Consider the following 115343-nt stretch of genomic DNA (forward strand, 5'->3'; position numbering starts at 1 on the left):
GGGGATAGGGTTGGGAGAAAGAAAACGTTAGTCTTAACACTCAGTTTAATGGGGATTTCTACATTTGGAATGGGAGTACTGTAACCGCCAAGTAGAAATGAACACTTTCTTACCTAAAAATGCTGAATAAGATTGAACACTTTTTTCCAGTAGAGACGTGCACTTTATTTGGAGAGGCGGGCATGATAGCCTTTGTCGGCTGAGCCAGATTCATTGATATATCAGGCTTCCTGGCTAATAATCTTGCCCGCAGAGGCTCCAAGTAAAGTGACAAAATGCCAGCACTAACTTCCAGTAAAGTGTTCACTACTAATTAGCAAAATGTGTTCAAAGTTATCAGGCGGTTACAAGTACTTCCTACATATCAAGCGATTGGTGTTTGGGCACCTATTTTACTAACCCTTTGATGTTTCATACAAGGATTAGCTCTCGGAGGCGAATGGGGCGGTTCGCTTTTATTAGCAGTAGAATATGCTCCAAAAGAAAAAAGGGGATTATTCGGTAGTGTGCCTCAGATGGGGATATCGATCGGATTGGTATTAGGTACGCTTGCTCTTTCTATCATGTCGTTATTGCCGCATGAAGCTTTTATGACATGGGGTTGGCGAGTGCCATTTCTATTAAGTGCATTATTGGTTATTTTTGGGCTATGGATTCGAAAAGGGATTGATGAAACACCATCCTTTAAGAAAACTCAGGTTGAGGGGGAAATTGCCAAACTCCCAATTGCTGATACTCTTCGTTATCACTGGAGAGAGGTGTTAATTGCTATGGGAGCAAAAGTAGTTGAAACTACACCATTTTACATATTTGGCACTTTTGTAGTTTCTTATGCTACGTCTACCTTACATTTCAGCACAACAGCAACCTTAAATGCGGTCATGATTGCTTCAGTAGTAGCAACTTTTTTAATTCCTATTATTGGAAGTTTATCAGATCGTATCGGGAGAAAACCAATCTATGTCGGTGGAATTTTTCTTGTAATATTGTATGCGTTTCCATATTTTTGGCTGCTTCAACAAGATTCAGTCGTTTTATTAGTTTTAGCAACTATCATCGGTCTTGGTTTTATCTGGGGATCGGTTAATGCTGTCCTTGGAACAATGTTTTCAGAGATATTTACAACAAAAGTAAGATATACAGGAATTTCATTAGGTTATCAACTTGGTGCAGCAGTGGCAGGTGGTACAGCTCCTTTAGTTGCAACAGCTTTATTAGCTAAATTCGATAACTCATATATACCGTTAGCCATTTATATGACACTTGCAGCACTTATTAGTTTGACAGCGATTTGGACTGTTAAAGATCGAACGAATAAGGATATAGATGAAGAACTTCAGTTGAAAAGTTCATAATAAAGGAAAGAGAGATATTAAGTTTGTCCGGATTATTCATAAAATCGAATGAATAATCCGGATATTATTTAATTGAATTTTTAGAAGATAAATTTGTTTTTACCTTCATTTGCATGTATAATTTTATATAAAAATTCTTCTAAGAAATTATGAAAATATACAATGAGTATGAAGCGGAGTAAAACAATGGATAAACTACAGTACAAACAAATAAAACCGAAAAAAATATATGATGAAGTTGCGGAAACCTTATATGAAATGATTCGAACGAATCAGTTGAAGCCAGGTGATAAACTGGATTCTGTCCAAAAGTTGGCAGAAAATTTCCAAGTAAGCAGATCTGCTATAAGAGAAGCATTAACGGCTTTGAGAGCTATGGGGCTAATCGAGATGAGACAAGGGGAAGGCACGTATATTAAACAATTTGATCATGGGCAAATTACTTTCCCGTTATCCACAGCGATATTAATGAATAAAGACGATGTCGTTCATTTGCTGGAAGTTAGGAAAATTTTAGAATCCGGGGCAGCGATTGCAGCAGCCTTAAAGAGAAATGAAAATGACTTGAAAAAAATTTGGAATGCACTTCAGGAAATGCAACATGCCCATGGTAATGAAGAACTTGGGGAAAAAGCCGACTTGCAATTTCATCTTTCCATTGCAGAGGCTTCTCAAAATCCTCTTTTACTCAGTTTAATGAATCAAGTTTCTGAATTAATGGTTGAAACGATGAAAGAGACCCGGCGGCTCTGGTTATTTTCGAAACAAACTACCATGGCAAATTTATATGAAGAGCATTTGGAAATTTATAAAGCGATCGCTTCGCAAAATGCTGATAAAGCCAGAACAGCGATGCTTCAGCATCTTGAAAATGTAGAGAGAATATTAGAGAAATATTTTTTAGAAAATGAACGGATCACCTATGTACTGACTGACGAATGAATTTGTCTGATTTTTTTAGTAAAATTTTTAGAAAAATTGGAAATAATTCATTTATACATAAGGAGAAATATGGTAATATTAGAAGACTCATTTTCTTCTAGTTGAGTCATCAGATGACCAGTTGACCTGTAATATTTTAAGAGGGAATTGTGAATTTGGGAGGGATGAAGTCATGAAAGCAACCCTTTTTGCCACTTGTTTGGTGGATATGTTTCAAAGCAACGTTGGAAAAGCAACTGTCGAACTATTGGAACGATTAGGCTGCGAAATCGATTTTCCTGAATCTCAGATTTGTTGTGGCCAACCTTCCTACAATAGTGGTTATGTCAAAGAATCGATGGATGCCATGAAACGAATGATCGATACTTTTTCTGAGGCGGAATATATCGTTTGTCCATCTGGTTCTTGTGCTTATATGTTCAAAGAATATCCGCATATTTTTAAAGGAGATCCTGTATGGGAACCGAAAGCAAAAAAAATTGCTGACAATACATATGAATTAACGCAATTCATTGTTGACGTATTAAAGATCGAAGATGTTGGTGCCCGGCTTGAGGGGAAAGCAACTTTTCATACTTCCTGCCATATGACTAGACTTCTTGGAGTGAAAGACTCACCAATGAAATTATTAAAAAATGTAAAAGGATTGGAATTTGTCGAATTACCGGGAAAGGAAAACTGCTGTGGATTTGGGGGAACTTTTTCAGTTAAGGTGATGCAAATTTCCGAACAAATGGTGGATGAAAAAGTCCAACATGTGGAAGAAACGGAAGCAGATTATCTTATCGGTGCAGATGCAGGATGTTTAATGAATATCGGTGGACGTATTGAAAGAAAACGAAAACCAATCAAAGTCATGCATATAGCAGAGGTTTTAAACAGCCGTTAGAATTTACTGTTTAGCTAAAATCACTTGTTAAGGAGAGGTGAAATTAATATGGCGATGAAAATAAGTTCTGAACACTTTCAAGAGCGTGTCGATAAAGGGATAAATGATTCCTTTATGCGAAGAGCAGTGTCCGGTGCACAAGAACGTCTGCAAGCCCGGCGTCTGGAGGCTGCCAGAGAACTTGGAAACTGGGAGGAGTGGCGGTCTCTCGGGGAAGAGATTCGTCAGCACGTGCTTGAAAATTTGGATTATTACTTATATATGTTCAGTGAAAACGTTGCAAAAAGGGGAGGACATGTATTTTTCGCTGAAACTGCAGAAGAAGCAACCGAATATATCCGGGGTGTAGTTCAGAGAAAGAATGCAAAAAAAATTGTCAAATCGAAATCAATGGTAACGGAGGAAATCAATTTAAATTCCACTCTTGAAGAAGAGGGATGCGAAGTCATCGAGACGGATTTAGGAGAATATATTTTGCAGGTGGATGACCATGATCCCCCTTCGCATATTGTTGCTCCGGCTTTACATAAAAATAAAGAACAAATCAAAGATGTATTTACAAAAAAGCTCGGCTATCAAAAAACGGAAAAACCTGAAGAGCTTGCTTGGCACGCAAGGGAGATGTTACGCAAAGAATATTTAAGTGCGGACATTGGGATTACCGGGTGTAACTTCGCTGTTGCTGAAACAGGGTCAATCAGCTTGGTCACAAACGAAGGAAACGCTGATCTTGTTGCAGCATTACCAAAAACACAAATTACGGTAATGGGAATGGAACGGATTGTTCCTACTTTTGAGGAAATGGAAGTCCTCGTCAGCTTGCTTACAAGAAGTGCAGTCGGTCAAAAGCTTACCAGTTATATCACTGTTCTGACCGGACCAAGAGAGGAAGGAGATGTGGATGGACCTGAAGAGTTTCATCTTGTCATCGTTGATAATGGAAGATCGAAAATATTGGGAACAGAATTTCAACCTATTTTACAATGTATTCGTTGTGCGGCATGTGTAAACGTTTGCCCTGTATATCGCCATATTGGCGGTCATTCTTACGGATCCATTTACTCCGGTCCGATTGGAGCAGTGCTCTCTCCATTATTGGGCGGATATGACGAATACAAGGAACTTCCTTATGCCTCTACTCTTTGTGGTGCATGTACTGAAGCTTGTCCGGTAAAAATTCCTTTGCATGAACTCCTTCATAAACATAGACAAGTCATTGTTGAGAAGGAAGGAAAAGCTCCAATTTCTGAAAAATTATTGATGAAAGCGTTTGGTTTCGGCAGTTCATCTCTTTCCTTATACAAAATCGGATCAAAAATAGCTCCAACGGTCATGAACCTCTTCACAACTGAGGATAAAATTTCAAAGGGGCCAGGTCCGTTAAAAGCATGGACAGAGATTCGCGATTTTCCGGCACCAAATAAAGAGAGGTTTCGTGATTGGTTTAAAAATCGTTCAAAGGGAGATGACCAATAAATGCAGGGTTCGATTCAAAACAGAGAAACTTTCTTAGCGAATATTGCAAACAGGCTGGGCCGTGAACCAAAAATTTCCGGGGTTAAAAAGCCGCATTGGTTATATACACCGCAACATTCTATTTTAAAGAATGCTTCCCAGGATGAATTATTAGAAGTATTAAAAGCACAATGCATGAACATTCATACGAATTTTGTTGTTACTGATTTAACTCAATTATCCATTAAATTAAGAGAAGCTGTTTATGAATATGGAGGCGGTCCAATCGTTGCTTCGAAAGATTCCAGATTTGATCAATATGGATTATCATTACTGTTGAGGGAAGGGTTTCCTAATGAAGAAATAGATGTCCATTTTTGGGACTATTCTATTGGTGATGAAAATATTAAAATTGCTGATCAAGCTAATGTTGGCATTATTATAAGTGACATCACTTTGGCTGAATCAGGAACCGTGGTTCTATTTAGCAGTAAAGATAAAGGAAGAACGTTAAATTTTTTACCAACAAACTTCATTGCGATCGTTCCTAAAAGCACGATTGTTCCCCGGATGACTCAAGCAGCAAGAATCATGAGGGAAAAAGTCTTAAATGGTGAGCAAATTGCTTCCTGTGTAAACTTCATCACCGGACCAAGCAATTCTGCTGATATTGAAATGAATCTTGTTGTAGGTGTCCATGGACCGGTTAAAGCCACCTATATTGTTGTTGAGGATGTGTAGTTTACGTCATTTCATCTGTTAAAGACATTGCGAGTATGTTGGGAGTCTTTAAGAAAACTGTTATGGTGGAGAAAGTAAGACTGTTTTCAGAAGTTTAAGGTTTAACGATCTTATTAGCGCCTAGATATAATATGAATAGGGGCTAATAAGATCGCAATGAAATGAAATAAGCCCAGCCAAAAAGTTATTTCATTTGGCCAGACTCTTCACGTGAAGTATTTTGGAAAAACGAATTTTATAAAGATTTCTTCATTGTTTTGTGCGGAATTCCCGCATCTAAAAATTCATCGGAAATCACTTCATAGTTTAAGCGGCTGTAAAAAGGGATGGCGTGAGTTTGCGCGTTTAATTTTAAGGTTGAAAAGCCTTTTTCTTTTGCAAACGATTCCATTGTTTCCATTATCGCCTTTCCGGCTCCGCTTTTCCGGTATTCTTTTAATACGCAGATCCTTTCTACTTTACCATACCCGTCGACTTCCCGAAAACGTCCGGCACCAATCGGCTGTCCATTCTCATAAGCAACAAAGTGGGTTGATGATGATTCGAATTGATCGATTTCTTCTTCTTCCGGAACATTTTGTTCGTCAATAAAAACCGTTCTACGAACAGAAAACGCATCCTCAAGCTCTTTATCTGTTTTTACTACTTTTACGTTCACGTCTTAATTTTCCTTTCCCAGGCGAAATGTTTCATATACGGTCCACGAACCATTTTCAAGCTGATACAATAGGTGAAAACGGTTAATCATTTCCTCATGATCGACTGATTGCATTCTCAATGAGCCATAAACATCAGAATACTCGTCATTTGATAAATTTTGGCCGATTGTAATGTGCGGAACAAAAGAATACTCCGGTTTTTCATTTACGAACTCAGCGTGAATATCGTTGTATAAACTTTCGAGCTCTTTTGTTTTCTCTACTTTTAAATAGATGACATTGTTAACCGGATAAAAGGAGCTGATCTTTAAAACCCGCAAACGAAAAGGATTGTTTTTCTCAGCAATATTACTTAGCTTTTGAGACATTTCATTCGCTTGTTCTTCCGTTGCTTCAAAGGCGTTTTTTAAAGTCAAATGTGGAGGAATAAGAGCATAGTGCGGGTCATACCGTTTCCGATAAGAGTTAGCGAAATCTTGAAGTTTTTTTGACGGGAAAATAGCAATACCGAATTTCATATTCAAATACCTCCAATTTTAGGATCTATGCAAACAAGATCATTATCCAAAAATAGCAACCAGCTACCTAACGTGAGAAAATAAAAATATGAATAATATTATAACAAATTTTTGAAATATATATTAATATTATTATACTCTTCCTTGTGAGAAAATACATACTATAACGTTAAATAAGAAATGAAGATTTACGCTGAACGAAGAGAACCCGCCTAATAATGAGCCGGGTTCTTTTAAATACTTTTCGCTTCCAGTCTCCGAGCAATGATTGAGAGCGTGTAGTTAACAGCAAAATACATAAGTGCCACCAAAAGAAATATCGGAATGATGTAGGAAGTTTTTTGGCCGTTTATGATTTGTGCATTATGGGTGAGTTCCGGAAGTGCAATAACAACGGCAAGTGATGTGTCTTTTAACAGCGAAATAAACTGGCTGACAATCGGCGGTACCATTCTGCGAAGCGCTTGAGGCATAATAATGTACCTAAGTGTCTGGGTATAGTTGAGCCCTGATGAACGGGCTGCTTCAATTTGCCCTTTATCAATCGAATTCAAACCGCTCCGAATAATTTCCGATAGCATGGCCGATTCGAAAATCGTTAAAGCTGTTATTGCGGATACAGTGATGCTAAGTGTAATACCAATGTCCTGTAAGGCAAAATATGTAAAAAAAATAATCAATAGGAGCGGTAAATTTCTGATTGCTTCAACGATCAGGGTGAGCAATTTGGAAATAATAGGTATTTTTGCGTATCGTAACGTTCCTATCAAGCCTCCGATAAGAAAACTTAAGATAATTGAAAAGAAGGCTACTTTAAGTGTAACATAAAAGCCTTCAAGCAGAAATTTTAGATGATCGGGTGAGTATGCACCAATAAAGTCCATTTCGTCGCCCCCTTTAAAAGCTTTTTGCCAGGAGTTTTTCGAGATATCCAACCCCAAGGCTTAATGGTACAGTAAGGATTAGATAGAACAATGCGACAAATATATAAACGTCAAATACAACCAATGTTTTAGAAGAAACAAGGTCTGCATGGTACATAAGATCCAAGCCTGCCACCACTGCTAATATGGATGAGTTTTTAACAAGATTAATAAATTGGTTTCCTATTGGCGGTATAACAATTTTGATGGCTTGTGGCAAAATGATCAATCTCATTGCCTGATTGTATGTTAAACCTGAGGATCTTGCCGCTTCCATTTGGCCTTTCGGTACGGCCTGGATGCCTGCGCGAATAGCTTCGGCAATAAACGCTGCCGTATAGATCGAAAGGGCGATCGTTCCGGCTGCAAACCCGCTGAATGTCAAACCAAGCACAGGAGTCCCGACAAAGAAGAAAAAGGTGATAATTAAAAGTGGAATATTTCGAATAAATTCAACATATGCAGTTCCAATCCAGTTCAAAGGCTTAATCGGGGAAATTCTCATGATTGCAATTACCGTTCCGAGCAGGAAGCTCGCTGCGAGTGCAATGACACTTGCAAGAACCGTGTTTTTAAATCCCTCCAAAAACATATCAATATTTTTTGTTAATATTGAAAAATCCATCATTAAAAAACACCTCTTTCGGCTAATCAGGGGGAGCGACTTAAAAGCAAAGGGTCAGACCCCTCCAATACAACATATAGACAATCACTAATAAAACCATTCTATATATTGTCATTGTTGGAGGGAGTCAGACCCTTATGTGGCAGCCCCCTGAATGAACAAATTTTTCTTTATTTCGAAAAATCTTCCTTAATCCACTTTTTGTAGATTTTGTCATATTCACCATTAGACTTTATTGTTTTAAGCGCTTTGTTCAGCTCATCCAGCAGTTCTTTTTCACCTTTTTTCACCGCGATTCCGTATGGTTCATCGGTAAAGGTTCCGCCGACAAGATGGAAGGAAGGATTCTCATCAGCCATCCCGTAGAGAATGGCGTTATCAGTAGTTAGTGCGTCACCTTGGCCTGATTTAAGAGCTGTAAATGCTTCTGCATAGTTTTCAAACTCCAATACTGTTGCTTCCGGCGCTTTTTCACGGATGTTTTGGGAGGAAGTAGAACCTTTAACTGCCAATACTTTCGTTCCTTTTTTAATGTCTTCCAATCCCTTAATCGGACTGTCCTTTTTAACAAGGAGAGATTGGCCAGCTTCAAAGTATACATCCGTAAAATCAACTTCTTTTTTGCGTTCTTCTGTAATTGTCATTGTTGCAACAATTGCATCAATATCACCTTTTTGAAGCAATGGAATCCTTGTTTTTGAAGTAACCTCTTTAAATTCCACTTTTGATTCATCCCCGAGGATTTCCTTCGCAAGCGCCTTGGCAATATCAATATCAAATCCTTCCACTTCTCCGGTGCTAGGGTTCTTTAGCCCGAACAATCTTGTATCATGCTTAACACCGAAAATAATTTTGTCACGTTCTTTGATGGTTTCGAGTGTATTTTTCGCACTCTCGCTGCTGCCTCCGTTTGCCTCTTCAGTTTTCTTGCTGCCGCAGGCTGCCAGCATGACAACCGCCAACAATGAAATAAATGCAAGTTTAAGAAACTTCTTTGTTTTAGCCATGATTTTTCCTCCTAAAATTAATGATTTAATATACGGCTGAGAAAAATTTTCGCCCTTTCTTCTTTCGGGTTGGCGAAAAACTCAGCCGGTGCTGCCTCTTCAAGAATCTGTCCATGGTCCATAAAGACAATTCTGTCAGCCACTTCTTTTGCAAATCCCATTTCGTGAGTAACAACCACCATTGTCATTCCCTCTTTCGCCAGCGTCTTCATAACATCGAGCACTTCTCCAATCATTTCAGGATCGAGAGCAGAGGTTGGTTCATCAAAAAGCATGATCTCCGGCTTCATCGCAAGACCTCTTGCGATGGCAACCCTTTGCTGCTGCCCTCCGGAAAGCTGGGAGGGATAGGAATTAGCTTTATCAGGTATTCCTACCTTTTTTAAATAAAACTCTGCTGTTTCTTTTGCTTCTTTATCAGATTTTCCAAGCACCTTCATTGGCGCAAGAGTAATGTTTTCAAGCACTGTCTTGTGAGGGTATAAATGAAAATGCTGAAAAACCATTCCAATATTGCGCCTTAATTTATTAATGTCTGTTTTTTTATCATTAACGGGAATACCATTTACCGTTAAAGATCCGCTTGAAATCGTTTCAAGACCGTTAATGCATCGAAGCAACGTACTTTTTCCCGAACCGGAAGGGCCGATTACGACGACAACTTCGCCTTTGCTAATTTTAAGATTAATATTTTTTAAGACATGAAAATCACCGTAATATTTATTTACGTTATCAAAGACTATCATCTTTTTGCCCCTTTTATAAATTATTTATAAAAATTAGAATAATTACTAAAATCAATTTATTCAGAAAAATTTTAATATATTAAAATTATAAACGAGTGTGAAGGAAATCGTCAAACCATTCCATTAATACAGTTTTTTGGTTTTTTTGCAAGTGAAAAGGCTTTCATCCATAAGGGGTAAGAGAAAAATGACCGGTTTTCATTATCTTTTTTCGTTTTCCTCTCATTGGATTATGGCGATGTTCGGTATTTTAGTGGGAAGTTTTTTCTCTGTTTCCCGGTTTTCATCAAGCCGTTATGCATGGCTGTCTGCAGTTTTAGTGATTGTTATTTCTTTGGCTCATGAATCTTTAGTGGAATTTCAACCCATGCTGGAATGGGTCCTGCTAGTGCTTCCGCCGGTTGCAGTGGTACTAAAGTATATGGGGGACGGGGATATACTGATAGGAATCGATACTTTAATAGACATCATTCATGTTGTATTATACGTAATTGCGGGATCAGCTTTTGTGATGTGGAGGTTTGGAGGGAGGATCAGTAAAAATACATAAATTATTGAGGGGAATGATCGATTTTTCCCCTCTAATAAACAAAATACTAATTTTTTTAAAAGAATCTTGACTTTTTTCATATAATGGATATAATTAAATTCGTGGCTGAAAGAGAATTAGATATGAAAGGGTTTTAGCCAGCTATAGACAATTTTAATATGATCTGTTAGCTCAGCTGGGAGAGCACAACCTTGACAGGGTTGGGGTCGGCGGTTCGAGCCCGTCACAGATCATCACAAGAATTCCTGACATTCAAATTGATGTCAGGATTTTTTTGTGTATAAATGCGAACTTATGTGCTGCAATGAAATTATTGATAAGGAAGCCGAAAAGGCTACTTTAAAAACTAAAGGGGTCTGGAGCGATTTCAGAGGATCCGGATCAACTGCAAATTCTAATTGAATACGGTATGAAATATAGAGCGATAGCGCGGTAGCTGCTAAAATTTATAAATTTTTGTGTCTACTTTAATGACGTAATATCACAGGTACTAATAATAAAATGAAGCGTTTGTTAAACAAGTCAATTAAGAATGATCAAACTTTTTTATAAAACAGTTCTTTCACTGAATATAAAAAGAATTTATTTTAATTCAACTCTTTAATTTGTCATAATCTAACTTAAAGTTGTTTTGGAAAGCGGGGATAATGCCTCGCTTTTTCTATTTATACGGTGAAAATGTGCGTACAAATTAATATGTAGTATAAACGAGGAAATTTTATAAAAATTATTACCAAGTCATAGGAATAGGTGATAAAATAGGTAAAGATATAAAGCGAGGTGATTTTTCTATGTATAAATCAAAAGCACGTATTACTGCGATAGGTTCGTATGTTCCGGAACGGCGGTTAACAAATTACGATTTAGAAGAAATAGTCGAAACAAATGATGAATGGATTGTTAAACGTACTGGAATAAAAGAACGAAGAATAGCACATGAAGAGGAGTTTACAAGTGATATAAGTTATAAAGCTGTAAAGAATTTAATGGAACGATACGATAAATCAGTCGATGATGTGGATATGATTATCGTCTGTACATTTACTCCTGACTTCAAAACTCCGAGCGTAGCTTCTTTAATCCAAGCAAAGTTAGGTATTAAGAACACAGGGGCTATTGATTTAAACGCTGCTTGTGCAGGATTTACTTATGGATTGTATGTAGCCAATGGGTTGATAACATCTGGTTTAAACAAGAAAATTCTTGTTATCGGTGCTGATACATTATCTAAAATTACTGACTATACAGACAGAACAACCTGTGTACTATTTGGAGATGGTGGAGGAGCAGTTCTCGTTGAATATGATGAACAACAACCAAGTTTTATTTCTTCACATTTAGGTTCGGAAGGAGAAGGTGGAAATAAGTTATATTCTACACATTTGTCTAAATGTATAAACGGTGAAGAATTAATAGTTAGTGGTTATATTGTTCAAAACGGTCGAGAGGTCTACAAGTGGGCTGTTACAACCGTACCAATAGGAATGCAATCTTTTATGAAAAAAACTTCAATAGATTTAAAAGATGTTGATTGGTTTGTTCCTCATAGTGCAAATTTAAGAATGATTGAGTCTATATGTGAAAGAAGCGGGTTTCCTATTGAGCGGACATTATATAGCATGGTCGATTATGGAAATACTTCATCAGCAACCATACCATTGTCATTAGATAAAGGTGTACGTGAAGGGAAAATAAGAAATGGTAATAATCTTTTATTATATGGCTTCGGAGGTGGTTTAGCGCATGCAGGATTGCTTATCAATTGGACTCTTTAAGGTGAAAATGAGTCGCTATAAAACAAGTGGCAATTACAATTGCACAGCTTTCAAAAGTCCCAATTATACCGGCAGCATATATAGGACCGAACAATTTAATGGAACTCTTCTTTAGAAAAATAGCCTGTCTTATATTTGGTGGACGAATACATATTACCACGACAGATAAGGAAGAAATGACAGTAGAATTCGGGAGTAGTTCCACGTACGGAGCTATTCTTTTTTTGTGCTCCAAAACGAATAACAAAAATTTCCATTGGCAGGATGTACATCTATACCCAATAATAGTAATTAAGTGGTTTAGTCTTTTTTGAAAGACCCCCTCATGGAGAAAACATGAGTGGATTAGAAGCATACATAATGAATATGTACACCAAGCCAGATTTTAGAGGGCAGGGAATAGCCCGTTCTTTATTAGAAGAGTGTATTTCATACTGTAAATCATTAGGAGTGGAACGAATATGGCTACATGCTTCTTCAGACGGTTATTCTCTTTATAAGAAAATGGGATTTATTGAAAAAAATTCAGAAATAGAATTGATTTTGTAATTTGGTTTTTCAATTTACGGATACTTTAACTAGCTCAAAACCATCATTTGGGGCTCTTTTTTTAATTGAACCTAAAGGGAGGCAGCATTAGTTGACAAGAAGTGAAAATTATTGTTCTCTGAAGTTAGATAATTCTAAAAAAGGGGAATATTTAATGACAATTTGGAGAGAAAATGAATTTATTATTTCTACAAATAAAGAACTATTAGACATAGAAACAATTTTTTGTTTTCTACACAATGATTCATATTGGGCAAAAGGTATTGCACGAGAGACTGTGGAAAAATCAATAGAGAATTCCTAGCTTTGTTTCGGGATATATAAAGAAGGTTTAAATGAAAATTATGAACAAGTGGGTTTTGCTAGAGTAATCTCTGATTTAGCAACTTTTGCTTACCTTTGTGATGTGTTTGTACTCCCTAAATATAGAGGTTTAGGACTTTCAAAATGGCTAGTAAAAGTTATAACAAGCCATCCTGAACTTAAAGGAGTTCGCAGATTTATGCTCGCGACTCTTGATGCACATTCCTTATATGCAATATTTGGTTTCGAACAATTGGATACGCCTGAACGCTTTATGCAAATAAATCGAAGTAACATTGCAATACCAACCGAAACAACAAATTAATATGTTATTTTAATCCTATTATCATTGAACTAAAAATAAATATGTTTATCTTAACAATTGGAAATTATTTTTATTTTAAGTTTAAAGAGGAATTTCCTCTCTTTGTGTCGAAATTAGATAAAGAAGGGACGGTGCTAATATGGAAATCAAAAAATTAATTCAAGAAGGCGAAGAATTAAAAAATAATCTTGATAAAAGTAATTATGAAAAAATAATAGAGTGGATAAAAAATTCACAATCGTATCTTGAGACAAAATATAAAGCCGTAGAATTTACTATGGTTTTCTCTTCAACTGCTGAAACTTTTATTAATTTGATTAAATCACAAGAAATTTTTAATGAGGAATACTTTACTCAATTAATAATTAGTTTAAAAGAATGTAAGGAATATGAAGCTTTTCTTTATGGTCGAACAGACGAAATTGAAAATTTAGGTGACTACTTTGTTTAGCACTCTTATTTTAAGGGTGCTTTTTTATCTTCCGCCGCCAGAAGACCCCCACTTCAAACTCTTATTAAGTGGAGGATGAATGGCGTTTTTTTTGTTATTTTCACAAAAAATCTAATAACAAATAATGCTAAATATAGTAAAATAGAAATAAGAATATATGTTCTTTAAGAGGCATGAGATATGAAAAAAAGCATATTTTTCTCATCGTGTATACAAAGAGTCTCTACCAGCTGAATATGATCAAAATAACTAAAACCTGTCCTACACCCGCTTTCCTTTACTGTATCAAGATCAATCACTGAAGAGTAGCTGGAATACATCATAAACAGGGCCACTGCAGACAATTTAGGGACAAAAAAATCAGTCTCAAAATTGAATCTCTTTCTTACTGTTAGGCCATTTTTTGTTTAATGCATTTATAAATGTCTTCACGTTCTTTTTATCTTGCATAATGGGGGAATAAATGTAGGAAAGTGTTCGGTAAAAGGACTGATCTTTTAACTGTATAATAGAAAGATTCCTATGCTGTACGTCTCTTTCAATGACACTGCGGGATAGGAGAGATAGCCCCATACCATTGATCAGTGTTTCTTTAATTCCCTGATTACTGCTTATGGTAAGAAGCGATTTCACTTTCAAACCATTTGAACGAATGACGTGGTTAAGATATTCACGTGTACCTGATCCGACTTCTCTGGTTACCCATGCTTGATTCTGAAGATCAGCCATTGTAACTTCATCTTTACAGGCAAGTTCATGTTTGTTCGAAGAAACAATAAATAACTCATCTTGCATAAAAGCGTGTACGGAAAGCTCCTTTTCATTTGTTTGACCTTCAATTAAACCTATATCGACTTGATACAACCGGACAGACTGAACGATTTCTTCCGTGTTTCCAATTGTAACTTGCAGTTCAAGTTCTGGATAGTCGTTTTGAAGGTCAAGAAGTAAAGAAGGCAAGATATACTCGCCGATTGTAAAACTAGCCCCTATTTTTAATAGTCCTTTTATGGAGTTATCATGTTCGAGAATGTCTTGTCTAGTCTGTTCGTAGATCGTGATCATTTGCTTTGCGCGATCATATAAAATCTCTCCGGATGGGGTGATCTGTAAGAATTTTGGAGAACGCAGAAATAATTTTGTTTGGAATTCTTTTTCCAAATTTTTTATGTGCAAACTTACACTTGGTTGTGACATGAGAAGGATTTCGGCTGTTTTTGTGAAATTTTTAACTTCTGCGAGGGTTACAAATGTTTTTAACTCTTCATAGTACAAAGATATCCCGCCTTATTATTAGTAATCTTAATAGTAATAATCATTTATATTTATTTTACTAATGGAGTATTTTAAGGTAAAGTTAATTTAAAACTTTTTCTAAAAATCACACTATTACGACAAATACCCTTGAAAAGAGCCTATCCCTAGGCGTTTTCGGATGGTTTATAACATTATAACCTACTTAATTTATAGGGATAATCGAGATTGAACAAAAATGAATCATTTTTCACTGAAAAGTAAATCGGAAGAATTTTTGAAATCTGTCATTCTAAAAAAGATGACTTAAATAAGTTTTTATTCCTTTGTGAGGTGGATATCGTTGCAACTTCAGGTAATGAACAGTCCGTTTAATAAGGAGCAGACAGAGCTCCTAAACCGCCTTCTGTCGACTTTGACAGAAACACAAAAAGTCTGGCTGAGTGGTTATCTTGCCGCGTCCCATTCTGTTTTCGTTTCGAGAACTCCAGAAGTGCCGGCAGCAGAACTTCCTGCGGGGAGCACCGGGCAGACAATCTCAAAAGAAGTGACCATCCTTTACGGATCACAGACGGGCAACGCCCAGGGGCTTGCGGAGAATGCAGGCAAGACGCTTGAGGGCCGCGGATTTCAAGTAACCGTCTTGTCCATGAGCGATTTCAAGCCGAACAATTTGAAGAAGGTCCAAAACCTGCTTATTATCGTGAGCACACATGGAGAAGGCGACCCTCCGGATAGCGCTCTGTCGTTCCATGAGTTTCTTCATGGAAGGAGGGCGCCAAAGCTTGACGATTTGCGCTTTTCTGTGTTGGCGCTTGGGGACAGCTCGTATGAGTTTTTTTGCCAAACGGGAAAAGAATTTGATTCTCGGCTGGAAGAGCTTGGCGGAACACGGCTTTATCCGCGCTTTGACTGCGACCTTGACTATGATGAGCCGGCGGCCGAATGGCTTGAAGGAGTTCTTGACGGCTTAAGGGAAGCGAATGAAGGAAATGTTGCTTCTTCTCCGACAGCTGCTCCTCAAGTAGGTGGATCGGTGTATTCCAGAACAAATCCGTTTAAAGCAGAAGTGCTTGAAAATATCAATTTGAACGGCCGTGGCTCAAATAAAGAAACGCGCCATATCGAGTTATCGCTTGAAGGGTCTTGTCTCACATTCGAACCGGGTGACAGCCTCGGAATTTATCCGGAAAACGATCCGGCTCTTGTGGGCATGCTTCTTGAGGAAATGAAATGGGATCCGGAAGAAATCGTGGCAGTCAATAAACAAGGAGATGTCCGACCGCTCAAAGAAGCGCTCATCTCCCACTTTGAAATTACTGTTTTAACAAAACCGCTTCTTGAAAAGGCGGCGAAGCTTTCAGCGAATGAAGAATTACGCAAGTTATTATCACCGGGTAATGAAGAAAAATTAAAAGCATATCTTGAAGGGCGCGATTTGCTTGATTTGGTCCGTGATTTTGGTCCGTGGAGTGTATCGGCGCAAGAGTTTATCTCCATTCTCAGAAAAATGCCGCCCCGCCTTTATTCGATTGCGAGCAGTTTATCCGCAAATCCGGATGAAGTGCATTTAACAATCGGCGCCGTCCGGTATCATACACACGGCCGCGAACGAAAAGGTGTCTGCTCGATTTTATGTGCGGAGCGTCTGCGGCCAGGGGACACGCTACCGATTTACATTCAGCATAACCAAAACTTTAAGCTGCCAAATAATCCGGATACGCCGATCATCATGATTGGACCGGGAACAGGCATTGCCCCGTTCCGCTCCTTTATGCAGGAACGTGAAGAAATCGGGGCGAAAGGAAAATCATGGCTGTTTTTCGGGGACCAGCATTTCGTGACGGATTTCCTTTATCAGACAGAATGGCAAAAGTGGTTGAAAGACGGCGTGTTGACGAAAATGGATGTCGCGTTTTCGCGCGACACGGATGAAAAGGTGTATGTGCAGCACCGCATGCTTGAACACAGCAAAGAATTGTTCGAGTGGCTTCAAGAAGGAGCAGTTGTTTATATTTGCGGCGATGAGAAAAAAATGGCACATGACGTCCATAACACTTTACTTGAGATTATCGAAAAAGAAGGCGGCATGAGCCGTGAAAAAGCGGAAGACTATCTTGCTGGCATGCAACAGCAAAAACGTTACCAACGTGATGTATACTAATTTTCTATTGAAAGGAGTTTTTCAACATGGTGACCAAAATTTTAAAAGCCCCGGAAGGACCGCCAAGCGATGTAGAACGCATAAAAGAAGAAAGCGACTATTTGCGCGGCACGCTGAGGGAATCAATGCTGGACCGGCTCAGCGCCGGAATTCCCGAAGATGACAATCGCCTGATGAAATTTCACGGCAGTTACTTGCAGGATGACCGGGATCTGCGCAACGAGCGCCAAAAGCAAAAACTTGAACCTGCCTATCAGTTCATGCTCCGCGTCCGTTTGCCTGGCGGTGTAGCAACACCTGCCCAATGGCTTGTCATGGACGAACTTGCCCAAAAAAACGCAAACGGCACCTTAAAACTGACAACACGGATGACGTTCCAAATGCATGGGATTTTAAAATGGAATATGAAAAAAACGATCCAGGAAATCCATGCGTCCCTTTTGGATACGATTGCCGCGTGCGGGGACGTGAACCGGAATGTCATGTGCAACCCGAATCCATACCAATCCGAGATCCATTCTGAAGTTTATGAATGGTCGAAACGATTAAGCGATTATTTATTGCCGCGCACAAGAGCATATCATGAGCTTTGGCTTGATGAAGAAAAAGTGGCCGGCACGCCTGAAATGGAAGAAGTCGAACCGATGTACGGACCGCTTTATTTGCCGCGGAAGTTTAAGATCGGTATCGCCGTTCCGCCTTCAAATGACATTGATGTCTTTTCGCAGGACCTTGGATTCATTGCGATTGTTGAAGATGGCAAGCTTGTCGGATTTAACGTGGCGATCGGCGGCGGTATGGGAATGACACACGGCGACAAAACGACATATCCGCAGCTTGCCAAAGTAATCGGTTTTTGTACACCAGGCCAAATTCTTGAGGTGGCGGAAAAAGTCATCACGATTCAGCGTGACTACGGGAACCGTTCCGAACGCAAAAATGCCCGGTTCAAGTACACTGTTGACCGGCTCGGACTGGAAACAGTCAAGAATGAACTTGAAAACCGCCTCGGCTGGAGGCTGGTCGAAGCGAAACCGTATCATTTCGACCATAACGGCGACCGCTACGGCTGGGTGGAAGGCGTTCAAGGAAAATGGCACTTTACGCTGTTTGTCCAAGGCGGACGCGTTGCGGATTTTGATGACTATAAACTGAAGACCGGCCTGCGTGAAATCGCCAAAATCCATACCGGTGATTTCCGGCTGACGCCCAATCAAAACCTGATCATTGCCAATGTATCCAGCCAGAATAAGAAAAAGATCAATGAACTGATCGAACAATACGGTTTGACAGATGGCAAGCATTATACAGCACTCCGCCGCAGTTCGCTTGCTTGCGTCGCTCTTCCGACGTGCGGACTTGCGATGGCAGAAGCAGAACGCTATTTGCCGGTCCTTCTTGACAAGATTGAGGCCATTATTGATGAAAACGGCCTGCGCGACGAAGAAATTACCATCCGCATGACAGGCTGCCCCAACGGCTGTGCCCGCCATGCGCTCGGCGAAATTGGTTTTATCGGCAAGGCGCCCGGCAAATACAATATGTATCTCGGCGCAGCCTTTGACGGCAGCCGCCTAAGCAAAATGTACCGCGAAAACATCGGGGAAGAAGAAATTTTGAGCGAACTGCGTGTGCTTCTTTCCCGCTACGCAAAGGAACGGCAGGAAGGCGAGCACTTCGGTGACTTTGTCATCCGGGCACGTATAGTCAAAGCTACGACAGACGGCACGAATTTTCATGATTGATCTAGAAAAAAGAGACAGGAACGCATTCCTGTCTCTTTTTTATCCTGAGCCAAATTGCATAAATAGCAGGAAAAACTAAAAATCTCATATTATTATAGATATTAAAATTTTCCTAGTGAAGCTTGGAATATTTCCATAAATCCTCCTCAAAAATTTAAAATGATCATGTCATGAAACGAAAGCAGTTATCAGTATATTAACATTTCTCATTAATAAAACTCCCCCTTCTTCCAATAATGTTTGGCGCCATTTAAAATGGCACTTTACAAAAAAGGAAAATAAATAGTAAAACGCGAAGTATATTTAGGAAGAGAATTATTAAGGAGCTGCATGCGAATGATTAGCACGTTCACAATGTCGGGCATGGTGATTCAACTTCTTATTTCACTGTTATTTCCGATTGGTTTATTGATTTATTTTCGCAAAAAACAATTGTTTTCGTGGAAGCCGCTGGGTGTAGGAATTCTTATTTTTATTTTATTTTCTCAAATTCTTGAAAAAGCATTGCATTTTATCATGATAGATTCTAGCGGCACTTCGCTTAAATGGTCGGATAGTGTATTTCTTTTCGTATTGTACGCTACATTGGCGGCGGGAATTTTTGAAGAATTTGGCCGTTATGTCGGATTTAAATGGATGTTGAAAAAGCATCGAGAATATAAGGATGGGTTGTCATTTGGATTAGGCCACGGTGGCATCGAAGCGATTTTAATAGGGATGTTTGGTGCCATCAACGCATTAGTATTGGCCACTCTCATCAATTCCGGAGCGTTTGACCAAATGATCGCCAACGCTTTGCCCGCTGACCAAGCCGCGTTATTAAAAGAAAAGTTGATCAATACACGATTTTGGGAATATGTATTAGCGGGCCTCGAACGCGTTTTCGCAATCGCTATTCATATTGCGATGTCACTCTTAGTTTTACTTGGTATTCGTGAAAATCGTTTTATCTTTGTCATTTACGCTGTTCTTTTACACGCGCTATTAGATGTAATTCCGGCACTTTATCAGATAGGAGTTGTGGCAAATATTTGGCTTGCCGAATTAGTTATCGCCATTTTTGGTATTACCGCACTCATTTTTACGATGAGAATAAGAAAGAGATTTCAAGTGTAAAGACCTCCCCCCACTTTTGAAATGGGGGGGCTTGTTCTAAATGCACGAATTAGAACGATTTTCGGAAAGCGCTTACATTATATTTTTTCCTAGCATATATTAAAAATAGGTGCATTTTTCAACATAGGGGGATGAGGATGGAACATTCAGATAAACAATTTGAAACGTTAGTCATTCATCATGGCTATGATTCAAAGGAACACCTTGGAAGTTTGTCCCTGCCAATTTATCAAACATCAACATTTACATTTGATACAGCGGAACAGGGAGAAGCTCGTTTTGCAGGAAGAGAAGAAGGCTATGTTTATTCAAGGCTAGCCAATCCAACTGTAAGGGCGTTTGAAGAGAAAATGGCGTGTTTAGAAGGCGGCGAAGCAGCACTGGCTTTTGGTTCAGGGATGGCGGCCGTGTCGGCTGTACTGTTTGCCTTAACGAAAGCGAATAACCATATTATTTGTTCACAAGGAGTATATGGCTGCACGTTCGGATTATTGCAAATTCTAAAAAAGAAATATAACATTTCACACGATTTTTGTTCGATGGAAACAGAAGAAGAGATTCGTCGTCTTATTCGTTCCGAAACTGTTTGTATTTATGTAGAAACACCGATTAATCCAACGATGAAACTCGTTGATTTAGAAATGGTCGCAAAGATCGCGAAAGAGCATGGGATTAAAGTTGTGGTTGATAATACGTTTTGTTCTCCATATTTGCAAAAACCGCTTCTATACGGATGTGATGCCGTCGTTCATAGCGCGACGAAATATATTGGCGGCCACGGTGATGTCGTTGCCGGCATTGCGGTTGGAAGTAAAGAATTTATGGAAGAAGTGGCAATGACAACACAAAAAGATATCGGTGGAATCATTTCCCCGTTTGATGCTTGGTTATTGTTAAGAGGTCTTAAAACATTGACTGTAAGAATGGATCGTCATTGTGAAAACGCCGAAACAATTGCACAACTTCTAAAAGAACATCCTCTCGTATCCAAAGTCTATTACCCGTACGATCCGGAAAATCCGGATTATGCAATCAGCCAAAAGCAAATGAAATTAGGCGGCGGTCTCGTTTCTTTTGAAATTAAAGGTACGAAACGGGATGCTCAACGATTTTTAAACCGTCTTCAACTCATCAAAATCGCGGTGAGTCTAGGTGATACGGAAACACTTATTCAACATCCTGCCACGATGACTCATGCAGTTGTACCGGAAGAGGTAAGAAAGAACATGGGTATTAGCGATCAACTTATTCGCTTATCCGTTGGCCTTGAGGCATGGGACGATATTTGGAAAGATTTGCAGCAAGCGCTCGGTTCATTGACTGATTAAATGTATGTACTGAACTGAATGACTCCGTTAGCAAATTGAGAATACAAAAGGTAAGCAAACATATGAAACAAGACTAATATGTGCGTGCTTACCTTCAATTTTTTTACCCTCTTGATGAAACCTAACTTGACCTAATTTTTAATCACTAAAAATAGAAAACAGTAGAGAATTTCCTTATCATTTGGTTATAGTAAAGTTATATCACAAAGGATGAGGGAAACATGATGTCTAAAAAGTCAAAACAACCAAAGAAATCAAAGCGCTTAGCTAGTTATTCGCTTGCTGTTATGGGGACAGGTTTTGTTGCAACCATTCCTTTCCAAGGATCGTTTCTAGGCGGCTTAATGCAAGGAGGCTTTGAAGCCGGTCTTGTGGGTGGATTAGCTGACTGGTTTGCCGTTACCGCTTTATTCCGGCATCCGATGGGTTTGCCCATCCCCCATACGGCTCTTTTGCCAAAAAATCGGCAACGAATGACAAATGCGCTTGTCTCCACACTTGAAAAAGACTGGCTTTCAAAAGAAAGCATTAGAAATAAAATCAAACAAATTAATTTTGCAGAGAAAATTTTGTCAGTCCTTGAGAGAGAGATACATTCAGATTCAATTAAAAAGAGCACTGTGTCACTCGCGAAACAATTGATCAGCCATATTAATCTTGAAAAAATTACTCCATTTATTGAAAAAGAAATAAAGTCTTCTTTTCATTCAATTGAAATGAGTACGGTCTTACAGTCTGTCATCAATCAAGTGCTCATTCGCAGATATGATGAGAAGGTGCTAGATTTTCTTCTTGGTAAGGCAGAGGAATGGATAAAAAAAGGTGAAACGAAGATTCAACTCGGCAACATGGCAATTCGGGCACTTGACAATTTAGAGTTAGACGGTTTTCTGCAGTTTGCACTTAAATCATTTCAGAATTTATTGAATGAAGAAAAACTCGGCAGCATTTTACAAAACTTACTCCTTAGTGTGGTAAGCAGGTTGAGTAAGGTAGATGATACGAACAGAAAGGTTTTGCTTCTACATATTCGTACGGAACTGAAAAACATACAAGACGATAAGAAGCTATGGGAAGAGATAGAAAAATGGAAGGGTCATTTTATTGCTGACTGGAATCCTGCGGAAAAAATAAAAGAAATCTTGCAGCAAACTCAACAGAAAGCATTGGCCTTTGTTCAAGACAGCGAGTTTATGGATTCTTATCTTCTTCCATTTTTCACACGCTTTTTGAACGATCTAAAGGAAGACAAGGCAAAGATCACGAACATTGAAAACTGGATACAAAAGCAATTCTCAAATCTTCTTGAAGAAAATCATTCAAAAATAGGCAAGCTTGTACAGGAGAATCTTGATAAACTTGATGATGAAACGCTTATTCATATGATGGAAAATAACATCGGGAAAGACTTGCAGTGGATTAGGGTGAATGGAGCCGTTTGCGGTTTTATTATCGGGATTTTCTTAAGTATAATCAAAGCGCTTATTTATTGATTCATTTTTATATGCTTCTTTGACATAGTATTTGGTTTCATCTTGGTCAAGATTCGCATATTCAAATAGATGCGAATATTTTACGTTTTACTGATCTATTTAATAAAAATAAAAACAATCGGCTGAAATATATTTATCAAAAGTGATAGTAGGGGAGGGATTTAATGGAAAAGTATATTTTATCTTTAGATCAGGGTACAACAAGTTCTCGAGCAATTCTTTTTAATAGAAATGGAGAGATTGTTCACATTGCTCAAAAAGAATTCACACAACTTTTCCCGAAACCGGGATGGGTTGAGCATAATGCAAATGAAATTTGGGGATCCATTTTAGCTGTCATTGCAAGTGTTTTATCAGAATCAGGTGTAAAACCTGACCAAATTGCAGCAATAGGAATCACCAACCAGAGAGAAACAACAGTTGTTTGGGATAAAGAAACAGGCAACCCTGTATATAATGCAATTGTTTGGCAATCGAGGCAAACAAACGGAATTTGTGAAGAGTTGAAAGAAAAAGGGTACAATGATCTTTTTCGGAAAAAAACCGGGTTGCTAATTGATGCATACTTCTCTGGAACAAAAGTTAAATGGATCCTTGATCATGTAGAGGGTGCCAGAGAGAAAGCAGAACAGGGAAAATTATTATTCGGCACGATTGATACATGGCTGATTTGGAAGCTTTCCGGCGGCCGTGCTCATGTAACCGACTACAGTAATGCATCCCGCACATTAATGTACAATATTCATGAATTGAAGTGGGACGAAGAATTGTTGGATATTCTCAGTATTCCAAAATCGATGCTCCCTGATGTAAGACCTTCTTCAGAAATTTACTCGCGCACAATCGATTACCACTTCTTCGGTAAAGAAGTTCCCATTGCCGGAGCGGCCGGCGACCAGCAGGCGGCCCTTTTCGGCCAAACTTGCTTTGAGGAAGGAATGGCGAAAAATACGTATGGAACCGGTTGCTTTATGCTTATGAATACGGGAGAGAAAGCTGTACGTTCAGAACATGGTCTGCTAACGACCATTGCCTGGGGTTTAAATGGGAAGGTGGAATACGCACTTGAAGGAAGCATTTTTGTGGCAGGTTCGGCTATTCAATGGCTCCGTGATGGTTTGAGAATGTTAAAAAATGCGAGAGATAGTGAAGATTATGCGGTAAAAGTTGAATCAACCGAAGGAGTTTATGTCGTACCGGCTTTTGTCGGTTTAGGCACACCTTACTGGGATAGCGACGTAAGAGGTGCGGTATTTGGTCTCACACGCGGGACTAGTAAAGAACATTTTATCCGAGCAACATTGGAGTCTCTTGCTTACCAAACAAAAGATGTATTGTCGGCAATGGAAGCTGATTCAGGAATTAAGTTGAAAACGCTCCGTGTTGATGGCGGCGCCGTTATGAACAATTTTTTAATGGAATTTCAGAGTGATATATTAAATGTTCCTGTCGAAAGACCTGTAGTAAATGAAACAACTGCTCTAGGAGCTGCATATTTAGCAGGTTTAGCGGTGGGGTATTGGGAAAGCCAAGAAGAAATTGCGGCTCAGTGGGCGATCGACCGCTTATTTGAACCGCAAATGTCCGATGAAGTCCGCGACCAACTCTACAGTGGATGGAAGAAAGCCATAAAAGCAGCGATGTCCTATAAGTAAAAATTTAAACGTTGATATCGTTTTTGGTTCAAGATGACACTAATTTTTAAACGGGTCTGACTCCCTCCAACAATGATAATATATAGAATGTCTATATGTTGTATTGGAGAGGTCTGACCTGCTTTTTTATGTAAAGAAAAAACGAAAAATTTCTAAATTTGTTATAATATTATATTATTATGATAAATTTGAATCTATCAAATGAGAATACCTTCACATTTAAGGTTTTGAATTTGGCACAAGATTTATTTTCATGAAAAAGTGCAAGGAGGAAACAAGATGAAAAAATTGATAAATCAACCGGAAAATGTTGTGCAAGAAATGATAGAGGGTTTTGTGGCTGCATATCCAAAGCGTCTTAAGCGAGTTCCTAACACAAATGTAATTGTTCGTGCTGATGCTCCTGTTCAAGGAAAGGTTGGAATTGTAAGTGGTGGAGGGAGCGGCCATGAACCTGCACACGGGGGATACGTCGGAAAAGGTATGCTCGATGGAGCGGTTGCCGGCGAAGTCTTTACTTCTCCGACCCCTGACCAAGTTTTTGAAGCGATCAAAGCTGTTGATGGCGGCAAGGGTGTTCTGCTTATTATCAAGAATTACACCGGTGATGTAATGAATTTTGAGATGGCTGCAGAATTAGCGGAAGCAGAAGGAATTCAAGTATCAAAAGTAATCGTAAATGATGACGTAGCAGTAGAAAACTCTACATATACAGTAGGCAGAAGGGGAATTGCCGGAACGGTTTTTGTCCATAAAATATCTGGTGCTTTAGCTGAAATGGGTGCTTCTCTTGAAGAAGTGACAGCTGTGGCAAACAAGGTAGTTGAGAATTTGAGCTCCATGGGAATGGCGTTAACGCCTTGTACAGTGCCAGCCGCTGGAAAACCGGGCTTTACAATCGGCGAATCCGAAATGGAAATTGGAATGGGCATCCATGGGGAACCGGGAATTGAAAGAAGTGAGATCAAAACAGCTGATGAAGTGGCAGAAATTCTTCTTAACAAAGTGCTCGAACAGCTGCAATTAAATGAAAACGACAAAGTAGCCGTTATGATTAACGGGCTTGGAGCAACTCCATTAATGGAGCTTTATATTGTAAATAACAAAGTATCAAAAATGTTGAAGGAGAAAAATATTACTGTCCATGAGACTTTTATTGGCGAATATATGACATCTCTGGAAATGGCAGGATGTTCGATCACCCTTCTTCGCCTTGATGACCAACTGACAGAGCTGTTAGATGCAAGTGCTGATACAATAGCTTTTAAGAAATAAACAGAAAGGAGTATTTGAAATGAGTTTTGGTGTGGATGAAGCTAAGTTGTGGCTAAAACAATTGAATGAAGTTTACCAGCAGCAAAAAATGTATTTGACAGAATTAGACCAGGCTGTAGGGGATGGAGACCACGGAATCAACATGGCCAGGGGCTTCAACGAGGTAATTCAGAAAATCGAAAATACTGATTATATTGATTTAGGCTCTCTATTTAAGGATACAGGGATGATTTTACTTTCAAAAGTAGGCGGTGCATCAGGCCCTTTGTATGGAACTGCTTTTTTAAAAGCAGCAGCATCATTAAAAGATAAAAAAGAAATCACTATAACAGAATTAACGGAGGCATTAACGGAGGCATTGGAAGGAATAAAAATAAGAGGTAAAGCCAGCTATCATGAAAAGACAATGATCGATGTCTGGATACCTGTCGTGGATTTCTTAAAATCTCATGGCGAGGATCTGAATTGGGACGACTTAATACAATTATCATGTGAAAAAATGGAAGAGACAAAGGATTTAGAGGCTAAAAAAGGAAGGGCTTCTTATCTGGGGCCGCGATCGGTCGGACACATTGATCCCGGGGCGGCATCTTCTCATTTCTTTTTTACAGAATTAGCAAAAGTTTGCAAAGGAGCAGAATTATGAATTATGTAGGCATTGTTTTAATTTCTCACAGCCCGGAAATAGTAAATGGATTGGAGTCGCTGTTAAAACAAATTCAAGAAAATGTTCCTCTGGCGGTTGCGGGCGGTACGGATGAAAATGAGATTGGTACAGACGTGTTTAAAATTAAGCAAGCAATAGAATCCGTTTATTCAGAAAAGGGAGTTGTCATCCTGTTTGATCTGGGGAGTGCACTTATCAATGCGGAAATGGCGATTGAAATGCTCGAGGATTACCCAAATATAAAAATAGCTGATGCTCCGCTTGTGGAAGGAGCATATGCAGCAGTGATCGAGGCCGGGATCGGCGGTACTCTGGAGGAAGTTGCCGCTGCAGCGGAGGGAGCAAAGAATTTGCAAAAGGTCCATTGATATGGCTACTCATGAGGTGAACAAAATGATAGAAAGACATATTACGATTTCAATAGAAAATGGTCTTCATGCAAGGCCGGCAGCAGAACTTGTTAAAAAACTGAACCAGTTCAAAAGTACTGTCTTTTTTTATGATGGAGAAAAGAAAATTAATCCGAAAAGTGTTTTAAGCATGATGACAGCTTCGATTAAACAAGGGCAAACAATTCGTGTAGTCGTAGATGGAATTGATGAGGAAGAAACGATGGATTGGCTTACTAATTATCTATAAAAGGCGACGGGGAACGGACCCCGTCGTTTTCACTTAATAACGTGAAGAGGGCAGAGCCTCATTATGATATCTTCTTTTGGAATAACCTTTGAGATCGGAAGACTGCGTGTTCCATATCCGGCTGCAGGTATGATCGTTTTTCTTATCATGAATATCTCCCCTTAAAAGCATTGTTTCTACTATTTTATTCGGACAGTTTCATTAGGTAACTTTGTCCATATAAAATAGGTGCACACCTTATGAACAGCAAGCTTTTGGGCTTTCAATCTGTCACAACACCAACTTGTCTGCTAATACAATATATAAGCGGAAACGTAAAGGAAGGAGATACTTCATGAACATATGCGTACTTGGAGCAGGGTATGTGGGGCTGACGACAACAGCTGTACTTGCGGAATTAGGACATGATGTCATTTGTGTAGACAAAGATCAAGATAAGATAAAACAGCTCCGGCAAAATCAAGTCCCTATTTACGAGCCGGGGCTAGCAGAGCTTATAAAAAATAATTCCAACCGCATTACATTCTGCACAGACAGCCAAAAAGGAATCGTAAAATCTGATGCAATTTTTATTGCTGTAGGAACACCTTCCGACCAGGATGGGAAACCTGATTTAACTTATGTGCTTTCCGTAATAGAAGATTTTTCAACAGCAATTTTATCTTATAAAACAATCATCACAAAAAGTACCGTTCCTCCGGGGACGAACGAATTGATCGAACAGTTATTAATGAAGAAAGGTGTGAAAAGGGAGGATTTTGATATCGTTTCAAACCCGGAATTTCTCAGGGAAGGCTCGGCCGTTTTTGATATGTTTCATGCAGACAAGACGGTTATCGGCTTGAAAAAGAATGATGTACGCTCGCTGCCAATTATGAGAGAAATTTATAACGGACTCGAAGCACCTTTTATCGTTACGAGCCTTACAGGTGCAGAGCTGATAAAGTATGCAAATAATGCCTTTCTCGCAACAAAAATATCTTTTATCAATGAAATTTCAAGAATATGTGATGCATATGGCGTTGATATCACGGAAATATCAAAGGGAATCGGTGCGGACCCTCGAATCGGTTCACAATTTCTCCAAGCCGGTCTCGGATACGGTGGTTCTTGTTTTCCTAAAGATTTGCAAGCATTGTATTATGCCGCGGTTTCAAAAAATGTTACTGCACAAATTTTACAAGCCGTTCAAAAGGTTAATGAAACACAGATTGATTTGTACATGAAAAAACTGCATGCTGTGCTGCCCGATCTGCGGGATAAGAAAGTAAGCGTCCTTGGAATATCCTTCAAGCCGAATACAGATGATACTAGATATTCAAGAGCGGTCGCATTAATCGAAAAATTGGTGAATCAAGATTGCAGGCTTTTTGCTTATGACCCGAAAGCGCGGATTCCGGAACATATACTGGAAAAAGCAACTCAGGCAGAAAGCTTGGAAGAGTCTATTGAACAGGCAGATTGTCTTATTCTTGCTACGGAATGGGATGATTTCATTCAATTAGATTGGCAATATGTAAAAGAAAAAATGAAAGGAAATATCATCGTTGACGGCAGAAATTGTCTTGAGCCTGAAAAGATGAAGGCGCTTGGATTTCAATACATTGGAGTTGGTCGAGGATGAAAATTCTTGTAACAGGAGCAGCTGGATTCATCGGTTCACATTTGTGTGAAGAATTGCTCCGCAGCAAAGATGTGGAAAAAGTAATTGGAGTTGATTTTTTTATCGGTCCAACTCCCGACGTAATGAAAAAAGACAATTTAATTCAGCTTTTGGAACATCCAAAGTTTGAATTTATTAGAAATAATTTATTGACAATGCCTCTTGATGATTTGATTGCACGGACAGATGTTGTTTATCACTTGGCTGCTATTCCCGGAGTTCGTTCAAGCTGGGGAAATGACTTTAAACATTATATTGATCATAACATTTTAGCGACCCAGCGGTTGTTGGAGGCTTGTAAAAACAAAAGTCTCAAAAAATTCATCTATGCTTCTACCTCATCTATTTATGGAGAAAAAAATGGCAGTGTTTCAGAAGAGCAATTACCGGAACCATTGTCGCCATACGGAATTACAAAACTGAGTGGTGAACATTTATGCCGGGTATATGAAAAATATTTTGGCCTTCCATTAGTTATTCTCCGATATTTTACAGTCTATGGTCCCCGCCAACGGCCGGATATGGCTTTTCACCGATTTATTCGCCAATTCCTAAGTAATGAGCCTGTATCCATTTTTGGTGATGGAAAACAAACGAGAGACTTTACGTTTATAAATGATTGCAGAAGAGCAACTGCTTCGGTCCTTATGAATGACAGGGCAGTCGGACAAACGATCAATATCGGAGGAAAAGAGCGGGCTTCTGTATTGGAAGTTCTTGATGTTCTTGAGGAGGTTTCGGGTATAAAAGCTAAGCGCATTTTTTTGGATCAGCCGGCTGGAGAACCGAAACATACATGGGCATCCATATCCAAAGCGAAGGACCTTCTTGATTATGACCCCGTTACGGGATTAAAGGAAGGCTTGAAACAGGAATACCTTTATTTATTAAATTTTTACAGAGATGATAAAAAATGAAAATAGCCTTTATTTGTACGGAAAAGCTTCCATCACCCGCAATAAAAGGAGGAGCCATTCAAATGATGATTGACGGAGTGGTTCCTTATTTTGCAAAAAATCATTCTTTAACAGTGTTTTCCATATCAGATCCGGAGCTTCTTGATCGCGAGAAAGTGGATAATGTTCAGTACATTCGCTTCCCGAGAAAAAATTACCGATTGATGGTTGCTGAAGAATTAAAAAAACATCATTTCGATATCATACATGTCTTTAATCGCCCTAAAAATGTAAACTTGTATAAAATGTCATCTCCAAACAGCAAGATCGTTTTAAGTCTTCATAATGATATGTTCTCAGAAAAGAAAATATCAAGGATAGATGGGGAAGAAGCGATTGAGCAAGCAGCACAAATTACAGCAGTCAGCGACTATATAAAAAAAACGGTTGTTAATCGCTTTCCCAGGGCAGAAAGAAAAATAAATGTTCTTTATTCCGGTGTTGATTTGGAAAGTTTTAAACCGGTTTGGACAGAAGACGGTGAAAGAAAAAGGAAAGAATTAAGGGAAAAATACGGAATCCTCGATAAAAAAGTCATTCTTTTTGTAGGAAGATTAAGCAAAACAAAAGGACCTCATCTCTTAATACAGGCAATGGAAGAACTTGTTAGAAAACATAATGATGCAGTTCTTGTCATTGTGGGAGGGAAGTGGTTCAGCGATAATCGGATAAATGATTATGTAAACATGCTATATGACCTTGCACAGCCATTCAAGGACCAAATTATTTTTACAAAGTATATTCCATCATCTGACATACCGGATATGTTTTTAATGGCTGATGTTTTTATTTGCAGTTCGCAATGGAACGAACCGCTTGCCCGAGTTCATTATGAAGCAATGGCAGCAGGCATCCCTGTCATTACAACAGACCGGGGAGGAAATGCGGAAGTAGTCATACATGGCTTTAATGGCTTTTTGATAAATAATTACAACAACCCAAAACATTTTGCACAAGCGGTTGAATATATTTTTTCGAATCAGGATCATGCAAAATTAATGGCACAAACCGGCAGAAAGTTGATTGAACTGAATTTTTGCTTTCAGCACGTGTATGAACGCCTTCAAAAAGTGTATGATCGAGCGCTGAATGAAGAATAGAAAAGGATTAGGGCAGCCCGATATATGTTCGGGCTGCCCTTTTTTCGATTAAGTTATTCATTGTCTTTTATTCGCACTCTTTTCTTGATCTCTCGGTATCATCTTCGCTTGATATTTCCGTGTCGCTTTCATCATTTGATTAATCTTCAGATTCCTCATCGTCATCATAATCATCGTCTGACTCGTCTTCTTCAGATTCCTCATCGTCATCGTAATCATCGTCTGACTCGTCTTCTTCAGATTCCTCATCGTCATCATAATCATCGTCTGACTCGTTTTCTTCAGATTCCTCATCGTCATTATAATCATCGTCTGACTCGTTTTCTTCAGATTCCTCATCGTCATCATAATTATCGTCTGACTCGTTTTCTTCGGATTCCTCGTCGGAATAATAACCATCGTCAGATTCGACTTCTTCTGCGGTCACAGATTCTTCATCCTGACTTCTTGATTCAGATGACTCTTCCTCATTGTACGAATCAGATGATTCTCCCTCTTCATAGTCATATTCAAGATCAGCATTTTCCTTTATTTCATAGTTGACAAATTCCATCAGAATTTTCCTCCTGAAAATATTTTGTATTATCCTAAATTATGCTTTTTTATAATGAATGTTTACATTCTTGCTTTTGATTTGTTTTTTATTGGATGAGTAAGAAATGGTGTTGTTTTTGACCCATCCTCTATAATGATTTTTACTCTTGGCAGAGAAATTTCCTCAATGACAGGATCTTCCTCTTCAAGTTTTTCATCTATAAAATCTTCAGAGACTTCTTGAAGATCAGCAGCTTTTGGGAATTCTATTTCTTCATCCTTGATAAAGTTAGAAGATTCCTCATCTTGTTTCACTGTGATAGCTTTATTTTCTTTATAGGAATGAGAAAAATTAGGGGTTGAAGGATATTCAATGATTTGAGCATTGAATATTTCTTGAAGATTATCTAATCCGGCATTTTGTTTATCTTGAATAGCTTTAGGATCGTCAAGGATTTTTTCGTACTCCGAAAAACTCCATCCCATCGGACCGGGAGGTGAAAACGCGAACTTTTCGAGTTCAAGCTTTGGAATAAGGTTTTTGTCCATTTTTTCAGACATTTTTCTTCCCTCCGCTCTGTTGCTTTATTTCAAGATAAATATCTGAAAAACTGTTCAAGAATTCATCTTTTGAATTTTCAACGGCTACAATGTTTTGCAGTGCCCACATGTATTTTTCGTCTGACCAGGAACGCTTCTGTCCGAGATAATATTTATGAATAATGGAACAAAATAGATGCGGGAAAGCCAAATCTGTCCAAAGGATTCGATAATGGTTTTCTGATAAAGGATGGACAGAATCATAAGAACGCAGCATATGAATTGCAAGATCATGGTCCCAGACAGACATTTTTTTCATCACTTTGTTTAGGAGAATTCGCAAGTCTCTCGAAGGCAAGTCTTGCGTGATGGAATGAAGTTCTTTCATATAAGCCGATCCATCCACTTCAATTAATCTGGCAAGAGTAAAATCTTGCTGGCAGAAACCTCCTTCATTTAATACTTCCATCGTACATTGCTTATAATATGGTTCGTCTAAGTTTTGCAATGCGTCTCTTCCTCTTTGAAGCATTTTTTCGGCATGTTCCAAAAACAGGATCGAGAATGGATCGTTTGGCAATGATTCAGCAATTTTCTTATGGCCTTCAAGTTCTTGAAGCTTCCACCTATATAATTTTAGCCATTTGTTCAGACGAGCCCGTTTTTTGCTTTCTTTCATCGGTTGGTACCCTTTTGAAGCCTGATAAAATTGGGCGGCAAATTCGAGTGTTTTACTAAGATGTTCTTTACTATAGTATGACATTTCATTTCCGGTGACTTTATCATACATAACAAAAGCAAAGTCTCCTAAACCAAGACATAAGGAACCATTCTTTGTCAAATGAATTGGAGCGATTGGCAGTCCTTTTTTAAGCAGATGCAGATGGGCATTTGCAATGTAAAGCATTCTTCTTGGATTCATCACAGCCTGCTTTAATATTTTTACGCCGTCGCTCGATTGAATCTCCCATGTTTTTCGCCCGCTTTTATTAGAAAGAAGGGTGACATCCTTAACATCAAAAGGATAATGGTCAATAATTCCTTTAAGATATTCATGGTTTATTTTGTTTGGTTCTTCCACATCACTCATCCTTTCTGCCTAAGGAATATTTCATTGCTTCTTTATAAACACTTAAGAGATTTTTTGATACAGTTTCCCATCCGAAATCTCTTTCAACCTTAGCCCGTCCGTATTTTCCAAGTCGGCTGCAAAGGCTTGAATTACTTAAAAGTTGATTAATGCGTACTGCATAAGCATCCGGGTTCTCAAAATCATAAATAATGAAGCCGTTTTTTTCTTCTTCAATCACTTCAGGATTGCCGCCACGGTTGCTTGTAATAATCGGAAGTCCGGCTGCCATTGCTTCATAATGTACACGGGCAAGGGGTTCCTGCCATTGCGAAGAACAGACAAAAACATCAGACATCGTGTAGAGTCCGGGAATATCGCGCGGTTTAACGAATTTAATGAAAGTGATATTTTCTGGATAAAGAGAACCAAATGTATAAAGATGCTTCACATAATTATTGATATTGTCATCTCCAAACCATTTTGACCCTACAAAGACCATCATGACATCGGGATGCTCTTCAATGATTTTTGGCATTGCTTGAAGCAGCACATGGGGCCCTTTGACTTTGCTTAAGCGTCCTACAAAAAGGACAACTTTTTTTCCTTCAAGTCCTAATTCAGCCCTAATTCTTTTTCGGATACGTGATCCTTCTGCTGTCCAATGCGGTTGATAATCCTCCAAGTCGACACCGGAATAGACAGTCTTTGTTTTCGATTTCGCACTCGGAAAGCGGGAAGTAATGGTTTTGCCGATATAGTCGCTGACGGTGATGATTTTTGAAATCCGGGAAATACAATCTATTCCTTCTTGATCCGACATTTTATCAGGAGCGAGCATATCGTTATGAACGCTAAGTACGAATTTTGTATCCGGTGAAGCCTCAGCCAGTGATTTTATCCAGGCAGGCCGATTGCAAACATGGACGACATCATATTTAGCACCACTTAGATGCGTTGCCAGTTGTTCCAAATAACTGTGTTCGTCAAACCGCAAATATTTGACATTGTTTCTTTCTTCAGAATCTTTCAATTCTGGATCTTTGATCGAAATAACTGTAACATCGGCGGTTCTCCCGATAATTGAAGCAACAGAATCGAGATATATTTGAATGGCTCCGCCGCGTATTGCTGGCACTGGAAGCTTTTCTGTAGCTACAAGTGCAATTTTCATATACGTTTCCTCCATTCACGTTACAGGTAATGAAAGGAAAAAATATTCCTGTTTCTTTATGATACGAGTCAAGTAGGAACATGGTGAGTTATCACCATATTTGTTTATTAAAAAGGGCATATATCACAAGTAATACACCCAATTTGGTTAAATGAACAGGAAAATAAGGGCAAGGGTGGGTATGTTTCCATACATTGATTACAAGAAGGTATGAGGATGGTGAATATTTTGGCGGAAGAACACGATAAAAATGTAATCGAAAATGAAGAAAACGGAGAGTTTACACTGACTCCCGAAGAGGAAGCAAAACTGACTAGGCTGGCTGAATCAATTATCCAATTTTGGGATGTCTCCATAACATCTATAGAAGTGATCCAAGGAGGACAGATGGCGTTAGTCTGGAAAATCTACACTTCAGAAGGACCAATCTGTCTCAAACGGATTCACAGGCCTGAAAAGAAAGCATTGTTTTCCATAAATGCACAAAATTTTCTTGCGACAAAAGGATTCCGTGTTCCGGGAATTATTCCAAATAAAAATGGGGAGCTTTACACGAAATATGGACCCTTTTTATTCGTTGTATATGATTGGATTGAAGGAAGGCCGTTTGAGTTGACGGTTAAAGAAGACTTAGAATTTATCATGCAGGGATTGGCTGAATTCCACACTGCATCGATCGGTTATAAACCTCCGGAGGGCATACCTATCTTTACTAAATTGGGGCGCTGGCCATATCACTATATTAAAAGATGCCAGCATATGAAAACATGGAAGATTGTTGCAAGCAAACAGGTTGACGACCCTTTTTCAGAATTGTATTTAGCGGAAATTGATGAATTTATCCAGAACGGGAATGATACATTAAAAACATTGCAGCAATCAGCATACCCTTCATGGGTAAGCAAAGTGAAAGAGTCTCCAAATTTATGCCATCAGGATTATGGTACCGGCAACTCGCTGCTTGGCGATGACGGAAAAATTTGGATTATTGATCTTGATACAGTGTCCTTTGATTTACCTATAAGGGATCTCAGAAAAATGATTATCCCTTTATTGGATGCAACAGGGGTTTGGGATCAGGAAACATTTGACATTATGATAAATGCTTATGAATCCGTATCTCCTTTAACGAATGAGCAAAAGCAAATCATGTTTATTGATATGCTCTTCCCTTATGAGTTGTATGATATTGCTCGTGAAAAGTATGTAAGAAAGAGCCCGCTTTTAGTTGAAGAATTGGCCGGGGCAATGGAATATGAAAGAATTAAACTTCGTGCTCTTCAGGCTCTAATACAAGATTAAATAGCCTTTCTAATAATCCCGGCGGCAGTCGGGATTATTTTATTATCAGAAAGTAAAATCTTACTGGACTTTGAAAACTGCCCAGCGCAAGCAGCTGTCGGGGCTAACTAAGGCACTAGCCCTTTTCTAATTAGGAAACAAGTCTTAATGATCGGTAAGAGAAGGGAAAAAAGGCCGTTTACATTTAAAGATTTTGTTAAGAAAAATATGGACATTATGAAGATTAGATTAAATATTGTAAAAATTTACAAAATTATATTCTTTTTTTTCGGATTTTTTGTATGATGGTTCTGTAGTACAAAGCAACATTCAAGGAGGCAATGGAAAATGAAAAATTTTAAACAATGGTTATTAGCTTTAATGGCAGTTTTCATGGTAGTAGGTTTTGCCACAGGTTGCACCAATGACAAAGAAGATCAGGAAACAGATGACACAACTACTGAACAAAATCAGGATGCTGAAAACAAAGAATCAACAGAAGAATCTGGACAATAATGATCATGAAAATGGGGCTGTTCCTAAGGTAAAAAGTTTTTACCTTTAGGGGCAGCCCTATTTTTTTATTTTTTGTGTATCACTTTTGCAAGATTGGAAAAAATACTTAAAGTCATTGCTATATTACAAAAAAATTCCCATCTTATGGGGGATTTTTTAATTTTATTCTAAGGTGGTCAATAATGAATGGAGAATTGTTGATTATCGGGGGACATGAAGAAAAGTATAACGGAGAAGAGATTTTGCAAAAATTTATGGAATTGGCAAAAAAAAATAAGGGTTCGATTGGCATTTTGCCAACAGCCTCAGAAATCCCTGATGAGGTGAGTGCTGATTATATAAACGTATTTCGTAATCTTCATGCGGAAGATATCAAAGTATTAAATATAAAGTCCAGAAATGAAGCAAACGCAGAGGATTTTTCTGATACGATGTCAGAAATATCAGCCTTATTTATTACAGGCGGAGACCAGAGCCGTTTAGCGGAGATTGTTGGTAAAACAAAATTGTACAATTCAATCATTGAACGGTGGAAAAATGGGATGGTGATAGCCGGTACAAGTGCCGGGGCATCCATAATGGGAAAATTAATGATTGCTTCTGCGAAAACAAAAGAAAATGATGAAGGTTTAAAGATTGACATAGAGGATGGATTTGGTTTTCTGAACGCTTTAATTGACCAGCATTTTTCTCAGAGGGCGCGGTTTGGAAGGCTGCTGGGAGCAATAGCGGAAAACCCTAATTTGATTGGAATTGGCATTGATGAAAATACTGCCATTCTTGTAGAAAACAATAAATTTAAGGTTTATGGAGAGCACCAAGTATTTGTTATCGACGGTAAAGAAGGAAGTTTAGTTGATTTGGCCATCTCAGAAAGCGGAGGCGAAGAGCTGACAATATCCAATTTTAAATTGCACACACTTACAAATGGCTTTAGCTTTGATCTGAATACCCGACAACTAATAAACAGAAAAGAGGATTAAATGAATGAAGATCAACCGTGTAAGGTATTTGAAAGGCCCTAATTATTTCAGTCTCAGGCCTGCCATTTGGATTGAACTGGATATAGAAGAACTTGAATTACTGCCTTCAAATGCTATTCCCGGATTTACTGAAAGACTTTTAGAACTTATCCCAAGTTTGAAAACGCATACATGTTCGCTCGGGTATCAAGGCGGCTTTGTAGATCGGTTGAAAGAAGGCACTTGGATGGGACATATACTCGAGCATATGGCAATTGAACTTCAAGTTCTTGCCGGCATTGATGCTAGACGGGGTAAAACGATTACAAGCAACAAAAAAGGAATTTATTTTATCGCATTTGATTATCAAGAACCAAAATCCGGACTTCAGGCCTTTAAATCAGCAATGGAAATTATTGAAAAAATATTGAAAGGTCATCGTTTCATTCCAATTCAAAAATACATCTCGGAAATTTCGGACCTTTATCTTAATAACAAACTTGGACCGAGTACACAGGCAATTTTTGATGCGGCAATGAAGGCGAAAATTCCTGTAGAAAGAATAGGAGATGACAGTTTGCTCAGACTAGGAACCGGGTCAAAGCAAAAATTTGTCCAAGCCACGATTACAAGTCAGACTTCTTCTCTTGCCGTTGAGAGAGCCTGTGATAAACAATTGACAAAGATGATTCTTTCAAGCTGTGGTGTACCTGTCCCTAAAGGGGAAGTTGTTACGTCATTGACTGAAATTTTTAAGGCTTCTGAAAGAATCGGTTTTCCACTTGTCATAAAACCGCTTAGAGGCAGACAAGGACAAGGAGTAATTACAAATATTAGAAATAAAGATGAGTTATTTAATGTTGTTAATTGTTTAGATAAACATGTGAAAGAATTTATTATTGAGCGTTGTTATGATGGAAACGATTACAGGCTTTTAGTTGTTAATCAAAAATTAGTAGCAGCAAGTCTTCGGAATCCGCCATTTGTGATCGGAAACGGACAGGATACGATTCGGAAATTAATTGAACTTGAAAATGAAAATCCGAAACGCGGAGAAGGGCATGAAAAACCAATGTCGAAAATTCCGCTTAATTTTACAGTAACATGTTATCTTGAAAAATTTGATTTAACTCTAGATTCAGTACCGGAAAAAGGCCAGATTGTGCAGGTCGTTGGAAATGCAAATTTATCGACCGGGGGACAAGCAATTGATGTAACGGATGAGGTCCACCCTTCGATAAAAGAAATGGCCATTACAGCTGCGAAAGCGATTGGACTGGACGTTGCTGGAATTGATTTTATATGTAAAGACATAACGAAACCGCTAAATCGTGAAGATTCAGTGGTCGTTGAAGTAAATGCTGCACCGGGAATCCGTATGCACCATTTTCCGAGTAAAGGGAAAAAAAGAGATGTCGGCAAAGAAATTGTCGAATATCTTTTTAAGAGCAGGGAAGAAGCATGTATTCCCATTATTTCTGTAACCGGCACGAATGGGAAAACGACGACTGCCCGATTGATCAAACATTTAATCGAAGAAGATGATTTTACGGTAGGAATGGCCAATTCGGATGGTGTTTACATTGGGAATCAGTGTATTGATGAAGGAGATTGCAGCGGCCCAATAAGCGCAAGAATGGTTCTAAGCAATCCGATCGTTGAATTGGCCGTGTTGGAGACAGCCAGGGGCGGAATTCTTCGCGAAGGTCTCGCATTTCGTTATTGTGATGTCGGAATTGTAACAAATGTGAGTGAAGACCATCTTGGACAAGATGGCATTGAAACGTTTGATCAGCTTGTGAAGCTGAAAAGATTAATCCCTGAAGTTGTTATTGAAGGGGGATACTGTGTATTAAATGCCGATGATCCTGAAGTGGTGAAAATGGCTGATTATACAAAAGGAAATATCATTTATACGTCTATAAATGCTGACAATCCTTATATAAATGAAGCAGCTAAAAAGGGAGGTATAGCCTGGTATCTTGATCATAAAGGGTGGATTGTTCATGTATCGAAAAACGTTAAAACAAAATTCCTGCCTTCCCGGGAAATTCCAATTACGATAAACGGTACAGCGAAGCATAATATTGCAAATTTATTGCAAGCTTTAGCTGCGGCACATTCTCAAGGCGTTTCGATCAGTCAGTTAAAAGAGAGAGTCTTAACGTTTGAACCTGATTTTAAACAGTCTAAAGGAAGATTCAATAAAATAAGCAAAGATGGACGGGAAATTGTTGTCGACTATGCGCATAATGTTGCCGGGTTAATGGCTATTTACGATACAATTAAAGAACTTAAAAAAAATCGGGTGATCACCGTGCTTTCCGCACCTGGAGACAGAAATAACAATGAAGTCGCTAATTTGGCAAAAATAGCTGCAAAGAATTCAGATTTACTAGTTATTAAGGAAGATGGCAATCTGAGAGGAAGGGCTCCGTTTGAAACCGCCGGTATCATGAGGGATGCCGCGCTGCAGGAGGGAATGGGGACCGAAAATATTTATATTATTAGAGATGAATTAACAGCGTTTGCTGAGGCGTGGGAATTGTCAAGGGAAGGAGATCTGCTCCTCTTTTCATATGAGGTGTTTTCTAATGTAGCTAAATTTCTTACCATGGTTGATGAAAAGCAAACCATCTTAAACAAAAAAAGAAGCGGTTAAACAAAAGGACTTGGAGTGAAGGGCTCCAAGTTTTATTTTTGCTTGGGAGTTTTGCAATCTTAAGAAGAATGGGCTCTTTTTTGAGTAACTCAACATATATTGATATGAGAAGAGGAGGGAACGAGAGTGATTAGGATTAGGATGCTTGGTCTTAACAGCCAATCAACGATAAGCAACCTCCGGGGGAAACAAAAAGAAATTTACAATGCAATTGAGAACAGTCCATTTATGTTTGAATACGATACAGCCAATCAACTATTATTTGAATTAAAAGTGAGAGAAAACATTATTAACGCATCAATAGATCTCAGCAAGAGCAAGGCTGTCTTTTCATCTTTCAGGACATCAGGCTTTAACCCCGCTTACTGGATCCGCGGAAATCGCGGTTACTTGTTAAGATATGACGTTCAGCCTGCTGATGCGATAGAAGATATTTTTATCAATAGTCAATATTATGGTTTTGAATGTTCGACAGCAATTGTTATCATTTTTTATAAAGCAGTGCTTGAATCGATAGACCGCCGTATATTTAACTACTTATTTCAAAATTTGCTTGTATGGGACTGGAACTATGACCGCGACCTTCAAATCATTACCCTTCCCGGAGATGACTTTATTCCGGGGGATGTCGTTTATTTTTATAACCCTGATTTCAAACAACCCATTTGGATGGGGGAAAACGCGGTATTCCTCGGAGATGGCAAATATTTTGGACATGGAATCGGCATCCGTACTGCTGAACAAATGGTTGAAGCACTGAACACCCGCAGAAGAGAGAATGCCAAAAGAACGGCATATTTATTAGAACAATACAGCAGGCTCAACTTTTCAACTTTAGAACGGTTTGCAAAAAATCAACCAACACTTTAACACTTTAAAGGGGAGCGGGCCTGGCCCGCTCCCCTTTAAAGTGTTAAAGCAATGTAGAGTGTCTCTTATTAAAAAAGGGTGCTTCTCATTTGGAAAGCACCCTTTTTTCTAATTTAATATTTGAAACATGCTGCTCCTACAATGATGAGCAGGATGAATAGTACTACGATCAGAGCAAATGTGCCGCCGTGACCATAGCCGCCATGTCCATATCCAGGCCCATATCCGCATCCATAACCGTATCCGCCGTAACCGTACATATAGTAACCTCCTTATATTACGTTAATAATGTCCAAATCCACCACAAAAACAGGACGCACCTATAATAATCAATAAAATAAACAGAACAACCAGGAGAGCAAATCCTCCGCCGTATCCGTATTCACCTGACATATTTTTAACCTCCTTTTTCTAAGTCAATATATCCTATTCAATTTGCTTCATTTGTGTTATAGACACCTATCTAAATTAGATATTTTTCTTAGATGAAAGGCTCTGCTAATCATTATTGTTGATCCAACCGATAATGAGGGGTGCCGTTTGTTTATTTCCATGGAAAAGATTTAGATGTGGTGACAAGTTTAATTCTATGTTAGGGTAATTCGTGTCGCCTAAATCGTATGATGAAGGAGGAAATTTCATTGAAAAAAGTGATTCTATTGCTAACAATCTTTTTGATGACAATACAATTTTTTCAAATAGATCAATCGAAATCAAATGCCCAAATTCTTGAGAATGTAAAGGTGTACGAGGTCGAAAAAGGAGACACACTTTTCAAAATTGCTGTAAGGTCTGGAATTTCTGAATTGGAACTTAAACAGGCAAATTTTAAAAAAACAGACCATATTGCGCCAGGTGAAAAGCTGATTATACCTGAAAAAAAGATTACCGATCATGAACAAGATCTGCTTGCGCGATTAGTCCATGCGGAAGCAAAAGGAGAGCCGTATGCAGGAAAAATTGCCGTTGCCTTAGTTGTTTTGAATCGAGTTAAAAGCGAAAAATTCCCTGATACCATTCAGGAAGTAATATATGAAGATCGGCAATTTGAGCCGGTCGAAAACGGTTCAATTAATCAACCGGCTGATGAAGAATCTAATAAGGCAGTAAAAGAAGCGATTGCACTTGAAGGCCAGGATAACGGTTCACTTTTCTTTTTTAATCCTGAAAAAACGAACAGCAAATGGCTTCGTACAAGAACAGTAACAACTGTCATTGGAAATCACCGATTTGCTAAGTAGCTAAAGTAATAAACAACCTCGGCCGGGGTTGTTTTTGTTTACATACATCATCGATAAAAACATGGTACTCTATAATAAAAAGTATAAAATACAACAGAAAGGAGCGGTGACATTTGCTTGCACAATTTCTAAAGGATTCCCGTTATACAGTTATTTTGACAGGGGCCGGAATGTCGACAGAGAGCGGTCTGCCTGATTTCCGATCATCACGAAACGGAATGTGGAACAAGAAAGATCCGAGTAAAGTTGCCAGCGTTGAAGCATTAAACAAAAATGTCGAAGAGTTTATTGAATTTTATTATAAAAGAATTAGCAGCCTTAAGGAATGCCAGCCAAATGAAGGCCATTTAATTTTAGCCGAATGGGAAAAAGCCGGTATTATACAAAGTATCATTACTCAAAATGTCGACGGCTTTCATGAACAAGCGGGAAGCAGGAATGTGGCAGAACTGCACGGGACATTACGATTTGTCCATTGTCAAATTTGCAAGAAAAGATATCCATGTGAAACGTACATTCGCAAAAATTATGCGTGTGAATGCGGAGGTGTGCTTCGTCCTTCGGTTGTACTTTTTGGAGAAATGCTCCCAGAGGACGCTTTTATGAGGGCAGCGGAGGAGTCCGAAAAGGCGGAATTATTTATTGTACTTGGTTCATCCCTCACCGTGACTCCGGCAAACCAATTTCCTTTGATTGCAAAACAGAATGGCGCAAAGCTTGTGATCGTAAATATGGAGCCTACTGAATTTGATGTCTATGCAGACTTAGTCATTCATAACCGAAAAATTGGAGAAGTGCTGCGTGAAGTGAGTTTAGCGCTTTAAAGCATTGAGGGCCAGACCCTCATCCGTTTAAAGCGTTAAAGTATTGAGGGCCAGACCCCTGAGGAGAGGTGATATAAATGAAGATTCGAAAAACAATTGTAAATCAAAATGAGACAAAAGTGTTTGTGTATGAAAACCGTAAAGAAGAATACACTGTTGCAGCGATTCCTGATCTGGAATGGTCATGTCTGATTTCTTACAGTGAAACTAGAGAAGAGATTGTTGAAAGGCTGAAAGAATCATTATCAAAAACTTTACACGAGAATGCGGATGAACTTGCGGAACGCATTTACGCTTGGACAAGAGAAATGTAATAAAACTTTGATGACAGTTGTCTTTTATGGGTTTGAAAGACAGCATTGCAATATGCTGATGTCAGCGATATGATGGAGTTTATGGAGAATTTTTTATAGGGCTTTGTCAAGCTCCGCATGACATCGAAGGCGTAAACGCTTTTTAGAGAGGAAGACATTATGGCGAAAAATTTTACAGACGAAGTGCTGTCAAGAAGAACATTTGCAATTATATCTCATCCTGACGCGGGGAAAACAACATTAACAGAAAAACTGCTCCTGTTCGGCGGTGCCATTCGGGATGCAGGTACCGTAAAAGCAAAAAAGACAGGGAAATTTGCAACAAGTGACTGGATGGAAATCGAAAAACAACGGGGGATTTCTGTTACTTCCAGTGTGATGCAATTTGATTACAAAGGTTTTCGCGTAAACATTCTCGATACACCCGGGCACCAGGACTTTAGCGAAGACACGTACCGTACGTTAACAGCTGTTGACAGCGCAATGATGATTATTGATTCGGCAAAAGGAATAGAAGAGCAAACAATTAAACTTTTTAAAGTTTGCCGAATGAGAGGCATCCCGATTTTTACATTTATGAACAAGCTCGACCGGCAAGGAAAAGCTCCGCTAGAGCTGTTGGCTGAGCTCGAAGAAGTCCTTGGCATAGAGTCTTATCCGATGAACTGGCCGATTGGAATGGGAAAAGAATTTCTAGGGATTTATGACCGTTTTTACAATCGGATCGAACAATTCCGTGTTGAAGACGGCGAACGGTTTGTTGAATTGAACGAGGACGGCGAGATTGCAGGCGTTCACCCATTAAAAGAGTCACCTTTGTATGAGCAAACGCTTGAAGAGGTGCTGCTGTTAAATGAGGCAGGAAACAGCTTCTCCGCTGAACGTGTGGCAGAAGGGACGCTTATTCCTGTGTTTTTTGGAAGTGCGTTAACGAATTTTGGGGTGCAAACCTTTTTGGAAACGTATTTAAAATTTGCCCCTGCTCCACAAGCGCGAAACTCAACCGCCGGAAAAATCGACCCTCTTTCCGAACTATTTTCAGGGTTTATTTTTAAAATCCAGGCGAACATGAATCCCGCGCACCGTGACCGGATTGCATTTCTTAGAGTTTGCTCCGGAAAATTTGAGCGGGGAATGACGGTAAACCTGGCCAGAACAGGGAAGCAAATTAAGCTTGCTCAATCGACCCGGTTTATGGCTGATGACCGCAGTACAGTGGATGAAGCGGTGAGCGGTGATATTATTGGGTTATATGATCCCGGCACATATCAAATTGGCGATACATTGACGGGAGGAAAAGAAGTTTTTCAATATGACAGTCTCCCTCAATTTACTCCTGAACTGTTTGTTAGGGTAACGGCGAAAAACGTCATGAAGCAGAAACATTTCCATAAAGGGATTCAGCAGCTCGTTCAAGAAGGAGCCATCCAGCTGTTTAAAACGGTGAAGACGGATGAATATTTGCTTGGGGCGGTTGGACAGCTTCAGTTTGAAGTTTTTGAGCATCGAATGAAAGCTGAGTATAACGTCGATGTTGTCATGGAACGACTAGGTTCAAAAATTGCCCGCTGGATCGAAAATGAAGAAGTGGATGAGAACCTTTCCAGCTCGCGCAGTCTGCTCGTCCGTGACCGTTTTGATAGTTATGTTTTCTTATTTGAAAACGACTTTGCCCTTCGGTGGTTCCAGGACAAGAACCCTGATATTAAACTGTATAATCCGATGGACGGTTCAAATCCATAAGATAGTCATTTTAAGAAAACAGCCTCTTTTGTGGGGGCTGTTTTTTTTACAATTACAAAATAAAACAAGAAAATAAAGACTAGGTATATTCTGTAAAGTAATCGAAAGTGTTATTAAGTGTTTCCCTTCACAATGCTCTCGAAAAACGTTTCATTTGTCAATTTCGTTCAGCTGATTATATGATTGAAGCAGCTTAACATTCCTTTTGAAAAATAGATGCAATTTTATCAATATAAAAGTGAGGTGAATGAACATGCATTCAGTACAACGGAAATTGACAGCAATTTCTCCTGCAACAGGGAAAGTGATTGCAGAAATCGAAGAAACACCATTAGGTAAGGTTTCAGCGATTTATGAACAGGCAAGAGCGGCATTTCCAGTATGGCGTGACCTTTCCATTGCGGAACGGATCACTTATTTAAAAAAATTGAAAGAGGTCATACTAACGGAGCTGGAAAATATCTCGGCGATTATATCCGATGATACGGGTAAAGTGAAAACTGAAGCCTTAACAGCTGATTTAATGCCGACGCTGGACGCAATTGGCCACATTTCAACAAGTGCGCAATCAGTTTTAAAGCGAAAGCGGGTTAAGACGCCATTATTGTTGTTTGGGAAGAAATCCTACATTGAATATTTTCCAAGAGGGGTCGTTCTTGTTATTTCGCCATGGAATTACCCGTTCCAACTGGCAATGGTGCCGGTACTTAGTGCACTTGCAGCGGGAAATACAGTGATTTTAAAGCCTTCCGAAGTTACACCGCTTGTTGGAAAATGCATGGAACAACTTTTCAAAAAAGCAGGATTTCCGGAAGGGGTTGTCCAAGTCGTACATGGAGGAAAGGAATTAGGGGCCGCACTCACGAAAGAAAAGCCGGATTATATATTTTTTACTGGATCCGTTAAAACAGGGAAAATCATTCAAGAACAAGCAGCTAAAGATCTAATTCCTACGACACTGGAACTCGGCGGTAAAGACCCAATGATCGTATTTGCCGATGCCAATATTGAAAGAGCTGCAAAAGGCGCCGTATGGGCGGCTTTTACAAATAGCGGGCAAGTTTGTATGAGTGCAGAAAGGATTTATGTAGAGAGACCTGTTTTTCGGAAATTCGTTGAATTGGTGAAGAAGGAAGTTGAAGCTTTGCGCCACGGGATCGAGGAAAATGACGATGTCGGTTCAATGACATTTCCGGCTCAAAGAGAAATTGTTAGACAGCAACTGGAAGAAGCATTGGCTGAGGGAGCTGTTATTGAAACAGGCAAACCGCCGCATGAATGGGATGACGGAATGTTTCTTCCTCTTACGGTAGTAAGCAATGTACAGCAGCGTATGAAAATAATTCAAGAAGAAACTTTTGGTCCGCTTCTCCCAGTTATCCCGTTTGACAGCGAGGAAGAAGCTATCAAATATGCCAATGATACGGAATACGGCCTTAATGCCAGTGTTTGGAGCAGTGACATTGGTAAAGCAAGGAGAGTCGCATCCAAATTAATAACAGGTTCAGTCGTCATAAATGATGCCATCATTTCATTTGTTAACCAATCCCTTCCTTTCGGTGGAGTAAAAAAAAGCGGAATCGGCCGTTATCACGGGAATGCGGGGCTGCTAATATTTTGCCATGAAAAAGCAGTCGTCGAAGATTTGGGTAAGCGTATATCAGAAGTATATTGGTATCCTTATAAAGGGAAGTATCCTATCTATTTAAATTTTTTTAAAAGTTATTTTTCTGAAAAGAAAGATTGGGTCGGAATCGTCAAAAGTTATCTTAAGTTAATGAAAAAATCTTAAATTTTGGGCCGTTCTTGCAAATGGAACGGCCTTATTTACTTTTTATTCCATTTCTAGGATTTACAACATAAAAAATGAAAAGTAGCGCAAAATATCATTACTGATGTAATGCTGGAGGATTTAGGATGAAACCGAAAATGAAAATGACCGCTGTTTTTTCTTTATTTTTCAATATTTTTATTAAAGAAATAAAACATTAATTGTCAAATGAACAAAATAACAAAACTTGAAGCGGTCTTATGGAGTATTGCATTACCCGGTTTCAGCCAACTATTATACGGAAGTTTTCTTAAAGGAATTTTGTTTGTCGTGTTCGAGGTTTTCATCAATTTGAACAGCAACTTTAATTTAGCCATTATGTACAGTTTTCAAGGGGAAATCGAAAAAGCATTTGAAGTGACTGACTTTCAGTGGCTTATGTTTTACCCGTGTTTATATATGATGGCCATGTGGGATGCCTACAAAGCAGCAAGCCAAGAGGAAGAAAAGTTTTCTTTTCTCCCATTTGTTTTTGGAGCTTACTTTGTTACGGTCGGATTAATGTATTCTCCTACATTTAAGCTTTTTGGAGTATTTCCCGGCCCTGTTTTTACACCGATGATATTTTTGATACCGGGAATTTCTATAGGTTTCCTCATAAAATTTTTACTTTTAAAATGCGACAATCAAAAACAATAGCTGCAAAATCTGCAGATCACGATCTAATTTCGAAGAAAAGCTGTTTAGGGATGTTATTGCAGGGAAAATATTCCTTATTTTGTTTCTTTATCTTTACCCCCACAAAAACATTATCTTAATACGTAACCATTTAATGAAAAAGTGGCCACTTAATAAATTCGAGAGGTGTATGAACGAAAATCTTTTATAAAGATAAAGAACAAAATTTAAAAAAGCTTATAAAACAGATAGCCAATAGTATTGGCTATCAGACTGTCGACAAACCGCAACTCAAATGCTTCATTTGAGTTGCGGTTTGTCTTTTTTTTGCTCATCATTTTCTAAGATTCTTATCTTATTTAGGCTGGACATGGTCTTTTCCATGTCCAGTTTGCCATTTTCTTTAAGTTCATGGCAGCGAAAGTAAGCATCGCCTGCATGGACAATTTTTCCAGTCCCCGAAGGGTTGTCCATCGCATGCCATGCTTCTCTTTTCCATCGGCAAAGACTCGTTCAATCGTTTCTTTGCGCTTCTCATATATGTTTTTATTGATCTCTGTATGCCTTAAATGATCGGCTTCTTCCACATAATGTTCCCAAATGTGGCGATGAATGAATTTGGTATGATCTTTATTTTGGGTACACTTTTCTAAGAACGGGCACGTTTTACATATTTCCGGATTAGAAGCGTACTGTCGATATCCTTCTCTTGTCGTGGTTCGGTATTCAAGAATTTGGTTGTTTGGGCAGATATAACAATCATAATGTTCATCGTATACATACTCATACTTTTTAAAGAAACCGTCTTTTGTTCTTGGTCTTGTATATGGCATAACGGGACGAATCTCTTTGTCCAATAGACTTTTCGCATTCGCTGGGGTTTTGTATCCGGCATCTACGGCTACTGCAGTTGGTTTGCCTACTTTTTCGATGACTTGTTCGAGTAATTGACCAAACACCTGACTATCATGAATATTCGCTCCCGTTACCTTGGTAGCTAAGACAAAGCCTTTTGCGTCACATGCGGTATGAAATGAATAGGCAAACATCTTTTCCCGTTCATCTTTTACGTAATAGCCACTATCAGGATCTGTTTTACTGACCTTTATTTCCTTGGTTTCTTCCTTCTCTTTCGGGGGAAAGGGCTTTTTTCCATGGTTTTCGCGGTCTTGGTTAATCTCTAACTCTAATTGCGCTTGATAGCTTTTTGTTTCTGCCCGGACAATTTTCTTATCGTACTTCTTTTTATTGGCGCTTGCTTTGACATGTGTAGAATCAATAAAGGCAACAGAAGGGTCTACTAACCCTTTATTCATCGCTTCTTCTAAGATACGATAAAAAATCTGTTCAAATAAATCAGTACCTTGAAAGCGACGAACATAATTCTTGCCGAACGTTGAAAAATGAGGAATTTTCTCTGTGAAACCATATCCTAAGAACCATCGATACGCCACGTTGGTTTCAATTTCTTTGATCGTTTGACGCATGGACCGAATACCAAATAAATACTGCACAAAGACCATTTTAATGAGCACAACAGGATCAATACTAGGCCTTCCGTTATCTAGGCAATAGGTATCTTTGACAAGATCGTAAATAAAATCAAAGTCTATGGCTTGTTCAATCTTCCTTACCAAATGATCTTCTGGAACCAATTGATCAAGAGCCACCATTTCCAATTGATTTCGATTATTGACTGTACGCTTCGATAACATCCTAAATTTCCCCCGTTAACCAAGAATTCTATCCCTATTGTACAAAAAAAGCCTGTAGATTTAGCCCCTAGTTAGGGACTTTGTCTACAAGCTGCTAGCCAATAGTATTGGCTATTTTTTCTAATTGTTAAGGAAATTATAAATTTCATATGTTGTGTATAACTTTGAAATGAGTTTGTTGTAATCTGGCTCCAGCGCCCAGCCCCTCGAGGTCACAAGCCAAATCACTCCAGAGTCTATCGACTCTTGCGTGATTCGTCTTGTGCTTGTCGGGGCTAAACGGGGCGCTTGCGCCTTTTGTTCTGCCTTGCCTTAAAATTCAATCATGCCTTCATATGGTATAATGTGTTGAGTAGAGAGGTGAGGCGATGCTGAGCTTTTTATTTATTGCGAAAAAAAGAAAGAGAACATTGGAAGAAACGGTTGCGTTAATTCAAAAAGGCGATACAAAACTCCTAAATGAGTTAATTCATTCATATAAGCCGTTTATAGCCAAAACGGTTTCAGCTGTTTGCAAAAGATATATCCATGAATCTGATGATGAATTTAGCATTGGTCTTATTGCATTTAATGAAGCGATCCAAAAATACTCCCCGGAAAAAGGGAATTCTATGTTAAGCTTCGCCGAAATTCTTGTAAAAAGAAGAGTAATTGATTATATTCGAAATCAAACGAAAAACAAAAGTTTCAGCCTTTATATTGGTTCTGAACAGGAAGAGGAAGACACCCCGAGAACATCCATCGAGGATGACGCATCAATCGAAAACTATAAGAAAAAAAACGAAGAAGAAGTTCTCAAAGAAGAAATTATTCAATTTCAACAAGTATTAAAAAAATTCGGCTTAACATTTCAGGATTTAGTAGAAAATTCTCCAAAGCATGCAGATGCCAGAAAAAATGCAATGTTCGTAGCAAAAACTCTTGTGGAAGATGAAGAATTAAAGGTATTGCTGTTAGAAAAAAAAAGGCTGCCGATTAAGCATTTAGAAAAAAAAGTTCAGGTCAGCAGAAAAACAATTGAACGCAACCGAAAGTATATTATCGCTATTTCAATTATTTTATTAGGGGATTATTTATATTTAAAGGATTATATTAAAGGGGTGTTAGAAACGTGAAAAAGGGGATTATCATGGAAATAGACGACGTTTTTTTAACGTTGTTAACCCCTGATGGCGAATTTTTGCGGGCAAGAAAGCAGCATAATCATTATCAAATCGGGCAGGAAGTTGATTTTTTTCCAGTTGCGGCAATAGATAGAAAAAAGCCGCTTTTAATGAACCTGTTTTCTTCTTTTAAAGGAAAAGCGGTTGCGGCGGCCGCACTGGCAATGCTTTTATTAGTGATTTTGTTTTTTCCCTATTATCAAAATGGCCAGGTTTATGCGTATATGTCGATTGACATAAATCCGAGCTTGGAACTTGGGGTCAATGAAAATCTTCAAGTAATTGAACTGACATCATATAATAAAGAAGGACAAACAATTATTAAGGAAATTGATGATTGGAAAAAAGAAGATTTTGTCATTGTTACAGAAAAAATTCTAGCTAAAATTAAAGAAAAGGGCTACATTAACGAGAATAAAGATTTGGTTATTTCTACTGTTTATGCAGGTAAAAGAGAGACATCTTCTGACCGGGAAATTATGAAAGAATTGAAAAAAATCGAATCAGACATGCAGAAACAAGATCTTAAAGTGACAATCATTGAAGGGACTGCCGAAGAGAGAGAAAAAGCAATTAAGCAAGGTGTCACTACCGGTACATATAAAAAACAGCAAGAAATAATATTCGAAACTTCTTCAAGTAAGAAAATCGATACGCCCGTATCTCAAGAGAACAGAGCAAATGATAAAAATCGCAGTAAGCCCCAGTTTGGAGCAAAACAGCAACATAACATGGTCGAAACGAATAAAGAAACTTCTCATATGCCCGTACCCGGGTTTCAGAAAAAAGAAGTTCTTCAGAAACAAAGGGAATTAGAAGAGAAAAATCAGAAAAGGCAGCATGAAGAGAATCCATTTCCTATACAGCATAAGAAGCAAGAAAACAAACCGAAAGAACATGATGAAAATCGGGATCAACATAATAAAGATGACAAGTCTGTAAATCAGTCGAGAGAAAAGAATGAGAGCTATCAGAAAAATAATTTTGGCGAAGTGAAAAATAGACTGCGCGAAGAAAAAAACAACATTGATGTACAAAAAAATAAACTGCGTCAAGAAAAAAATAATTTTGGTGAATTAAAAAATCAACAACGTCAAGAGAGAAACAATAATGGTGAACAGAAAAATAAACCACGCCATGAGAAAAACAATAGAGGCGAACAGAAAAATAAAGCTGGTAAAGAGAAAAATAATACTGGCGAAAAGAATCAAAGAAAAAAAGGGGATAAACATGATAAAGAAAAGTCCGGTGATTAAAACCGGACTTTTTTGCCATTTTATTTGATTTTTATTGGTTGTTTTGTCCTGATAATTGGGCTTGAGCTTGTTGTACAAGCCGTTTTGTGATTTCTCCACCTACGGAACCGTTTGCACGGGATGCCGTATCAGACCCTAAATTGACTCCAAATTCTTGAGCAATTTCATATTTTACTTGGTCTAAGTATTGTTCAAGCCCCGGAACAAGCAATTTATTACTGCTTCTAGCCATCTATTTCAACTCCTTGCTCATTTTACAGAGAAAATTCTCTGTAACAGTAGTTTAGATCACAAGAAAAAATTCATGTGTGGAAATGTTTATCGGTAATGGTACGAATAAGGGACGGACCCATCAGGAGTCAGCCCTTTTCTTAGTCTTTCCCGTGACCAACGTCTTTTGTCGGATGCATAAAAGGAGATCCTTGCGGCTTCTTTTTGCTTTCAAGTAGTTCTCTGTTTTCGGAAGTATTCCAGCCGATATCATTCGTCGGGTGCACCCATTCGTCCCCCGACATAATCGCAGGGTCAGTATTGTCGCTCCATTTTTCAAGCGGGGAATCAGGAGATGCGTACTTGCTGTCTCCAATGATAACTCCGAACGAATTCTCGAATGGAGGTTCCATCTCTATTCCGGTTCCTTTAAAGCTTGGTGCATGAATTTGATGTGGCAACGTTCCGTCTATATCGAGCTTTTTCTCTTTCATAGTCTCATCCTTTTTTATTTATTTTTTGCCCTTTTTGTGTTCTTATTAGAAAAAAAGGATTGAAAAATAAGGAAAATGATGAATGAATGTTTTCTGCTGATATGATAAAAAATAAAACCATGCTATTGATAAAGCAGGAGGCAAAAACATGGCAAAGAGAAAAGCGGAAGTGAATGCAGTAGAAAAATATAGTAAAACACCGAAAAAAAATCTGCAGGAAAGCGAATTTTCCGCAGAATTCAGTCAAGGTGAAGATCCGATGAAAATGGCGAACCGAAATTCCAAACACGGAAGAGAAGGAAGAACGTAAAATGAAAAAGAAAAAAGATAAGCAAAACGCAAACAGTGCGAATGTTGAATTTGGCAGCGAATTTGGAGATATAAATGCAAATAAATTTTTCGAGATATCATTTATGAATCAAAAAAATAAGGAAAAATCTGATCAGAAGTCAGATTGCTAAAAAGAAAAGCCGGACCTGCTTTTAAGAGGCCGGCTTTAACGTTTTCTTTTTACATGTGTAAATAACTGCTTTTTCTTCATCGGGCGGGAAATAAGCAAGAATCGATGTCGGTTCCATTTCGATTTGTCCGGTCTTCAAGTATTTTTCTAAATCAAATGGAACTTCCTCTAGCATCGTATGCTTGTAAAGCTCTTTTTCAGAAATATTTAATTGTTTAAACCCTGAACCGAGCATTTCTGGATCTTTAAGGAACATTTGATATAAAGCGGATCTTTCTTGTTTATCGTAAGTTGGTTCCCACCACGGTTTTCTTGGTTTATATTTTTGATTGGCAAGGTAGTCATATTTCATTAGCCCTTCAATAACAGGCAATTCTTTCAGTTTCATTGCATGTAAAAAATTCAATAATCGCTTGAACAAATCTTCAAGCTGATGGCCGATTTTTTCCCAGCCATTTTCTTCCCAATACGTTCCGAATTCTTGGAAGAAATCAAAAGGAGTAGGGAAGGCTTTTGATACAAGGTATTCAATCGTATGATCCATCCGGTGATCATTCCAATATTTTTCAAGCACATCTTCAACTTGCTTTATTTTTATAATATCTTCAAAGGACAGAACATTATTTCCGAGAATTTCATATGGCGCATGTTCCATATAAATATATTGATGTTCATTTGCGCGAATCCTTAAACCGGTGCCTCTTAGCATCTTTAAAAATCCAAGCTGGAGCTCTTCAGGACGCAATGCAAAAACATCGTTAAACGTTTTCTTAAATGATGCATAGTCTTCTTCAGGAAGCCCGGCAATTAAGTCTAGATGTTGAGCAATTTTTCCGCCATCCTTCACCATTGTGACCGTACGGGATAACTTTTCGAAATTTTGCTTTCTCATGACAAGTTCATTCGTATAATCGTTTGTGGACTGAACCCCGATCTCGAAGCGGAACAGCCCCGGAGGAGCATTTCTGTTCAAGAATTCAATAACTTCAGGGCGCATAATATCGGCGGTAATTTCAAATTGAAAAACGGTGCCCGGTACGTGTTCGTCGATTAAGAATTGGAACATGTCCATCGCATAGCTTCTGCTGATATTAAATGTCCGGTCTACAAACTTGATTGTTTTGGCACCATGTTTCATTAAATAACGAATATCTTCTTTTATTTTTTCACGATCAAAATAACGTACGCCAATTTCGATGGAAGAAAGGCAAAATTGACAGCTGAACGGACAGCCCCTGCTTGTTTCAATATAAGTTATTCGTTTAGAAAGATGAGGAATGTCCTCTTCAAACCGAAACGGGGAAGGGAGTTTCTTCAGGTCGAGTTTATTGCGCTGAGGATTTATCTTTACTTTACCTTCGTTTCGATAGGCAATCCCGTGCACGTTTGCGAATTGTTGATTCCCGTTAAGTTCTGAAAGGAGCTGTTTGAAAGTTTCTTCACCTTCCCCGATCACAATAAAATCGAATTCGGGAACCTTCTCCATCCACTCCATTACATCATAGGAAACTTCAGGACCGCCAACAATGATCTTGATGGCAGGATTGATTTTCTTGATCATTTTGATCACTTTTATCGTTTCTTCAATGTTCCATATATAGCAGCTAAAACCAATGATATCAGGCTTTTTTCGGAAAAGATCTGTCACAATGTTCATCGCAGGGTCTTTAATTGTATATTCTGCAAGTTCAACAAGATATTCCGGTTCTGCATATGCTTTTAAATAGCGTATTGCCAAGTTTGTATGAATGTATTTTGCATTCAAGGTCGCACAAATTACTTTCATTTATTTCAAACTCCTTCAAGAGGAACTGCATAATTAAAAACAAGTACTTATTATATCTCATTGTGAAGTTTTTTTCTATAAAATTTTACAATACTAACTATCCATGTCTGCAGCAGCTTTAGTCTTGATAATTTAAATTCAATAAGAGGCTGTGCTAAGGAAATAGTAATTTGGCTCGATAACACAATCGTAAGAAGCAACGAAATTCCTGCAAGCAATAAGAAGTTTTCAGGTTCATGGAAAAATTTTTGGATTTCACTTTCACGGAATGTCCGGACAAAAAATCCATGAAGCAAATATACATACAATGAATTTTTTCCCAAGCTGGTAAAGAAATATTGTTTTCTTGGAACGAAAGCAAAAAAACTGAAAACCATGATCACACTTAAAATATACAACCCCAGCCTTGTAAACATTGCTGTGAATGAAGCTTCTCCGAGTTCCCCATATGGTTTTGAACCGAGCAGCCATTCATAATTCATTTCCGGATAGATATAAAATCCGATAAATACGACGATAAAGGCAGCAAGAGAAAATAATCGAAATTTTACACTAAATAAGGCGGATATGTGTTCTTTTCTTAAGTAATATCCAAGCAAAAAGAACGGAAAAAAGACGAAAGTTCTTGATAAGCTTAAATAATTTGAAACCGAATCGACGTATCCGATCAAAAGCCCAATAATAAGTGCTGCGGCGATCGATGCGGCAGCTTTGTATTTAGCAAACAGCAAGAGCATCATATTCCAGCAAAATAAACTAATAAGGAACCAAAGAGACCAATGAGGATCGAACGGATCCATTTTTAGCTCGGACTGCTCATATAAGAAATAATAGAAAATAGAGTATATGATTTGGAAGATAATATAAGGTAAAATTAATTTTTTAGCAATTTTTTTTACATATCCTTTTTGATAAAAACCTTTTGCAAAAAAACCTGAGACGACGATAAAAGCAGGCATGTGAAAGGTATAAATTACTTTATAGATTGTATAGATGATTTCGTGATTTTCGATAAAGGGCCGGAGCAAATGCCCGAAAACGACAAAGAAGATTAAGATAAATTTTGCATTATCGAAGTAATAATTACGTTGTTTCATTGTTGTCCTCCCTAATTTCTGACCCCGTAATTATCTATATTTTTATATCCTTCCCTACTTTACCATGCTGTAAACTAGTAGTTCAGTGTAAAATTATCGGTGTATATGGAAAAAATAAAATAAATTTCTAACTATAAACAGGTAAATTTGTGTTTGAATGGCAAGTATTTCTTTCAAACCTCTCATACTTTTATTATAATAAAAAAAACATAATCTTCTTTTATCTATATGTTAAGATTTCGTTTACGTTCAGGTTTTATGAAATAAGGGGGCAAATCATGAAAGGGGTCCAAAAGGTTTTATACAATAAAGAAAAAAAGGGCAACAAGCGAGAAAACCTGCCCCATTTTTTAACCGGTCTTAATTTTTGGCAAAATTTAAGGCTGGGGCAAAAATATGGAGTTGCATTATTTATTACTATTGGATTGTTCACGCTTTCTACTATTATTACATTCGGTCTATTGTCCCAGGTAAACTCAAAAATGGATTCTGTGAAAGAAACGGGCGAAAAGGCCATAAATTTGACGGAAGCTGCAGCAATTTTTCATCAAAAAGGAAGTACGATTGGGAATTATATTATTGATTCAAATCCTAAACATATAACATATTTTGACGAGTTAACCGAAAACTTTGATCAATTAAAGAAAAATATTTATTCTTCTCTTACGACATTGGAAACTAAGAAATTATTTCAACAAATAGATGAGAATGACAAGAAAATTACATTACTGTTTACCGATGTGATCAAACCTGAGGTAAAGAATCAGCACGAACGCGAGTACAGGCTTGGAAAGCTCCAAGCAGATCAGTTAATTGCAGAAACGGTAATAAAGCTTGACAAACTGCATGAAATTTTGAAAAAAGAACAACAAAATGCCGTCACTACTGCAAAAGCCGGTTTAATTACTACTTTAGTTGTTCTTGTTGTTTCAATTTTTGTATCTGCTCTATTAGGAATATCAAGCATCTTAATTATCGAAAAACTTGTTTCCACTAAACTAGGCCAAATCGTGAACGTTTCAAACGAAATTGCAGCAGGGAATTTAAAAGTAAAAGCGGTCGAATATGACGGAAAAGATGAAATTGCAGAATTAAGCAAAGCGACCAATTCAATGAAGGAAAAACTCCAGTCAATGATCCAGGAAATTTCCGTTGTTTCAAATTATGTAAAAAATAAAAGCAGCGAATTAAATACAGCAGCAAATGAAGTTAGGGCAGCGAGCCAGCAAATTACTTCGACCATGCAGGAATTGGCCGGAGGTGCGGAAGAACAAGCAAATTCTGCAACCGGTTTGGCTAAAATGATGGAAGACTATTTGCTAAAAGTGAAAAAAGCAAGTGATAGTGGAATGATGATTCGAACTGCATCGAATGATGTGCTATCAATGACAAAAGACGGGGATAAGTTGATGAGTGAATCCCAGCAGCAAATGGAAAGAATCAATGAGATTATGAAATTGTCCGTAGAAAAAGTCCAGGGACTCGACGAACAGACGAAACAAATTTCAAAACTCGTTCAAGTTATTCAAGAAATAGCAAACCAAACAAATCTCCTTGCCTTAAATGCTGCGATTGAAGCAGCCCGTGCCGGTGAACATGGAAGAGGATTCGCCGTAGTAGCAGATGAAGTACGCAAACTGGCTGAACAAGTTTCGTTCTCAGTTTCGGACATTACGAAAATTGTAAAGGGTATTCAATCAGAATCAGACAATGTTGTTTCCTCCCTTCAAGCCGGGTATAAGCAAGTGGAAGAAGGCACCGAGCAAATCGAAATTACCGGACAAACCTTCCATAAGATTTATGAGGCTGTATCGCTTATGGCAGAAAAAGTAAATGAAATTGGGAGCAGTATGGAGCAATTGGCTAATAGTTCAGTTGAAATGAACAGATCGATCGAAAATGTCGCATCTGTTTCTGAACAATCTGCTGCAGGCATAGAACAAGCCAGTGCTTCCATTACGCAAACAAATTACACTGTGGAAGAAATATCAAACAATTCTCAATCGCTTTCAGAATTGGCCGATCAATTAAATGCCATGATAGGAAAATTTAAATTGTAAAAAACAGGCCGTTTCATTTTAGAAACGGCTATTTCCTCAGGCTCTGAATGGAGGATTTATTGGATATTTTGTCGAATTAATATTAATTATTGGAAATTGCTGTGAGGAGGAAAAACAGTGGAAGGAGCTTTAACGAACGAAGAATGTCAGCAGCTGCTGGAGAAAATTTCTGTATTAGAAAAAGAAAATAAAAGATTGAAAGAAGAACTTGCAAATAAAAATGAAGATTTATACATAGATTTATTTGAAGAAGCCATCGATGGAATCGTATTTTGGCGGGAAAACGGGGAAGTGGTAAAGGCTAATAAATCTGCGGCAAAAATATTTGAATGCAGCCAAAATGAATTATGCGGAAAGATACTTTTCGATTTTGTTTATGAGAAAAACGAAAAATTCCATAGAATTGTCAGAAAATTAAATAGCACCGGAGCGATACGTGACGAACTGCTCTTTCTTATGCCAAACGGTCAGAAGAAATTGCTTGAATTTACTGCCAAAATAAATCGAAACGGACTTAATATTATGATTTTGCGGAACGTTACTGAACGTTTTAAAATGGAAAAGAAGCTTAGAGAGAGTGAGCAAAAATTCCGGAAGATTTTTGACGGATCTTTTGAAGGCATCATTCTTTGGGATGAAAATTTCAAAATCGTTGATATAAATCAAACTGGAGTTAAAATGCTTGGTCTTACTAAAGAAGAAATAATCGGCCAATCTTTAACCACCTTGTTGAGCAAATACAATGTAAAAAAAGAGAATCTTGATGAGCATATGAAAAAACTAGAAAAAGACGGGCAGATAACTGGTACGCTTTCTGCAAAGATGAATGATTCAAAACAAAAGTATTTCGAATTTTCGGCAAAATCTAATTTGATCTCCGGCTTAAATCTTTCCGTTTTTCGTGATATTACAGAAAAATTGGAAATGGAGGAACAGCTCAGGAAATCTGATACTCTTCATGTTATTGGCGAACTAGCAGCCGGCATTGCCCATGAAATCCGAAATCCGATGACAGCACTTAAAGGATTTATTCAATTGCTTCAGGGGAGCATAAAAGAAGATCATTCAATGTATTTCCACGTCATTTCGACAGAATTGCAGCGCATGGATTCGATTATTAATGAATTCTTAATTTTGGCAAAGCCGCAAGCAGTGAAATTTGTCGAGTTCAACGTCGTAAAAATTATGAGAGAAACAGTCGAACTTTTAAATGCCCAGGCAGTATTGCATGATGTACAGTTCAAAACCTATTATGAAAAAGATTTGCCATTGTTATACTGTGAGCCAAATCAATTAAAAAAGGTGTTTATCAATATTATTAAAAATGCCATTGAAGTGATGCCAAATGGCGGTATCATAACGGTTTCAGTGAAGAAAACAAATGACAATAAAATACATATTTCAGTAGAGGATGAAGGACCCGGCATGTCTGAAGAAAAAATTATGAAACTTGGTGAACCTTTTTTTACAACAAAAGAACGAGGAACAGGGCTTGGTTTAATGGTCAGTTATAAAATCGTTGAAGAACATAATGGCATTATCGATGTACAAAGCAAAGAAGGAATCGGAACAACCTTTCATATTTATTTACCGATTCATAAAGGCAGTGAAGGAAAAAGTTTATGAGAAAATATACGATCTGCCCATCGGAAATTGGGAACTTATATATTGTTGCAGAGGATGAACAATTGGCTGCAATTCATATTGGCGAAGACGATTTTAATGTCAATGAAACTTCTGAAGAAATAGTATATGACCCAGATCATCCGATTCTTTTAAAGTGTGTATGCCAACTCAATGAATATTTTGAAGGAAAACGGAAAAATTTTGATTTGCCTCTGAAGCAAGTTGGAACTGACTTTCAATTAGCTGTCTGGAACCAGCTTATCCGAATACCTTTTGGAGAAACGAGAAGTTATCGAGACATTGCTGAAAAAGTCGGGAGACCTAAAGCGGTAAGAGCTGTTGGTCAGGCAAACAAAGCAAATATGTTTCCGATTATCGTTCCGTGCCACCGAGTGATCGGGAAAAATAAATCGTTAACCGGGTATGCTGGAAACCGAGTAGATATCAAGGAAAAACTTTTATTACTCGAAAAGGCGGAATTCAAATCGAATGAAATACGCAAAAAGAAAAAGCAGACAGTATAGAGTCTGCTTTTTGTTACCGTTTCTTACAAACTATCTTTAATATTGGAAATGAGCTCGTTTATGTTTCCAAACTGTTCTCTTGAAACAATTAGTTTTTTTCCAAGATTTAATGTTCTAATTTTCGCATTTATCCGTTTGCTCTGATCGCTTATCCCATCTAAATCGGCAACATGGGCTAAGCCTATCGTACGGCGAATTAGTTCGCAGCCGGCAAATCCGATCGAATCTTTGAAATATTTTTTGAGCACTTTCTCCAGGTAGCCCTCCGTTTTGGAATAAGGTTCCGTATTCGATTCAGCCCATAATCTGCTAAATTCTTCAGTAAATGTTTCCCAAAAAGTTTGAATATGCGAAAAGATGCTTTCTTGTTTGCTTTCGCAAGAGATCGCCTGGAAAAGAAGATTGGCGATCACTTGGCCGAGGTCAAAGCCGGCTGGCCCGTAAAAAGCAAATTCAGGATCGATTACTTTTGTTTCAGTCTTACTCGCAAAAACGCTGCCAGTATGTAAATCTCCGTGAAGCAGGCATTCAGCCTCCGTTAAGAAACTTTGTTTTAAAATGGCTGCTTCAAGTTTAACCTTTTCATCAGCCCATAATTTTTTCACTTCGTCTCTTAATTCTTCCTCAAATGAGTTTGTCTCTGAATCAAAGAATGGATCAGTAAAGACAAGGTCTTCTGTTATTTTGCAAAGTTCCGGGTTAATGAATTTTTGGACTAATTCTTTCTTATCACTAGGTTTTAATCCAAAATCGGAGGTAAAAAATAAAGTATTCGCAAGATATTCACCAAGGTGCTTTGAGATCAGAGGATATTCTTCTCCCTGAATTAGTCCTGTTCGTGCAATCGAAAGATGAGAAAGATCTTCCATCACTGTGATTGCAAATGTTTCATCACTGAAATAAACTTCAGGAACAAACTCGGGAGCAAGTTCTTTAAAAAGCTTTAACGCATCTGCTTCAATTTTTGCTCGTTTTAATGTAAGAGGCCAAGACTCGCCAACGACTTTTGCGTATGGCAGAGCTTGTTTGATAATGACACTACTCCCGCGTAGCGGATCTTTCACCCGAAAAACAAGATTTAAGTTTCCATCGCCGATTTCTGATGTGGTTAACTCGGCATCTTCATAAAATAAATTTAAATTTTTTGCTAATTCTGCTGCTGAAGCTTCATTAAGGGTTTCATAGTTTTGTTGCTGCAATAAAGCCATGTCAATTATTCCTCCTTAATCAAAGAGGCTTATCAATTATAAAAGCCTCTTTCTCATATTGAAAGAGGCTTGAAGATTAATGTACTTCTCGCCTCTTATCTGTCAGAAAGTTTCCTTTCTGTTGGAATTAGCACCGTGCCTTGCAGGGTAAAACCCCGGCGCATGTTGCGCCCCATTTTGCAATGGTATTACAGTCGGTTGCTGGGCTTCATTGGGCCAAGTCCCTCAGCCTGCTCTTGATAAGAGAACATTTATTGTTTTTTTGTAAAATTCGTTTGATTGAAATAATAACAGTGAAAAAATAGATATGTCAATATTTTTTCAAATTTCCTAATAAAAGTCCGGCATTCGGTCTTCGAAAATAGGGATCATTTTCCGAACCTTTTCTGTCTCGCTCAAATTAATTTCGGCAACAAGAATTTCTTCCTGCTCTCCGGCTTCTGCAATGATTTCCCCCCACGGATCAATAATCATGGAATGACCCGCGAATGTATTGTTCGGGTCTTGCCCGGAACGGTTGCAGGCAATGACAAAACATTGATTTTCGATTGCGCGTGCGATTAAGAGGCTTCGCCAATGGGAAAGTCGGGAATGAGGCCATTCTGCCACAACAAACAATGCTTCTGCACCTTCCGCAGTATGAGTGCGGATCCATTCCGGGAAACGAATATCGTAGCAAATTACCCCTGCAAATTTTCTGTTTTCAAGCTGAAATAAACCTTTTGATTTTCCGCGGGTCAAAAAAAGATGTTCATTCATCAGCTTGAATAAGTGGAGTTTACTGTATTCGTGAATTTTATTGCCGTGTTTGTCGACAATCAAAAGCGTGTTAAAGACTCCTTCAGAGGTTTTGTTTGCAACGGAGCCACCAACAAAATGGATCCCGTGTTTTCTTGCTGCATTTTGCAGAAAAACAGTTGTTTCACTAGCATTTTCATCGGCTATTTCATTGATTCGAGTCAAATCATATCCTGTAGTCCATAATTCCGGAAGAAGAATTATATCCGGTTTTTTTGCAGCAGCTTCTTGTATAAGATTTTCCGCAGATTGAAAATTTTTTTTCGGATCGCCGAAGGCAAGATCCATCTGAATACATGCTATAGTTAATTTCATGACCTTCACCCTGTTTGAAAAATTTTATTCTTTACAAGCTTACATTTACGTTATATTATTTTTGACTAGAATTTCAACAATTTTATAAAATGAAAATAATTTCTGATTGTAGGTGTAACGATGAAACATTTCTCCCAATCTGATTTATTAAACAGCCTTCCGAAACAATTTTTTGCTTCGCTTGTAAAAAAAACAAACCAATATATTGAGAAAGGCTATGATGTCATTAATCTAGGCCAGGGAAACCCTGACCAGCCGACTCCTGAACATATTGTGAAAAAACTTCAGCAAGCTGCAGCAAACCCTGTGAACCATAAATATTCACCATTTCAGGGATTTCGATATTTAAAACAAGCAGCTGCGTTATTTTATAAACGGGAATACGGGGTGGAACTGGATCCGGACAAAGAGGTGGCAATATTGTTCGGCGGGAAAGCCGGGCTTGTTGAAATTCCGCAATGTCTGTTAAACCCGGGGGATGCCGCTCTCGTTCCTGATCCGGGATACCCGGATTATTGGTCAGGGATTGTATTGGCTCGTGCTGAGATGATCACCATGCCGCTCCGTGAAGAAAACGACTTTCTTCCTGATTTTGCCGATCTGCCGGAAGAAGATGCAAAAAAAGCAAAATTAATGTTTTTGAATTACCCGAATAACCCGACCGGGGCAACGGCGACAAAAGAATTTTTTGAACAGACTGTCAAGTTTGCCGAGGAAAATGATATTTGTGTTGTTCATGACTTTGCATATGGAGCCATCGGCTTTGACGGACAAAAGCCGCTAAGCTTTTTGCAGTTTGAAGGTGCAAAAGATGTCGGTATTGAAATTTACACACTCTCTAAAACTTATAACATGGCAGGATGGCGGGTCGGGTTTGCGGTTGGAAACGAAAGTGTGATTTCTGCCATTAACCTTTTACAGGATCACTTGTATGTCAGCTTGTTTGGAGCAGTTCAGGAGGCCGCAGCTTCTGCGTTGACAGAGTCTCAGGAATGTGTAGAAAAACTGAACAAAATGTACGAGTCAAGACGAAATGTTTTGATTAACGGGTTAAGGTCAATAGGCTGGAACGTAACAGCTCCAAAAGGATCATTTTTTGCCTGGCTGAAAGTGCCGGATAACTTTACATCAGAACAATTTTCTGATTATCTTCTTGAAAAAGCGCATATCGTCGTTGCGCCGGGCATTGGCTTTGGCAAGCATGGAGAAGGCTATGTCAGAGCAGGATTACTGACTTCTGAAGAAAGACTTTTAGAAGCAGTTGAGCGAATTAAAGCTTTAAAAATTTTTTAAAATGATGGATTGACAAATCAAAATATTCCTGCGATAATCCAAATAAATCTAGCGCGTAAAAAATTGAATATGAACCAAATATTGTTTTCTTATCAAGAGCAGGCGGAGGGACGAGCCCAATGAAGCCCGGCAACCGACTTATTTTATAAGCACGGTGCTAATTCTTGCAGCAATAGCTGAAAGATGAGAAGATCTTAGTTTGCAGCACTAACCTCTTCTTGTCGAAGAGGTTTTTTTGTTGCGTAAGAAAGAGGTTATCAACCGGTTTTTGAATTTATCGACCAGTCTTAAGGATATCGATGCCTGCCGAATGGGAGCAAATGCACCTTGAACGGGAGTAAACTCCTGATAAACAAAAATAAACATTTTTCGTAAGTATTAACCAGTTTCCATGAAAGGAAGATTCCAATTGAGTGAAATCATTGCGACGTACTTAGTGTTTGACTCCAAACATGACCCTGAAAAAAAAGCGGAAGAAATTGCCCTTGGGCTAACAGTCGGTTCCTGGACCAATTTGCCTGAACTCGAAAAAAATCAGCTCAAAAAACATAAGGGGAGAGTCGTTTCTGTAGAAGGTCTGGCACCCGGGGGAGCTCAAAAAGAAACGGAAGCTTTGATTAAAATTGCCTATCCGACAGTGAATTTTTCATTTGACATTCCAGCCATATTAACAACTGTTTTCGGAAAATTATCAATGGATGGAAAAATAAAACTGCTGGATTTACAGTTTAGCAGCGAGCTAAAAAAAGCTTTTCCCGGACCGCGATTCGGCATTCCCGGCATCCGTGAAAAATTAAATGTGTACGATAGGCCGCTCGTCATGAGTATTTTCAAAGGCTTAATTGGCCGGGATCTTAATTATTTGCTATTCCAGCTAAAGGAACAGGCAAAAGGCGGAGTCGATATTGTGAAAGATGACGAAATACTGTTTGAAAATGAGCTGACGCCATTTGAACAACGAATAACTGAAGGGAAAAAAGCTCTCCTTGATGTTTTTGAAACAACCGGGCACCGGACATTGTATGCAGTCAATTTAACAGGGCGTTCGTCAAAGCTTCGTGATCAGGCAAGAAAGGCTGCGGAATTGGGTGCAGACATATTGCTGTTTAATGTGTTTTCCTATGGCTTGGACATTCTTCAAGAGCTTCGGGAAGATGATAACATTGCCCTCCCGATTATGGCTCACCCGGCATTCAGCGGCGCGATCACCTCATCACCTTACTACGGTTTGTCTCATTCGCTTTTACTCGGTAAGCTAACCCGCTATGCGGGAGCCGATTTCTCTTTGTTTCCTTCACCGTATGGGACGGTTGCACTTGAAAGAGACAAGGCACTTGCGATGGCTGTAGCTTTAAGAGAAAGAGAAGACTATAAGCCGAGCTTTCCGGTTCCTTCAGCAGGCATTCATCCAGGCTTGGTGCCTCTTCTTGTACAGGATTTTGGAATTGACAGCATTATCAATGCAGGCGGCGGTGTTCACGGACATCCGGATGGCACAAAGGGAGGAGGACTTGCATTCAGGCAGGCAATTGATGCAGTTCTTTCCGGCAAATCACTATCCGAAAGCGCGGAGACCTTTCCAGAACTTAGAAAGGCAATTGATTTATGGGGTTCCTTCGAGGTGAACGTATGAAAAAATTTGCCGTATTTTGTGATTTTGATGGAACGATTACGGAAAAAGATAATATAATTTCGATTATGCAAAATTTCGCTCCTTCTGAGTGGATTCAAGTGAAGGACCAAATTTTAGCTCAGGAAATTACAAACCAAGAGGGAGTAGGGAAGATGTTTTCCCTTCTCCCAAGCAGATTAAGAAATAAAATTGCCCATTTTACTGTTCAGAATGCCTCTATTCGCCCCGGATTTCAAGAGTTCATTGATTTTCTTAATGAACATGATATTCCATTATTTATTGTTAGCGGCGGAATTGATTTTTTTGTAGAACCAATTCTTAAAAGATTTGGACCTTTTGCAGGATTATATTGCAACGGAGCTGATTTCAGCGGGGAAAATATTGAGATTCTATGGCCGTACAGCTGTGATGATTATTGTTCAAATGGTTGCGGCTGCTGCAAGCCTTCCGTTATCAGAAAACTGGAAGGAAACAGATTTTATAAAATTGTGGTTGGCGACTCGATCACGGATTTAGAAGCAGCTAAACAGGCTGATTACGTTCTTGCCCGGGATTTTTTAGAGGATAAATGCCGGGAACTAGGTATTCGATTTGATTCATTTGAAACATTTTTTGATTGTATAGAATCTATTAAAAAGATGATTGGGGTGAGAGCATGAGTTTGTTGGCTGAGAGATGGAATGAGCTTGCTGATGTAAAAGATGAATTGGCGGAAAGAGACTGGTTTATGGGGACGAGCGGGAATCTCGCAATTAAGGTTAGTGACAAACCTTTGCAATTTCTTGTAACAGCAAGCGGCAAAGACAAGCGAAAACGTACGGAAGAGGATTTTCTTCTTGTTGACGAAAACGGTCGGCCGGTAGAAAACACTCACTTAAAGCCATCAGCTGAAACTTTGCTTCATGTAGAAATTTACAAAAAGACGAATGCTGGATGCAGTTTGCATGTGCATACAGTTGATAACAATGTCATTTCCGAAATTTACGGTGATAAAGGTGAAGTGAAATTTCAAGGTCAGGAATTAATCAAAGCGTTTGATATATGGGAGGATGACGCTGTACTTTGTTTTCCGATTATTCATAATCATGCCCATATTCCAACATTGGCAAGAACATTTTCTGAGCACGTCAAAGAGGATACAGGGGCTGTATTAATTCGAAACCACGGCATTACTGTCTGGGGAAGAAATGCATTTGAAGCGAAAAAAATTCTGGAAGCGTCGGAATTTTTATTCCGTTATCAATTAAAGCTTCTTGAATATAAGTCATATCAACAGTTAAGAGTTGTCTAAAAAATGAAAGGAGAATGAAAAATGGCGTACATAGTCTTGCAAAACAGTGGAGAAAAAATTGAAATTCAAGAGGATGTAGCTGTATTTTTAGAAAATCAAGGAGTAATTTATGAGCAATGGGATATATCAAAGCTTCCATCCAATCTTCGAGAAAAATATTTATTAACAGATGAAGAAAAAGAACAAATTCTTGAAGTTTTTAAAACCGAAATTGAAGACATTTCTGCCCGCCGAGGATATAAAGCTCAGGATGTTATTTCTCTGGCAGAACATACACCTAATCTGGAACAGCTGCTCGAAAATTTCCAAAGAGAACACCATCATACAGATGATGAAGTCCGATTTATTGTCAGCGGTCATGGAGTTTTTATTATTCAAGGAAAAGACCACAACTTCTTTGAAGTGCATTTAAATCCCGGAGATTTAATTTCCGTTCCAGAAAATACCCGCCACTATTTCACTCTTTCAGATGACCGTAAAGTGGTTGCAGTAAGAATTTTTGTTACAACAGAAGGCTGGGTTCCCATTTACGAAAAGGAAGAAGTCGAACAGTAAGAAGTTCCGAATAGGGTCTGACTCCCTCCAACAATATATTTTGAATTGGAGGGGTCTGACCCTTTGTTTTTCAGTCAGCCCCTTTTTAATTTAATCCTTATTTCTCCAAAAAATGCTTTAAAATCTTCCATCATCCTTTAAAAAAATTGTCGAATAGAACAGCATTTTTCAGACTTTTAGTCGAAAAAAATTTTTTAGGAAAAATAATGTCTAATTTTGCGATTCTATTTACATTCATAGAAATTCTTGTAATATTGAAGTAATGTATTTACGAATATTCTTAAGAAGATTGAAAAGATTAGGAGGAAAAGAGGTTGTGTACTAATAAACAAAGGATGATGAAAGAAATTCAGCACAAGAGGGAAAAAATGATTGACTCCGCTCAAAAACATGGGCTAACAAGTGAGAGAACGATTCGCTGCAGCCAGGAATTGGACATGCTTCTTAATGAATATCAAAGGACATTTCAAAGCAGATCAAACGGTAATAAAGTAAACACTACTCGAAAACAAATTTTTGTAGCAATGCCAAAGGCAGTTGCCAATGCATGAAAAAAATTTGTTTATTAATAGAAATTTAGAAAAATTGATTACATAGTCATTTCCATTTTGTAATACATTAGCCTTGCCGCGAATATGGCAAGGTTAAATACTTTTTGATAAGTTCATTAGTAGATTAGAATAACTCAAATAGCAGAATCATAAACAATAAACCGCCAATAAAAGAGTATGTTGATGTTTGTTCATTGCCATCGCCATGGCTTTCAGGGATCAGTTCTTTATAAATGATAAACAACATCGCGCCAGCAGCAAAAGCAAGGCCGTAAGGTATAAGCCCCTTCACAAAAGAAGTCGAATAATACCCGATCATTGAAGTTACAATTTCAATTGCACCTGTTAAAGTGGCGATGATAAATGCAGTAAATTTATTGATTTTCTGGTTGATTAAGAACAAAGCGACTAAAAACCCTTCCGGAGCATTTTGCAAACCGATTGCGAATGCAATTAAATTTCCGGTTTCTCCTGCACTTGAAGCATAACTGACACCGACCGACAACCCTTCCGGTATATTATGAAGAGTTATTGCTGTGATAATTAGCATAGCTTTTTCATCAAACTGAATATTTTTTTGGGAATGCTGCAATTCCATATGTGGAATATTCATTTCTAACAATGTTAATATTAGAACTCCAAGGAAAATTCCCGCGGCTAAAGGGACAAATCCCCCGTATTTAAGAGCCTCAGGGATGAGACCTATTGTTGAAGCAGCCATCATAATTCCTGCAGTAAATGCAAGCAGAACATCCCGCCAACCGTGTGTAATCGAACTTTGTAAAAACAGAATAATTAATGCTCCGAGTCCGGTGGAAAGAGCTGATAAAACACTCCCTAATATCACTTCATTCATAACAACTTCATACCTTTCTGTTGATAACCTTATTATATGGAATTTATAACCTTTCTTACAATAAAAATCATTCGAATACTTTGTACAATGTTTATATTTCGGTTTAACTGTCGAAATATTAAATTTTCTTACAAAATAAAAAAGGCATCTGCCCAATCATTCAAGCACCTGTTGACCTTCATAAATTCTTTCTCTTTTTTTGGAAGTGAATTTCAATAAAAAACCAGGGTGCTTTTGCATCCTGGTTTAAACATTATTATTTCTGTAATGTAAGCTTTTTATCAGAAGGAAGGAATATGGTAAGTATGCCGAGCAAAGGTAAAAAGCCAGTAAGGATTATGGTTTTCGTAAGTCCAATGATGTCTGCCAAGTACCCAATGCCGATTGATCCGAGAGCTCCCATCCCAAATGCCAGCCCAACTGTTAATCCCGCCATTGTGCCGATTTTCCCTGGTACTAGTTCTTGAGCATATACAACCGTTACTGAAAAGCTGGCCATCAAGATAAAACCGCTTATTGTCAGCAAAATAAAGGCTGCCACCGGCGGAACATGCGGAATTAAAATCGTAATCGGGGCGGCTGCAAGCATGGATAACAGAATAATCGTTTTTTTTCCGTATCTGTCTGAAAGCGGGCCGCCAAAAAATGTTCCGGCAGCACCGGCAACAAGAAAGGCAAACAAAAACAGCTGGGCCGTTTTAATGGAAAATGAATACTCGTTTATCGCATAAAATGCATAAAAGTTTGTCATGCCCGAAATGTACCATGACCGGGCAAAAATCAAAAATAAGATCAAAATAAGAGCGAACGCGACGGACTCTTTGCTTTTTATGCCATCACTTGAAGATGTTTTTTTCTTTTTAGCCGAATTGGTTTTCCCAATCTTTAAATTCATTGAGTACCAGTTGGCGATATAAATTAACAATCCTACCGCTACAGCGGCAACAAGGGTAAACCATAGAGCACCAATTTGTCCTAGTGGAACGAGAACCACTGCTGTAATAAGCGGTGCGAGCGCTTGGCCTGAATTGCCGCCAACCTGGTAAATGGACTGGGCCAAGCCGCGGCGCGGACCTGCTGCCATATAGGCAACCCTTGATCCTTCAGGGTGAAATACAGCAGACCCGAGCCCTATCAATAAAACAGAAATAACAATAATCTCAAATCTTGGAGCAAGAGCAAGCCCGAGAATGCCCAACAGGCTAAAGGTTAATCCGATGGGCAAAGCAAAAGGCTTTGGTTTTTTATCTGTATATATACCTACTACAGGCTGCATAATGGAGGAAACCATATTTAATGAAAATGCAATTAAACCCAATTGTGTAAAAGTCAGCCCCATCGATTTCTCAAGTACGGGGAACATAGCAGGTACAACAGCCTGAATCGTATCGTTCAGCAAATGACACAGGCCGATAATTAATAATATCTTAAAAGAGGTAGCTCCTTCTCCTGATCCTTGTTTCTTTGAAATCGGAGTTGCTGCCGCAGCATATTGGCTCATTTCATTTGTCTCCTTTCGGCCAAGCATTATACCCGTTTTTTTTTAAATGTACATTTTTTTATATCTCAGGCCGTGCTCTTTTAATCTTGTATTCTATTCAAATATCAAGCGGCAAAGTAATGACCGCTTTCGTGCCTTGTTGTTTATTGCTTAAAATCTGAATTGTTCCCCCAAAAGATTCAACAATTCGTTTGCATATGACAAGCCCCAATCCTGTTCCGGTATCTTTTGAAGTATAAAATGGGTCAAAAATCTTCGAAAGCTCTTCCTCTGCAATGCCTATCCCTGTATCCGTTACTTCGATCATGCATGATCGATTTTCTATTTTTAATTCGATTTTTAAGATTCCGCCGTCCGGCATCGATTCAAATGCATTTTTAGTTAAATTTAAAACGACCTGTTTTATTTGATCCTTTGTACATTTTACTAGTACAGGCTCTGGAGGGAGCAAACAATAATATCGAACGTTATAGAGATTTGCTTCTGATAAAATAATTGGATTAAGCTCAATAAAGATATTTCGCAAATCTAATACTTCTAATATTTGTGCAGTAGGTTTTCCAAGAATAAGAAATTCACTGACAATTTCATTGATCCTTTTAATTTCTTTATTAATAACTGAAAAATAGTACTGGTCTTTTTCGTCTTTGTATTTTTCGCTCAAAAGCTGAATAAGCCCTTTTATTCCGGTAAGCGGATTCCTGATTTCATGGGCAGTGCCGGCTGCCAGAGTTCCGACAAGCTCCAGCTTTTGAGCTTCATTTTGCGCCTTTTCCTTTGCTGCCTGCCTTTTTAATAAAATATACTTAACCAGTAAAAATAAAACATGGAACAAAATAAGAATTCCTATCAAAAATTCGATCATCTTAGGCAATATAGAAGATAATTGAAATTCCCGAATCTCTGCTTTAATACTCCATGGCAAAAGCTCGAGAGGCACGACTACCCATTGTTGAGTTTTCATTGATGAAGCAGCGGCCGTATTAATATTTATAATAGTTTTATCATCATCATTCACTATGTAAAGCTTTGTATCCGGTGTAAGTACCTTCATGATATTTTGGATATAATCGATGCGGAGATAGGCTACCAATATTGAATGAATTTCTTTTTTATCAGTAAAGACGGGCATGGCTAATCCGATTACTTTTTGTCCATTGCCGAGAATTTCGGGATGATCAGAAATGATCGTATCTTGCGTTAATATTGCAGTATTGATATAGTCACGCTCAGATAAATCTACATTGGATAAAAAATCGTTTGACCCGGTGATGACCTTGCCGGTTCGGTCAAGTAAATAAAGACCTCCATAACGAGGATCTCTTTGTTGTGTTTGCCGAAGAAGGGCTGTAAGATTTTCTGGATATTGCTGAGAATTTTCTACTAAGATTGAAATAATATCAAGACTTGTGACTGTCTGGGTTATTAATTGGTCCCAGCTCTTTTGATGAATGGAGGCGACCCATTTCGAGTGATTTTTTCTCTTCTGGAAATCCTCATCCAGCAGTTGATGAATGTGATAAAATGATCCCGCAAGCGCAGGAATAATAACAATAATAAGGTAAATGATAAAACTTTTCTTGAGTTTGCACATAATTAAACCTCAACTACAATTTCCAAACATCCTTTATTATAACATAATTTTGCAGATTCATGGTTTACACATACAAATTGGACAAAAAATTAGACCGGAACACAAACTTTGATAGTCAACGAGAGTTGCTTTCAATCATAATAGGATAATGATTGCAAAGCAATTCGATCAGTTGACATAATTGACAAAAATTTTCAATTTCTTTATAATTAGATGATACGAATATGAAAAAAGGAAGATTTTAAATGAGTTCTGAGAGTGTTAGCCAATCTTTAAAATTATTCATTGTTCTTTCTAGGGCTTATAAAGCGATCGATGAACAAGTTACTAAATTTATCCAATCAAACGGATTGAATCCGACTGAGTTTGCTGTTCTTGAATTACTTTATCATAAAGGGAGACAGCCGCTGCAGCAAATCGGCAATAAGATCTTGCTGGCAAGCGGGAGTATTACATATGTTGTTGACAAATTAGAGCAGAAAGGGTTATTGGTCCGCGCCGCCTGCCCGAATGACCGTAGAGTGACGTATGCTCAAATCACTGACAAAGGAAAATCGTTTATTGAGAGTATTTTTCCGGAGCATGAACAAAATATCCATCAGTTGATGAGCCATCTTACAGAAGAAGAAAAAGAAACAGCCATTTATTTGTTAAAAAAGCTTGGATTATCTGTTCGCAAATATTAGTGCGGTCCAATGGTGGACCGTTTTTTATTTGAACAAATAAAAGGAAAACTGCATGTGCCTGAAGAACTGTTTATATTGGTTTTCAATATTTATGTCAGGAAGGAAAAAATGAGATTTGAAGAATATACATATGCAAGGCCCGATGTCGAAAAAACCGAAAAGTTATTTCAATCTGCACTAGAAAAGTTTCAATCCGCTTCATCAGCTGAACAGCAAATTGAGGCTATAACAGAGATCAATAAAATTCGTAATAACATTAGCACGATGTTTAATCTTTGCTATATCAGGCACTCCATTAATACGAACGATGAATTTTATAAAAATGAACAGGATTACATGGATGAGATTCAGCCTGTAGTTGAAGGGCTTGTCACCAAATATTATGAGGCCCTTGTTCAATCGCCATTTCGAAAAGAGCTGGAAAAGAAGTGGGGAAAACAATTATTTGCATTGGCAGAGGCCCAGCTTAAAACCTTCTCGCCGGAAATTGTTCCCCTTCTTCAAAAAGAGAATAAACTTTCAACAGAATATACGAAATTGCTTGCTTCTGCCAAGATCTTTTTCGAAGGTGAGGAACGGACTCTTGCACAAATCGATCCGTTTACTGAATCAACAGATCGGGAGATGAGAAAAAGAGCGAGTGAAGCGAAGTTTGGTTTTCTAGCTGATCATGAGGAAACGCTCGATCGGATTTATGATGATCTTGTAAAAGTACGGACAGAAATTGCCCAAAAACTCGGGTATAAAAACTTTGTAGAACTCGGCTACTACCGTATGTACCGTACGGACTACAATGCTGAAATGGTTGCCAATTTCCGCAAGCAGGTGGAAGAATTTATCGTTCCGATTGCCACAAAACTAAAAGAACGCCAGCGTGATCGGATTGGTGTAGAAAAGTTAAAGTATTATGATGAAGGGTTTAACTTTAAGACCGGAAACCCTACGCCTAAAGGAAGCCCTGAATGGATTATCGAAAATGGGCAAAAGATGTATGATGAACTTTCAAAAGAAACAGGAGCATTTTTCCGCTATATGCGGGAAAACGGCTTAATGGATCTTGTTGCAAAAAAAGGAAAAGCGGGCGGAGGCTATTGTACATTCATTGAAGATTATAAATCTCCGTTTATTTTCTCAAACTTTAATGGAACATCAGGGGATATCGATGTATTAACACATGAAGCCGGACATGCCTTCCAAGTTTATTCAAGCAGACATTTTGATATCCCTGAATATTTTTGGCCAACTTACGAAGCTGCGGAAATTCATTCGATGAGCATGGAATTTTTCACTTGGCCATGGATGGAGTTGTTTTTTAAAGAAGATACAGAAAAATATAAGTTTGCTCATTTAAGTTCATCATTATTATTCCTTCCTTACGGGGTATCAGTTGACGAATTCCAACACTGGGTATATGAAAATCCGGGAGCAACTCCAAAAGAAAGAAAGCAGGCATGGAGGGAAATCGAAAAGAAATATTTGCCTCATAAAGATTATGATGGAAATGAGTATCTTGAAAACGGCGGATTTTGGCAGCGTCAAGGCCATATTTACAATTCTCCATTTTATTATATTGATTACACACTTGCACAAATTTGTGCTTTCCAATTCTGGAAACGTTCCAGGGAAAATCGGGAAGAAGCATGGCAAGATTATGTAAATCTTTGCAAACTCGGCGGCAGCCTTCCTTTTACGGAGCTTGTAAAAAAAGCCAACTTAATTTCTCCTTTCGAAGATGGGTGTGTCCAATCTGTCGTAGGTGAAATTGAAAATTGGCTAAATTCCGTTGATGATAAATCTTTATAAAAAAATCCCGGTTGCCCGGGATTTTTTTAAAACTGTCCAGCGCAGGCGCCTCGATTAGGCGCTTGCGCTTTTTTATTTTGCTGTTACGACAATCTTGTCATCTTGCAGTACTGCTTTCAATTCTTTTACATCAGGCTGATCCAGTACAAAATCAGCAATTTTATCTTCTAATTGTTCTTGAATGACGCGGCGAAGCGGTCGTGCACCGAATTCAGGAACAATCCCTAGTTCGACAAGCTTTTCTTTTACTTCAAGAGTTACTTCAATGTTTAGGCCTTGTTCCTGCAATGTTTCATTTAATTCTTTAAGCATTAAGTCTACAATTTTTAGAAGATCCTCTTTTTCAAGTGATTTAAACTCAATGATGCTGTCAAAGCGGTTTAAAAATTCAGGTTTGAAGAAGCTGCCAAGTGAATCGAGGATGCTTGTTTCATTTACTGCATCACTCTTATCAAATCCAACTTTAATCGGTCTATGACCGACACCGGCATTACTTGTCATAATAATGACAGTATCTTTAAAGCTGACTGTTCGGCCTTGGCTGTCTGTCAATCGGCCGTCCTCAAGAATTTGAAGGAACATGTGTTGAACATCCGGGTGCGCTTTTTCAATTTCATCAAGCAATATAATGCTGTATGGGTTGCGGCGCACTTTTTCAGTCAGTTGTCCTGCTTCTTCATGACCTACATATCCAGGAGGAGAGCCGATGATTTTCGATACGCTGTGTTTTTCCATATATTCGCTCATATCAAGGCGAATCATGGCATCTTTGGAACCAAATAATTCTTCAGCCAAAGTTTTTGTCAATTCTGTTTTACCGACTCCTGTCGGACCAACGAACAAGAATGATCCGATCGGACGGTTCTTTGCTTTAAGACCGGCGCGGCTTCTGCGTATTGCTTTCGCAACTTTCTTTACAGCTTCCTCTTGGCCGATTACTTTATTTGCAAGGTTTGCTTCAAGATTTTTTAATTTTGTTTGTTCATCTTCTTGAAGTTTTCCAACAGGAATACCTGTTTTCTTTTCGATAATTTCTTGAATGTGCTGAACGGTAATTTCCGGTCGGTCTGTACCGGTTTGGTCATTTAATAATTTTTCCAGTCTTGCTTCTTCATCACGAAGTCGAGCAGCTTTTTCATAGTTTTCTTCTTTTAAAGCAGCGTCTTTTTCTTTTGCAATTTCACTTAGACGTTTTTCGATTTGATCTCTATCCGGATTTCCTGACATTAGGTTCATTTTTGAACCGGCTTCGTCCATTAAGTCAATCGCTTTATCGGGAAGGAAGCGGTCTTGAATATAACGATGTGACAGATTCACACACGCTCTGATTGCTTCATCTGTGTACTTTACTTCATGATAATCCTCGTATTTTGACTGAATACCCTTCAAGATTTCATATGCTTTTTCAAGTGAAGGTTCGAGTACTTGCACCGGCTGGAAACGGCGTTCTAATGCAGGATCTTTTTCGATTTGGCGGTACTCTTTCAATGTAGTTGCCCCAACTACCTGAAGTTCGCCGCGGGCAAGAGCGGGTTTTAAAATATTTCCTGCATCCATAGACCCTTCTGCAGAACCGGCACCAACTATGAGATGAATTTCATCTATAAATAGAATAATGTTTTTTCTTGCTTGCAATTCAGAGATCAGTTGTTTCATTCTCTCTTCAAATTGACCGCGAATTCCAGTATTGGCAACAAGGGAAGCAACATCAAGCAAGTATACTTCTTTGTTAAGAAGTTTGGAAGGGACTTTTCCCTCCGCGATTTTTAAGGCAAGCCCTTCGACTACGGCTGTTTTTCCGACACCTGGTTCACCGATTAAGACCGGATTGTTTTTATTGCGGCGATTCAAAATTTCAATGACGCGGTTTACTTCTTCCTCGCGACCGATCACTGGATCGATGAGGCCGGCTTTTGCCAGTTGGGTTAAGTTGCGTCCAAATTGGTCGATAAAACCGTTGCCCCTATGGTTGGCTTGTTGGGCTTGTGCTCCGCTTATACCACTCATTCCAGTTATTCCGTTCATATCATTTTTCGGAAAGCTTGAAAATTGTTTAAACAAGTCCTCAAATGAAGATGGATTAAAGCCCGAAAATCCAATCATCGAAGGACCAAAAGCAGCGCCTAATTTTGATCTTTCTTTTTGGTAGCAATCATTGCAAAGATGATAATGCTGTTTGTTACCATTGATATTGACGTTCAATTCAATAACAGCTTCGTTGTTCTGGCAATTTTGGCAGATCATTTGAATTCCTCCTTTGACTTTGACTATCTTTGACCTTTCGACTTTAGTATACTTTGACCTTCTTTGACTTTCAAGTATTTTGTTTATAGTAATTTCTTCCATTTTTTAAAAAAGCTCGTCTTTCTTTGTCCTCTATTTCATATATATGGATTAGGGAGGGAACATAAGTGAAGACAAACTGGTCTCAAGCTCTACAAATTGCTGCCGTTTATGTCGGAACAGTTGTGGGAGCAGGATTTGCAACAGGAAAAGAAATAGTCGAATTTTTTTCGCGTTTTGGTTTTATTGGGCTGATTGGGATCTTAATGGGCGGCTATATTTTTATTTTTATTGGTTCAAAATTAATGAGAATGGCAGCTGCGATAGAGGCTGATTCATATCAAGATTTTAACCTTTATTTATTTGGCCGCCATTTCGGAACTCTTATCAATATCGTAATGCTTGGCATGCTGCTTGGCGTTTCCGCCGTTATGCTGTCAGGGGCCGGGGCAGTATTCGACGAGCAGCTGGGGCTATCAAGGATGGCAGGAATTATATTGACCATTGTTCTTTCCATATTCATAATGATTGTAGGAATTAAAGGGATATTTGCTGTTAATACGTTCGTTGTTCCGATGATGGTCACTTTTAGTTTTCTCTTAATGTTCATTTCAGTACAATTACCTCATTTTCAAGACAAAATTTTATCGATTCCTTTTGCAAAAGATGGCTGGAAATCAGTGGTTGCCCCGTTTTCATATACAGCTTTTAATCTTTCACTTGCTCAGGCAGTATTAGTGCCGGTTGCAAAGGAAATAAAAGACGATCAAACAATCAAATGGGGAGGAATTTTAGGAGGACTGGCACTAACTTTCATCTTATTGTCGAGCCATTCAACATTAATCATGCTCCCTGATTTTCAAAGTTATGAAATACCAATGGCAGTCACAATGAAAAATTTGGCTTCCGGATTTTATTGGATCTATGTGTTGATTATTTATGGGGAAATCTTTACATCGATCATAGGAAATATTTTCGGATTGGAAAGACAAATAAAGAAGTATGTAGCAACTCCATCTATTATAACTGTTTCAGGCATATTTGTTATTGTTTTTCTCATCAGTCTTGTTGATTACGGTACATTGCTCTCTTATTTATATCCTGTTTTTGGATATATTAGTTTAATCTTTATGATCTTATTATGGAATAAACCTTTCGAGAAAAAATGAAAAAAGTAAGGCCCGAATATAAGGGCCTTTTGTTTTATTTCTTTTCTTTCATGATTGTTTTTGCCATTTGTAGAAAGGCATCGCGATGGTCTGCATCATCTTTTGTATATATCGTAAGTTTTAATGGAAAATCTGAGTTGTTGATTAAATAAGCTGTTACAGTTTCACCGTTACTGGACGCTTCCATTACAGTACTGTTTTCAAATACTGTATCTTCAAGAGTTTTAATGTCATCACTTACAGCTTGCAATTGTGCTTTTGTTGTATCAGTAACCGTTTTCCAATCCTGATCATTCGGGATAAGCTCTATTCGCATAAAAATTTCTGCATTATCAGTCAAATAAAGCACATCTTTATAAGGCTCTTCTGCAGTCAGTTCATACTCAGGAAGTACGTACATGGAGTAATCTTCAGTATTGTTATATTTTAGAAAAGCCGTTTCTTCTTTTGTCTCTCCGTTAACTTTGTACTGAATGTTTTGTTCAGGTATGCGGATAACCCCGTTTTCTGTGTTTTCTTTATTCGTTTCATTTTTCGTATTTGAAGAATTACTATTTTGTTCTTGCTCTGCTGAGGCCGGTTGTTGCGGGTTGCTGTCATCATTTGCACTGTTTTTTGAGCTAGTGGCAATACCGCAGCCCGAAAGAGCGAGAGTTAGGATGACCAGAGAAAAAAAGAATTTTTTGTACTGTTTCATTTACAATTTATCCTCCCTGCGTTCATTAGAAACTTTTTTTCTTTAATTGACGATCTTTACGGCAATTTGTTAAGGGTTCAGCTTAATAAAACGATAACATGGAAAAATCGGACAAACAACCGAATTATGAACCGGGTATTTGGTCTTATTACTAAAAATACAGCCATTACGAGCTTGCACCTCATCGGAAAGGCATAAAAACAAATAAGAATAGATCAAATACTAAATGAGACACAATGACAAGAGGAATGCTTTTTTTCCATGCGTAAAGACATCCCCAAAAAATTCCGCTTATGAATGCTGCAAACGGCAAAATCATAAATTCCGAATAAATATTGACGCTTGCATATAATAAAGCAGCAATCACAATACTTAACGTACGATTTACATGTTTAGAAATCCTTTTTTGAACAAAACCCCGCCAAAATATTTCTTCACCTGGAATAATAACTAAAATTAATACGATATAATGCCATATCTCAGAAGGTGAATAGCGATGATAAAGTTTGCTGATGTCATTTTTGAATGGCAAATGAAGCCCATCAATCAAGCCATTTCCTGCTAAAAAAACAGCAAAAAGAACTAGTCCGGAACCAATTCCGTAGGACAAGTAGTTAATAAAAGATGCTTGGTCATCGACTTTTTCTTTCACAATTGCGTAGCTTATGAGTAGAAGCATGGACGCAGTAAGCATATACCAAAATACGGACTTATCTTCAAAAGTAAAAAAAAGCAGAAGATGTGCTAGAATAATTCCGATTATTAAAGTTAAATCGGAGGCGCACTTTTTCATCTATTCTTCTCCTTTCATTCTTGGACAACAAACCATATTGTAACAAAAAAGCATGATCAATTGTAAGGAAAAGATTTCTTTTCCTATTCGTGAAAATAACTTAACGTCCCGTGGAAAAACTAAAAAATGACGAAAGAAAGGAGGGTGCTATTTGACTAAGTCTAAAAAAGAAAAAGAGCGGGCATGGACAATACGAAAACAGGACCAAAATCCACACGGAAAAGTAAAATCATTTCAACAATTAGAACAAAACAAGAAATAATGATAAATTAAGGCTCCCTAAGATTTCGTTTTAGGGAGCAACCTTTTTTATATTTAAAATAACTAACTCACTTGTTAATATATTACTAGTAAAAAAAGTAGCCAATGCTGCCTTTAGATTACTCCCGCTCTACTTATTGTACTGTTTCTCTTATTATTTTATAATTTTTATGATTAACCACTGTCCGTTGCTCTAATTCAAGATCCCGGTAATTTTCCATATATGTTAAGTCAACGATTACAGAATTTTCATTGACCTTTTCTACGATGCCTTGTAAACCGTTTTTAAATTCTATTACATTTCCCACTTCAGCTTTTTTCAACCAGCCTCTCTCCTTTTTCTTACAATTTACATCTTAATACAAACAGTTTGTACAAAATAAACCTGTTCGTAAAGAAATGTATTTACAATGATTATGAAACTGTAAATACAGATAGCTTACCACAAAATCGGCTATTTTGAAATTACAATCCTATGAATTCCATAAATGATAGGAAGAGGGTTTTCGTTTATCATTAAGGTTAGAAATTTTCAACAAGAAATCAGGGGGATTACGGTAATGAATGAAGAAATGATTAATGAAGTACTGGATAAGCTAAAAACCGGTGAAATTTCTGAGTACTATGTTTCTAAAGATAATTTTCTTTCATTCCGCAGCGTTCTTGTCAAACGGCCGGATTTTAAACATTTTAGAGGGATCGCGCAGCGGGGGGGAGATGTAATTTATCGCTACCTTGAAACTCCAAGAAGTTAATTGTAGAAGAATATGTTTCTATATCTATTTTAAGTCGCGAAAATGAGGCTAGTCATAAGGGTCATGGGTCTGACCCTATGTTTTTGTATGTAAACAAAAAATTGGAAAAGAAAGCGCTTAACTAAAAAAGTTTAAAAAAAAACATTGAATTATTAGATGTTTCCGTTGTCTGTATAGTAAAGAAATGCTATTCTTTTTTTGGGATGTCAGTTGTCTGATGACTTAAAGAACATAATCAAAAAACCTGCAAAATACATGATAAAAATTTCGATGGAGAAAATAAAACTGTGTGGAATGAAATGATCGATCGCAGAATGAAAACTTATTCGTATGTTTTGCCGGCAGGTTGACTTAAATAAATGTATTTTTAAGTCAATAAGGCAACCATCTTTCAGTTTCCAAATACACCCATGATATTATCTATTAAGTAAAGGAGTATGATTTTATAATGGTCGAAAAACAATTTAAAGTAATCGCTGAAACAGGCATTCATGCCCGTCCTGCAACTTTACTTGTACAAGCTGCAAGCAAATTTGATTCTGAAATTACTCTTGAATACAAAGAGAAAAAAGTTAACTTAAAATCAATCATGGGAGTTATGTCGCTTGGTGTTGGAAAGGGTGCCGATATCAAAATTATTGCCGAAGGAAGCGATGAAGAAGAAGCGATGAGAAGCTTAGAAGAGACATTGAATAAAGAAGGTTTGGCGGAATAATGGATTTTTTGAAGGGAATCGCCGCTTCCAGTGGAATTGCGATTGCAAAAGCATACATGTTAGCAGAGCCCGATCTTTCTTTTGAAAAGAAGACTGTAGATGATTCAGCGAAGGAAATTGACCGTTTTCAGTCTGCTTTAACAAAAGCAAAGACAGAGCTTGAAAGTATTCGCGATCGTGCAAAGACAGAGCTGGGAGCTGATAAAGCGGCAATTTTTGAGGCACATCTGTTAGTGTTAAGCGATCCTGAACTGATCACCCAAATCGAAGATAAAATTAAAACTGAAAAAGTAAACGCAGAGTATGCACTTAAGGAAACAACTGACATGTTCATTGCTATGTTTGAGCAAATGGATAATGAATATATGAAGGAACGTGCTGCAGACATTCGCGATGTAACAAAACGGGTACTTTCTCATCTGCTCGGTTTGCAAATTTCAAATCCAAGCATGATTAATGAGGAAGTTATCATTGTTGCGGAAGATTTAACACCTTCAGATACAGCTCAATTGAACCGTCAATATGTGAAAGGCTTTACAACAGATATTGGCGGAAGAACTTCTCACTCAGCGATTATGGCTCGTTCTATGGAAATTCCGGCCGTTGTCGGAACAAAAACGGTCACGAAAGAAATTAAGAACGGTGACTTAATCATTGTTGATGGATTAAAAGGAGAAGTCCATATTAACCCATCACAAGAAACGATCGAAAAATATAAAAAAGAGCAAGCTGATTATGAAGCACAAAAAGCTGAATGGGCTAAGCTTGTGAATGAAAAGTCGTTTTCAAAAGACGGCCATCAAGTTGAGCTTGCCGCCAATATTGGAACGCCAAATGATTTAGAAGGTGTTATTAATAACGGCGGGGAAGGAATTGGATTGTACCGGACGGAATTTCTTTACATGGGACGCGACCAGCTTCCGACTGAAGAAGAGCAATTTGAGGCGTATAAAGCGGTCCTTGAAGGAATGAAAGGAAAACCGGTTGTCGTTCGAACTCTTGATATCGGAGGAGACAAAGAACTTCCATATTTGAACCTTCCAAAAGAAATGAACCCATTTCTCGGATTCAGGGCGATTCGCCTATGTCTTGAAGAGCAAGACATGTTCCGAACACAGCTCAGGGCTTTATTAAGAGCCAGCAGCTATGGAAACTTGAAAATTATGTTTCCGATGATTGCAACACTTGATGAGTTCCGTGAAGCAAAAGCTATTTTTGAAGAAGAGAAAGAAAAGCTTGCTTCAAATGGAACAGTTGTTTCGGACAATATTGAAATCGGTATCATGGTTGAAATTCCGTCCACTGCGATCTTAGCCGATCAGTTTGCCAAAGAAGTTGACTTCTTCAGTATTGGAACAAATGATTTAATTCAATATACAATGGCAGCTGACCGCATGAATGAGCGTGTTTCCTATTTGTATCAGCCATACCACCCGGCTATTTTGCGTCTGGTTAAAATGGTGATTGATGCAGCTCATAAAGAGGGCAAGTGGGTTGGAATGTGCGGTGAAATGGCAGGGGATGAAATTGCTATTCCAATCCTTCTCGGTCTCGGCTTAGATGAATTCTCAATGAGTGCAACTTCCATTTTAAAAGCACGTTCACAGATTCGCCAACTATCAAAGGGCGAAATGGAAAAACTGGCTGAACAAGTCTTGCAAATGAAAACAACAGAAGAAGTAGTACAAACAGTTAAATCTGCAACGAAAATCTATTAATATAGATTTTCACTCGATGTTTTACCATCGACAATTGGATAAATAGGAAATAAGCTAATCATTCTTGTTTTCCCCTTTTTTTACCGGATGTGCCGGTCTATTTTTTTGTTCAAGAAAGCTTTTTTTCTTTTTTTTCAGTATAATGAAAATAAAGAGTAGAGGAGGATTTTTATGGATCTTAAACTTTCCGGAAAGACTGCTTTAATTGCTGCATCTAGCCAAGGATTGGGACGGGCTATTGCAGAAGGACTGTTAAAAGAAGGAGCGAATGTTGTTATATCAGGGCGAGATGAATCAAAGTTAAAACAGGTGGTAACAGAAATCGATCCTGAAGGGTCAGGAAAAGCTACGTTTGTTCGAGCAGATGTTACAAATCAAGATGATATAAAACAAATGGTTCAAACAGCAATTGATTCTTTCGGAAGACTCGACATTCTTGTCAATAATGCCGGCGGCCCGCCTGCAGGTTCTTTTGAAACACTTACAGATGAAGATTGGCAGGCATCATTTGAATTAAATTTGCTTTCTTACATCAGGCTGATCAGGGAAGCGTTGCCTGCTCTAAAGACGAATGGCGGTAAAATTATTAATATTGCATCATCATCCATAAAAGAACCAATTCCTGGGTTGATTCTTTCTAATACATTCAGAACAGCAATTGTCGGGCTGTCGAAAACACTTGCACAAGAACTTGCCCCTTATAACATTTTAATTAATACAGTTGCTCCCGGAAGAATAGCGACTGACCGCGTAAGGCACCTCGACCAAGTGAATGCTGAAAAACTTGGAATTACGAGAGAAGAAGTCGAAGCAAAGATGAAGGAGTCGATCCCATTGAAACGGTATGGAACTCCTCAAGAGTTTGCAAATTTTGTTGTTTTCCTGGCATCTGAGGCAAATACTTATGTAACGGGCAGTTCGTTTCTAGTCGACGGCGGAATGGTCAAATCGATTTAAAAGCCTTTTCGTTTTTGCAGGTAAAATTTCAATTATTTCTCTTTCCATACGTTTATTGCCATTAAGAATGGGCAAAGGTATGCATATGGAAGGAGGAATGCAATATAAAAAATAAATTTCTCTTGTTACCTGCATTATTTGTGAATATTCTTCTGCTTTCTGGCTGTATGTTTGGATCTGAACAGCTGATTGCAAACCGGCATGCAGAAGTGCTATTAACAAATAGCAATGAATTGCAATTCCGTTTTAAAATTAATGAAAATCTATTTGCCGACCATTCAACCTATAAAGTAAGAATTTCGATTCACGACAAACAATTGGCAGCGGCTCTTGGTGCAACACAAATTGTCTACGGGGAAAACGAAGTTATTAATGGCGAATACATAGAGGCAAATGATTCGAATGAGCGAGTCATTTTTATGGAACCTATTCCTTTAAAAAATGATATTCATGTTTTCGAGATAGAAAACATGATTATTAAAGACAAGGCAGTTTCAATCGAAGTGTTTAATGATGAAGGTGTATTAGGCCAGACTTACTTGACAAATTTTTCAAGCCAGCTTTAATTTGGTTTATCGATTCAGAAAACGGGTAATATAAATTACGCGCATAAAATTGGAGAATAAATTGGCCGGGCAATTGTCCGGCTAAATTTTTTTTAAAAAGAGAATAAAGAAATGATAGAATAAAAATAACACGAATTTAGAGAGGAGTATGAACATTTGTTAACTTCCGAAAATACTGTAGTCGGTTTTATTGGTCTTGGTGTCATGGGGAAAAGTATGGCAGGACATATTCTTAAGAGCGGTTATCCGCTTGTGGTATATACACGAACAAAGAATAAGGCAGAAGAACTTTTGGAAAAAGGTGCAGAATGGGCTGATTCACCTAAAGAAATTGCAAAGAAAGCTGATGTCATGATTACGATTGTAGGATATCCTTCTGATGTGGAAGAAGTTTATCTTGGAGAAAAGGGGATTATTCATCATGCTAAACAAGGAAGCTATCTCATTGATATGACGACTTCAACTCCCACACTTGCAGTGAGAATTTTTGAGGAAGCAAAAAAGAAAGGGTTAAAAGCACTCGATGCTCCTGTATCAGGCGGTGATATCGGCGCAAGGGAAGGAAAACTGTCAATCATGGTAGGGGGAGATTATGAAGATTTTGTGGCTGTTAAACCAATCTTAAGTCTCCTCGGCACTAATATTGTATATCAAGGAAAAGCCGGTTCCGGCCAGCACACAAAAATGTGCAACCAAATTGCCATTGCATCAAACATGATTGGTGTTTGTGAAGCAATCGCATACGCTGAAAGAGCAGGATTGAATCCGGAGAATGTTTTAAAAAGCATTGCTTCAGGTGCAGCAGGCAGCTGGTCACTTTCTAATCTGGCGCCAAGAATGATTGATGGAAATTTTGAACCCGGCTTTTACATAAAGCATTTTATAAAAGATATGAATATTGCCCTTGAAGAAGCGGAAAAGTTGGGTCTTAAAGCACCTGGACTATCCTTGGCAAAATCTCTTTATTCCCGATTAGCTGAAAAAGGAGAAGAAAACAGCGGCACTCATGCTCTTTACAAGTATTACAACGACAACGAAACTGTTTAAAGCGTTCAAAAATAATCTATGCCAGAAATGTCATAAGCTCTCTGTATAATCGATCCTTCATTTTTTTATATTAAGGTTAAGGAGGATTGAGAGCTATGGCAAAAAAGACAAAAAAGAATGACCCACAGCAAAAAAACAAAAAGGGATTTGATTCTGCGGTATTAAACCAGGAATTTGCTCATGAATTCGGCAGTGCTGCAACGAATAAGATTCATAAAGATAAAGCAAAAAAAGAGAAGGCATCAAAAAACAACGGAGAGTATAACAAATGATAAAAAAATCAGGCAGCTGCCTGATTTTTTTATTTACTCATTTCCATCATATAGTTTTCAATCCTATTAAGTCCTTCTTCCAAAGTCTCCATTGAATAAGCAAAGGAAAGCCGGAAGTATCCTTCGCCTAAATTAGAAAACGCACTTCCCGGAACAACGGCAACTTTTGCTTCATGTGCAAGAGATAAAGCAAAATCAAAAGATTTCATACCGGAAACGGGAATTTTCACAAAGAAATAAAACGCGCCTTCCGGTTTTACAACATCAAATCCCATTTTTATCAGTCTGTTGTAAACGTAATCGCGCCTTTTTTTATACTCGGCTCTCATTGGCAGCGCATCATCAATACCAGCAGTCAGCGCTTCTAATGCAGCCATTTGTGATATAGAAGTAGCGCAAGTAACGTTATATTGGTGAACTTTTAAAATATGTTTTGCAATATTATCTGAAGTAAACAGCAGCCCGATTCTCCAACCTGTCATGGAGTGGGATTTTGACAGCCCGTTAATCACGATCGTCTTTTCTTTTAAAAACTTTGCAATCGAGATATGCGGTCTTTCATAGACAAGTTCACTGTAGATTTCATCAGCAAGGATAAAAATATCCTTATCACGCAGCAACTCTGAAATTTCGTATAATTCTTTTTCCGATAGGCTGATTCCTGTAGGATTGGATGGATAAGGCAATACGATGCATCGTGTTCTATTTGTTATGTATGATTTTATAACATCAGCCGTCATTTTGAAATCGTTCGTCGTTGTATCGGCGTAAACTGGTTTTGCTCCTGAAAGGCGAATGATTGGCTCGTAACCGGGATAAACAGGCCCCGGCAATATGACTTCAGTGTCCCAGTCTAAAATGGTTCTGAACGCGATGTCAATTGCCTCGCTTGCGCCCGCGGTGATGATCACCTCAGAATCGGGATCATAGACAACATCGTATTTTTTTAAATAGTACTCTGCGGCAGCTTTTCTTAGCTCGATCATGCCTGCATTATGAGTATACGTTGTAAAGTCATCATGAATCGCTTTTATTCCGGCAGCTTTTACATGCTCTGGAGTCGGAAAATCAGGCTGGCCGATTGTTAATGAAATCATCCCTTCTGTTCCGGCAACCATATTAAAAAATTTACGAATTCCTGAAATTTCAATGTTTGCTGCCCTGTCATTTATTAAATGTTCCACCTTGTTCATCCTTTCCGGGCTTATTTTCAGATGTATCTTGATTTTATATGATAAATCAGAATAACAAAAGAACTTTACAGAAAACAAAAAACCTCCCGATTACTCGGGAGGAATCTATCATAAAGCGATCTCTTAGTATCCATAGTCCCAATCAATCTCATCTTCGTGCCAAAATACAGGTGAAACAGTTCCAAAGTCGACAATTTTGTTTTCAAGCTTACAAATACAATGTTCACAGCCGCATTGGCTTTTGATTTCTTCATAAACAGTGTGTTCAACATCTTCAATAATTGTTACTGAATGGTCAGCTTGAAAAAGAATTGCCGTACCTTTCATAATAAAATCGCACCCTTCATTTTTTAAAATTGAAAAATATTTGTACTTGTTTTTTGTACGTTTGTATTTTAGTCCTCTTTTGTTCAAAGAACCAGATTCTCTTGTTAATGTTCACAAAAATGTCATTTTGTAAGCGTTTTCTAGAAGTTTGAGTTAAAAGGATTTTTGAAGAAAATTGGAATATTTCTGATTAATAACATGTTATAATGTATATGTAAAATCAAACTGACGATTGGGGGATAATGAATGGGTACAATTTTAGAGCAACAGCCTTATGAGGAGAAGAAAGAATACGGAGGTTTTTGGATCCGCTTTGCTGCATATTTAATTGACAGCATCATTTTAGGGATACCTTTGACAATTTTATCGTTTATTATCTCAGTGGTCTTTTTTGGGGCGTCCGGTGCTTTTGATGCGGCACTGACTGATCCAAATTATTGGGAACAGGATCCCGCGGATGCAGGAGCAAGTGCTTTTATTGGCGCTTACCTTGTAAGCATACTCGTTAACTTAATCGTAACTATCTTATATTTTGCAGGATTGCATTCGTCAAAATGGCAAGCGACAATTGGAAAAAATCTGCTCGGTCTGAAAGTAACTGATATGGATGGAAATCGGATTTCTTTTGGGCGTGCACTCGGACGCTATTTAGCAATGGCGTTTTTATCTTCCATTTTATTGATTGGCTATATCATTGCTGCTTTTACAGAGAAAAAGCAAGCCCTCCATGATTTAATTGCCCGAACAGTCGTTGTAAAAAAATAAAACTGTACTAATATTTTTAATCATAAAAAATACTGCACCGTTCAGAATGGTGCAGTATTATTATTTTTGAATGATTTTCAGTTTGTAAAAATTTTGTAAAGATAAAGGATATCTTTCGCATACAATGGAAATATAGATATATTTTTTAATAAGGAGTTGACAAAGGTGGAACCGCTTGAAAAACCTGCTGGTGCTGGAATAAATCGTACGAATCAGTGGAGCCTTTATTTTTCATTGCCAATTTTATCGTGGGCACTTTATGACTTTGCCAACACAATTTTTTCATCAAATATTAATACAATTTTCTATCCGTTATATTTAAAGGAAGTAATCGGTGAAAATGAGGTTTTAAATCAAATTGCAAGCACTTTTGTATCATATTCAAACGCGGTTGCAAGCTTTTTTCTTGTTCTATTTTCACCATTATTTGGGGTTATGATTGACCGGACTGGCCGAAAGAAGAAATACATCGTTCCTTTTACATTAATTGCAGCGGCTTCCACCGTGTTAATGGGAGTGTTCGGAGGCCGGCAGCTGTCAGGACAATTGCTTGGGCTTCCGGTTTCTCTGGCCCTTGTCATTTTGCTTTTTATTATTGCAAAATTCTTTTATCATTCGAGCCTTGTTTTTTATGATTCGATGATTTCTGATTTAGCAGCGAAGGAGGATATCCCGCTAATTTCCGGATTTGGGGTTGCAGTTGGGTATATCGGAACACTCGTAGGTTTGACTGTATATCCGTTAGTCGGGGATGACGGTTTTCATGAAGCATTTATTCCGACAGGAGTCTTGTTTTTACTGTTTTCGTTGCCGCTGTTCTTCTTTGTAAAAGATAAGCCTCATCCTGAGCAAAAGAAAGAGTCATTTTTGTCGGGATATAAAGAAATTTATAAAACATTTAAAGAAATGCGTCTCTATAAACCTACTTTCCTTTTTATGATTGCTTATTTCTTCTTAAATGATGCCATTGCAACATCAATTGCCATGATGGCTGTGTATGCAAAAGCGATCGTAGGCTTTACGACCGGAAAATTTATCTTGCTGTACCTTGTCTCAACAGTTTCGAGTATTATCGGCTCTTTTATTTTCGGTTATGTAACAAAAGCAAAAGGTGCAAACAAATCAGTAAAGTATGTAGGGAGCCTCCTGTTCGCAGCACTGTTGATCGCAACATTTGCTGTAAATGAAGCCATGTTCTGGGCTGCGGGAAGCATGTTCGGGATTGCGCTCGGTTCCATGTGGGTAACAACGAGAACGTATATCGTTGAATTGACACCTGTGGAAAAAAGAGGGCAATTCTTCGGGTTATTTGCTTTTTCCGGCAAAGTCTCTTCCATTATCGGGCCTTTCTTGTACGGTACGATTACACTTGTTTTTGCTGATTTCGGCAATCTCGCAAGCAGGCTGGCCATCGGCTCGTTAATGATTTTGACGATTTTCGGACTGTGGTTCCATGCAAAAATTCCAAAAGCAGAATAAACTAGCCAATTTAGTAAATTGCCCGTTTAAAACGGGTTATTTTTATGGCTTCTGAAAATTAGAACAGTTAATGAATTTTTATATAACTGATAAGAATTTATTTCCATTCATGTTATATTATTTTATATCATTCTATTATTTTGAAATGGAAGGGCGAACAAGGAATGGAAAACAAAAAAGGAATTTTATTGGAAAGCGGTACAAATGAAGTGGAAATCGTTGAATTTGGAATTAGCATGAATAAATTTGGCATAAATGTTATTAAGGTAAAGGAAATCATAAATCCGGCACATGTTACTCCAGTACCCCATGCACATAAAAATGTTGAAGGCATTATCGAGTTAAGAGGAGAGGTTTTGCCTGTAGTGGACGTAGCACAAGCCCTCGGTTTCCCGCCATCCGAACATCCCGAACAAGATAAGTTTATCGTTGCCGAATTTAATAAACAAAAAATCGTTTTCCATGTACATAATGTAACACAAATTCACAGAGTATCATGGGATCAAATTGAAAAGCCGTCCGAAATGTATCAAGGGGCTGACAGCCAGATTATTGGGGTCATCAAACTGAATGGAGAAATGGTGCTTTTGCTCGATTTTGAAAAAATCGTTCTGGATATAAATCCTCAATTAGGCATCAATGTCCAGCAAATTAAAAAGCTTGGGAAACGGGAACGCTCAAGTAAACGGCTTCTTGTAGCTGAAGATTCTCCTCTGTTAAGAAAATTATTGCATGATACATTAGCAGAAGCAGGATTTGAAATGATTGAGTTTTTTGAGAACGGACGGGATGCGTGGCAATATTTAGAAAATCTTGTTCAGTCCGGGAAGGATATTGCCAAGGAAATTCAATTGATTATCACGGATATTGAAATGCCTCAGATGGACGGGCACCATCTGACAAAACGGGTTAAAACTCATCCTGAGCTTTCAAAAGTGCCTGTTATCATTTTCTCATCTTTAATTACAGAAGATCTTCGCCATAAAGGACAAATGGTTGGGGCTGATGCACAGGTTAGCAAACCGGATATAGCGGAACTTGTATTATTGATTGATAAATTCGTATTGTGAAAAAGCCGATTGCCGGCTTTTTTCTTTTTGCTTAATAACTTTCTCCTAGTTTTTTAAAGACAGGTTTTTGATAGCTGCGAGTTTTTTTCGGTTCTTTATTTATTTCTTTTAAGCCTGTATAAGATTGCAAAAGTTTTTTTGCCTGGTTTAAAGATAAGCGGGATTTTGGATTGCGGACGTTTTGGTTTAAATGACCCAAGTGAGGCAGTAATTTCATGTCATTTTTGGACGGTGGAATATGAAAGGAATAATCCCCGCAAACAACAAGGACGGCTGACTGCTGCTGACTGAATTTCGGGTTTTGTGAAAAATGAAGTCCGACTTTTTCTGCTTTTCCTTCTGAGATCAATTTTTTTAGAGCTTCATGTTTGAGTTTATATAAATATTTTGGGTTTGGGGCAGTTTTTGCATGACGGTTTACAGTAAATATGGCTTGTGCGAGGTTTTCAATTGTTGAATCTAAAGGGGGATGACTGCTGTTTGTCCTGTTCAAAATAAAAGCTCCTTTCATAATTATTGAGGGAATAACTTTATTATATACCATTTTCTGTACTTTTGGAAAGAATACGTTTTCATTTATTTTTTGTTTAAGAACCGAATATTATGTCATGCTATACTATCTTTATAAAAATATAGGGTCTGACTTCCCCCAACAATGATGATTCTATATAGAATAGTTTTTTAGTGATTGACTATATGTTGCATTGGAGGAGTCTGACTCTCCTTTTAAAAAGAAATGAATACTCTTGTACCGTTTGGAACGGTTCTTGCCAATTCCAATACATCTTTGTTGTACATTCTTATACATCCTTTTGATACTGCTTTTCCAATAGATGAAGGGTCGTTTGTGCCATGAATTCCATACCCCGTTTTGGAAAGTGAAAGCCACATTACACCATATGGGCCGCCGGGATTTGGTTCCCGGTTTACAATGACATATTCACCTTGAGGGGTTCCGGATAAAATTTTTCCAATAGCAATGGGATAAGTCTTTACGAGCTGCACGTTTTTAAATAATCGTAATTTTCGCTGATTCAAAGAAACTCTGATTTCAAATGGTATGGTATTAGGATCGGGAAGCCCGGGAATGTTGATGACTTGACCTGGCGCGATCATATTTGGGTTAATAATTGCTGGATTTGCAGCAAGTAATGTTTGTAATGGAATTCGGAAATTGCGGGCAATGATCGCCAATGTTTCACCGGGCTTTACTTTGTAGTACACAATATCACACCCTTATTTTTAGTATTCATTTATTTTATGAAGACCTTAATACTCAGAATGAGGAGACGAAAATTAAAACATAAAGGGATTGAGAATGCAATTGATCAATTCGTATTTTTGTAACTAAAGGAAAAAGCAGCTGAATTTGAAATTTAAAGCTGCTTTTATGAATCTGTTGAAAGAGTAAAGACTGTCAATTCGGGTTGTGATAAGAATCGAAAAGGCATTCTTGTCGTGCCAAGCCCCCGATTGACATATAGTGTTAACTGCTCTGCGGTTCCCGTTTTGTAAAATCCTTCAATATATTTTTCGGCGAAAGGAGGTGTTATAAGTGCTCCAATAAGAGGAATTTGCACCTGACCTCCGTGGCTGTGGCCGCTTAATTGAAGGTGGATATTGAAGGAAGAGGCCGCGTCTGCCAAGTCTGGTGCATGAGAAAGAAGGATCGTGAAAGCACTCTTGGGGATGCTGCTTACTGCTTTGTTTATATCAGGCTTTCCGAGCATTGCATCATCAATCCCGGCAATAAATATTTTGCTGCCATCAAGCAAACGAATTTCATGTGATTGATTTTGAAGGATTTTAAAACCTGATTGTACCATGATCTTCATATAGATGTCTGATCCATACCCGCCGTGATCATGGTTTCCGTAAATGGAAAATTTACCGAAAGGGGCATGAAGGCGGCTTAATAATGGGGCAATTTTATCAATTTCGGAAAATTTATTCGGTTCATCCATTAAATCGCCTGTAAAAAAAATAACATCCGGCTTTAGGGAATTAATTTTTGAAATTAATTTCTCAAACTGGGTTAAATTATACTGGAAGCCTAAATGAGTGTCACTGAACTGAACAATTTTAAATCCGTTGAATCCTTTAGGAATTGAACGATGATGAAAAGTATAATTGTTTATCTTTAGCATTTTTGGTTCAATTTCCCGGGCATAAAAATATCCGCCCGACCCTGCAGCAACTGCGGCAAAAATAATCCTAAAAATTCTTTTAAAAAATCCTCTTCTTGTTACGTTCTTGGACATAAAATCTCCAACCTATTTTTAATATACCTTATATATACTAACAAACTCCATCTCAAAAAAGAAGTATATTCTAACATATATCTCAATTCCCGTTTTTTGTACTAAAAAAATTTTTTCTCCAATGTTGCCGCTTATATGAAAGGCGAGTGCATTGCAATGGATGGCCGGACGATGGCTCAATCAACATCTATTTTAAACAAAGCAAAGGGTCAGATCACTCCTCCAATACAACAAATAGACAAGCAAAAACACAGCCATTCTATTTATTGTCATTGTTGGAGGGAATCAGACCCTAATGAGTCAGTCCTATTTTTTATTCATAACTTACAGCTCTTTGTTTAAGAGCTTTCCATGAATCAATGAAACGATTTTTGTTTACCCTTACTTGTTTTTTTCCGGATAGAGGATCGTTCAAATAGACATTTTGGCTATCATATCCAACAAGTACGACAACATGTAAATCTAAAGGAGTTTTGATGGTTTGTTTTTCGTGTCTCCATGATTCCCATCTGTCCGGAAGACGGTAATCCCCGGTTGTCCAAACGACAACAGGATATCCTTTCGACACATGTGAAAGGATTTCAACAAAAGGCCGATTGGTTAAATTTTTGGCTCTTCCGGGAAGGTACGTGTTGATTAAATCCACCATTGGTTTATCAAAGACAGCATATCCTGCATTTCTGCCAGTCATGTCACCAACAAAACCAACTCCCGGGTCTCCCCACCTTATAATATCGCCCGTTTTTGACCGTATAAGCGGATCGGGATCCTTCTTTATTTTTCTGTACAAATCCATTTTGTTTACCTTGATACCCGCATATTGCAGCATCATCGTAAGGCTGGTTACTTCGCAGCCATACTTTAATTCCGGATTTTGTTTTATTAATGGTACGTTAAGCAATTGTTTTTGTAAAATATTTTCTTTTTTAGGCTCCCTCTTCATTATGGTTTGTACACGAACTTGATGTTCTGTTTTGTTTTCAGATTCTTTTTCAATAACAGATTGGTTCGTATTAAGAGGCATGTTTTGTTTTTCAGCATTTTCAAAATGGCTGCAGCCGAGCAACGGGAAGAGGACTGCAATGAAATGAATTTTTTTCACTTCAATCCACCTCCATCCGGCTTATCAGTAGTTTTTGCTTAATAATCTGCATTATGAGGCAGTATTTTAGGTATGATTCCCTTGAATTTCTAGTATGTCAGAAATTATTTGCAATACGGCTGAAAGGAATTTTTATTTAAATAATGATAAAATGATGGTAATGAAAGGTATGGAGGTACTGCCAATGGATGCGTTGGATATATTAACCAATTTAGATAACGTTATTCCTTATTTTCAACCAATATTCAGTGCAGATGAACATAAAGTCATCGGTTACGAAATATTAGGAAGGTATAAAAGTGAATCGGAAATAATCAGCCTTGGACCTTTTTTTCATGATCATCACATTCCTGAAGAATACAGACTTGAAGTAGATAATACCGTTTTAACGAAAGCGCTGGAAAAAGCAATTTCCTTGGATCATGATGTTCTTTTGTTTGTTAACAGGGATGCAGAACTCTTAATGCATGATAATGGTGAACATTTTCTTCAGCTTTTGCTTGAATATCAGCAAAAGGGAATAGCGCTTGAAAGAATCGTCCTCGAAATATCGGAACGAAATTATGAAGGCAGACCGGATCATCTCGACCATCTTTTGAATTATTACAAAACGTTCGGTTTAAAAATTGCGATTGATAAAATAGGAAATGATAGCAGCCATCTTGATCGAATTGGCCAGTTGTCTCCGGATATTTTAAAAGTAGATCTTGGAGCATTAAGATCAATAAATACTGGACCGTCATATCAGGCTATATTGTACTCATTGTCGCTTTTGGCAAGAAAAATCGGAGCTATGCTGCATTTTGAAAATATTGAAACCGCTTACCAGCTGCAATTTGCCTGGAAAAATGGAGGACGTTATTTTCAGGGCTTTTACTTACAAAAGCCATACGGTGAATTTATTTCAAGGGAACTGCTAAAAGAATGGCTAAAGAAGGAATTTCATCAATTCATTTCTTATGAAAAAAGGAAGCTTGAGGCATTATTTAACATTTCTGAGGAGTTTCAAGAAAAAGTACAAAATTTGCTTAATAAATTCAAAAAATATGAGGATTATACCGAATTGCTCTACTCTCTTGCCAAACAATTAGATGGGATCGCTTTTAGGATGTATATATGTGATGAAGATGGTTTCCAAAAATCACCTAACATCTTTAAAAAAGATAAGAACTGGATTTTGCAAAATGAATATTTGAAGAAAAATTGGAGTTGGCGTCCTTATTTTTTAGAAAACATTATTCGAATGAGGAATGAAAAAAAAGGACTTTTATCTGATTTATACAGTGATATTGAAACAGGTGAAACAATACGCACGTTCTCTTTTCCGTTAAACAACAAGGACTTTCTTTTTATCGACTTATCTTACAACTATTTGTATGAACATGAAGGATTGCTGTAAAAATATCGAAGCCAGACCCACGGAGAATAGAATTTTCATTAAAGCGGCAACTTAAGTGTAACAGTATGAAAAAGGAGGGATTCCTTTGAGTTTATTTATGACAATTCTTTTAGTTGCCGCAATCGGGGTTCTTGTTTTTGCATTCAGGTATACATGGAGCTTAGCGAAGGATCAGAAAAATAAAGGAGAGCTCGATTCTGAAATTCCCGGTCCGGTGCAAAGACACGCTTATATCAACAATCCAATTTTTCTGACATATTTGATTTTTTTTCTATTGCTTATTCTTACGATCATTTTTTCGGCTTTAGCTTATAATTGGTAAAAAGGAGGGCCGAACCCCCTTTTCGCAAAAAAAAGGTGTCGATAGGCGACACCTTTTTTATAAATTGAGAAGGCTTCTTAATTTTTCTAAATCAAACCCGGTAACAATTTTTTCTCCGATTACAACAGTTGGAGTAGAGTATGACTTGTATTTATTAATTAGTTCATCTCTTGCACGATTGTCTTTTTTAATATCTTTTTCATCGTATTCGATCTTATTGTCCTGCAAAAATGCTTTTACAACGGTACAAGTCGGACAGTCGGGCTGGCTATAAACAGTTATCTTTTCCAAAGTTTTATCCTCCATTAACTTTCATTAGAAGCAGTTATTGTTTCGTAAGATAATTCATTATTCCCATAGCACATATTTCGAAGTCAAGTGAAAGGATTTGAAATACAGTGTGGTTTGAAGGGATATTTTTGCCTGCCAAATATTCAGTCACTCGTTTCCTTAACCGGTCTTCTGTTTCACGCACCTGCATTTCCGTTGTTTCTTCCTGTTCAAACGCCAATTTCGCCTCTTCGAGAAAAACCGGGAGCCAGTAACGTATTTGCTTGTATACTTCATTAGGTTTATCAGATACACCGTAATGGCTAAAGAAAATATAGCGTAAGTCCATACTTTCAAACAGTTGCAGGGAAGCAAGCATTTTTTCCGGGTTAAACTGATTAGGCGATGTTGATGGCAAATATAACTCTACCCCGTCTCTTAAAAGCTCTTGATAAAAAACTCCTGCTGTATCACCTGTAAACATTCCATTTACACCCGGATGGTAAATACTGAAATGGTGATTTGAGTGTCCAGGTGTATCATAGAAGGTAAGTGTACATTTTTCGCTGATAGAAAGCGTTTCCTTATCTTTTTTGATGATCACTCTATTTTCCGGAACCGGAACAACCGGGTCAAATAAGGCATTAAATTTATCTCCGTATACGGCTTTTGCTCCGGCAATCAGCCTTTCGGGATTTATAAGGTGCCTTGCCCCTTTTTCATGAACGACAATTTTTGCGTTTGGACAGTGTTCTAATAATAAACCTGCTCCTCCCGCATGATCTAAATGTATATGTGTGACAATAATGTATTTTATATCTTCCGGTGAAAGGTTTAAGGATCGTAATCCTTCCAAGATAAATGGAACAGAAGGGCTTGCAGATGTTTCGATAATCGTTAAATCAGTTTCTGTCAGTACATATGTGCCTGTTCGTTCTTTCGTTCCTAAATCCATTGCATCAATTAAGAAAATATTATTTTCCACTTGTACAGGACTTTTCAAAAAAACACTTCCTTCAAAATTTTTTACTTGTACAAATACCTTTCATTATTTTATTCTGTTATTATTGGCATGTAAAGAGAAGCAATCGAATATTCAGAAACCATTCTTTTGGGATATAAAAACGAATATCGTGTAACCTAGTTATATCAGGTTTGTTTTTGTTTGAAAGGAGAGGGAGCATGTCACAGCTTCAAGGTATTTTGACAAGATTGAAAAATTTGCAGGACCAATCTGGCGGTTCAGAGCCTGCTCAAAGATTTTTTGAGGTGAATGGTGAAAGAAAGTGTCAGGTAACTTATCATCCAAAGACTGAAACATTTGAATTAGAAGTATATAACGATAAAGAAAAGCCAAAGAAATATCAATTTGATAACATTGATATGATTACAATCGAAATCTTTGATTTGATTCAGTAGAAAGGCTGAAATCAGGACCTATAACAGGTCCTTTTTTATTATCAACACACATAAAAACGCGCATGATCTAAAAACTGTGTTAAAATGAGGTTATATTTACAACAATTTATGAGGGGTTTTTTGTGATGATAAGTCGGGACAGCGGGGAGTTTTTAAATTTTAGTATTAAAGATTTGATGATTCCTTCAGAACGTGTTGCCCATGTACAAATCGGAAATAATTTGGAACATGCACTGCTGGTTTTAACAAAAAGTGGATATTCAGCGATTCCTGTACTTGATCCGCATTATAAGTTGCATGGATTAATCAGTCAACCGATTATCATGGATTCAATTCTTGGCCTTGAACGGATAGAGTTTGAACAACTGGAAAAGAAACGTGTTGAAGAAGTCATGAATAAATCAATACCGTGTTTAAGGATTGATAGTTCTAGTCATTCTTCGTTGGAACTTCTTGTCGACCATCCGTTCTTATGCATTGTTGATCATGAGGGATATTTTGAAGGAATCTTAACGAGAAGAAGTGTTCTGCAACGGCTAAACAAATTTCTTTACAGATCACACAATCATTAGCTCCATTTAAGGGGCTGTATTTTTTTCTGCCGCTTTAAATGGGATATATTTTCAGGGGTGATATGGTTGGGAGAAGCCGTAAATAAACAAGTAACAAATTCACTAGCAAACCGTAACACTAAGCGGCCTTTTGTTCTTGCTTCAGTTATGCTTGCTATGTTTATGGGAGCAATTGAAGCGACGATCATATCGACTGCCATGCCGTCAATTGTGGGTGACCTAGGCGGATTTTCTCAATATAGCTGGGTTTTTTCGTCTTATTTAATGATGAATGCAGTTACGGTACTTATTTACGGGAAATTATCCGACCTGTTTGGCCGAAAGCCGATCATGACTTTTGGCATTATTGTTTTTCTAATCGGTTCCGTGCTGTGCGGTTTGGCAGAGTCGATGTCAATGCTCATTGTTTTTCGCTTTATTCAAGGTTTTGGTGCCGGAGCAGTGATTCCGATTGCAACAACGATAATAGGAGATATTTATACAAAGGAAGAAAGAGCTCGTATTCAAGGATATTTGTCAAGTGTTTGGGGGATTTCTGCTATTACCGGTCCGGCTCTTGGCGGATTGCTTGTGGAATTTGTCAGCTGGAGATATGTCTTTTGGATCAATATCCCGCTCGGACTTTTGGCGATTGCCGGTATATGGTTCTTTTTGCATGAAAAAGTTGAAAAGAAAAAAACGGATATTGACTATCTTGGTGCCATTTTACTTTCCGTATCGATAACTGCTTTAATGATTGTCCTTGTAGAAGGGGGCACCCGTTGGCCATGGACTTCTCTTGAAGTAATTAGCTTGTTAACTGTGAGCTTTATTGCTTTTGTATTTTTTATATTCCAGGAAAAGAGAACTTTAGAGCCGATGATGCCTTTTAGTATTTGGAAAGAACGCCCTATTTTTATCGCTAATATAGTATCTTTGACAACCGGTATTATGCTTATTGGCATCTCGAGTTTTTTGCCTGCCTTTGTCCAAGGGGTAATGGAGCGGTCTCCAATTGTCGCCGGATTTACACTTACGGCGATGTCGATCGGATGGCCGATTGCATCAACAATGGCAGGAAGACTATTGTTAAGAATCGGCTTTAGAAAAACATCTGTTATCGGAGGAATCTTCTTAATCCTCGGAAGTATAATGTTAGTTACTTTATCACCGAATGCTGGTCCGATATGGGCTGCCGCCGGTTCATTTCTCTTTGGAATCGGCATGGGGCTAACATCAACGTCATTCATTGTATCGATACAGAGTACCGTAAGCTGGAAACAAAGAGGGGTTGCAACAGCCGCAAATTTGTTTATGCGCAATCTCGGGAACACAATTGGAGCTGCCCTTCTCGGGGGGATATTGAATCTCAAACTAAATGAATTTTTTCAAGAAAACGGAGGAAATTTGGTTCGAAATGCTACGGTTGATTCAGTCAATCGTTTACTGAATGAATCCGAAAGAAGCAGGCTTCCAGAGCAGATAAGGGAATTGCTGCAGGAAGGTTTAACAAATTCCCTTCATTTTGTTTATTTTGCCGTTCTGTTTTTTGCAATGATCAGCTTTATTCTCATCTCTTTTCTTCCAAAAAATGACGATAGCTCCGGTTCATAATAATTAATAATAAGAAAAACTTATAAAGGAGTATTGCTATGTCATCTCTTTCCGAGTTTCATTTGCTTTCAGTTTTGGCTCAGGAAATGAATATGAGGAAAGCTGCTGAGAGATTGTTTGTATCTCAGCCTGCTCTTTCACAGCGGTTGCAAACCATTGAAAAGGAATGGGGAACACAACTTTTTCTTCGCTCTCAAAAAGGGCTGACTCTTACTCCGGCAGGAGAGTACGTTATTTCTTTTGTAAAAGAGGTTCTGGCAAAAGAAGAAAAAGTGCGCGAGTCCATACATGCCCTTAATACAGAAGTCCACGGTACTTTAAAAATCGCTGTTGCTTCGATCGTCGGGCAAAATTGGCTGCCACAAGTGCTAAAGAAATTTGTTAATCGTTACCCACATGCAAAAATATCGCTCATTACCGGATGGAGCAGCGAAATATTAAGAACGTTATATGAGGATCAAGTGCATATAGGAATTATTAGAGGGACTCCTGACTGGAAAGGAGTTAAAATTCATTTGTTTAAAGACAGCCTATATTTGGTCGATACCGAAATAACAAAGGCCGAGCAAGTTATTGAAACAGACAGGCCTTTTATTCAATTTAAAAGCGACTCAAATTATTATCAGGAAATTCAAGACTGGTGGCACCGCCAGTTTCAGACTGCTCCAAAACGGACGATTGTTGTTGACCAGATTGAAACATGCAAACAGATGACTTTCAACGGAATCGGTTATGCCATTTTACCGGCAATTACGTTAAATGGAGCTGAGAAAAATATTTTTAAAATCCCTCTTTTAGATGAACATAACGAACCAATCAAGAGGGATACATGGCTCCTTGGGTATGAATCAGCATTTCAATTAAAGCAGGTACAAGCTTTTGTAGATCTGATTATGGAACATATAAAAGAATCCGGGGAGGAATAATATTTAATTTAATAAAAAGAAATTTGAGAATAGTTTTTTACATTCTTCTTGTCTTCAATACTTTTGTTTGATAAAGTATTTTTTAGCATATACATAGAGGAGGACTTTCCGATGAAAATGATGGATGCCAACGAAATTATTTCATTCATTCAAAATAGCAAAAAAACTACACCGGTAAAAGTTTATGTAAAGGGTGATTTATCAGAAATTGATTTTGGCCCAAGTGCAAAGACTTTTATTAATGGCAACACTGGCGTTATTTTTGGCGAATGGAGTGAAATAAATCAAGCACTTGAAGCCAACCAAGCGAAAATTGAGGAATATGTTATTGAGAATGACCGCCGCAATTCTGCGATCCCTCTGTTAAATATGAAAAACATTAAAGCGCGGATTGAACCAGGTGCGATTATCCGTGACCAAGTTGAAATTGGCGACAATGCCGTCATCATGATGGGTGCAGTGATTAATATCGGTGCCGTTATTGGGGAAAAAACAATGATTGATATGAATGCTGTCCTCGGCGGCCGTGCAACAGTAGGTAAGAATTGCCACATTGGCGCAGGAGCTGTACTAGCCGGTGTTATTGAACCGCCTTCTGCAAAGCCTGTTGTCATTGAAGACGATGTTGTAATCGGAGCGAACGCTGTTGTATTGGAAGGCGTGACAGTCGGCAAAGGAGCGGTCGTTGCTGCCGGAGCAGTTGTCATCGACGATGTTCCACCGTATACAGTTGTGGCTGGAACACCTGCACGTGTGATTAAAGAAATCGATGAAAAGACGAAGTCAAAAACAGAAATTAAACAGGAACTTCGTCAATTATAAGAAGAGAAAAAACACAGCGAGCGTGGATCTTTTTATCCGCGCTTTTCTTTTAGGAGGGGACATGATGGTCAGTCCATTTGTAAAAATCCGCCGTGATTTGCATCAAATTCCGGAGCTCGGCTTTCAGGAATTTAAGACACAGCAGTATTTGCTAAACTATTTACAATCTTTGCCTCAAGAAGCAATTGAAATAAAAACATGGAGAACCGGAATTTTTGTAAAGGTTCATGGCAAAAATCCACGCAAAACGATTGGATACAGAACAGATATTGATGGGTTGCCGATTACGGAAGAAACGGAATTGCCATATCGATCAACTCATGAAGGAAAAATGCATGCTTGCGGCCATGATTTCCATATGAGCATTGCGTTGGGGCTCGTTACATATTTTGCAAACAATCCAATCGATGATCATCTATTATTTATTTTTCAGCCTGCGGAAGAAGGTCCCGGCGGCGCAGAGCCAATGCTTAAGTCCGAAATCATGCGGGAGTGGAAGCCGGATATCATTTTTGGCCTGCATATTGCACCTGAATATCCTGTAGGTACAATTGCAGTTAAAAAGGGACTTCTATTTGCAAACACCTCTGAATTGTTCATTGATTTGAAAGGAAAAGGAGGACATGCTGCTTATCCTCATCAAACGAATGATATGATTATAGCAGCTTGCTCGCTTGTTACACAGCTTCAAACGATTGTGGCAAGAAACGTTGATCCTCTTGATAGTGCCGTTATTACAATCGGCAAAATTACCGGTGGAACGGTGCAAAATATTATTGCTGAGAAAGCTAGACTGGAAGGGACAATCCGGACTCTTTCCGTCGACTCCATGAAAAAAGTGAAGAAGAGAATCTTGTCCTTAATAAAAAGTGTAGAAATAGGATACGAATGTGAAGTTAGCGTGGACTTCGGTTCAATGTACCATCAAGTCTATAATGAAGAAATAATTACGGAAGAATTTATGGATTTTATTAGAAATCATACGGATATTCAAGTTATCGAATGTAAAGAAGCAATGACTGGCGAGGATTTTGGCTATATGCTAAAAGAAATTCCGGGCTTCATGTTTTGGCTTGGTGTTGAGTCTGAGTACGGGCTCCATCATTCAAAATTAAATCCAAATGAAGCTGCAATTGAGAAAGCCATTTCTTTTCTCACGAAATACATTGAATATAAAGGGAACCGATAAGGGGCTGACTTATTGCTTTTAAGTCAGCCCTTTTCCGATCATGTTTGAAAAAAGCATTTTATTTTGAACCCCATAATTTTCGTGATAAACTATAATCGTGGAAAGAAGAAAATATTAACAGGCTCTAGTTTTATCATAAATAGAGAATATAAATGTGTGAAAAGGGATAAATAATTAATGTGCCCTTTATTCCTGATTAATAATTAATCTTTATTTAAAAAAATTATAATTTAATATTGACTAAAAATAAGCTTTGCACTATAATCATATTTGAAAGTAAGAAATGGGATAAGCCTTTAAGGTTTGCCCATTTAATAAATATAAATGGAGGGATTATTCATGCCAGAACGCATGGTAGGAAAACAAGCACCACGTTTTGAAATGGATGCAGTTATGCCAAACAAAGAATTTGGGAAAGTAAGCCTTGAGGAAAACATGAAAAAAGGTAAATGGACAGTTTTATTTTTCTATCCAATGGACTTCACATTTGTTTGCCCAACTGAAATTATTGCATTATCTGACCGCTACGATGAGTTTGAAGATCTTGATGCAGAAGTAATCGGCGTATCTACAGATACAATTCACACACACTTAGCATGGATTAAAACTGATCGCAAAGACAATGGTCTTGGAGACCTCAAATATCCATTAGCAGCTGATACAAACCATGTTGTTTCCCGTGAGTATGGTGTACTTATTGAAGAAGAAGGCGTTGCACTCCGCGGACTATTCATTATCAGCCCAGAAGGCGAGTTAATGTATTCTGTCATTCACCACAATAATATCGGCCGCGATGTAGATGAAACATTGCGTGTTCTTCAAGCTCTTCAAACTGGCGGACTTTGCCCTGCCAACTGGAGACCGGGACAAGCAACTTTAAACGTTTAATATCATTTTCAAATTAAAAAGGCCTAACCATTGCTGTTAGGCCTTTTATTAGATGAATTCTTTGGTACGTTCTTGATTTGTACAAGAAGGAGGAGAACGATAATGAAATTACGCGAACCTATGCCTGAGTTGAACGGTGCGACAGCATGGTTAAACGGAGAAGTTACAAGAGAGCAGCTTATTGGTGAAAAACCTACACTTATTCATTTCTGGTCAATCAGCTGCCATTTATGTAAAGAGGCTATGCCTCAGGTAAATCAATTTCGGGACGAATTTAAAGACAAACTAAATGTTGTTGCTGTCCATATGCCTCGTTCCGAAAATGACCTTGATATTGAAGACATTAAAAAAGTAGCAGCTGAGCACGAAATCACTCAGCCGATTTTCGTTGACAGCGAATTCAAACTGGCAGATGCATTTGAGAATCAATACGTACCTGCATATTATGTATTTGATAAAGATGGGAACCTTCGTCACTACCAGGCTGGCGGAGGCGGAATGAAAATGCTTGAGAAGCGCGTAAATCGCGTCCTAAGTGAAACAGGACAAAGTGCTTAGTAAAGGTTGGTCTATAGGCCAATCTTTTTTGTTTCTTCCTCTTAAACTGTGAAAAGCTGTAGGCATCATGTAACTTTTTTATAAGGTGTAACGTCTCTTATTGTAAAGAATGAAGGGACGTTGGCGATAAATGAAGTTATGGCGGTCTTTTTATTTGTTTATTTTGATTATTCTCTTACTTTCCGGCTGCAGCACCAATAGTGGCGAGGAAAAAAGTGAATACGGAAATATGTCTCCGGGTTCCGATGCTTTAACGAGTCAAGATATTGCCATGCAGGAAAAGGGAGAAGAGACAGCAGATTCAGTAGAGGAAGAAACAAACGATAAATCATTGGCGGCAACAGAGCGCATGGTTATTTATCATGCAGAGTTGAATTTGCGTGTTCAAGATTTTAACAAAGCCCAAGCGTCAATTGAAGAAAAGGCTAAGAAATACGGGGGATATATCGTTGATTCAAATGTCTACCGTGAAGGTAAAGGGCAGTTAGAAGGTACATTAACGCTCAGAATCCCAGAAGGTAAGTTTGAGGCATTTCTGAAAGATGCAGAAGGAGAGGCTGATGAAGTTCTGTTACGGCATGTCAGCGGCCAAGATGTAACGGAAGAATATGTAGATTTGGAGTCAAGATTACGATCAAAAAAAACGGTCGAAGAACGTTTGCTTGAATTCATGAAAAATGCCCAGAAGACTGAAGATTTATTGAAGATCTCAGCTGATTTATCAAAAGTGCAGGAGGAAATTGAACAATTAACAGGGAAAATAAAATATTATCAAAACCAGACTGCTTTTTCTACAGTTTCCATTGCTTTATATGAAAATAAAATTGTTATACCTGAATTTAAAAAAGAGGATTTAAATACATGGGAAAGAACGAAAAAGCAATTTGCCGAAAGCTTAAACCTTCTCTTAACAGCATTTTCTGGAATGACCGTCTTTATATTTGGAAACTTGCCGATTATATTGCTGATTGTGCTGGTAGGAATAGGTGTTTACTTGCTCGTGAAAAAACATAGGAGAAAAGGGAATCATCGAAAGGAGTAGCGTTAAAAATAATAAATACCGGCGCCCAGAAATAGGCGCCGGTATTTATTATACCTCCATAATAATCGGCAAGATCATTGGCCTGCGTTTTGTTTTTTCATATAGGAACGGTGCAAGCGTATCTGTAATTTCATTCTTGATTTCTGACCATAGAGTCGTTTTTCTTTCCATTACTTTGTTCAGATGTTTTGTAATTAATGTTTGGGCATCATTGATAAGGTCGCCCGATTCCCTCATATATACGAAACCGCGCGAAATGATATCAGGACCGGCTGCAATTTTAAAATCTTTCATATTAATGCTGACAACAACAACTACCAGTCCTTCTTCAGATAAAATACGGCGATCTCTTAAAACAATATTTCCTATATCACCGACACCGCTTCCGTCAATATATACAGAACCTGAAGGGATTTTTCCTGCTACTCTTGCTTCATCTTCGCTTAAAGCAAGAACTTCGCCGTTGTCCATAATAAAGCAGTTTTCCTCAGGTATTCCGCAGTCAACAGCAAGTTTTACATGCATTTTCTGCATCCGGTATTCCCCATGGATCGGCATAAAAAATTTAGGCTTCATTAAGCGCAGCATTAATTTTTGTTCTTCTTGACCACCATGTCCGGAGGTATGAATGTCATTTAACGATCCATGGATGACCTCCGCACCGGCACGGTAAAGAAGGTTGATTGTTCTGCTGACGCTAATCGTATTTCCCGGAATTGGAGAAGAAGAGAAGACGACAGTGTCTCCCGGAATAATTTGTATTTGGCGGTGTGTGCCATTGGCAATTCGTGAAAGGGCAGCCATTGGCTCTCCTTGGCTTCCGGTACAAAGAATGGTTACTTGGTTTGCAGGAAGGCGATTAATGTGCTGTGCGTCGATAAATGTATCTTTAGGCGCACGAATATAGCCCAAATCTCTGCCGATCTCAATAGCTGCTTCCATGCTCCGCCCAAATACGGCAATTTTCCTGCCATTCATGACAGCAGCTTCTGTTACTTGTTGAAGTCGATGGATGTTGGATGCAAAAGTCGCAAAAATGATTCGGCCATCTACTTTTCGGAAGATGTCTTGAATGCTTTCTCCGACGCGCCGTTCTGACATTGTGAAATTTGGAATTTCACTATTGGTACTGTCAGAGAGCAAGCAAAGTACGCCCTCTTTTCCGATTTCAGCCATTTTTGTTAAGTTTGCAGGCTCGCCAACTGGAGTAAAATCAAATTTAAAATCGCCTGTGTGAACAATTTGCCCTGGAGGCGTTTTAACGACAATCCCGTATGAATCAGGTATGCTGTGGGTAGTTCGGAAAAACGTAACGGATGTTTTCCGGAATTTAATGACGTCATCTTCTTTAATTTCATAAAGCTTTGCGTTTCTAAGAAGACCATGTTCTTCCAGTTTGTTTTTTATTAAGCCTAATGCCAATTTTCCACCGTAAATTGGAATATTTATTTCTCTGAGCAAGTAAGGAATTCCGCCGATATGGTCTTCATGTCCGTGTGTAACGAAAAGGCCTTTAATTTTGTCTTCATTCTTAATAAGGTATGTGTAATCAGGTATAACATAATCAATGCCCAGTAATTCGTCTTCAGGAAACTTGATCCCTGCATCGATAAGGATGATTTCATCCTGAAATTGAACCGCATACGTATTTTTGCCAATCTCCCCTAGGCCTCCCAGGGCGAACACGGCAGTTTGATCATTTTTTACAAATTTCATAAATTATTCAATCTCCAATACTTTAAAATCTTCTTTTTGTTGCTCATATTCTAAAAAATTTCCCGAAACAGGCTGTATAAATTCAATATTTATAGACCTGTCTGCCAGTTTCGATCGAACATCTCTTTCTGATTCAGCTTCAATATAAAGAGTTTTTGTTTTTTCCCTTACTGGTACTTGTGTGGTGGATTCTTGGTAAAATACTTTGAAAATCATTTGAATTCTCTCCTTACTCCGAAATAACTTTTTTATTATATAAGAAAATTTAGTACATTTCATGTTTATTGCCAGCATGATTTTTAGAAATGGAAAATTTGTTTGTATGTAAAGCAACTGATTATCAATTTACAATAAGGAAGGAGCCCTTCGCAAGCTTGAAGGGCTCAAATAAACATTTTAGGCAATTGATTTTTTACGAAGCAATTCTTTCCACTGTTTTAAGAGCTTTTTTCTGAGCTTCTTTAACATAGTGGATCAACTCCTTACTTCTTATTTTAAACAATCCTTGTCCAAAGTAAAGCAATCAAGGAAAATGTTTAAAAAGAATAATTTTTAAAAAGGGATTTTTATTATATTATATGATAAATCAATGGTATTTTTCATGGGGATAACTGGAATTCATCGTTTTCCCATGAACATATCTTCGAGGAAAGAAAGAAGAAAAATAGGTAAAAAGCTGCTGCGTATATTTTGATTCATTTAACTTAAAAAGAACCGGTTTTGAATGCCCGGTTCTTTTCTTTAATTGAAAATTTTTTATCGTTCAATAGGGATTGCGTTTTCAATTGGCTTGAACGGATTTTGTTTATCAATATGATCATAAAACATGATGCCGTTCAAATGATCAATTTCATGCTGAAACACAATAGCCGGCAAGCCTCTTAATCTCAGTTTAACTTCATTTCCATCAATATCATAACCTTTCACCGTAACGCGGGCATATCTAGGTACATAACCGGGGATGGATTCGTCAACAGATAGGCATCCTTCTCCGGATGTTAAATAAGCCCGTTCTACAGAATGGCTTACGATTTTTGGATTGAATAGAGCGTAACTGAAAAGAGCCCCTTTTTCATCATGGACATGGACAGCGATCATGCGCTTTGAAACATTTATTTGAGGTGCGGCGAGACCTATCCCCGGTCTCAATCCATACTGCGCTGAAATTTCCGGATTTTGGCTGTTTATTACATATTCCAACAAGCTTCTTAATATACGTTTATCCTCATCTGACGGCGGCATAGAGACTTCTTCAGCAACTTTTCGTAAAGTTGGATGCCCGTCGCGGATGATGTCTTCCATCGTTAACATAAATACACACTCCTTAAGGTACTGCAATACATATAAAAATAGCTTCTTACTTATAAATACGATATTAGTCTAACAAAGAAGGCAAAAAAAGTTAACAAAAAAGAGAAGATGCTAAGTACATCTTCCCATTCTTCCTATCAAGCCGCTTCCGCTTTTATTATTGTCCAGCTTCGCCTCCTATCCCCTCGAGGTCGCTTCGGTCCTGCCAACGAAGCCAAAAAACGGCTTCTTTTGTCAGGCCCTCCAGCGCTTGTCGGGGATAACCAGTCGGCTCAGCTTTTCTTAGTTCCAGCACGCACAGCCAACGATAATGAGGAGTATGAATAAAACAACGATTAACGCAAATCCTTTTCCGTGACAATGATCGTGACCGTAACAGTAACTTGGATAGCAACTATAACCGTATCCGTACATAAAGGAAAACCTCCCCTGAAATAGTATTTCGTCCAGAAAAGAAATCTATATCTGGCGACTACTATAGCCTATGAGTGTAAAAAAAACTTGTATAGGCCTGTGCCCAATCATAATTGAATTAGCAAGGAATACAATGGAAACATTTTCTGAATAAAGTATTCAAAAAATGAACGGAGGATTATAATAAAGCGAAAAGAAATTTTTATGAAAAGAAAAGGATCAGCCAATAGTGCTGGTTCTTTTTTATATGTCAACGAATTATTTTATTAATATAATTATATTACTTAATATGAATACTTACTTTATTATAACACATACATAATTCAGTAAAGTTTTATAGTACAGATTGTCATTTTATAATAATACAGTTTAGGAATTTAGTCGAAAATCATTACAAATATGAAAACGAAAAAAACTTATAATAAAGTATTTGACGAGTTTCTTTTTTATATGTACACTTAAAATGCATAGGGTTGTTGTATTAATGTTGTTTTAAAATAGATTGATACAGAATGAGAGAAATCGAGAAAATCATCATTGAACGTTTTTAAATAGGATATTTGTGGAAAACTGGATAGAGTGTCGTTTTTTAGATGTTCATTACAGAAAAGGAAAAATCCGGAATTTTACCGTCTGACAGCATGGTTCAACAGCCCGAAAGATTGTACAGGTATCTAATTAGCCTTATATTTGGGTAATCTATATTTGCATTTTTATAACTATCCATTTTAAATCTTTTTAAATGAAAGGAAGAGGTGGCGAAGAATGACTTCTAAAACAAAGAAGGACCTATTGGATGTTAAACATTCACTTGAAAAAATTGAGCAGCAGTTCGAAACGTTTCAAATTCTAAATGAAAACGGGGAAGTCGTAAATGAAGCAGCTATGCCGGATTTAAGCGATGAACAATTGCAAGAATTAATGCGCCGCATGGTTTATACACGAATCCTCGACCAGCGCTCCATTTCTTTAAATCGTCAAGGACGCTTAGGTTTTTATGCACCGACAGCCGGCCAGGAAGCTTCCCAGCTTGCTTCCCAGTTCGCCTTAGAAAAAGAAGACTTTATTTTGCCTGGTTACCGTGATGTTCCGCAAATCATTTGGCATGGACTGCCGCTATATCAAGCTTTCTTATGGTCCCGCGGACATTTTCAAGGAGGACAAATTCCTGAGGGAGTTAATGTCATTGCTCCACAAATTATTATAGGTGCCCAATACATTCAGGCTGCAGGCGTTGCACTTGGCATGAAAAAACGCGGAGCTAAATCTGTTGCCATTACTTATACAGGTGACGGCGGTGCTTCACAAGGCGATTTCTACGAAGGAATAAACTTTGCCGGTGCTTTCAAGGTTCCAGCTATTTTTATTGTACAAAATAACCGTTTTGCGATTTCTACACCTGTTGAAAAACAGTCTGCAGCAAGAACAATTGCGCAAAAAGCCGTTGCAGCCGGAATTCCGGGAATTCAAGTAGATGGAATGGATCCACTGGCAGTCTACGTGGCTGTCCGGGATGCCCGTGAACGTGCTATTAACGGAGAAGGTCCTACTCTTATTGAAACATTAACATATCGTTACGGTCCGCACACAATGGCCGGAGATGATCCAACTCGTTATCGTACATCTGATTTAGACAGCGAATGGGAAAAGAAAGATCCGCTTGTTCGTTTCCGCAAGTTCTTGGAAAACAAAGGAATCTGGAACGAAGAAATGGAAAATGAAGTAATTGAAAAAGCGAAAGAAGATATTAAAGAGGCGATCAAAAAGGCCGATGAAGCGCCAAAACAAAAGGTGACTGACTTAATGTCTATTATGTACGAAGAGATGCCTGCCTATTTAAAAGAACAATATGAAATTTATAAAGAAAAGGAGTCGAAGTAAGCCATGGGGCAAATGACAATGATTCAAGCAATCACGGATGCGTTACGCACAGAAATGAGAAATGATCCGAATGTATTAGTATTCGGTGAAGATGTGGGCGTAAACGGCGGTGTTTTCCGTGCAACAGAAGGCCTTCAGAAAGAATTTGGCGAAGACCGCGTGTTTGATACTCCGCTGGCTGAATCCGGAATCGGCGGACTCGCGATCGGACTTGGTTTACAAGGCTTCCGTCCGGTTGCTGAAATTCAGTTTTTCGGTTTTGTATACGAAGTAATGGATTCGATTAGCGGTCAAATGGCCCGAATGCGTTATCGTTCCGGAGGCCGATACAATGCCCCTATTACAATTCGTTCGCCTTTTGGGGGCGGAGTGCATACTCCGGAACTTCATGCTGACAGCTTAGAAGGATTAGTAGCACAGCAGCCTGGTTTAAAAGTTGTCATCCCTTCTACTCCTTATGATGCCAAAGGCTTATTAATCTCTGCTATTCGTGATAATGATCCGGTTATTTTTCTTGAGCACATGAAATTATACCGCTCATTCCGACAAGAAGTACCTGAAGAGGAATACATCATTCCATTAGGTAAAGCTGATATTAAAAGAGAAGGTTCTGATTTATCCATAATTACGTATGGGGCAATGGTACATGAATCACTAAAAGCTGCTGAAGAGCTTGAAAAAGAAGGCTACTCCGCAGAGGTGATTGACTTACGGACAATTGTACCTCTCGATATTGAAACAATCATTTCATCAGTGGAAAAAACCGGTCGAGCAATCGTTGTACAAGAAGCTCAAAAACAAGCAGGAATTGCAGCAAACGTTGTTGCAGAGATTAACGACAGAGCCATTCTTAGCCTGGAAGCTCCTGTATTGCGCGTAACAGCTCCTGATACAGTATACCCATTCCCGCAAGCGGAATCTGTATGGCTTCCAAACTATAAAGACATCATTGAAACAGCGAAAAAAGTATTGACTTTTTAATTAATCGAATCGTGATGGAAAGAAAAGGGGCATGAACGGATTGCCCCTGTGTACGTAATATAACGAAGTTGCAAATTAAGCAACGTGAACTTAGGAGGGTGATTCCAAGTGGCATTCGAATTTAAATTGCCTGACATTGGTGAAGGTATTCATGAAGGTGAAATCGTCAAATGGTTTGTTAAGCAAGGTGACAAAGTTCAGGAAGATGATGTTTTATGTGAAGTGCAAAATGATAAAGCAGTAGTAGAAATTCCTTCTCCAGTTACAGGTACGGTTGAAAAAATATTAGTTGAAGAAGGTGCTGTGGCAACTGTCGGACAAGTTTTAATCACATTTGATGCACCCGGCTATGAAAATTTAAAATTTAAAGGCGATGACCATGAAGAAGCGCCAAAGAAAGAAGAAAAAACAGAAGCTCAAGTGCAATCAACATTAGAATCAGGACAGGATATTAAAAAAGAAGCGGCTCAAAAGCAAGAATCGCAAGGTGCAGCAGAGTCTCCTGTACAGACAGAGGTTGATCCGAACCGCCGTGTGATCGCAATGCCTTCTGTTCGCAAATATGCTCGTGATAAAGGTGTAGATATTCGTCTTGTTGCAGGTTCCGGTAAAAATGGACGTGTCTTAAAAGAAGATATTGATTCGTTCTTAAGCGGCGGCCAGGCTAAAGCTGAATCTAAAGCACCAAAAGCTGATCATCCAGCTGCACCGCAAACAGAAGCAATAGCAGCTCCAACTGTTCCGCAAGGTCAATATCCGGAAACACGAGAAAAAATGAGCGGAATTCGCAGGGCGATCGCCAAAGCGATGGTAAATTCTAAACATACAGCGCCACATGTAACACTAATGGATGAAGTGGATGTAACAAAACTTGTTGCCCACCGCAAGAAATTCAAAGAAATTGCAGCAGAAAAAGGAATTAAGCTTACATTCCTTCCTTACGTTGTAAAAGCATTAACGAGTGCTTTACGGGAATATCCGGTATTAAATACTTCACTTGACGACGAAGCAGAAGAGATTATCTATAAGCATTATTACAATATCGGAATAGCTGCAGATACAGACAGAGGTTTATTAGTTCCCGTTGTAAAAGATGCTGACCGCAAATCAGTATTCACTATTTCAAAAGAAATTAACGAATTAGCAGCTAAAGCCCGTGAAGGAAAATTGACACCGGATGAAATGAAAGGCGCTTCATGTACAATTACTAATATCGGGTCTGCCGGCGGTCAATGGTTTACACCGGTTATTAACCATCCTGAAGTTGCCATTCTTGGAATCGGCCGAATCGCTGAAAAACCTGTAGTAAAAGATGGTGAAATTGTTGCAGCACCAGTATTGGCACTATCGTTAAGCTTTGACCACAGAATTATTGACGGGGCAACTGCTCAACATGCACTAAACCACATTAAGCGTTTGTTGAACGATCCTGAACTTTTGTTAATGGAGGCGTAAAAAATGGTAGTAGGAGATTTCCCTATTGAAACAGAAACTCTCGTCATTGGAGCAGGTCCAGGCGGGTATGTAGCTGCAATTCGTGCAGCACAGCTTGGACAAAAGGTTACAATTGTTGAGAAAGGAACCGTTGGCGGTGTATGCTTAAATGTAGGATGTATTCCTTCAAAAGCTTTGATTTCTGCAGGACACCGTTATGAAGCAGCAAAACAGTCCGATTCAATCGGAATTATTGCCGAGAATGTGAAAGTAGATTTCTCAAAAGTTCAAGAATGGAAAGCATCGGTTGTTAAAAAGCTGACAGGCGGTGTTGAAGGCCTGTTAAAAGGGAATAAAGTTGATATTGTGCAAGGAGAAGCATATTTTGTAGATGCAAATACCGTCCGTGTCATGGATGAAAATTCAGCCCAAACTTATAAATTCAAAAATGCTATTATCGCTACCGGTTCACGTCCAATTGAATTGCCTTCTATTAAATTTTCAAAACGTGTACTTGATTCCACTGGTGCTTTGAGTCTTCAGGAGATTCCAAATAAAATTGTCGTAATCGGCGGCGGATATATTGGAATTGAATTGGGCGGGGCATATGCAAGCTTCGGCTCTCAAGTAACAATTCTTGAAGCTGCAGATGATATTTTACATGGATTCGAAAAACAAATGACTGCACTTGTTAAGCGCAACCTTAAGAAAAAAGGTGCAGAAATAATCACAAAAGCAATGGCAAAAGGTGTTGAGGAAACAGAAAACAGTGTCGTCGTAACGTACGAAGTGAAGGGCGAAGAGAAAAGCATCGAGGCTGATTATGTATTTGTCATGGTTGGCCGCCGTCCAAACACTGATGAACTAGGATTAGAACAAGCAGGAATTGAAGTGAATGAAAAAGGCATTATTAAAACTGATAAACAATGCCGCACTTCTGTAAGCAATATTTTTGCAATAGGCGATGTTGCTGAAGGCCTTGATTTAGCTCATAAAGCATCATACGAAGGAAAAATTGCTGCTGAAGTAATTGCCGGCCACAACTCAGAAATCGATTATCTTGGGATTCCTTCAGTTGTCTTTTCAGACCCTGAACTGGCTTCTGTTGGATACACAGAAAGTCAAGCGAAAGAAGAAGGAATTGAAGTTATCGCAGCGAGATTCCCATTTGGGGCAAACGGCCGCGCTCTTTCACTGAACAGCAGTGAAGGATTTATGAAACTCGTTACTCGTAAAGAAGACGGACTAGTCATCGGTGCGCAAATTGCCGGACCGAGCGCTTCTGATATGATTGCTGAATTGGGTCTTGCGATTGAGGCTGGAATGACAGCTGAAGACCTCGCCATGACAATTCACGCGCATCCGACTTTAGGCGAAATTACAATGGAAGCCGCAGAAGTAGCTTTAGGAACACCAATCCATATTTTAAAATAACTAAATCAAAAAAAATCCTTTTCCGAGCGGAAAAGGATTTTTTTACATTTAAGTCAGAAATTCAGTTCATTATTTTACAATTCATATATTGAAAATATCTTGTACTGCTTCTACATATATTACCTATACAAGCAGTATTCATTGGTTGTGTAAACGAAGTTAAAAACGGTGGTGCATTATGAAGATATATACTGTTATTTTAGTACAGCTAATATTATGGAGCGGGTACACTTTTATGGAATGGCTTTCAAAGCGCGATCAGCCGATTTACAATGTATTGATGTTTTTAGTGTTTTTTTATTTGGCCATTATTGCAGGAAATTTTATTATGAAATCGGCGAAAAAAACGCTTCTAGTTACTTTATTAAGCCTGGTACTATATGGCGCATTTCAAATTACGATGCAGTTGATAAGCACTCTTTTGTTTATTACTTTCTTGGATAATAGTACATAATTCGTCCATTAAATAAATGCAGTTCCCCTTGCAGCTTCTTAGCAATGAATTTGCAAAACTCATTTGCCTTTCCTTTATCACCGAATGTTGAGCTCTCAGGAAGAGTTATTTGTATGTATGTTTGTTCCATTTTTGTTCCGTCACTATTAACAATTGTTTCTTTATCAACCCCGAATATGATTGTATGATAGCGGTCATGGTTGGAATATAAATAAAACCATTTACCTTTTCCCTCTTCATTTTCTTTAATTTCATAAGGAAATGCGGCATCCTCATATTGCCAATCGAGCTGTTCGCCGGTTTTTGAAGTAATGTTTTGATAATAAAGAAGGAGTTCTTTTACTTCATCTAATGTAATATCCATTTTCACTGATGAAGGAACAAGCTTAATATATGCATTCGTTGCCATCATCCATCCCCCTAATGCTCACAATTTATTAATTGCTAATATCCATTCTAGCTTGATTAAAATTGCCTGACAACTTAATAAAAAATTGATTTAAGAAAATTTGGTTGTCAAAAGCAAGATTTTGAATTATAATAATTTTCTAATTATATAAAAAAAGGAGGTATGTTATGAGAATTTTCGAAAAACTTTATGATGAATTCGAAAATGTGAAAGTTCGATTTGTTGGGTTTGCGACTGATCAGGCACGTTATGACTTTGGAATAGTGTATACGAATATGTTTTTCGGAAAACCGCTTTTTGTCTGCATGCAAACAGGCCGCTCAGCCCTCCTTGAACCAAGAGACCTCGAAGACACAGATTATCTCATGAAGACTTTCCGTATTCAGGATGAACAACAAGTTGCTGATTTAGTGGAATTTTTCCAAGAAGCCTTGCCGACTGCACCTTTCGAACCTCAATATGAATAACAAAAAAACAGGTCTTATTAGGCCTGTTTTTCATAAATAGGTTATACTAATTGAAAAATTAAATAGTAAACAAAAAAATATAAATAAAAAAATACAATTTTCGTTAATAATGTTACATAAATAGGGCTTGAAATTTTAAATGTGTTATATTATTATTCTATTAAAGATATTGAAGCGCTTTCAGAATTCGATTAACTTCATTAAGAAGGGGAGATCAAAAAATGGGAACAATTGTATGCCAAACATGTAACTCCACTATTGACCATTTTGAAGCAGAGAAAGTTACTGTTCTTTATTCAATAAACTGTAATTGTTGCGATAAAGAGAACGAAGATCAAGAATAATAGATTGATTGTTTAAAAGCATGTGAAATAAATTTCACGTGTTTTTTTTATCATGAAAAAAAACCTTCCGTGGACTGGAAGGTTTTTTTGCTTTTAAGAAAGTTAAATTTTGTTAAAGCGGAAAAGCGTCGTTGCAGGAGCGCAATCGCTGTCGGGGCTAACAAAGGAGGCTTGCGCTTTTCTTAACCTAAAAGTTTAACGGATGGCTTTATGTTCTTTTATTACTCTTAATGTTTTTAGTTCATAATCTTCAGGCCCTTGGACCGGGAGGCCGGCCTCTATGTTCTTTTTAATATAAAGAAGGTTTTCTTTTGTAATTATTTCTCCAGGGATAAAGATTGGAATTCCCGGTGGATAAACCATGACAAATTCGGCAATAATCCGTCCTTCCGATTCTTCAAAAGGTACAACTTCTGTTTCTGCATAAAATGCATCTCTCGGTGTTAAAGCAAGAACCGGAATATCGGGAAGCATGACTTGAACCTTCATTTTTTCAGCTTGATGTTGAAATTCTTTTGACAGCTCCTTCAAAGCTTTAAGAAGAAC

Annotated in this window: 120 protein-coding genes, 1 tRNA gene, 2 pseudogenes and 2 riboswitches (2 of these 125 running past the window's edge); of the genes and pseudogenes, 82 read left to right on the forward strand and 41 right to left on the reverse strand. The window is 38.2% G+C overall.

Annotated elements, in window-relative coordinates; translation table 11 throughout:
- From C0966_RS02500 to C0966_RS02525, 6 genes and pseudogenes are all read left to right on the forward strand, one after another.
- Window positions 1-84, forward strand: the 3' portion of a protein-coding gene (locus tag C0966_RS02500; RefSeq protein WP_425535912.1) for an MFS transporter. Its footprint begins 216 nt before the window's first position; the window shows 84 of its 300 coding nt (coding positions 217-300); its start codon lies beyond the left edge, outside the window; it ends in the stop codon at window positions 82-84.
- 266 nt (window positions 85-350) lie between these two features.
- Window positions 351-1355: pseudogene (locus tag C0966_RS02505) on the forward strand (MFS transporter); the annotation flags it as partial.
- Between the two features lie 186 nt (window positions 1356-1541).
- Window positions 1542-2297 (forward strand): FadR/GntR family transcriptional regulator, encoded by a 756-nt coding sequence (locus C0966_RS02510; RefSeq protein WP_274853604.1) that lies wholly within the window; start codon window positions 1542-1544, stop codon window positions 2295-2297.
- A 172-nt stretch (window positions 2298-2469) separates the two neighbouring features.
- The gene (locus tag C0966_RS02515) at window positions 2470-3186 is read left to right on the forward strand and encodes a (Fe-S)-binding protein (protein ID WP_274853605.1); all 717 of its coding nucleotides are present in this window, start codon (window positions 2470-2472) and stop codon (window positions 3184-3186) included.
- A 48-nt stretch (window positions 3187-3234) separates the two neighbouring features.
- On the forward strand, window positions 3235-4662 hold the full coding sequence (locus C0966_RS02520) for a LutB/LldF family L-lactate oxidation iron-sulfur protein (protein ID WP_274853606.1): 1428 nt from the start codon (window positions 3235-3237) through the stop codon (window positions 4660-4662).
- Window positions 4663-5382, forward strand: coding sequence for a LutC/YkgG family protein (locus C0966_RS02525; RefSeq protein ID WP_274853608.1), 720 nt, complete (start codon window positions 4663-4665; stop codon window positions 5380-5382).
- A 235-nt stretch (window positions 5383-5617) separates the two neighbouring features.
- On the opposite strand, the gene C0966_RS02530 is transcribed toward C0966_RS02525, so the two are convergent.
- From C0966_RS02530 to C0966_RS02555, 6 genes are all read right to left on the reverse strand, one after another.
- Window positions 5618-6040, reverse strand: coding sequence for a GNAT family N-acetyltransferase (locus C0966_RS02530; protein WP_274853609.1), 423 nt, complete (start codon window positions 6038-6040; stop codon window positions 5618-5620).
- A gap of 3 nt (window positions 6041-6043) precedes the next feature.
- Window positions 6044-6559 carry a YjcG family protein gene (locus C0966_RS02535; protein ID WP_274853610.1) on the reverse strand — a complete coding sequence of 172 codons (516 nt, stop codon included), beginning with the start codon at window positions 6557-6559 and terminating at the stop codon, window positions 6044-6046.
- Between the two features lie 233 nt (window positions 6560-6792).
- Window positions 6793-7443 carry an amino acid ABC transporter permease gene (locus C0966_RS02540; protein ID WP_274853611.1) on the reverse strand — a complete coding sequence of 217 codons (651 nt, stop codon included), beginning with the start codon at window positions 7441-7443 and terminating at the stop codon, window positions 6793-6795.
- A 13-nt stretch (window positions 7444-7456) separates the two neighbouring features.
- Window positions 7457-8110, reverse strand: a complete 654-nt coding sequence (locus tag C0966_RS02545) for an amino acid ABC transporter permease (RefSeq protein WP_274853612.1) — start codon at window positions 8108-8110, stop codon at window positions 7457-7459.
- Between the two features lie 167 nt (window positions 8111-8277).
- Complete coding sequence (locus C0966_RS02550; protein WP_274853613.1) at window positions 8278-9114, reverse strand: transporter substrate-binding domain-containing protein; 837 nt, start codon at window positions 9112-9114, stop codon at window positions 8278-8280.
- 17 nt (window positions 9115-9131) lie between these two features.
- Window positions 9132-9860 (reverse strand): amino acid ABC transporter ATP-binding protein, encoded by a 729-nt coding sequence (locus C0966_RS02555; RefSeq protein ID WP_274853614.1) that lies wholly within the window; start codon window positions 9858-9860, stop codon window positions 9132-9134.
- Window positions 9861-10047: 187 nt separating this feature from the next.
- Here C0966_RS02555 and C0966_RS02560 point away from each other — a divergent pair, with 187 nt between their 5' ends.
- From C0966_RS02560 to C0966_RS02585, 7 genes are all read left to right on the forward strand, one after another.
- On the forward strand, window positions 10048-10410 hold the full coding sequence (locus C0966_RS02560; RefSeq protein WP_274853615.1) for a hypothetical protein: 363 nt from the start codon (window positions 10048-10050) through the stop codon (window positions 10408-10410).
- A gap of 160 nt (window positions 10411-10570) precedes the next feature.
- A tRNA-Val gene (locus tag C0966_RS02565) sits at window positions 10571-10643 on the forward strand.
- A gap of 558 nt (window positions 10644-11201) precedes the next feature.
- The gene (locus tag C0966_RS02570; RefSeq protein WP_274853616.1) at window positions 11202-12185 is read left to right on the forward strand and encodes a ketoacyl-ACP synthase III; all 984 of its coding nucleotides are present in this window, start codon (window positions 11202-11204) and stop codon (window positions 12183-12185) included.
- 336 nt (window positions 12186-12521) lie between these two features.
- Window positions 12522-12734 (forward strand): GNAT family N-acetyltransferase, encoded by a 213-nt coding sequence (locus tag C0966_RS02575; protein ID WP_274853617.1) that lies wholly within the window; start codon window positions 12522-12524, stop codon window positions 12732-12734.
- A 91-nt stretch (window positions 12735-12825) separates the two neighbouring features.
- Window positions 12826-13038, forward strand: coding sequence for a hypothetical protein (locus tag C0966_RS18525; RefSeq protein ID WP_342456710.1), 213 nt, complete (start codon window positions 12826-12828; stop codon window positions 13036-13038).
- A gap of 12 nt (window positions 13039-13050) precedes the next feature.
- A complete protein-coding gene (locus C0966_RS02580) occupies window positions 13051-13362 on the forward strand; it encodes a GNAT family N-acetyltransferase (protein ID WP_342456730.1) in 312 nt (103 codons plus the stop codon).
- Between the two features lie 139 nt (window positions 13363-13501).
- Window positions 13502-13813 (forward strand): hypothetical protein, encoded by a 312-nt coding sequence (locus C0966_RS02585; protein WP_274853618.1) that lies wholly within the window; start codon window positions 13502-13504, stop codon window positions 13811-13813.
- Window positions 13814-14179: 366 nt separating this feature from the next.
- Here the strand turns inward: C0966_RS02585 and C0966_RS02590 are convergent, their stop codons facing one another.
- Window positions 14180-15088: a LysR family transcriptional regulator gene (locus C0966_RS02590; protein WP_274853619.1), complete on the reverse strand. Its 909-nt coding sequence runs from the start codon at window positions 15086-15088 to the stop codon at window positions 14180-14182.
- Between the two features lie 322 nt (window positions 15089-15410).
- Here C0966_RS02590 and C0966_RS02595 point away from each other — a divergent pair, with 322 nt between their 5' ends.
- The 13 genes from C0966_RS02595 (at window position 15411) to C0966_RS02655 (ending at window position 30868) form a co-directional block, all read left to right on the forward strand.
- Window positions 15411-17231 carry an assimilatory sulfite reductase (NADPH) flavoprotein subunit gene (locus tag C0966_RS02595; RefSeq protein ID WP_274853620.1) on the forward strand — a complete coding sequence of 607 codons (1821 nt, stop codon included), beginning with the start codon at window positions 15411-15413 and terminating at the stop codon, window positions 17229-17231.
- Window positions 17232-17257: 26 nt separating this feature from the next.
- Window positions 17258-18976, forward strand: a complete 1719-nt coding sequence (cysI, locus tag C0966_RS02600) for an assimilatory sulfite reductase (NADPH) hemoprotein subunit (RefSeq protein WP_274853621.1) — start codon at window positions 17258-17260, stop codon at window positions 18974-18976.
- 336 nt (window positions 18977-19312) lie between these two features.
- Window positions 19313-20092: a YhfC family intramembrane metalloprotease gene (locus C0966_RS02605; RefSeq protein ID WP_274853622.1), complete on the forward strand. Its 780-nt coding sequence runs from the start codon at window positions 19313-19315 to the stop codon at window positions 20090-20092.
- Between the two features lie 137 nt (window positions 20093-20229).
- Complete coding sequence (gene megL, locus C0966_RS02610; RefSeq protein WP_274853623.1) at window positions 20230-21420, forward strand: methionine gamma-lyase; 1191 nt, start codon at window positions 20230-20232, stop codon at window positions 21418-21420.
- A gap of 221 nt (window positions 21421-21641) precedes the next feature.
- A complete protein-coding gene (locus tag C0966_RS02615) occupies window positions 21642-22913 on the forward strand; it encodes a DUF445 domain-containing protein (RefSeq protein ID WP_274853625.1) in 1272 nt (423 codons plus the stop codon).
- A gap of 164 nt (window positions 22914-23077) precedes the next feature.
- Window positions 23078-24568, forward strand: a complete 1491-nt coding sequence (gene glpK / locus C0966_RS02620; protein ID WP_274853626.1) for a glycerol kinase GlpK — start codon at window positions 23078-23080, stop codon at window positions 24566-24568.
- Window positions 24569-24847: 279 nt separating this feature from the next.
- Window positions 24848-25843, forward strand: coding sequence for a dihydroxyacetone kinase subunit DhaK (gene dhaK / locus C0966_RS02625; protein ID WP_274853627.1), 996 nt, complete (start codon window positions 24848-24850; stop codon window positions 25841-25843).
- Window positions 25844-25862: 19 nt separating this feature from the next.
- On the forward strand, window positions 25863-26489 hold the full coding sequence (dhaL, locus tag C0966_RS02630; protein ID WP_274853628.1) for a dihydroxyacetone kinase subunit DhaL: 627 nt from the start codon (window positions 25863-25865) through the stop codon (window positions 26487-26489).
- Entirely contained in the window at window positions 26486-26878 is a 393-nt protein-coding gene (gene dhaM, locus C0966_RS02635; protein ID WP_274853629.1) for a dihydroxyacetone kinase phosphoryl donor subunit DhaM, read from the forward strand. The genes dhaL and dhaM overlap by 4 nt, the downstream gene beginning before the upstream one ends.
- Before the next feature lie 25 nt (window positions 26879-26903).
- Window positions 26904-27149 (forward strand): HPr family phosphocarrier protein, encoded by a 246-nt coding sequence (locus C0966_RS02640; RefSeq protein ID WP_274853630.1) that lies wholly within the window; start codon window positions 26904-26906, stop codon window positions 27147-27149.
- Between the two features lie 334 nt (window positions 27150-27483).
- On the forward strand, window positions 27484-28773 hold the full coding sequence (locus C0966_RS02645; protein WP_274853632.1) for a UDP-glucose dehydrogenase family protein: 1290 nt from the start codon (window positions 27484-27486) through the stop codon (window positions 28771-28773).
- Window positions 28770-29729, forward strand: coding sequence for an NAD-dependent epimerase/dehydratase family protein (locus tag C0966_RS02650; RefSeq protein ID WP_274853633.1), 960 nt, complete (start codon window positions 28770-28772; stop codon window positions 29727-29729). Before C0966_RS02645 ends, C0966_RS02650 begins: the two co-directional genes overlap by 4 nt.
- Window positions 29730-29791: 62 nt before the next feature.
- Complete coding sequence (locus tag C0966_RS02655; protein ID WP_274853634.1) at window positions 29792-30868, forward strand: glycosyltransferase family 4 protein; 1077 nt, start codon at window positions 29792-29794, stop codon at window positions 30866-30868.
- Between the two features lie 139 nt (window positions 30869-31007).
- Here the strand turns inward: C0966_RS02655 and C0966_RS02660 are convergent, their stop codons facing one another.
- The 4 genes from C0966_RS02660 to C0966_RS02675 form a co-directional block, all read right to left on the reverse strand.
- On the reverse strand, window positions 31008-31421 hold the full coding sequence (locus C0966_RS02660; protein WP_274853635.1) for a hypothetical protein: 414 nt from the start codon (window positions 31419-31421) through the stop codon (window positions 31008-31010).
- 62 nt (window positions 31422-31483) lie between these two features.
- On the reverse strand, window positions 31484-31963 hold the full coding sequence (locus C0966_RS02665; protein WP_274853636.1) for a hypothetical protein: 480 nt from the start codon (window positions 31961-31963) through the stop codon (window positions 31484-31486).
- Window positions 31956-33023 carry a CotS family spore coat protein gene (locus tag C0966_RS02670; RefSeq protein ID WP_274853637.1) on the reverse strand — a complete coding sequence of 356 codons (1068 nt, stop codon included), beginning with the start codon at window positions 33021-33023 and terminating at the stop codon, window positions 31956-31958. Before C0966_RS02670 ends, C0966_RS02665 begins: the two co-directional genes overlap by 8 nt.
- A gap of 1 nt (window position 33024) precedes the next feature.
- The gene (locus C0966_RS02675; protein WP_274853638.1) at window positions 33025-34185 is read right to left on the reverse strand and encodes a glycosyltransferase family 4 protein; all 1161 of its coding nucleotides are present in this window, start codon (window positions 34183-34185) and stop codon (window positions 33025-33027) included.
- Window positions 34186-34401: 216 nt separating this feature from the next.
- On the opposite strand from C0966_RS02675, the gene C0966_RS02680 reads away from it, so the two are divergent.
- The 5 genes from C0966_RS02680 (at window position 34402) to C0966_RS02700 (ending at window position 40476) form a co-directional block, all read left to right on the forward strand.
- Complete coding sequence (locus C0966_RS02680) at window positions 34402-35487, forward strand: CotS family spore coat protein (protein WP_274853639.1); 1086 nt, start codon at window positions 34402-34404, stop codon at window positions 35485-35487.
- Between the two features lie 327 nt (window positions 35488-35814).
- On the forward strand, window positions 35815-35982 hold the full coding sequence (locus C0966_RS02685) for a hypothetical protein (protein WP_274853640.1): 168 nt from the start codon (window positions 35815-35817) through the stop codon (window positions 35980-35982).
- Window positions 35983-36164: 182 nt separating this feature from the next.
- On the forward strand, window positions 36165-36965 hold the full coding sequence (locus tag C0966_RS02690) for a cyanophycinase (RefSeq protein ID WP_274853641.1): 801 nt from the start codon (window positions 36165-36167) through the stop codon (window positions 36963-36965).
- Between the two features lie 4 nt (window positions 36966-36969).
- Window positions 36970-39606, forward strand: coding sequence for a cyanophycin synthetase (gene cphA, locus C0966_RS02695; protein ID WP_274853642.1), 2637 nt, complete (start codon window positions 36970-36972; stop codon window positions 39604-39606).
- Between the two features lie 126 nt (window positions 39607-39732).
- Entirely contained in the window at window positions 39733-40476 is a 744-nt protein-coding gene (locus C0966_RS02700; RefSeq protein ID WP_274853643.1) for a protein-glutamine gamma-glutamyltransferase, read from the forward strand.
- Between the two features lie 113 nt (window positions 40477-40589).
- Here the strand turns inward: C0966_RS02700 and C0966_RS18635 are convergent.
- Together C0966_RS18635 and C0966_RS02710 are read right to left on the reverse strand one after the other, a co-directional pair.
- Window positions 40590-40679: pseudogene (locus C0966_RS18635) on the reverse strand (YjcZ family sporulation protein); the annotation flags it as partial.
- A 79-nt stretch (window positions 40680-40758) separates the two neighbouring features.
- Complete coding sequence (locus tag C0966_RS02710; protein ID WP_274853646.1) at window positions 40759-40869, reverse strand: YjcZ family sporulation protein; 111 nt, start codon at window positions 40867-40869, stop codon at window positions 40759-40761.
- 248 nt (window positions 40870-41117) lie between these two features.
- On the opposite strand from C0966_RS02710, the gene C0966_RS02715 reads away from it, so the two are divergent.
- The 6 genes from C0966_RS02715 (at window position 41118) to C0966_RS02740 (ending at window position 47068) form a co-directional block, all read left to right on the forward strand.
- A complete protein-coding gene (locus C0966_RS02715) occupies window positions 41118-41717 on the forward strand; it encodes a cell wall hydrolase (RefSeq protein WP_274853647.1) in 600 nt (199 codons plus the stop codon).
- 113 nt (window positions 41718-41830) lie between these two features.
- Window positions 41831-42541 (forward strand): SIR2 family NAD-dependent protein deacylase, encoded by a 711-nt coding sequence (locus C0966_RS02720; RefSeq protein WP_274853648.1) that lies wholly within the window; start codon window positions 41831-41833, stop codon window positions 42539-42541.
- Window positions 42542-42618: 77 nt separating this feature from the next.
- Window positions 42619-42855: a YueH family protein gene (locus C0966_RS02725; RefSeq protein WP_274853649.1), complete on the forward strand. Its 237-nt coding sequence runs from the start codon at window positions 42619-42621 to the stop codon at window positions 42853-42855.
- 159 nt (window positions 42856-43014) lie between these two features.
- A complete protein-coding gene (locus C0966_RS02730; RefSeq protein WP_274853650.1) occupies window positions 43015-44598 on the forward strand; it encodes a peptide chain release factor 3 in 1584 nt (527 codons plus the stop codon).
- Window positions 44599-44851: 253 nt separating this feature from the next.
- Window positions 44852-46390 (forward strand): aldehyde dehydrogenase family protein, encoded by a 1539-nt coding sequence (locus C0966_RS02735; protein ID WP_274853651.1) that lies wholly within the window; start codon window positions 44852-44854, stop codon window positions 46388-46390.
- 207 nt (window positions 46391-46597) lie between these two features.
- Window positions 46598-47068: a hypothetical protein gene (locus C0966_RS02740; protein ID WP_274853652.1), complete on the forward strand. Its 471-nt coding sequence runs from the start codon at window positions 46598-46600 to the stop codon at window positions 47066-47068.
- Window positions 47069-47406: 338 nt separating this feature from the next.
- Here the strand turns inward: C0966_RS02740 and C0966_RS02745 are convergent, their stop codons facing one another.
- Complete coding sequence (locus C0966_RS02745; RefSeq protein ID WP_274853653.1) at window positions 47407-48762, reverse strand: IS1182 family transposase; 1356 nt, start codon at window positions 48760-48762, stop codon at window positions 47407-47409.
- Between the two features lie 368 nt (window positions 48763-49130).
- On the opposite strand from C0966_RS02745, the gene sigI reads away from it, so the two are divergent.
- Both sigI and C0966_RS02755 read left to right on the forward strand, forming a co-directional pair.
- Window positions 49131-49877, forward strand: a complete 747-nt coding sequence (gene sigI / locus C0966_RS02750) for an RNA polymerase sigma factor SigI (RefSeq protein ID WP_274853654.1) — start codon at window positions 49131-49133, stop codon at window positions 49875-49877.
- Window positions 49874-51181, forward strand: coding sequence for an anti-sigma factor domain-containing protein (locus C0966_RS02755; RefSeq protein WP_274853655.1), 1308 nt, complete (start codon window positions 49874-49876; stop codon window positions 51179-51181). The genes sigI and C0966_RS02755 overlap by 4 nt, the downstream gene beginning before the upstream one ends.
- Window positions 51182-51212: 31 nt before the next feature.
- On the opposite strand, the gene C0966_RS02760 is transcribed toward C0966_RS02755, so the two are convergent.
- Window positions 51213-51413 (reverse strand): alpha/beta-type small acid-soluble spore protein, encoded by a 201-nt coding sequence (locus tag C0966_RS02760; protein ID WP_274853656.1) that lies wholly within the window; start codon window positions 51411-51413, stop codon window positions 51213-51215.
- Window positions 51414-51552: 139 nt separating this feature from the next.
- Window positions 51553-51885 (reverse strand): DUF3905 domain-containing protein, encoded by a 333-nt coding sequence (locus tag C0966_RS02765; protein ID WP_274853657.1) that lies wholly within the window; start codon window positions 51883-51885, stop codon window positions 51553-51555.
- A 148-nt stretch (window positions 51886-52033) separates the two neighbouring features.
- On the opposite strand from C0966_RS02765, the gene C0966_RS02770 reads away from it, so the two are divergent.
- Window positions 52034-52195 (forward strand): hypothetical protein, encoded by a 162-nt coding sequence (locus tag C0966_RS02770; protein WP_274853658.1) that lies wholly within the window; start codon window positions 52034-52036, stop codon window positions 52193-52195.
- A gap of 1 nt (window position 52196) precedes the next feature.
- Window positions 52197-52346 (forward strand): hypothetical protein, encoded by a 150-nt coding sequence (locus C0966_RS02775; protein WP_274853659.1) that lies wholly within the window; start codon window positions 52197-52199, stop codon window positions 52344-52346.
- 21 nt (window positions 52347-52367) lie between these two features.
- On the opposite strand, the gene C0966_RS02780 is transcribed toward C0966_RS02775, so the two are convergent.
- A complete protein-coding gene (locus tag C0966_RS02780; protein ID WP_274853660.1) occupies window positions 52368-54131 on the reverse strand; it encodes a B12-binding domain-containing radical SAM protein in 1764 nt (587 codons plus the stop codon).
- 50 nt (window positions 54132-54181) lie between these two features.
- Window positions 54182-55228, reverse strand: coding sequence for an acyltransferase family protein (locus C0966_RS02785; protein WP_274853661.1), 1047 nt, complete (start codon window positions 55226-55228; stop codon window positions 54182-54184).
- A 278-nt stretch (window positions 55229-55506) separates the two neighbouring features.
- On the opposite strand from C0966_RS02785, the gene C0966_RS02790 reads away from it, so the two are divergent.
- The 3 genes from C0966_RS02790 (at window position 55507) to C0966_RS02800 (ending at window position 59438) form a co-directional block, all read left to right on the forward strand.
- Window positions 55507-57288 carry a methyl-accepting chemotaxis protein gene (locus tag C0966_RS02790; RefSeq protein ID WP_274853662.1) on the forward strand — a complete coding sequence of 594 codons (1782 nt, stop codon included), beginning with the start codon at window positions 55507-55509 and terminating at the stop codon, window positions 57286-57288.
- A 117-nt stretch (window positions 57289-57405) separates the two neighbouring features.
- Complete coding sequence (locus C0966_RS02795) at window positions 57406-58914, forward strand: PAS domain-containing sensor histidine kinase (RefSeq protein ID WP_274853663.1); 1509 nt, start codon at window positions 57406-57408, stop codon at window positions 58912-58914.
- Window positions 58911-59438, forward strand: a complete 528-nt coding sequence (locus tag C0966_RS02800; protein ID WP_274853665.1) for a methylated-DNA--[protein]-cysteine S-methyltransferase — start codon at window positions 58911-58913, stop codon at window positions 59436-59438. The genes C0966_RS02795 and C0966_RS02800 overlap by 4 nt, the downstream gene beginning before the upstream one ends.
- Window positions 59439-59461: 23 nt before the next feature.
- Here the strand turns inward: C0966_RS02800 and mtnK are convergent, their stop codons facing one another.
- Together mtnK and C0966_RS02810 are read right to left on the reverse strand one after the other, a co-directional pair.
- The gene (mtnK, locus tag C0966_RS02805; RefSeq protein WP_274853667.1) at window positions 59462-60646 is read right to left on the reverse strand and encodes an S-methyl-5-thioribose kinase; all 1185 of its coding nucleotides are present in this window, start codon (window positions 60644-60646) and stop codon (window positions 59462-59464) included.
- 92 nt (window positions 60647-60738) lie between these two features.
- Window positions 60739-60892: riboswitch (SAM riboswitch) on the reverse strand.
- An 84-nt stretch (window positions 60893-60976) separates the two neighbouring features.
- Window positions 60977-61759, reverse strand: coding sequence for a carbon-nitrogen family hydrolase (locus C0966_RS02810; RefSeq protein WP_274853669.1), 783 nt, complete (start codon window positions 61757-61759; stop codon window positions 60977-60979).
- A 120-nt stretch (window positions 61760-61879) separates the two neighbouring features.
- Here C0966_RS02810 and C0966_RS02815 point away from each other — a divergent pair, with 120 nt between their 5' ends.
- The 6 genes from C0966_RS02815 (at window position 61880) to C0966_RS02840 (ending at window position 67082) form a co-directional block, all read left to right on the forward strand.
- Window positions 61880-63052: a pyridoxal phosphate-dependent aminotransferase gene (locus C0966_RS02815; RefSeq protein ID WP_274853671.1), complete on the forward strand. Its 1173-nt coding sequence runs from the start codon at window positions 61880-61882 to the stop codon at window positions 63050-63052.
- An 86-nt stretch (window positions 63053-63138) separates the two neighbouring features.
- Window positions 63139-63242, forward strand: a riboswitch (SAM riboswitch).
- A 219-nt stretch (window positions 63243-63461) separates the two neighbouring features.
- Complete coding sequence (gene mtnW, locus C0966_RS02820; protein ID WP_274853673.1) at window positions 63462-64685, forward strand: 2,3-diketo-5-methylthiopentyl-1-phosphate enolase; 1224 nt, start codon at window positions 63462-63464, stop codon at window positions 64683-64685.
- Window positions 64682-65344, forward strand: a complete 663-nt coding sequence (locus tag C0966_RS02825; RefSeq protein ID WP_274853675.1) for a 2-hydroxy-3-keto-5-methylthiopentenyl-1-phosphate phosphatase — start codon at window positions 64682-64684, stop codon at window positions 65342-65344. Before mtnW ends, C0966_RS02825 begins: the two co-directional genes overlap by 4 nt.
- Window positions 65341-65976 (forward strand): methylthioribulose 1-phosphate dehydratase, encoded by a 636-nt coding sequence (locus C0966_RS02830; RefSeq protein WP_274853677.1) that lies wholly within the window; start codon window positions 65341-65343, stop codon window positions 65974-65976. Before C0966_RS02825 ends, C0966_RS02830 begins: the two co-directional genes overlap by 4 nt.
- Window positions 65977-65997: 21 nt before the next feature.
- On the forward strand, window positions 65998-66531 hold the full coding sequence (locus C0966_RS02835) for a 1,2-dihydroxy-3-keto-5-methylthiopentene dioxygenase (protein WP_274853680.1): 534 nt from the start codon (window positions 65998-66000) through the stop codon (window positions 66529-66531).
- A gap of 314 nt (window positions 66532-66845) precedes the next feature.
- Window positions 66846-67082, forward strand: a complete 237-nt coding sequence (locus C0966_RS02840; protein ID WP_274853682.1) for an aspartyl-phosphate phosphatase Spo0E family protein — start codon at window positions 66846-66848, stop codon at window positions 67080-67082.
- 124 nt (window positions 67083-67206) lie between these two features.
- On the opposite strand, the gene C0966_RS02845 is transcribed toward C0966_RS02840, so the two are convergent.
- The 3 genes from C0966_RS02845 to C0966_RS02855 all read right to left on the reverse strand — a co-directional run bounded on the left by C0966_RS02845 (window position 67207) and on the right by C0966_RS02855 (window position 71033).
- Complete coding sequence (locus C0966_RS02845; RefSeq protein WP_274853683.1) at window positions 67207-67938, reverse strand: ZIP family metal transporter; 732 nt, start codon at window positions 67936-67938, stop codon at window positions 67207-67209.
- Between the two features lie 256 nt (window positions 67939-68194).
- A complete protein-coding gene (locus tag C0966_RS02850; RefSeq protein ID WP_274853686.1) occupies window positions 68195-69439 on the reverse strand; it encodes an MFS transporter in 1245 nt (414 codons plus the stop codon).
- Between the two features lie 97 nt (window positions 69440-69536).
- The gene (locus tag C0966_RS02855; protein ID WP_274853687.1) at window positions 69537-71033 is read right to left on the reverse strand and encodes a PAS domain-containing sensor histidine kinase; all 1497 of its coding nucleotides are present in this window, start codon (window positions 71031-71033) and stop codon (window positions 69537-69539) included.
- Between the two features lie 245 nt (window positions 71034-71278).
- Between C0966_RS02855 and C0966_RS02860 the strand changes: the two genes are divergently transcribed.
- The gene (locus C0966_RS02860) at window positions 71279-71719 is read left to right on the forward strand and encodes a MarR family winged helix-turn-helix transcriptional regulator (RefSeq protein WP_274853688.1); all 441 of its coding nucleotides are present in this window, start codon (window positions 71279-71281) and stop codon (window positions 71717-71719) included.
- A 108-nt stretch (window positions 71720-71827) separates the two neighbouring features.
- Complete coding sequence (locus C0966_RS02865) at window positions 71828-73522, forward strand: M3 family oligoendopeptidase (RefSeq protein WP_274853689.1); 1695 nt, start codon at window positions 71828-71830, stop codon at window positions 73520-73522.
- 72 nt (window positions 73523-73594) lie between these two features.
- Here the strand turns inward: C0966_RS02865 and C0966_RS02870 are convergent, their stop codons facing one another.
- Window positions 73595-75766: an ATP-dependent Clp protease ATP-binding subunit gene (locus C0966_RS02870; protein WP_274853690.1), complete on the reverse strand. Its 2172-nt coding sequence runs from the start codon at window positions 75764-75766 to the stop codon at window positions 73595-73597.
- A 167-nt stretch (window positions 75767-75933) separates the two neighbouring features.
- On the opposite strand from C0966_RS02870, the gene C0966_RS02875 reads away from it, so the two are divergent.
- The gene (locus C0966_RS02875) at window positions 75934-76974 is read left to right on the forward strand and encodes a YkvI family membrane protein (RefSeq protein WP_274853691.1); all 1041 of its coding nucleotides are present in this window, start codon (window positions 75934-75936) and stop codon (window positions 76972-76974) included.
- Window positions 76975-77008: 34 nt separating this feature from the next.
- On the opposite strand, the gene C0966_RS02880 is transcribed toward C0966_RS02875, so the two are convergent.
- Both C0966_RS02880 and C0966_RS02885 read right to left on the reverse strand, forming a co-directional pair.
- Entirely contained in the window at window positions 77009-77671 is a 663-nt protein-coding gene (locus tag C0966_RS02880; RefSeq protein ID WP_274853692.1) for a hypothetical protein, read from the reverse strand.
- Window positions 77672-77852: 181 nt separating this feature from the next.
- A complete protein-coding gene (locus C0966_RS02885; RefSeq protein ID WP_274853693.1) occupies window positions 77853-78464 on the reverse strand; it encodes a CPBP family intramembrane glutamic endopeptidase in 612 nt (203 codons plus the stop codon).
- Between the two features lie 151 nt (window positions 78465-78615).
- On the opposite strand from C0966_RS02885, the gene C0966_RS02890 reads away from it, so the two are divergent.
- Window positions 78616-78726, forward strand: a complete 111-nt coding sequence (locus C0966_RS02890; RefSeq protein ID WP_274853694.1) for a DUF6254 family protein — start codon at window positions 78616-78618, stop codon at window positions 78724-78726.
- 133 nt (window positions 78727-78859) lie between these two features.
- Here the strand turns inward: C0966_RS02890 and C0966_RS02895 are convergent, their stop codons facing one another.
- Window positions 78860-79048: a YkvS family protein gene (locus C0966_RS02895; protein WP_274853695.1), complete on the reverse strand. Its 189-nt coding sequence runs from the start codon at window positions 79046-79048 to the stop codon at window positions 78860-78862.
- A 237-nt stretch (window positions 79049-79285) separates the two neighbouring features.
- Here C0966_RS02895 and C0966_RS02900 point away from each other — a divergent pair, with 237 nt between their 5' ends.
- The 7 genes from C0966_RS02900 to C0966_RS02930 all read left to right on the forward strand — a co-directional run bounded on the left by C0966_RS02900 (window position 79286) and on the right by C0966_RS02930 (window position 84755).
- Complete coding sequence (locus C0966_RS02900) at window positions 79286-79480, forward strand: hypothetical protein (protein ID WP_274853696.1); 195 nt, start codon at window positions 79286-79288, stop codon at window positions 79478-79480.
- Between the two features lie 448 nt (window positions 79481-79928).
- The gene (locus tag C0966_RS02905; protein WP_274853697.1) at window positions 79929-80195 is read left to right on the forward strand and encodes a phosphocarrier protein HPr; all 267 of its coding nucleotides are present in this window, start codon (window positions 79929-79931) and stop codon (window positions 80193-80195) included.
- The gene (ptsP, locus tag C0966_RS02910) at window positions 80195-81913 is read left to right on the forward strand and encodes a phosphoenolpyruvate--protein phosphotransferase (protein WP_274853699.1); all 1719 of its coding nucleotides are present in this window, start codon (window positions 80195-80197) and stop codon (window positions 81911-81913) included. Before C0966_RS02905 ends, ptsP begins: the two co-directional genes overlap by 1 nt.
- Window positions 81914-82084: 171 nt before the next feature.
- Window positions 82085-82870 carry an SDR family oxidoreductase gene (locus C0966_RS02915; protein ID WP_274853701.1) on the forward strand — a complete coding sequence of 262 codons (786 nt, stop codon included), beginning with the start codon at window positions 82085-82087 and terminating at the stop codon, window positions 82868-82870.
- Window positions 82871-83037: 167 nt separating this feature from the next.
- Window positions 83038-83436, forward strand: coding sequence for a hypothetical protein (locus C0966_RS02920; protein WP_342456711.1), 399 nt, complete (start codon window positions 83038-83040; stop codon window positions 83434-83436).
- Between the two features lie 156 nt (window positions 83437-83592).
- On the forward strand, window positions 83593-84483 hold the full coding sequence (locus C0966_RS02925) for an NAD(P)-dependent oxidoreductase (RefSeq protein ID WP_274853704.1): 891 nt from the start codon (window positions 83593-83595) through the stop codon (window positions 84481-84483).
- Between the two features lie 95 nt (window positions 84484-84578).
- On the forward strand, window positions 84579-84755 hold the full coding sequence (locus C0966_RS02930) for a hypothetical protein (protein ID WP_274853705.1): 177 nt from the start codon (window positions 84579-84581) through the stop codon (window positions 84753-84755).
- A 29-nt stretch (window positions 84756-84784) separates the two neighbouring features.
- On the opposite strand, the gene C0966_RS02935 is transcribed toward C0966_RS02930, so the two are convergent.
- Together C0966_RS02935 and C0966_RS02940 are read right to left on the reverse strand one after the other, a co-directional pair.
- Window positions 84785-85939, reverse strand: coding sequence for an aminotransferase A (locus tag C0966_RS02935; protein WP_274853706.1), 1155 nt, complete (start codon window positions 85937-85939; stop codon window positions 84785-84787).
- A gap of 132 nt (window positions 85940-86071) precedes the next feature.
- A complete protein-coding gene (locus C0966_RS02940; protein WP_274853707.1) occupies window positions 86072-86275 on the reverse strand; it encodes a hypothetical protein in 204 nt (67 codons plus the stop codon).
- A gap of 246 nt (window positions 86276-86521) precedes the next feature.
- Here C0966_RS02940 and C0966_RS02945 point away from each other — a divergent pair, with 246 nt between their 5' ends.
- The 3 genes from C0966_RS02945 to C0966_RS02955 all read left to right on the forward strand — a co-directional run bounded on the left by C0966_RS02945 (window position 86522) and on the right by C0966_RS02955 (window position 89589).
- The gene (locus C0966_RS02945) at window positions 86522-87040 is read left to right on the forward strand and encodes an RDD family protein (protein ID WP_274853708.1); all 519 of its coding nucleotides are present in this window, start codon (window positions 86522-86524) and stop codon (window positions 87038-87040) included.
- Between the two features lie 165 nt (window positions 87041-87205).
- Window positions 87206-88519, forward strand: a complete 1314-nt coding sequence (locus tag C0966_RS02950) for an MFS transporter (protein WP_274853709.1) — start codon at window positions 87206-87208, stop codon at window positions 88517-88519.
- A 164-nt stretch (window positions 88520-88683) separates the two neighbouring features.
- Window positions 88684-89589: a chemotaxis protein CheV gene (locus tag C0966_RS02955; protein WP_274853710.1), complete on the forward strand. Its 906-nt coding sequence runs from the start codon at window positions 88684-88686 to the stop codon at window positions 89587-89589.
- Window positions 89590-89620: 31 nt separating this feature from the next.
- Here the strand turns inward: C0966_RS02955 and C0966_RS02960 are convergent, their stop codons facing one another.
- From C0966_RS02960 to C0966_RS02975, 4 genes are all read right to left on the reverse strand, one after another.
- Window positions 89621-90100: a YkyB family protein gene (locus tag C0966_RS02960; RefSeq protein ID WP_274855696.1), complete on the reverse strand. Its 480-nt coding sequence runs from the start codon at window positions 90098-90100 to the stop codon at window positions 89621-89623.
- 215 nt (window positions 90101-90315) lie between these two features.
- Window positions 90316-90816, reverse strand: a complete 501-nt coding sequence (locus C0966_RS02965) for a L,D-transpeptidase family protein (protein WP_274855699.1) — start codon at window positions 90814-90816, stop codon at window positions 90316-90318.
- Between the two features lie 161 nt (window positions 90817-90977).
- Window positions 90978-91850, reverse strand: a complete 873-nt coding sequence (locus C0966_RS02970) for a metallophosphoesterase (protein ID WP_274853711.1) — start codon at window positions 91848-91850, stop codon at window positions 90978-90980.
- 313 nt (window positions 91851-92163) lie between these two features.
- A complete protein-coding gene (locus tag C0966_RS02975) occupies window positions 92164-92952 on the reverse strand; it encodes a C39 family peptidase (RefSeq protein ID WP_274853712.1) in 789 nt (262 codons plus the stop codon).
- Between the two features lie 184 nt (window positions 92953-93136).
- On the opposite strand from C0966_RS02975, the gene C0966_RS02980 reads away from it, so the two are divergent.
- Window positions 93137-94351, forward strand: coding sequence for an EAL domain-containing protein (locus C0966_RS02980; protein ID WP_274853713.1), 1215 nt, complete (start codon window positions 93137-93139; stop codon window positions 94349-94351).
- Window positions 94352-94436: 85 nt separating this feature from the next.
- On the forward strand, window positions 94437-94673 hold the full coding sequence (locus tag C0966_RS02985) for a hypothetical protein (protein ID WP_274853714.1): 237 nt from the start codon (window positions 94437-94439) through the stop codon (window positions 94671-94673).
- A 57-nt stretch (window positions 94674-94730) separates the two neighbouring features.
- Here the strand turns inward: C0966_RS02985 and C0966_RS02990 are convergent, their stop codons facing one another.
- Both C0966_RS02990 and C0966_RS02995 read right to left on the reverse strand, forming a co-directional pair.
- Window positions 94731-94964: a glutaredoxin family protein gene (locus C0966_RS02990; RefSeq protein WP_274853715.1), complete on the reverse strand. Its 234-nt coding sequence runs from the start codon at window positions 94962-94964 to the stop codon at window positions 94731-94733.
- A 34-nt stretch (window positions 94965-94998) separates the two neighbouring features.
- Window positions 94999-95946: an MBL fold metallo-hydrolase gene (locus C0966_RS02995; RefSeq protein ID WP_274853716.1), complete on the reverse strand. Its 948-nt coding sequence runs from the start codon at window positions 95944-95946 to the stop codon at window positions 94999-95001.
- 179 nt (window positions 95947-96125) lie between these two features.
- On the opposite strand from C0966_RS02995, the gene C0966_RS03000 reads away from it, so the two are divergent.
- The 9 genes from C0966_RS03000 to C0966_RS03040 all read left to right on the forward strand — a co-directional run bounded on the left by C0966_RS03000 (window position 96126) and on the right by C0966_RS03040 (window position 103952).
- Window positions 96126-96362 carry a YkuJ family protein gene (locus C0966_RS03000; RefSeq protein WP_003348739.1) on the forward strand — a complete coding sequence of 79 codons (237 nt, stop codon included), beginning with the start codon at window positions 96126-96128 and terminating at the stop codon, window positions 96360-96362.
- A gap of 125 nt (window positions 96363-96487) precedes the next feature.
- Window positions 96488-96934: a cyclic-di-AMP-binding protein CbpB gene (gene cbpB / locus C0966_RS03005; RefSeq protein ID WP_274855700.1), complete on the forward strand. Its 447-nt coding sequence runs from the start codon at window positions 96488-96490 to the stop codon at window positions 96932-96934.
- A gap of 66 nt (window positions 96935-97000) precedes the next feature.
- Complete coding sequence (locus tag C0966_RS03010) at window positions 97001-98527, forward strand: MDR family MFS transporter (RefSeq protein WP_274853718.1); 1527 nt, start codon at window positions 97001-97003, stop codon at window positions 98525-98527.
- Window positions 98528-98565: 38 nt separating this feature from the next.
- Complete coding sequence (locus C0966_RS03015; RefSeq protein ID WP_274853719.1) at window positions 98566-99453, forward strand: LysR family transcriptional regulator; 888 nt, start codon at window positions 98566-98568, stop codon at window positions 99451-99453.
- Window positions 99454-99564: 111 nt separating this feature from the next.
- Window positions 99565-100275 (forward strand): 2,3,4,5-tetrahydropyridine-2,6-dicarboxylate N-acetyltransferase, encoded by a 711-nt coding sequence (dapD, locus tag C0966_RS03020; RefSeq protein WP_274853720.1) that lies wholly within the window; start codon window positions 99565-99567, stop codon window positions 100273-100275.
- 61 nt (window positions 100276-100336) lie between these two features.
- Window positions 100337-101464 (forward strand): N-acetyldiaminopimelate deacetylase, encoded by a 1128-nt coding sequence (locus C0966_RS03025; RefSeq protein WP_274853721.1) that lies wholly within the window; start codon window positions 100337-100339, stop codon window positions 101462-101464.
- A gap of 339 nt (window positions 101465-101803) precedes the next feature.
- Window positions 101804-102352, forward strand: a complete 549-nt coding sequence (locus C0966_RS03030; protein WP_003350402.1) for a peroxiredoxin — start codon at window positions 101804-101806, stop codon at window positions 102350-102352.
- A 102-nt stretch (window positions 102353-102454) separates the two neighbouring features.
- Window positions 102455-102910 (forward strand): TlpA family protein disulfide reductase, encoded by a 456-nt coding sequence (locus C0966_RS03035; RefSeq protein WP_274853722.1) that lies wholly within the window; start codon window positions 102455-102457, stop codon window positions 102908-102910.
- Window positions 102911-103040: 130 nt separating this feature from the next.
- The gene (locus C0966_RS03040) at window positions 103041-103952 is read left to right on the forward strand and encodes a DUF4349 domain-containing protein (protein ID WP_274853723.1); all 912 of its coding nucleotides are present in this window, start codon (window positions 103041-103043) and stop codon (window positions 103950-103952) included.
- 48 nt (window positions 103953-104000) lie between these two features.
- Here the strand turns inward: C0966_RS03040 and rnjA are convergent, their stop codons facing one another.
- The 4 genes from rnjA to C0966_RS03060 form a co-directional block, all read right to left on the reverse strand.
- On the reverse strand, window positions 104001-105668 hold the full coding sequence (rnjA, locus tag C0966_RS03045) for a ribonuclease J1 (RefSeq protein WP_274853724.1): 1668 nt from the start codon (window positions 105666-105668) through the stop codon (window positions 104001-104003).
- Window positions 105669-105671: 3 nt separating this feature from the next.
- On the reverse strand, window positions 105672-105884 hold the full coding sequence (locus tag C0966_RS03050; RefSeq protein WP_274853725.1) for a DNA-dependent RNA polymerase subunit epsilon: 213 nt from the start codon (window positions 105882-105884) through the stop codon (window positions 105672-105674).
- 540 nt (window positions 105885-106424) lie between these two features.
- Complete coding sequence (gene def, locus C0966_RS03055) at window positions 106425-106979, reverse strand: peptide deformylase (RefSeq protein WP_274853726.1); 555 nt, start codon at window positions 106977-106979, stop codon at window positions 106425-106427.
- Window positions 106980-107261: 282 nt separating this feature from the next.
- Window positions 107262-107393, reverse strand: a complete 132-nt coding sequence (locus C0966_RS03060; protein ID WP_274853727.1) for a YjcZ family sporulation protein — start codon at window positions 107391-107393, stop codon at window positions 107262-107264.
- Window positions 107394-108158: 765 nt separating this feature from the next.
- Here C0966_RS03060 and pdhA point away from each other — a divergent pair.
- From pdhA to C0966_RS03085, 5 genes are all read left to right on the forward strand, one after another.
- Entirely contained in the window at window positions 108159-109274 is a 1116-nt protein-coding gene (gene pdhA / locus C0966_RS03065) for a pyruvate dehydrogenase (acetyl-transferring) E1 component subunit alpha (RefSeq protein ID WP_274853728.1), read from the forward strand.
- 3 nt (window positions 109275-109277) lie between these two features.
- On the forward strand, window positions 109278-110255 hold the full coding sequence (locus tag C0966_RS03070; RefSeq protein ID WP_274853729.1) for an alpha-ketoacid dehydrogenase subunit beta: 978 nt from the start codon (window positions 109278-109280) through the stop codon (window positions 110253-110255).
- A 108-nt stretch (window positions 110256-110363) separates the two neighbouring features.
- Entirely contained in the window at window positions 110364-111710 is a 1347-nt protein-coding gene (locus C0966_RS03075) for a dihydrolipoamide acetyltransferase family protein (protein WP_274853730.1), read from the forward strand.
- A 3-nt stretch (window positions 111711-111713) separates the two neighbouring features.
- Complete coding sequence (gene lpdA, locus C0966_RS03080; RefSeq protein WP_274853731.1) at window positions 111714-113123, forward strand: dihydrolipoyl dehydrogenase; 1410 nt, start codon at window positions 111714-111716, stop codon at window positions 113121-113123.
- A gap of 178 nt (window positions 113124-113301) precedes the next feature.
- A complete protein-coding gene (locus tag C0966_RS03085; RefSeq protein WP_274853732.1) occupies window positions 113302-113577 on the forward strand; it encodes a hypothetical protein in 276 nt (91 codons plus the stop codon).
- Here the strand turns inward: C0966_RS03085 and C0966_RS03090 are convergent.
- The gene (locus C0966_RS03090) at window positions 113552-113986 is read right to left on the reverse strand and encodes a DUF1885 family protein (RefSeq protein ID WP_274853733.1); all 435 of its coding nucleotides are present in this window, start codon (window positions 113984-113986) and stop codon (window positions 113552-113554) included. The genes C0966_RS03085 and C0966_RS03090 overlap by 26 nt on opposite strands.
- A gap of 167 nt (window positions 113987-114153) precedes the next feature.
- Here C0966_RS03090 and C0966_RS03095 point away from each other — a divergent pair, with 167 nt between their 5' ends.
- On the forward strand, window positions 114154-114453 hold the full coding sequence (locus tag C0966_RS03095) for a DUF3055 domain-containing protein (RefSeq protein ID WP_274853734.1): 300 nt from the start codon (window positions 114154-114156) through the stop codon (window positions 114451-114453).
- Window positions 114454-114674: 221 nt separating this feature from the next.
- Window positions 114675-114797 (forward strand): GapA-binding peptide SR1P, encoded by a 123-nt coding sequence (locus C0966_RS03100; RefSeq protein ID WP_274853735.1) that lies wholly within the window; start codon window positions 114675-114677, stop codon window positions 114795-114797.
- A 195-nt stretch (window positions 114798-114992) separates the two neighbouring features.
- Here C0966_RS03100 and C0966_RS03105 read toward each other — a convergent pair whose 3' ends face one another.
- On the reverse strand, window positions 114993-115343 hold the 3' end of the coding sequence (locus C0966_RS03105) for an aminotransferase class I/II-fold pyridoxal phosphate-dependent enzyme (protein WP_274853736.1). The gene runs 1119 nt beyond the window's last position; the window shows 351 of its 1470 coding nt (coding positions 1120-1470); its start codon lies off the right edge, out of view — the gene reads right to left on this strand; the stop codon is at window positions 114993-114995.

The sequence above is a fragment of the Bacillus methanolicus genome, assembly GCF_028888695.1.
Lineage (GTDB): Bacteria > Bacillota > Bacilli > Bacillales > Cytobacillaceae > Bacillus_Z > Bacillus_Z methanolicus_B.

What these genes read in the sequence shown, in the direction of transcription:
- C0966_RS02510 (WP_274853604.1), top strand. Translation starts at nt 1,542, where the DNA reads ATGGATAAACTACAGTACAAACAAATAAAACCGAAAAAAATATATGAT.
- C0966_RS02515 (WP_274853605.1), top strand. Translation starts at nt 2,470, where the DNA reads ATGAAAGCAACCCTTTTTGCCACTTGTTTGGTGGATATGTTTCAAAGC.
- C0966_RS02520 (WP_274853606.1), top strand. Translation starts at nt 3,235, where the DNA reads ATGGCGATGAAAATAAGTTCTGAACACTTTCAAGAGCGTGTCGATAAA.
- C0966_RS02525 (WP_274853608.1), top strand. Translation starts at nt 4,663, where the DNA reads ATGCAGGGTTCGATTCAAAACAGAGAAACTTTCTTAGCGAATATTGCA.
- C0966_RS02535 (WP_274853610.1), bottom strand. Translation starts at nt 6,559, where the DNA reads ATGAAATTCGGTATTGCTATTTTCCCGTCAAAAAAACTTCAAGATTTC.
- C0966_RS02540 (WP_274853611.1), bottom strand. Translation starts at nt 7,443, where the DNA reads ATGGACTTTATTGGTGCATACTCACCCGATCATCTAAAATTTCTGCTT.
- C0966_RS02545 (WP_274853612.1), bottom strand. Translation starts at nt 8,110, where the DNA reads ATGATGGATTTTTCAATATTAACAAAAAATATTGATATGTTTTTGGAG.
- C0966_RS02550 (WP_274853613.1), bottom strand. Translation starts at nt 9,114, where the DNA reads ATGGCTAAAACAAAGAAGTTTCTTAAACTTGCATTTATTTCATTGTTG.
- C0966_RS02555 (WP_274853614.1), bottom strand. Translation starts at nt 9,860, where the DNA reads ATGATAGTCTTTGATAACGTAAATAAATATTACGGTGATTTTCATGTC.
- C0966_RS02560 (WP_274853615.1), top strand. Translation starts at nt 10,048, where the DNA reads ATGACCGGTTTTCATTATCTTTTTTCGTTTTCCTCTCATTGGATTATG.
- C0966_RS02570 (WP_274853616.1), top strand. Translation starts at nt 11,202, where the DNA reads ATGTATAAATCAAAAGCACGTATTACTGCGATAGGTTCGTATGTTCCG.
- C0966_RS02575 (WP_274853617.1), top strand. Translation starts at nt 12,522, where the DNA reads ATGAGTGGATTAGAAGCATACATAATGAATATGTACACCAAGCCAGAT.
- C0966_RS02585 (WP_274853618.1), top strand. Translation starts at nt 13,502, where the DNA reads ATGGAAATCAAAAAATTAATTCAAGAAGGCGAAGAATTAAAAAATAAT.
- cysI (WP_274853621.1), top strand. Translation starts at nt 17,258, where the DNA reads ATGGTGACCAAAATTTTAAAAGCCCCGGAAGGACCGCCAAGCGATGTA.
- C0966_RS02605 (WP_274853622.1), top strand. Translation starts at nt 19,313, where the DNA reads ATGATTAGCACGTTCACAATGTCGGGCATGGTGATTCAACTTCTTATT.
- megL (WP_274853623.1), top strand. Translation starts at nt 20,230, where the DNA reads ATGGAACATTCAGATAAACAATTTGAAACGTTAGTCATTCATCATGGC.
- C0966_RS02615 (WP_274853625.1), top strand. Translation starts at nt 21,642, where the DNA reads ATGATGTCTAAAAAGTCAAAACAACCAAAGAAATCAAAGCGCTTAGCT.
- glpK (WP_274853626.1), top strand. Translation starts at nt 23,078, where the DNA reads ATGGAAAAGTATATTTTATCTTTAGATCAGGGTACAACAAGTTCTCGA.
- dhaK (WP_274853627.1), top strand. Translation starts at nt 24,848, where the DNA reads ATGAAAAAATTGATAAATCAACCGGAAAATGTTGTGCAAGAAATGATA.
- dhaL (WP_274853628.1), top strand. Translation starts at nt 25,863, where the DNA reads ATGAGTTTTGGTGTGGATGAAGCTAAGTTGTGGCTAAAACAATTGAAT.
- dhaM (WP_274853629.1), top strand. Translation starts at nt 26,486, where the DNA reads ATGAATTATGTAGGCATTGTTTTAATTTCTCACAGCCCGGAAATAGTA.
- C0966_RS02640 (WP_274853630.1), top strand. Translation starts at nt 26,904, where the DNA reads ATGATAGAAAGACATATTACGATTTCAATAGAAAATGGTCTTCATGCA.
- C0966_RS02645 (WP_274853632.1), top strand. Translation starts at nt 27,484, where the DNA reads ATGAACATATGCGTACTTGGAGCAGGGTATGTGGGGCTGACGACAACA.
- C0966_RS02650 (WP_274853633.1), top strand. Translation starts at nt 28,770, where the DNA reads ATGAAAATTCTTGTAACAGGAGCAGCTGGATTCATCGGTTCACATTTG.
- C0966_RS02655 (WP_274853634.1), top strand. Translation starts at nt 29,792, where the DNA reads ATGATGATTGACGGAGTGGTTCCTTATTTTGCAAAAAATCATTCTTTA.
- C0966_RS02660 (WP_274853635.1), bottom strand. Translation starts at nt 31,421, where the DNA reads ATGGAATTTGTCAACTATGAAATAAAGGAAAATGCTGATCTTGAATAT.
- C0966_RS02665 (WP_274853636.1), bottom strand. Translation starts at nt 31,963, where the DNA reads ATGTCTGAAAAAATGGACAAAAACCTTATTCCAAAGCTTGAACTCGAA.
- C0966_RS02675 (WP_274853638.1), bottom strand. Translation starts at nt 34,185, where the DNA reads ATGAAAATTGCACTTGTAGCTACAGAAAAGCTTCCAGTGCCAGCAATA.
- C0966_RS02680 (WP_274853639.1), top strand. Translation starts at nt 34,402, where the DNA reads ATGGTGAATATTTTGGCGGAAGAACACGATAAAAATGTAATCGAAAAT.
- C0966_RS02685 (WP_274853640.1), top strand. Translation starts at nt 35,815, where the DNA reads ATGAAAAATTTTAAACAATGGTTATTAGCTTTAATGGCAGTTTTCATG.
- C0966_RS02690 (WP_274853641.1), top strand. Translation starts at nt 36,165, where the DNA reads ATGAATGGAGAATTGTTGATTATCGGGGGACATGAAGAAAAGTATAAC.
- cphA (WP_274853642.1), top strand. Translation starts at nt 36,970, where the DNA reads ATGAAGATCAACCGTGTAAGGTATTTGAAAGGCCCTAATTATTTCAGT.
- C0966_RS02710 (WP_274853646.1), bottom strand. Translation starts at nt 40,869, where the DNA reads ATGTCAGGTGAATACGGATACGGCGGAGGATTTGCTCTCCTGGTTGTT.
- C0966_RS02725 (WP_274853649.1), top strand. Translation starts at nt 42,619, where the DNA reads ATGAAGATTCGAAAAACAATTGTAAATCAAAATGAGACAAAAGTGTTT.
- C0966_RS02730 (WP_274853650.1), top strand. Translation starts at nt 43,015, where the DNA reads ATGGCGAAAAATTTTACAGACGAAGTGCTGTCAAGAAGAACATTTGCA.
- C0966_RS02735 (WP_274853651.1), top strand. Translation starts at nt 44,852, where the DNA reads ATGCATTCAGTACAACGGAAATTGACAGCAATTTCTCCTGCAACAGGG.
- C0966_RS02740 (WP_274853652.1), top strand. Translation starts at nt 46,598, where the DNA reads ATGAACAAAATAACAAAACTTGAAGCGGTCTTATGGAGTATTGCATTA.
- C0966_RS02745 (WP_274853653.1), bottom strand. Translation starts at nt 48,762, where the DNA reads ATGTTATCGAAGCGTACAGTCAATAATCGAAATCAATTGGAAATGGTG.
- sigI (WP_274853654.1), top strand. Translation starts at nt 49,131, where the DNA reads ATGCTGAGCTTTTTATTTATTGCGAAAAAAAGAAAGAGAACATTGGAA.
- C0966_RS02760 (WP_274853656.1), bottom strand. Translation starts at nt 51,413, where the DNA reads ATGGCTAGAAGCAGTAATAAATTGCTTGTTCCGGGGCTTGAACAATAC.
- C0966_RS02765 (WP_274853657.1), bottom strand. Translation starts at nt 51,885, where the DNA reads ATGAAAGAGAAAAAGCTCGATATAGACGGAACGTTGCCACATCAAATT.
- C0966_RS02770 (WP_274853658.1), top strand. Translation starts at nt 52,034, where the DNA reads ATGGCAAAGAGAAAAGCGGAAGTGAATGCAGTAGAAAAATATAGTAAA.
- C0966_RS02775 (WP_274853659.1), top strand. Translation starts at nt 52,197, where the DNA reads ATGAAAAAGAAAAAAGATAAGCAAAACGCAAACAGTGCGAATGTTGAA.
- C0966_RS02780 (WP_274853660.1), bottom strand. Translation starts at nt 54,131, where the DNA reads ATGAAAGTAATTTGTGCGACCTTGAATGCAAAATACATTCATACAAAC.
- C0966_RS02785 (WP_274853661.1), bottom strand. Translation starts at nt 55,228, where the DNA reads ATGAAACAACGTAATTATTACTTCGATAATGCAAAATTTATCTTAATC.
- C0966_RS02790 (WP_274853662.1), top strand. Translation starts at nt 55,507, where the DNA reads ATGAAAGGGGTCCAAAAGGTTTTATACAATAAAGAAAAAAAGGGCAAC.
- C0966_RS02800 (WP_274853665.1), top strand. Translation starts at nt 58,911, where the DNA reads ATGAGAAAATATACGATCTGCCCATCGGAAATTGGGAACTTATATATT.
- mtnK (WP_274853667.1), bottom strand. Translation starts at nt 60,646, where the DNA reads ATGGCTTTATTGCAGCAACAAAACTATGAAACCCTTAATGAAGCTTCA.
- C0966_RS02810 (WP_274853669.1), bottom strand. Translation starts at nt 61,759, where the DNA reads ATGAAATTAACTATAGCATGTATTCAGATGGATCTTGCCTTCGGCGAT.
- C0966_RS02815 (WP_274853671.1), top strand. Translation starts at nt 61,880, where the DNA reads ATGAAACATTTCTCCCAATCTGATTTATTAAACAGCCTTCCGAAACAA.
- C0966_RS02825 (WP_274853675.1), top strand. Translation starts at nt 64,682, where the DNA reads ATGAAAAAATTTGCCGTATTTTGTGATTTTGATGGAACGATTACGGAA.
- C0966_RS02830 (WP_274853677.1), top strand. Translation starts at nt 65,341, where the DNA reads ATGAGTTTGTTGGCTGAGAGATGGAATGAGCTTGCTGATGTAAAAGAT.
- C0966_RS02835 (WP_274853680.1), top strand. Translation starts at nt 65,998, where the DNA reads ATGGCGTACATAGTCTTGCAAAACAGTGGAGAAAAAATTGAAATTCAA.
- C0966_RS02845 (WP_274853683.1), bottom strand. Translation starts at nt 67,938, where the DNA reads ATGAATGAAGTGATATTAGGGAGTGTTTTATCAGCTCTTTCCACCGGA.
- C0966_RS02850 (WP_274853686.1), bottom strand. Translation starts at nt 69,439, where the DNA reads ATGAGCCAATATGCTGCGGCAGCAACTCCGATTTCAAAGAAACAAGGA.
- C0966_RS02855 (WP_274853687.1), bottom strand. Translation starts at nt 71,033, where the DNA reads ATGTGCAAACTCAAGAAAAGTTTTATCATTTACCTTATTATTGTTATT.
- C0966_RS02860 (WP_274853688.1), top strand. Translation starts at nt 71,279, where the DNA reads ATGAGTTCTGAGAGTGTTAGCCAATCTTTAAAATTATTCATTGTTCTT.
- C0966_RS02865 (WP_274853689.1), top strand. Translation starts at nt 71,828, where the DNA reads ATGAGATTTGAAGAATATACATATGCAAGGCCCGATGTCGAAAAAACC.
- C0966_RS02870 (WP_274853690.1), bottom strand. Translation starts at nt 75,766, where the DNA reads ATGATCTGCCAAAATTGCCAGAACAACGAAGCTGTTATTGAATTGAAC.
- C0966_RS02880 (WP_274853692.1), bottom strand. Translation starts at nt 77,671, where the DNA reads ATGAAACAGTACAAAAAATTCTTTTTTTCTCTGGTCATCCTAACTCTC.
- C0966_RS02885 (WP_274853693.1), bottom strand. Translation starts at nt 78,464, where the DNA reads ATGAAAAAGTGCGCCTCCGATTTAACTTTAATAATCGGAATTATTCTA.
- C0966_RS02900 (WP_274853696.1), top strand. Translation starts at nt 79,286, where the DNA reads ATGAATGAAGAAATGATTAATGAAGTACTGGATAAGCTAAAAACCGGT.
- C0966_RS02905 (WP_274853697.1), top strand. Translation starts at nt 79,929, where the DNA reads ATGGTCGAAAAACAATTTAAAGTAATCGCTGAAACAGGCATTCATGCC.
- ptsP (WP_274853699.1), top strand. Translation starts at nt 80,195, where the DNA reads ATGGATTTTTTGAAGGGAATCGCCGCTTCCAGTGGAATTGCGATTGCA.
- C0966_RS02915 (WP_274853701.1), top strand. Translation starts at nt 82,085, where the DNA reads ATGGATCTTAAACTTTCCGGAAAGACTGCTTTAATTGCTGCATCTAGC.
- C0966_RS02920 (WP_342456711.1), top strand. Translation starts at nt 83,038, where the DNA reads ATGTTTGGATCTGAACAGCTGATTGCAAACCGGCATGCAGAAGTGCTA.
- C0966_RS02930 (WP_274853705.1), top strand. Translation starts at nt 84,579, where the DNA reads ATGGCAAAAAAGACAAAAAAGAATGACCCACAGCAAAAAAACAAAAAG.
- C0966_RS02940 (WP_274853707.1), bottom strand. Translation starts at nt 86,275, where the DNA reads ATGAAAGGTACGGCAATTCTTTTTCAAGCTGACCATTCAGTAACAATT.
- C0966_RS02945 (WP_274853708.1), top strand. Translation starts at nt 86,522, where the DNA reads ATGGGTACAATTTTAGAGCAACAGCCTTATGAGGAGAAGAAAGAATAC.
- C0966_RS02955 (WP_274853710.1), top strand. Translation starts at nt 88,684, where the DNA reads ATGGAAAACAAAAAAGGAATTTTATTGGAAAGCGGTACAAATGAAGTG.
- C0966_RS02960 (WP_274855696.1), bottom strand. Translation starts at nt 90,100, where the DNA reads ATGAAAGGAGCTTTTATTTTGAACAGGACAAACAGCAGTCATCCCCCT.
- C0966_RS02970 (WP_274853711.1), bottom strand. Translation starts at nt 91,850, where the DNA reads ATGTCCAAGAACGTAACAAGAAGAGGATTTTTTAAAAGAATTTTTAGG.
- C0966_RS02980 (WP_274853713.1), top strand. Translation starts at nt 93,137, where the DNA reads ATGGATGCGTTGGATATATTAACCAATTTAGATAACGTTATTCCTTAT.
- C0966_RS03000 (WP_003348739.1), top strand. Translation starts at nt 96,126, where the DNA reads ATGTCACAGCTTCAAGGTATTTTGACAAGATTGAAAAATTTGCAGGAC.
- cbpB (WP_274855700.1), top strand. Translation starts at nt 96,488, where the DNA reads ATGATAAGTCGGGACAGCGGGGAGTTTTTAAATTTTAGTATTAAAGAT.
- C0966_RS03015 (WP_274853719.1), top strand. Translation starts at nt 98,566, where the DNA reads ATGTCATCTCTTTCCGAGTTTCATTTGCTTTCAGTTTTGGCTCAGGAA.
- dapD (WP_274853720.1), top strand. Translation starts at nt 99,565, where the DNA reads ATGAAAATGATGGATGCCAACGAAATTATTTCATTCATTCAAAATAGC.
- C0966_RS03025 (WP_274853721.1), top strand. Translation starts at nt 100,337, where the DNA reads ATGATGGTCAGTCCATTTGTAAAAATCCGCCGTGATTTGCATCAAATT.
- C0966_RS03030 (WP_003350402.1), top strand. Translation starts at nt 101,804, where the DNA reads ATGCCAGAACGCATGGTAGGAAAACAAGCACCACGTTTTGAAATGGAT.
- C0966_RS03035 (WP_274853722.1), top strand. Translation starts at nt 102,455, where the DNA reads ATGAAATTACGCGAACCTATGCCTGAGTTGAACGGTGCGACAGCATGG.
- C0966_RS03040 (WP_274853723.1), top strand. Translation starts at nt 103,041, where the DNA reads ATGAAGTTATGGCGGTCTTTTTATTTGTTTATTTTGATTATTCTCTTA.
- rnjA (WP_274853724.1), bottom strand. Translation starts at nt 105,668, where the DNA reads ATGAAATTTGTAAAAAATGATCAAACTGCCGTGTTCGCCCTGGGAGGC.
- C0966_RS03050 (WP_274853725.1), bottom strand. Translation starts at nt 105,884, where the DNA reads ATGATTTTCAAAGTATTTTACCAAGAATCCACCACACAAGTACCAGTA.
- def (WP_274853726.1), bottom strand. Translation starts at nt 106,979, where the DNA reads ATGTTAACGATGGAAGACATCATCCGCGACGGGCATCCAACTTTACGA.
- C0966_RS03060 (WP_274853727.1), bottom strand. Translation starts at nt 107,393, where the DNA reads ATGTACGGATACGGTTATAGTTGCTATCCAAGTTACTGTTACGGTCAC.
- pdhA (WP_274853728.1), top strand. Translation starts at nt 108,159, where the DNA reads ATGACTTCTAAAACAAAGAAGGACCTATTGGATGTTAAACATTCACTT.
- C0966_RS03070 (WP_274853729.1), top strand. Translation starts at nt 109,278, where the DNA reads ATGGGGCAAATGACAATGATTCAAGCAATCACGGATGCGTTACGCACA.
- lpdA (WP_274853731.1), top strand. Translation starts at nt 111,714, where the DNA reads ATGGTAGTAGGAGATTTCCCTATTGAAACAGAAACTCTCGTCATTGGA.
- C0966_RS03085 (WP_274853732.1), top strand. Translation starts at nt 113,302, where the DNA reads ATGAAGATATATACTGTTATTTTAGTACAGCTAATATTATGGAGCGGG.
- C0966_RS03090 (WP_274853733.1), bottom strand. Translation starts at nt 113,986, where the DNA reads ATGGCAACGAATGCATATATTAAGCTTGTTCCTTCATCAGTGAAAATG.
- C0966_RS03095 (WP_274853734.1), top strand. Translation starts at nt 114,154, where the DNA reads ATGAGAATTTTCGAAAAACTTTATGATGAATTCGAAAATGTGAAAGTT.
- C0966_RS03100 (WP_274853735.1), top strand. Translation starts at nt 114,675, where the DNA reads ATGGGAACAATTGTATGCCAAACATGTAACTCCACTATTGACCATTTT.